The 115,343-nt window shown below is 63.8% G+C and carries 99 protein-coding genes and 1 tRNA gene (2 of these 100 running past the window's edge); 59 read left to right on the top strand and 41 right to left on the bottom strand.

The window, feature by feature from the left end:
• Positions 1–427 carry the 3' portion of an alpha-ribazole phosphatase family protein gene (gene cobC, locus PAQ31011_RS20200; RefSeq protein WP_150577494.1) on the top strand. It extends 185 nt beyond the left edge of the window, so the window shows 427 of its 612 coding nt (coding positions 186–612); its start codon lies beyond the left edge, outside the window; it ends in the stop codon at positions 425–427.
• A 77-nt stretch (positions 428–504) separates the two neighbouring features.
• On the opposite strand, the gene PAQ31011_RS20195 is transcribed toward cobC, so the two are convergent.
• On the bottom strand, positions 505–1,440 hold the full coding sequence (locus tag PAQ31011_RS20195; RefSeq protein WP_150577527.1) for a cobalamin-binding protein: 936 nt from the start codon (positions 1,438–1,440) through the stop codon (positions 505–507).
• Positions 1,441–1,713: 273 nt separating this feature from the next.
• Here PAQ31011_RS20195 and PAQ31011_RS26490 point away from each other — a divergent pair, with 273 nt between their 5' ends.
• On the top strand, positions 1,714–1,881 hold the full coding sequence (locus PAQ31011_RS26490; protein ID WP_174990211.1) for a hypothetical protein: 168 nt from the start codon (positions 1,714–1,716) through the stop codon (positions 1,879–1,881).
• Positions 1,882–2,095: 214 nt separating this feature from the next.
• Here the strand turns inward: PAQ31011_RS26490 and PAQ31011_RS20190 are convergent, their stop codons facing one another.
• The 4 genes from PAQ31011_RS20190 to cobU all read right to left on the bottom strand — a co-directional run bounded on the left by PAQ31011_RS20190 (position 2,096) and on the right by cobU (position 5,229).
• Positions 2,096–2,302, bottom strand: coding sequence for a hypothetical protein (locus PAQ31011_RS20190; protein WP_150577493.1), 207 nt, complete (start codon positions 2,300–2,302; stop codon positions 2,096–2,098).
• A gap of 239 nt (positions 2,303–2,541) precedes the next feature.
• Complete coding sequence (cobD, locus tag PAQ31011_RS20185; protein WP_150577526.1) at positions 2,542–3,597, bottom strand: threonine-phosphate decarboxylase CobD; 1,056 nt, start codon at positions 3,595–3,597, stop codon at positions 2,542–2,544.
• 62 nt (positions 3,598–3,659) lie between these two features.
• On the bottom strand, positions 3,660–4,640 hold the full coding sequence (cbiB, locus tag PAQ31011_RS20180) for an adenosylcobinamide-phosphate synthase CbiB (protein ID WP_150577492.1): 981 nt from the start codon (positions 4,638–4,640) through the stop codon (positions 3,660–3,662).
• Between the two features lie 22 nt (positions 4,641–4,662).
• Entirely contained in the window at positions 4,663–5,229 is a 567-nt protein-coding gene (cobU, locus tag PAQ31011_RS20175; RefSeq protein WP_150577491.1) for a bifunctional adenosylcobinamide kinase/adenosylcobinamide-phosphate guanylyltransferase, read from the bottom strand.
• A gap of 40 nt (positions 5,230–5,269) precedes the next feature.
• Here cobU and PAQ31011_RS20170 point away from each other — a divergent pair, with 40 nt between their 5' ends.
• Positions 5,270–6,790 (top strand): cobyric acid synthase, encoded by a 1,521-nt coding sequence (locus PAQ31011_RS20170; RefSeq protein WP_150577490.1) that lies wholly within the window; start codon positions 5,270–5,272, stop codon positions 6,788–6,790.
• A 142-nt stretch (positions 6,791–6,932) separates the two neighbouring features.
• Complete coding sequence (locus tag PAQ31011_RS20165; RefSeq protein WP_150577489.1) at positions 6,933–7,556, top strand: ParA family protein; 624 nt, start codon at positions 6,933–6,935, stop codon at positions 7,554–7,556.
• An 85-nt stretch (positions 7,557–7,641) separates the two neighbouring features.
• Here the strand turns inward: PAQ31011_RS20165 and panD are convergent, their stop codons facing one another.
• The 4 genes from panD to PAQ31011_RS20145 all read right to left on the bottom strand — a co-directional run bounded on the left by panD (position 7,642) and on the right by PAQ31011_RS20145 (position 10,413).
• A complete protein-coding gene (panD, locus tag PAQ31011_RS20160; RefSeq protein WP_047907323.1) occupies positions 7,642–8,064 on the bottom strand; it encodes an aspartate 1-decarboxylase in 423 nt (140 codons plus the stop codon).
• Between the two features lie 161 nt (positions 8,065–8,225).
• On the bottom strand, positions 8,226–9,062 hold the full coding sequence (gene panC / locus PAQ31011_RS20155) for a pantoate--beta-alanine ligase (RefSeq protein ID WP_150577488.1): 837 nt from the start codon (positions 9,060–9,062) through the stop codon (positions 8,226–8,228).
• 7 nt (positions 9,063–9,069) lie between these two features.
• Positions 9,070–9,954, bottom strand: coding sequence for a segregation and condensation protein A (locus tag PAQ31011_RS20150; protein WP_150577525.1), 885 nt, complete (start codon positions 9,952–9,954; stop codon positions 9,070–9,072).
• A gap of 276 nt (positions 9,955–10,230) precedes the next feature.
• On the bottom strand, positions 10,231–10,413 hold the full coding sequence (locus PAQ31011_RS20145; protein WP_150577487.1) for a DUF3460 family protein: 183 nt from the start codon (positions 10,411–10,413) through the stop codon (positions 10,231–10,233).
• 399 nt (positions 10,414–10,812) lie between these two features.
• Between PAQ31011_RS20145 and PAQ31011_RS20140 the strand changes: the two genes are divergently transcribed.
• The 3 genes from PAQ31011_RS20140 to bamE all read left to right on the top strand — a co-directional run bounded on the left by PAQ31011_RS20140 (position 10,813) and on the right by bamE (position 17,485).
• A complete protein-coding gene (locus PAQ31011_RS20140) occupies positions 10,813–12,537 on the top strand; it encodes an autotransporter assembly complex protein TamA (protein ID WP_246179683.1) in 1,725 nt (574 codons plus the stop codon).
• A 116-nt stretch (positions 12,538–12,653) separates the two neighbouring features.
• Positions 12,654–16,799 (top strand): translocation/assembly module TamB domain-containing protein, encoded by a 4,146-nt coding sequence (locus PAQ31011_RS20135; RefSeq protein WP_174990209.1) that lies wholly within the window; start codon positions 12,654–12,656, stop codon positions 16,797–16,799.
• A 149-nt stretch (positions 16,800–16,948) separates the two neighbouring features.
• Positions 16,949–17,485: an outer membrane protein assembly factor BamE domain-containing protein gene (gene bamE / locus PAQ31011_RS20130; protein ID WP_150577485.1), complete on the top strand. Its 537-nt coding sequence runs from the start codon at positions 16,949–16,951 to the stop codon at positions 17,483–17,485.
• Between the two features lie 10 nt (positions 17,486–17,495).
• On the opposite strand, the gene PAQ31011_RS20125 is transcribed toward bamE, so the two are convergent.
• Positions 17,496–17,738, bottom strand: a complete 243-nt coding sequence (locus PAQ31011_RS20125; protein ID WP_150577484.1) for a DUF6356 family protein — start codon at positions 17,736–17,738, stop codon at positions 17,496–17,498.
• 116 nt (positions 17,739–17,854) lie between these two features.
• On the opposite strand from PAQ31011_RS20125, the gene PAQ31011_RS20120 reads away from it, so the two are divergent.
• Positions 17,855–18,316 (top strand): Lrp/AsnC family transcriptional regulator, encoded by a 462-nt coding sequence (locus PAQ31011_RS20120; RefSeq protein ID WP_039403921.1) that lies wholly within the window; start codon positions 17,855–17,857, stop codon positions 18,314–18,316.
• 93 nt (positions 18,317–18,409) lie between these two features.
• On the opposite strand, the gene metG is transcribed toward PAQ31011_RS20120, so the two are convergent.
• Both metG and PAQ31011_RS20110 read right to left on the bottom strand, forming a co-directional pair.
• A complete protein-coding gene (gene metG / locus PAQ31011_RS20115; RefSeq protein ID WP_150577483.1) occupies positions 18,410–20,524 on the bottom strand; it encodes a methionine--tRNA ligase in 2,115 nt (704 codons plus the stop codon).
• Positions 20,525–20,899: 375 nt separating this feature from the next.
• Positions 20,900–21,562 carry a YiaD family glycine zipper/OmpA-like lipoprotein gene (locus PAQ31011_RS20110; protein WP_150577482.1) on the bottom strand — a complete coding sequence of 221 codons (663 nt, stop codon included), beginning with the start codon at positions 21,560–21,562 and terminating at the stop codon, positions 20,900–20,902.
• A 274-nt stretch (positions 21,563–21,836) separates the two neighbouring features.
• On the opposite strand from PAQ31011_RS20110, the gene apbC reads away from it, so the two are divergent.
• The 3 genes from apbC (at position 21,837) to PAQ31011_RS20095 (ending at position 26,036) form a co-directional block, all read left to right on the top strand.
• A complete protein-coding gene (gene apbC, locus PAQ31011_RS20105) occupies positions 21,837–22,919 on the top strand; it encodes an iron-sulfur cluster carrier protein ApbC (protein ID WP_150577481.1) in 1,083 nt (360 codons plus the stop codon).
• A gap of 155 nt (positions 22,920–23,074) precedes the next feature.
• Positions 23,075–23,644: a dCTP deaminase gene (dcd, locus tag PAQ31011_RS20100; protein WP_039373928.1), complete on the top strand. Its 570-nt coding sequence runs from the start codon at positions 23,075–23,077 to the stop codon at positions 23,642–23,644.
• 106 nt (positions 23,645–23,750) lie between these two features.
• Entirely contained in the window at positions 23,751–26,036 is a 2,286-nt protein-coding gene (locus PAQ31011_RS20095) for an arginine/lysine/ornithine decarboxylase (RefSeq protein ID WP_150577480.1), read from the top strand.
• A gap of 84 nt (positions 26,037–26,120) precedes the next feature.
• On the opposite strand, the gene PAQ31011_RS20090 is transcribed toward PAQ31011_RS20095, so the two are convergent.
• Entirely contained in the window at positions 26,121–26,405 is a 285-nt protein-coding gene (locus PAQ31011_RS20090; RefSeq protein WP_150577479.1) for a hypothetical protein, read from the bottom strand.
• A 37-nt stretch (positions 26,406–26,442) separates the two neighbouring features.
• Here PAQ31011_RS20090 and gltS point away from each other — a divergent pair, with 37 nt between their 5' ends.
• A complete protein-coding gene (gene gltS, locus PAQ31011_RS20085) occupies positions 26,443–27,663 on the top strand; it encodes a sodium/glutamate symporter (RefSeq protein WP_150577478.1) in 1,221 nt (406 codons plus the stop codon).
• A gap of 89 nt (positions 27,664–27,752) precedes the next feature.
• Here the strand turns inward: gltS and argH are convergent, their stop codons facing one another.
• From argH to ppc, 3 genes are all read right to left on the bottom strand, one after another.
• A complete protein-coding gene (argH, locus tag PAQ31011_RS20080; RefSeq protein WP_150577477.1) occupies positions 27,753–29,150 on the bottom strand; it encodes an argininosuccinate lyase in 1,398 nt (465 codons plus the stop codon).
• 120 nt (positions 29,151–29,270) lie between these two features.
• Positions 29,271–30,098, bottom strand: a complete 828-nt coding sequence (gene aroQ / locus PAQ31011_RS20075) for a gamma subclass chorismate mutase AroQ (protein ID WP_150577476.1) — start codon at positions 30,096–30,098, stop codon at positions 29,271–29,273.
• A gap of 172 nt (positions 30,099–30,270) precedes the next feature.
• Positions 30,271–33,270: a phosphoenolpyruvate carboxylase gene (gene ppc / locus PAQ31011_RS20070; protein WP_150577475.1), complete on the bottom strand. Its 3,000-nt coding sequence runs from the start codon at positions 33,268–33,270 to the stop codon at positions 30,271–30,273.
• Between the two features lie 79 nt (positions 33,271–33,349).
• Here ppc and hemC point away from each other — a divergent pair, with 79 nt between their 5' ends.
• The 4 genes from hemC to PAQ31011_RS20050 are packed head-to-tail and all read left to right on the top strand — an operon-like array spanning position 33,350 to position 37,643.
• Complete coding sequence (hemC, locus tag PAQ31011_RS20065; RefSeq protein ID WP_150577474.1) at positions 33,350–34,318, top strand: hydroxymethylbilane synthase; 969 nt, start codon at positions 33,350–33,352, stop codon at positions 34,316–34,318.
• Positions 34,315–35,322 carry a uroporphyrinogen-III synthase gene (locus PAQ31011_RS20060; RefSeq protein WP_150577473.1) on the top strand — a complete coding sequence of 336 codons (1,008 nt, stop codon included), beginning with the start codon at positions 34,315–34,317 and terminating at the stop codon, positions 35,320–35,322. Before hemC ends, PAQ31011_RS20060 begins: the two co-directional genes overlap by 4 nt.
• Positions 35,309–36,460 (top strand): uroporphyrinogen-III C-methyltransferase, encoded by a 1,152-nt coding sequence (locus PAQ31011_RS20055; RefSeq protein WP_174990208.1) that lies wholly within the window; start codon positions 35,309–35,311, stop codon positions 36,458–36,460. Before PAQ31011_RS20060 ends, PAQ31011_RS20055 begins: the two co-directional genes overlap by 14 nt.
• A gap of 10 nt (positions 36,461–36,470) precedes the next feature.
• The gene (locus PAQ31011_RS20050; protein WP_150577471.1) at positions 36,471–37,643 is read left to right on the top strand and encodes a heme biosynthesis HemY N-terminal domain-containing protein; all 1,173 of its coding nucleotides are present in this window, start codon (positions 36,471–36,473) and stop codon (positions 37,641–37,643) included.
• 85 nt (positions 37,644–37,728) lie between these two features.
• Here the strand turns inward: PAQ31011_RS20050 and PAQ31011_RS20045 are convergent, their stop codons facing one another.
• Together PAQ31011_RS20045 and PAQ31011_RS20040 are read right to left on the bottom strand one after the other, a co-directional pair.
• Positions 37,729–38,970 carry a hypothetical protein gene (locus tag PAQ31011_RS20045; protein WP_150577470.1) on the bottom strand — a complete coding sequence of 414 codons (1,242 nt, stop codon included), beginning with the start codon at positions 38,968–38,970 and terminating at the stop codon, positions 37,729–37,731.
• A 130-nt stretch (positions 38,971–39,100) separates the two neighbouring features.
• Positions 39,101–40,186: a hypothetical protein gene (locus PAQ31011_RS20040; RefSeq protein WP_150577469.1), complete on the bottom strand. Its 1,086-nt coding sequence runs from the start codon at positions 40,184–40,186 to the stop codon at positions 39,101–39,103.
• Between PAQ31011_RS20040 and PAQ31011_RS20035 the strand changes: the two genes are divergently transcribed.
• On the top strand, positions 40,179–40,532 hold the full coding sequence (locus PAQ31011_RS20035; RefSeq protein WP_150577468.1) for a hypothetical protein: 354 nt from the start codon (positions 40,179–40,181) through the stop codon (positions 40,530–40,532). The genes PAQ31011_RS20040 and PAQ31011_RS20035 overlap by 8 nt on opposite strands.
• A 91-nt stretch (positions 40,533–40,623) precedes the next feature.
• On the opposite strand, the gene PAQ31011_RS20030 is transcribed toward PAQ31011_RS20035, so the two are convergent.
• The 5 genes from PAQ31011_RS20030 to PAQ31011_RS20010 form a co-directional block, all read right to left on the bottom strand.
• Positions 40,624–41,568, bottom strand: a complete 945-nt coding sequence (locus PAQ31011_RS20030; protein ID WP_150577467.1) for a hypothetical protein — start codon at positions 41,566–41,568, stop codon at positions 40,624–40,626.
• A gap of 426 nt (positions 41,569–41,994) precedes the next feature.
• Positions 41,995–43,506 carry an MDR family MFS transporter gene (locus tag PAQ31011_RS20025; protein ID WP_150577466.1) on the bottom strand — a complete coding sequence of 504 codons (1,512 nt, stop codon included), beginning with the start codon at positions 43,504–43,506 and terminating at the stop codon, positions 41,995–41,997.
• A 238-nt stretch (positions 43,507–43,744) separates the two neighbouring features.
• Positions 43,745–45,061, bottom strand: a complete 1,317-nt coding sequence (locus tag PAQ31011_RS20020; RefSeq protein WP_233328374.1) for an MFS transporter — start codon at positions 45,059–45,061, stop codon at positions 43,745–43,747.
• A gap of 111 nt (positions 45,062–45,172) precedes the next feature.
• Entirely contained in the window at positions 45,173–45,931 is a 759-nt protein-coding gene (locus PAQ31011_RS20015; protein WP_150577465.1) for an SDR family oxidoreductase, read from the bottom strand.
• A gap of 51 nt (positions 45,932–45,982) precedes the next feature.
• Entirely contained in the window at positions 45,983–47,476 is a 1,494-nt protein-coding gene (locus tag PAQ31011_RS20010) for an aldehyde dehydrogenase family protein (protein ID WP_425495122.1), read from the bottom strand.
• Between the two features lie 271 nt (positions 47,477–47,747).
• On the opposite strand from PAQ31011_RS20010, the gene PAQ31011_RS20005 reads away from it, so the two are divergent.
• From PAQ31011_RS20005 to PAQ31011_RS19985, 5 genes are all read left to right on the top strand, one after another.
• Positions 47,748–49,196, top strand: a complete 1,449-nt coding sequence (locus PAQ31011_RS20005) for an FAD-binding oxidoreductase (RefSeq protein WP_150577464.1) — start codon at positions 47,748–47,750, stop codon at positions 49,194–49,196.
• 224 nt (positions 49,197–49,420) lie between these two features.
• Positions 49,421–50,464, top strand: a complete 1,044-nt coding sequence (locus PAQ31011_RS20000; RefSeq protein WP_174990213.1) for an ABC transporter substrate-binding protein — start codon at positions 49,421–49,423, stop codon at positions 50,462–50,464.
• Positions 50,465–50,509: 45 nt separating this feature from the next.
• Positions 50,510–51,622, top strand: a complete 1,113-nt coding sequence (locus PAQ31011_RS19995) for an ABC transporter ATP-binding protein (protein WP_150577463.1) — start codon at positions 50,510–50,512, stop codon at positions 51,620–51,622.
• A 106-nt stretch (positions 51,623–51,728) separates the two neighbouring features.
• A complete protein-coding gene (locus PAQ31011_RS19990) occupies positions 51,729–53,453 on the top strand; it encodes an ABC transporter permease subunit (RefSeq protein ID WP_150577520.1) in 1,725 nt (574 codons plus the stop codon).
• Between the two features lie 54 nt (positions 53,454–53,507).
• On the top strand, positions 53,508–54,419 hold the full coding sequence (locus PAQ31011_RS19985; RefSeq protein WP_150577462.1) for a dihydrodipicolinate synthase family protein: 912 nt from the start codon (positions 53,508–53,510) through the stop codon (positions 54,417–54,419).
• A gap of 66 nt (positions 54,420–54,485) precedes the next feature.
• Here the strand turns inward: PAQ31011_RS19985 and PAQ31011_RS19980 are convergent, their stop codons facing one another.
• Positions 54,486–55,346: an IclR family transcriptional regulator gene (locus tag PAQ31011_RS19980; RefSeq protein WP_150577461.1), complete on the bottom strand. Its 861-nt coding sequence runs from the start codon at positions 55,344–55,346 to the stop codon at positions 54,486–54,488.
• A 139-nt stretch (positions 55,347–55,485) separates the two neighbouring features.
• On the opposite strand from PAQ31011_RS19980, the gene PAQ31011_RS19975 reads away from it, so the two are divergent.
• The 5 genes from PAQ31011_RS19975 to PAQ31011_RS19955 all read left to right on the top strand — a co-directional run bounded on the left by PAQ31011_RS19975 (position 55,486) and on the right by PAQ31011_RS19955 (position 61,426).
• On the top strand, positions 55,486–56,715 hold the full coding sequence (locus tag PAQ31011_RS19975) for an alpha-hydroxy acid oxidase (protein ID WP_150577460.1): 1,230 nt from the start codon (positions 55,486–55,488) through the stop codon (positions 56,713–56,715).
• A 103-nt stretch (positions 56,716–56,818) separates the two neighbouring features.
• Positions 56,819–57,346, top strand: coding sequence for an inorganic diphosphatase (gene ppa, locus PAQ31011_RS19970; RefSeq protein ID WP_039399943.1), 528 nt, complete (start codon positions 56,819–56,821; stop codon positions 57,344–57,346).
• Positions 57,347–57,545: 199 nt separating this feature from the next.
• A complete protein-coding gene (locus PAQ31011_RS19965; RefSeq protein WP_150577459.1) occupies positions 57,546–58,682 on the top strand; it encodes a GNAT family N-acetyltransferase in 1,137 nt (378 codons plus the stop codon).
• Positions 58,683–58,861: 179 nt separating this feature from the next.
• Entirely contained in the window at positions 58,862–60,976 is a 2,115-nt protein-coding gene (locus tag PAQ31011_RS19960; RefSeq protein WP_150577458.1) for an NAD(+) synthase, read from the top strand.
• 111 nt (positions 60,977–61,087) lie between these two features.
• Positions 61,088–61,426, top strand: a complete 339-nt coding sequence (locus tag PAQ31011_RS19955) for a P-II family nitrogen regulator (protein WP_010805431.1) — start codon at positions 61,088–61,090, stop codon at positions 61,424–61,426.
• Positions 61,427–61,541: 115 nt separating this feature from the next.
• On the opposite strand, the gene PAQ31011_RS19950 is transcribed toward PAQ31011_RS19955, so the two are convergent.
• The 3 genes from PAQ31011_RS19950 to trxB form a co-directional block, all read right to left on the bottom strand.
• Positions 61,542–62,162, bottom strand: a complete 621-nt coding sequence (locus tag PAQ31011_RS19950; RefSeq protein ID WP_039403915.1) for a trimeric intracellular cation channel family protein — start codon at positions 62,160–62,162, stop codon at positions 61,542–61,544.
• A 136-nt stretch (positions 62,163–62,298) separates the two neighbouring features.
• On the bottom strand, positions 62,299–62,982 hold the full coding sequence (locus PAQ31011_RS19945; protein ID WP_150577457.1) for a Smr/MutS family protein: 684 nt from the start codon (positions 62,980–62,982) through the stop codon (positions 62,299–62,301).
• A gap of 213 nt (positions 62,983–63,195) precedes the next feature.
• Positions 63,196–64,152, bottom strand: coding sequence for a thioredoxin-disulfide reductase (gene trxB / locus PAQ31011_RS19940; RefSeq protein ID WP_069342590.1), 957 nt, complete (start codon positions 64,150–64,152; stop codon positions 63,196–63,198).
• A 459-nt stretch (positions 64,153–64,611) separates the two neighbouring features.
• On the opposite strand from trxB, the gene PAQ31011_RS19935 reads away from it, so the two are divergent.
• From PAQ31011_RS19935 to PAQ31011_RS19895, 9 genes are all read left to right on the top strand, one after another.
• Complete coding sequence (locus PAQ31011_RS19935) at positions 64,612–66,942, top strand: DNA translocase FtsK (protein ID WP_150577456.1); 2,331 nt, start codon at positions 64,612–64,614, stop codon at positions 66,940–66,942.
• A gap of 5 nt (positions 66,943–66,947) precedes the next feature.
• Entirely contained in the window at positions 66,948–67,598 is a 651-nt protein-coding gene (lolA, locus tag PAQ31011_RS19930) for an outer membrane lipoprotein chaperone LolA (RefSeq protein ID WP_150577455.1), read from the top strand.
• 164 nt (positions 67,599–67,762) lie between these two features.
• The gene (locus PAQ31011_RS19925; RefSeq protein WP_150577454.1) at positions 67,763–69,202 is read left to right on the top strand and encodes a replication-associated recombination protein A; all 1,440 of its coding nucleotides are present in this window, start codon (positions 67,763–67,765) and stop codon (positions 69,200–69,202) included.
• 225 nt (positions 69,203–69,427) lie between these two features.
• A complete protein-coding gene (gene serS / locus PAQ31011_RS19920) occupies positions 69,428–70,732 on the top strand; it encodes a serine--tRNA ligase (RefSeq protein WP_150577453.1) in 1,305 nt (434 codons plus the stop codon).
• A gap of 103 nt (positions 70,733–70,835) precedes the next feature.
• A tRNA-Ser gene (locus tag PAQ31011_RS19915) sits at positions 70,836–70,926 on the top strand.
• A gap of 611 nt (positions 70,927–71,537) precedes the next feature.
• Positions 71,538–73,163 (top strand): flavin monoamine oxidase family protein, encoded by a 1,626-nt coding sequence (locus tag PAQ31011_RS19910; RefSeq protein WP_246179681.1) that lies wholly within the window; start codon positions 71,538–71,540, stop codon positions 73,161–73,163.
• A gap of 62 nt (positions 73,164–73,225) precedes the next feature.
• Positions 73,226–73,612, top strand: a complete 387-nt coding sequence (locus PAQ31011_RS19905) for a c-type cytochrome (protein WP_150577452.1) — start codon at positions 73,226–73,228, stop codon at positions 73,610–73,612.
• A 149-nt stretch (positions 73,613–73,761) separates the two neighbouring features.
• A complete protein-coding gene (locus PAQ31011_RS19900; RefSeq protein ID WP_174990207.1) occupies positions 73,762–74,256 on the top strand; it encodes a RidA family protein in 495 nt (164 codons plus the stop codon).
• 451 nt (positions 74,257–74,707) lie between these two features.
• Positions 74,708–75,778 (top strand): porin, encoded by a 1,071-nt coding sequence (locus tag PAQ31011_RS19895; protein ID WP_150577451.1) that lies wholly within the window; start codon positions 74,708–74,710, stop codon positions 75,776–75,778.
• A 171-nt stretch (positions 75,779–75,949) separates the two neighbouring features.
• Here the strand turns inward: PAQ31011_RS19895 and PAQ31011_RS19890 are convergent, their stop codons facing one another.
• Positions 75,950–77,359 (bottom strand): MFS transporter, encoded by a 1,410-nt coding sequence (locus PAQ31011_RS19890; RefSeq protein ID WP_150577450.1) that lies wholly within the window; start codon positions 77,357–77,359, stop codon positions 75,950–75,952.
• 228 nt (positions 77,360–77,587) lie between these two features.
• Between PAQ31011_RS19890 and PAQ31011_RS19885 the strand changes: the two genes are divergently transcribed.
• The 4 genes from PAQ31011_RS19885 (at position 77,588) to PAQ31011_RS19870 (ending at position 80,823) form a co-directional block, all read left to right on the top strand.
• Positions 77,588–78,613, top strand: coding sequence for a DODA-type extradiol aromatic ring-opening family dioxygenase (locus PAQ31011_RS19885; RefSeq protein WP_174990206.1), 1,026 nt, complete (start codon positions 77,588–77,590; stop codon positions 78,611–78,613).
• A 58-nt stretch (positions 78,614–78,671) separates the two neighbouring features.
• A complete protein-coding gene (locus PAQ31011_RS19880; protein ID WP_150577448.1) occupies positions 78,672–79,352 on the top strand; it encodes an RraA family protein in 681 nt (226 codons plus the stop codon).
• Between the two features lie 98 nt (positions 79,353–79,450).
• Entirely contained in the window at positions 79,451–80,110 is a 660-nt protein-coding gene (locus PAQ31011_RS19875; protein ID WP_150577447.1) for an RraA family protein, read from the top strand.
• An 11-nt stretch (positions 80,111–80,121) separates the two neighbouring features.
• Entirely contained in the window at positions 80,122–80,823 is a 702-nt protein-coding gene (locus PAQ31011_RS19870) for a 4-carboxy-4-hydroxy-2-oxoadipate aldolase/oxaloacetate decarboxylase (RefSeq protein ID WP_150577446.1), read from the top strand.
• 163 nt (positions 80,824–80,986) lie between these two features.
• On the opposite strand, the gene PAQ31011_RS19865 is transcribed toward PAQ31011_RS19870, so the two are convergent.
• Positions 80,987–81,736, bottom strand: a complete 750-nt coding sequence (locus tag PAQ31011_RS19865) for a FadR/GntR family transcriptional regulator (RefSeq protein WP_150577445.1) — start codon at positions 81,734–81,736, stop codon at positions 80,987–80,989.
• 49 nt (positions 81,737–81,785) lie between these two features.
• Positions 81,786–82,910, bottom strand: a complete 1,125-nt coding sequence (locus PAQ31011_RS19860; RefSeq protein WP_174990205.1) for a CobW family GTP-binding protein — start codon at positions 82,908–82,910, stop codon at positions 81,786–81,788.
• A 369-nt stretch (positions 82,911–83,279) separates the two neighbouring features.
• On the opposite strand from PAQ31011_RS19860, the gene PAQ31011_RS19855 reads away from it, so the two are divergent.
• The 10 genes from PAQ31011_RS19855 to PAQ31011_RS19810 all read left to right on the top strand — a co-directional run bounded on the left by PAQ31011_RS19855 (position 83,280) and on the right by PAQ31011_RS19810 (position 94,398).
• Entirely contained in the window at positions 83,280–84,590 is a 1,311-nt protein-coding gene (locus tag PAQ31011_RS19855; protein WP_150577443.1) for an aromatic ring-hydroxylating oxygenase subunit alpha, read from the top strand.
• Complete coding sequence (locus PAQ31011_RS19850; RefSeq protein ID WP_174990204.1) at positions 84,583–85,605, top strand: DODA-type extradiol aromatic ring-opening family dioxygenase; 1,023 nt, start codon at positions 84,583–84,585, stop codon at positions 85,603–85,605. Before PAQ31011_RS19855 ends, PAQ31011_RS19850 begins: the two co-directional genes overlap by 8 nt.
• Positions 85,606–85,668: 63 nt before the next feature.
• Complete coding sequence (locus tag PAQ31011_RS19845) at positions 85,669–86,946, top strand: Rieske 2Fe-2S domain-containing protein (RefSeq protein WP_150577441.1); 1,278 nt, start codon at positions 85,669–85,671, stop codon at positions 86,944–86,946.
• Between the two features lie 72 nt (positions 86,947–87,018).
• Complete coding sequence (locus PAQ31011_RS19840; RefSeq protein WP_150577440.1) at positions 87,019–88,035, top strand: amidohydrolase family protein; 1,017 nt, start codon at positions 87,019–87,021, stop codon at positions 88,033–88,035.
• Positions 88,036–88,080: 45 nt separating this feature from the next.
• Entirely contained in the window at positions 88,081–89,058 is a 978-nt protein-coding gene (locus tag PAQ31011_RS19835; RefSeq protein ID WP_150577439.1) for a PDR/VanB family oxidoreductase, read from the top strand.
• Positions 89,059–89,128: 70 nt separating this feature from the next.
• Positions 89,129–90,580, top strand: coding sequence for an aldehyde dehydrogenase family protein (locus PAQ31011_RS19830; RefSeq protein WP_150577438.1), 1,452 nt, complete (start codon positions 89,129–89,131; stop codon positions 90,578–90,580).
• A 68-nt stretch (positions 90,581–90,648) separates the two neighbouring features.
• Entirely contained in the window at positions 90,649–91,437 is a 789-nt protein-coding gene (locus tag PAQ31011_RS19825; RefSeq protein WP_217424878.1) for an HD domain-containing protein, read from the top strand.
• A gap of 204 nt (positions 91,438–91,641) precedes the next feature.
• A complete protein-coding gene (locus PAQ31011_RS19820; RefSeq protein WP_246179677.1) occupies positions 91,642–92,616 on the top strand; it encodes an ABC transporter substrate-binding protein in 975 nt (324 codons plus the stop codon).
• A gap of 1 nt (position 92,617) precedes the next feature.
• Complete coding sequence (locus tag PAQ31011_RS19815) at positions 92,618–93,487, top strand: ABC transporter ATP-binding protein (protein WP_150577436.1); 870 nt, start codon at positions 92,618–92,620, stop codon at positions 93,485–93,487.
• Positions 93,484–94,398, top strand: a complete 915-nt coding sequence (locus PAQ31011_RS19810) for an ABC transporter permease (RefSeq protein WP_150577435.1) — start codon at positions 93,484–93,486, stop codon at positions 94,396–94,398. The genes PAQ31011_RS19815 and PAQ31011_RS19810 overlap by 4 nt, the downstream gene beginning before the upstream one ends.
• Positions 94,399–94,572: 174 nt before the next feature.
• Here PAQ31011_RS19810 and PAQ31011_RS26775 read toward each other — a convergent pair whose 3' ends face one another.
• The gene (locus tag PAQ31011_RS26775; protein ID WP_246179676.1) at positions 94,573–94,740 is read right to left on the bottom strand and encodes a DUF4865 family protein; all 168 of its coding nucleotides are present in this window, start codon (positions 94,738–94,740) and stop codon (positions 94,573–94,575) included.
• 108 nt (positions 94,741–94,848) lie between these two features.
• Here PAQ31011_RS26775 and PAQ31011_RS19800 point away from each other — a divergent pair, with 108 nt between their 5' ends.
• From PAQ31011_RS19800 to PAQ31011_RS19780, 5 genes are all read left to right on the top strand, one after another.
• Complete coding sequence (locus tag PAQ31011_RS19800; RefSeq protein WP_150577516.1) at positions 94,849–95,703, top strand: LysR family transcriptional regulator; 855 nt, start codon at positions 94,849–94,851, stop codon at positions 95,701–95,703.
• Between the two features lie 148 nt (positions 95,704–95,851).
• On the top strand, positions 95,852–96,889 hold the full coding sequence (gene tauA / locus PAQ31011_RS19795; RefSeq protein WP_150577434.1) for a taurine ABC transporter substrate-binding protein: 1,038 nt from the start codon (positions 95,852–95,854) through the stop codon (positions 96,887–96,889).
• 36 nt (positions 96,890–96,925) lie between these two features.
• A complete protein-coding gene (locus tag PAQ31011_RS19790; protein WP_150577433.1) occupies positions 96,926–97,723 on the top strand; it encodes a taurine ABC transporter ATP-binding protein in 798 nt (265 codons plus the stop codon).
• Between the two features lie 5 nt (positions 97,724–97,728).
• Complete coding sequence (locus PAQ31011_RS19785) at positions 97,729–98,598, top strand: ABC transporter permease subunit (protein WP_150577432.1); 870 nt, start codon at positions 97,729–97,731, stop codon at positions 98,596–98,598.
• A 125-nt stretch (positions 98,599–98,723) separates the two neighbouring features.
• Positions 98,724–99,515 carry an HAD-IIB family hydrolase gene (locus PAQ31011_RS19780; protein WP_150577431.1) on the top strand — a complete coding sequence of 264 codons (792 nt, stop codon included), beginning with the start codon at positions 98,724–98,726 and terminating at the stop codon, positions 99,513–99,515.
• Positions 99,516–99,525: 10 nt separating this feature from the next.
• On the opposite strand, the gene PAQ31011_RS19775 is transcribed toward PAQ31011_RS19780, so the two are convergent.
• Positions 99,526–100,191 carry a helix-turn-helix domain-containing protein gene (locus PAQ31011_RS19775; RefSeq protein ID WP_150577430.1) on the bottom strand — a complete coding sequence of 222 codons (666 nt, stop codon included), beginning with the start codon at positions 100,189–100,191 and terminating at the stop codon, positions 99,526–99,528.
• Between the two features lie 188 nt (positions 100,192–100,379).
• Between PAQ31011_RS19775 and PAQ31011_RS19770 the strand changes: the two genes are divergently transcribed.
• Both PAQ31011_RS19770 and PAQ31011_RS19765 read left to right on the top strand, forming a co-directional pair.
• Entirely contained in the window at positions 100,380–100,733 is a 354-nt protein-coding gene (locus PAQ31011_RS19770) for a RidA family protein (protein WP_150577429.1), read from the top strand.
• Complete coding sequence (locus PAQ31011_RS19765; RefSeq protein WP_150577428.1) at positions 100,730–101,962, top strand: NAD(P)/FAD-dependent oxidoreductase; 1,233 nt, start codon at positions 100,730–100,732, stop codon at positions 101,960–101,962. Before PAQ31011_RS19770 ends, PAQ31011_RS19765 begins: the two co-directional genes overlap by 4 nt.
• A gap of 133 nt (positions 101,963–102,095) precedes the next feature.
• Here PAQ31011_RS19765 and PAQ31011_RS19760 read toward each other — a convergent pair whose 3' ends face one another.
• Positions 102,096–103,553 (bottom strand): M81 family metallopeptidase, encoded by a 1,458-nt coding sequence (locus PAQ31011_RS19760; protein ID WP_150577427.1) that lies wholly within the window; start codon positions 103,551–103,553, stop codon positions 102,096–102,098.
• 128 nt (positions 103,554–103,681) lie between these two features.
• The gene (locus PAQ31011_RS19755; protein ID WP_150577426.1) at positions 103,682–104,713 is read right to left on the bottom strand and encodes an ATP-binding protein; all 1,032 of its coding nucleotides are present in this window, start codon (positions 104,711–104,713) and stop codon (positions 103,682–103,684) included.
• A 288-nt stretch (positions 104,714–105,001) separates the two neighbouring features.
• On the opposite strand from PAQ31011_RS19755, the gene PAQ31011_RS19750 reads away from it, so the two are divergent.
• Both PAQ31011_RS19750 and PAQ31011_RS19745 read left to right on the top strand, forming a co-directional pair.
• Positions 105,002–107,371 (top strand): TonB-dependent receptor, encoded by a 2,370-nt coding sequence (locus tag PAQ31011_RS19750; protein WP_246179674.1) that lies wholly within the window; start codon positions 105,002–105,004, stop codon positions 107,369–107,371.
• A 17-nt stretch (positions 107,372–107,388) separates the two neighbouring features.
• Positions 107,389–109,023, top strand: a complete 1,635-nt coding sequence (locus tag PAQ31011_RS19745; protein WP_150577425.1) for a serine hydrolase domain-containing protein — start codon at positions 107,389–107,391, stop codon at positions 109,021–109,023.
• Between the two features lie 63 nt (positions 109,024–109,086).
• Here PAQ31011_RS19745 and PAQ31011_RS19740 read toward each other — a convergent pair whose 3' ends face one another.
• The 7 genes from PAQ31011_RS19740 to PAQ31011_RS19710 all read right to left on the bottom strand — a co-directional run.
• Positions 109,087–110,754 carry a serine hydrolase domain-containing protein gene (locus PAQ31011_RS19740; protein ID WP_174990203.1) on the bottom strand — a complete coding sequence of 556 codons (1,668 nt, stop codon included), beginning with the start codon at positions 110,752–110,754 and terminating at the stop codon, positions 109,087–109,089.
• A gap of 15 nt (positions 110,755–110,769) precedes the next feature.
• A complete protein-coding gene (locus PAQ31011_RS19735; protein WP_150577423.1) occupies positions 110,770–111,786 on the bottom strand; it encodes a dipeptide epimerase in 1,017 nt (338 codons plus the stop codon).
• Between the two features lie 6 nt (positions 111,787–111,792).
• The gene (locus PAQ31011_RS19730) at positions 111,793–113,172 is read right to left on the bottom strand and encodes an MFS transporter (protein WP_150577422.1); all 1,380 of its coding nucleotides are present in this window, start codon (positions 113,170–113,172) and stop codon (positions 111,793–111,795) included.
• Between the two features lie 76 nt (positions 113,173–113,248).
• Entirely contained in the window at positions 113,249–113,677 is a 429-nt protein-coding gene (locus tag PAQ31011_RS19725; RefSeq protein ID WP_150577421.1) for an ExbD/TolR family protein, read from the bottom strand.
• 31 nt (positions 113,678–113,708) lie between these two features.
• Positions 113,709–114,143: an ExbD/TolR family protein gene (locus PAQ31011_RS19720; protein ID WP_150577420.1), complete on the bottom strand. Its 435-nt coding sequence runs from the start codon at positions 114,141–114,143 to the stop codon at positions 113,709–113,711.
• A gap of 4 nt (positions 114,144–114,147) precedes the next feature.
• Complete coding sequence (locus tag PAQ31011_RS19715) at positions 114,148–114,915, bottom strand: MotA/TolQ/ExbB proton channel family protein (RefSeq protein ID WP_246179694.1); 768 nt, start codon at positions 114,913–114,915, stop codon at positions 114,148–114,150.
• Between the two features lie 106 nt (positions 114,916–115,021).
• Positions 115,022–115,343, bottom strand: partial view of an energy transducer TonB gene (locus PAQ31011_RS19710; RefSeq protein ID WP_150577418.1) — the 3' portion only. It continues 314 nt past the right edge of the window; only the last 322 of its 636 coding nucleotides appear in the window; its start codon lies beyond the right edge, outside the window; it ends in the stop codon at positions 115,022–115,024.

Raw genomic sequence — 115,343 nt, 5'->3', positions numbered from 1 at the left:
ACGCCGTGCGGCGGATGTCCTGGCCGCGTCGCTCGAGCTGCCGGTGACACAGGATGCGCGTCTGGCCGAGATGGATTTCGGGGCGTGGGAGATGCAGTCGTGGGACGCCATCGATCGTCACGATCTGGATGCGTGGGCTAAAGACGTCTCAGGCTTTTCGCCCCCCGGTGGCGAGTCGGCGCGAGACCTCGCCGTGCGTGTTGACGCATGGGCGAGGGGACTGCTAGGTGATGGGGTTGACGAACAGGCTGCGAGGGATGCGGTGTATGTCGCTGTCGCGCACGCGGGCCCCATCCGTCTGCATACGGCGACTGCGCTGCGCCTGCCCACGACCGCGTGCCTGTCGTGGGCGCTCGACTTCGGGGGCATCTGCCATCTGCGCATTGCCGACGACGGTCAGGCGCGACTGATGCGCTGGAACGGCTAGGCGGTCGTCGCTTTACCGTTGTCGATGCGCGTCGAAGCCAGGCGTCATCGCGGGCAGTGTCGTCATTTGCGACGACATTACTTCGCGGCGACAGCGCGACGCGAACGCGCGATATCGAGGTCTTCGCACATCGTGCGTGCGCCGTCGAGAATGCGCGGGCTGGGACGGTTGATGAGGTCGCCGTCGATGCCGAACAGATTGTTGTGCGCGACGGCCGGGAGTTGCGGCCACTTGCGCCAGTTATCGAGCGTGGCCAGCGGCTTGTCGGACTTCGTGGCCCCGGGCGTCGCGGTGAACATCGCTTCCGGCGCTTTGGCCAGCACTGCTTCGATGGACACGCGCGGCACAAGCGCCGGTTCGTTCGCGAAGACATTCACACCGCCGCACAGGCGGATCACGTCGCTCACCATATGCGTGCCGTTCAGCGTCATGAGCGGCTGCGTCCAAACCTGATAGAACACCGGCACTGGCGCGCGCGATGCGTATTGCTTGCGCAACGCTTCATAGCGCGCGCGGAAAGCCTCGGCGGATTCCTTTGCTTTGGCAGGCGTGCCCATCAGCGTGCCGAGCGTCTCGATGGCCGCCGGCAGATCCGTCAGATGCTTCGGCTCCGAATAGAACACGGGCAACTTCAACTGACGTAATGCCTCGACCTGACGCTGCGAGTTGCCGTGCATCCATACGACGAGCAGATCGGGCTTGAGCGCGAGAATGCGTTCGAGATCGAGCGCGCTGTTGTCGCCCACATGCGGCAGGCGCTGTGCCGCCTCCGGATAGTCGGAGTACTTCACCACGCCCACGACCTTGTCGCCCGCACCGGCGGCGAACAGCAACTCGGTGGCATGTGGGGACAGACTGACCACGCGTTGTGCCGGGGCGGGTAGGGTGACGGTCGCGCCGGAGTCGTCCTTGACGGAGACGGCGGCGTGCGCGCCGGACACGCCGGACAAGGGCGCACCTGCGAGGCAAGCGAAGGCAAGGGCAAGCGTCTGAACGCGAAGGCGGGTGAGCATGGCCGGGCGGGGTAGCGAAGTCAGCGACATGGGGGCGAGGCGTGTGTAAGGGCTGGCGGGCGCACGACGCGTCAACAAAGGAAACGTCGAAAAATGAGATCATTCCCGCCACGGACTCGCCATTTTCTGCGGGTTGGGGCGCGGCGACAAGCGTTTGAAAGGCTGTCCAGCGAACCGATGTCACGTAATGGCTGTCGAATGATGCGTGGCATCCGGCGGTATGCATTGGGTGACATGCCGGCCGTGCTGGACAGAACTGAAGGAGTCGAAGTCGTGAAACGAAATATCGGAGTGGTGGGCGCTGCGGCGCTGGTGATGGTTTCGATGCTCGCAGGGTGCGCTGCGCCGGGCGGCGGATCTGGCTCGGGCACCAATGCAACGAGCACTAGCAAGGTGCAAGCCTATGGGGTGCTCGACGCCGGTGTGGCTGTAGCGCGCTAACGCGGTAACGCGCTACCGCGCCAACGTACTCAAAACGACTGCGCCCCCTGACGCCGAAGCGTTCAGGGGGCGCAATGTCTAACGCGGTGCCGGAGGTGACGGGAACGTTACTGGAGCACAACTGAAACGTTACTGAAACGTGGCGGCAACCGGTAATTCGGCGCATTGCACGATGGTCCGGAGTCCACGGCAACGGCCGAGCTACTGTACGGCGTTAGTTCGATGCCGGAGCGGGGGCCGTGGCGCCTGCGTCCGATGCCGGGGCGCTCATTGCGCCGCCGCCTGCATCGCTGGCCGCAGCCGGTGCCGGCGCGGTCGTGTCGGCTGCCGGAGCGGCCGGTTGATCTTCCTTCTTGGAGCAACCCACCGTCACAACAGTGGCGGTCAGAAGCGTGGCGAGCAACAGCGGCAGTTTTTTCATTTGGTCGTCCTTTTAATTGGGAAAGCCCTTGCGAAAGAACCTTCAGTCTAGCGGCGCCTTTCGGCGATGACTGTGTGCATTTGTTGCAGAAATGCTTCAATTTGTAACGAAAACGGCAGGAATACCCGTCATTTAATACCGCGTAAGCAGTCCCTCAGGTATCCCCGGGCAACGTACACCCGTTCGGAAGCATAACGGGAAAATTGGATGAGTCCGGTCTGCGGCAGTTCCCGAAAACGTCATTTAAGACGGAATCCGGGACTCACGGGCACGCATTTGGCAAGTGTGGTGAGTGCCGCCGCCAGTCGCTGCCAGTCGTTTTCGGTCGCCGGCAGGCCCAGACGCAGACTAGGCAGCGTTTGGATGCCATCCACCGATGCAATCGGACGCGCATCGAACAACCGCGTCCATACCCCCTGTTCAGCCAACTGCGCGTGCCATTGCGGCGCGAGCGCATGCGGCGTCCAGGCAAACAGCGGTGTGCCAACTGTGGGCCAGTACCGGTCGCGCAACAGCGACAACAGACGTTCACCGTCCTGCAACAAACGTTTCCGTGTCGCACGTTGCCACGCTGTGTCGTTCAGGGCCGTTCGTACTGCGAACCTTGCCGGACCGCTAACCGTCCATGCACCGAGTCGTTCGGCGAGACGTCTGCCAAGCCCTTCCGGGCACAACGCGAAACCCGCGCGGATGCCTGCCAATCCGAAGAACTTTCCTACCGAGCGCAGGATGACGAGGCCGTCTTCGCCGGCGTGAGGTGTCATCGACGTGTCGGGGGAAACATCAGCAAACGCTTCGTCGACGATCAACGTGCCGCCGCGCGCGGCCAACTGTGCTTGCCATTGGGCGAGCGTCTCGCGAGAGACGGATCGCGTGGTGGGATTGTCGGGGTTGACCCAGACGAGGTGGTCGACATCCGGTAAGCCGGCTTCCGGTCCGAGCCACGGCACGAGCGTGTGTCCGGCCTGCACGAACGCCGGTGCGTACTCGCTGTAGGTGAGCGATGCGACAGCGACGCGTCCCGGTCGAAGCAGCGCGGGGAGCGCGCGGATGACCGCCTGCGAACCGGCGCAGGGGACGACGGTTTCGACCGGCACGCCGTAGTAGCGGGCAGCCACGTCGCGCAGGTCGTCGAAGGCGTCGGGGAGATCGCGCCAGGCATGCGGCGGTGGCATCGGCACCGGATACCCCACGGGATTGATGCCCGTCGACAGATCCAACCAGGCTTTGCGCGGACGCCCAAACCGGCGGATGGCTTCGCCGAGATTGCCGCCGTGGCGCGGGGCATCGGAGATGGGCACCGAGGATGATGGTGCAGGTGCAGCGGATGACGCAGACATGACGATCAGAAAGCGAGTTACAGCAGTGTTGTGGGCATGGCATCGGCCTGCGACGCGGCGAACAGCGCCAGTGCGCCGGTGACGATCAGCCACATCCACATGGAACGGGAGATCAGCCGCCACGCGGCCTTGATGTGTTGTGCGGAGGGTTCCATGCCGCAGCCCAGCGGCGGACGTGCTTCCCACTCGCCGTGATACCGCGCCGGCCCCCCCAGCTGAACGCCGAGGCTACCGGCACCGGCAGCCATCACGGGGCCCGCGTTGGGGCTCGACCACGCGCTCGCCTGCGTGCGCCAGCAATCGATGGCACGCGCCACATCGCCGAAGATCGCGTAGCTCGCGGCGGTCAATCGCGCGGGAATCCAGTTGAGGATGTCGTCGATGCGCGCCGCCGGTCGGCCGAAGTAGAGAAACTTGTCGGTGCGATAGCCCCACATCGCGTCGAGCGTATTGGCCAGACGGAACAGCACGACGCCGGGCGCACCGGCAATCGCAAACCAGAAGAGCGCGCCGAAGATCGCGTCGTTGCCGTTTTCCAATGTGGATTCGACGGCGGCACGCGCGAGATCGGAGGCGTTAGCGTCGTCCGTGTCGCGCGAAACGATGCGCGCGGTGAGGGCGCGGGCCTGTGTCAGATCGCCGTCGCGCAGGGCGTGCGCAATGGGCATCACATGTTCGCGCAGACTGCGGGCACCGAGCGCCGCGTACAACGCCAGTGCTTGCCAGACGATGCCGCCCCAGCCGGGCAGGAACGTCAGCGCCCAGGCGATCAGCACGGGAATCACGAGCATGATGCACCACGCCCACGTGCCACGCGTCATGGCGCTGAACGGCTTGTCGCGGACGTCGGGATCGTTGAGCCATGCGTCGACGCCGTTGGCGATATAGCCGAAGCCGACCAGCGGGTGCCAGCGTCGCGGCTCGCCGAGCCAGGCGTCGAGCAACACGCCGATCAAAGCGGCGAGCCAGAGCGATTCGGGCGCGAGTCCTGTGAGCATCGGCGAGTGACTCCTTTTTCTCTTATCCCTTGAGGGCCATGGGCAGCCCGGCGACGACGAAACGCACGTGCGGCGCGAGCGCGGCGACACGCTGGTTGAGACGTCCCAGTTCATCGACATAACGCCGCGTGACCGAGCCCATCGGAATCACACCCAGACCGATTTCATTACTGACGACGACGATCTTGCCGGGCAGCGACAGCAGCGTTTGCGCGAGTGTGTCGACCACGCGCTGCCATTGCGCGTCCGTCGCCGGTCCCTCGGGATGATCGTCCGGCGGACACAGCCAGCCCGCCAGCCACAGCGGCAGACAGTCGACGAGCACGCAATGGCCGTCGCGCGCGACTTCCCGCAGTGTGCGCGCCAGCTCGCGTCCGGCTTCCACCGTTTCCCAATGCGCCGGACGGCTTGCCCGGTGATGCGCAATGCGCGCCTGCATCTCGGGCTCGCCGGTTACGGCAGCCGTCGCGACATAGGTCACGGACAGGCCGCTCTGCGTGGCGAGGTGTTCGGCAAACGCACTCTTGCCGGAGCGTGCGCCGCCGAGCACGAAGGTGAGATCGGGGGAGTTTGGAGCGAGGTCGGTCATGGCAGATATTGTACGAGCGCCCGATGCGATAATCCGCGTCATGAGTGAAATCCCTGTCAAATTCGAAGCCCCCGCCGGCCCGCGTCGCGGCACCCTGATGGTTCAGGGGACGTCGTCGGACGCAGGCAAGAGCACGGTCGTCGCCGGTCTTTGTCGTCTTCTGTATCGCGAGGGCGTGCGCGTCGCCCCCTTCAAGCCACAGAACATGGCGCTCAACAGTGCCGTGACGGCCGACGGCGGCGAGATCGGACGCGCACAAGCGTTGCAGGCCCAAGCGGCGGGCGTTGCACCGCATACCGACTTCAATCCCGTGCTGCTCAAGCCGAGCAGCGACCGGGGCGCACAGGTCATCATCGGCGGCAAGGTCGTGGCCGATCTCGATGCGCGTGCGTATCACGAGTACAAGCCTCGCGCGATGGCGGCGGTGCTGGCCGCGTACGAGCGTCTGCGTGCTGGGTACGACGCGGTGCTGGTCGAGGGCGCGGGCAGTCCGGCCGAGGTGAATCTGCGCGCACGCGATATCGCGAACATGGGCTTCGCAGAAGCGGTCGACGCCCCGGTGATACTCGTCGCCGACATCGACCGGGGTGGCGTCTTTGCGCAATTGATCGGCACGCTCGCGTGTCTGTCGGACAGCGAACGGGCGCGTATCAAGGGCTTCGTCATCAATCGCTTTCGCGGCGATCCGTCGCTGCTCACGAGCGGGCTGGAGTGGCTGGAGACGAAGACGGGCATCCCGGTGCTGGGCGTGCTGCCTTACCTGCATGGGCTGCATCTCGACGGGGAAGACATGCTGCCCGGCGAGCGTCACAAGGCCGCGAGCGGCGAGACGCGTCTGCGTGTGGCCGTGCCCGCCTTGCCGCGCATCAGTAATCACACCGACTTCGACGCTCTGCGTGCGCATCCGCAAGTCGATTTCCGTTATGTCGGCGCGGGCGAGGCGTGGCCCGCCAGCGATCTCGTGATCCTGCCTGGCAGCAAGCATGTGCGTGCCGATCTCGCGTGGTTGCGCGCACAAGGCTGGGAGACGGCGATCGCGCGGCATCTGCGCTATGGCGGCAAAGTGCTGGGGATCTGCGGCGGCTTGCAGATGCTCGGTGCGGCGATTCACGATCCGCTCGGGCTCGAAGGCGACGCGGGCACGACCTCGGGCCTCGGCTGGCTGGAGATCGAGACCACCATGGAGCCGCAGAAGCAACTGCGCGTGGTGGCCGGACGTCTCACCGCCGGCGACGCGCCGGTGAATGGCTACGAGATTCACATGGGCGTGACGCGCGGGGCGGCGCTCGCACGTCCTGCGGTCTGGCTGGACGGTGGCGCACAAGATGCGCAAGGCCCGGTCGCCGACGGTGCCCGCTCGGCCGACGATCAGGTCATGGGGACGTATCTGCACGGCCTGTTCGACACCCCCGAGGCACTGCAAGCGCTGCTCGCGTGGGCGGGCGCACGCGATCTGGCGGTGCAGGACTACAACGCGCTGCGCGAGGCGTCGCTCGACCGGCTGGCCGACGCGTTTGCCGAGCATCTGGACCTGCCGCGCGTTTGGGCTTGTCTGCGCTAGCGGGGCGGCTGATTGACGTATCGTTGGTATTCGTCCTTATGCCCGGCTGAGGCCCTTCGGGGATCAGGCGAGGAAAGGGCGGAAGCGGCACCGTCATCGACCCGTTGTAATATTGGCGAAAATCGACCTCGGGGAGTCTGCAATGCCGGTGATTGTGGTGGCGAATCCAAAGGGTGGCGTGGGTAAGAGCACGCTGGCGACGAATCTGGCGGGCTATCTCGCCGCGCAGGGTCATGCCGTCATGCTGGGCGACACGGATCGTCAGCAGTCCTCGCGCGCCTGGCTGGGGCTGCGTCCACCGGCGCTGCGTCCGATCGCTACCTGGGAGGTTGACCACAACGAGGTGGCCCGCCCGCCCAAGGGCACCACGCATGCGGTGCTCGACACGCCCGCTGGCCTGCATGGCAAGCGTCTTGACTCGATCCTCAAGCTCGCGGACCACATTCTGGTGCCGTTGCAGCCGTCGATCTTCGATATCCTCGCCACGCGCGATTTCCTCCAGAAGCTGGGCGAAGAGAAGGCGGTGCGTCAGGGCGACGTACGCATCGGTGTGGTCGGGATGCGCGTGGACGCACGCACGCGGGCGGCCGATCAGCTCTCGCGCTACTGTGAGGAAGCGGGCCTGCCGGTGCTCGGCATGCTGCGCAACACGCAGAACTATGTGCAACTCGCCGCGCATGGGCTGACGTTGTGGGATGTAGCACCGGGGCGCGTCGAGCGCGATCTGCCGCAGTGGGACGGCATCACCGAGTTCGTGGCGAAGTGACGAACGTCGGGTGAGCGCTCAGGCATAAAAAAGGGACCCGAAGGTCCCTTTTTCTTTGAGCCGCGTCGGTGTCCGACGCGTCGCCTTACTTCGCTGCCTGAGCGGCTTCGAAGGCGCGGGTTTCTTCCCACGCTTGCAGCGGCACGTGATCGCGTTCGCCCTTCTGCACGTTCTTCTCGTCGACGAACACCAGCTTGGGCTTGAAGCCGGCCAGCACTTCCTTTTCCTCGACTTGTGCGTACGACACGATGATCACGATGTCGCCGAGCTGCGCGCGACGTGCGGCCGCGCCGTTGAGCGAGATCATGCCGCTGCCGCGCTCGCCGCGAATAGCGTAGGTCGTGAAACGTTCGCCGTTGTTGACGTTGAAGATGTCGATTTGCTCATTTTCGACAAGGCCCGAGGCTTCGAGCAGGTTTTCGTCGATCGCGCACGAGCCTTCGTAATGCAATTCGCAGTGCGTTACGGTGGCGCGATGGATCTTCGACTTGAGCATGGTGCGGTACATGGCGTGCCTCTTGTGTTGCGATGTGTTTCGATGCCGCGCACGCTGCGCGACGAAGAATGTGCGCGCGGAATCGGCGAAGTGCCGACACGCGCACGGCTTGCGCCTGGAGCCCTTCGCGCTGGTCGTGCGGGTCGCTCGACCGTGCGCGGCGGGCCCGGCGCTCAAATTTCGAGGTTGTCGATCAGACGCGTCGCGCCCAGCTTGGCGGCGGCGAGCACCACCAGGCTTTCTGCCGGTGCCGCGCCGGGGGCGGGCACGCGCAGATTGGCGCGCTGGCGAATCGATACGTAGTCCGGTTTCCATCCGCGCTCGGTCAGTGTCTTCATGGCCGACGCTTCGAGCGCTGTGTAGTCGCTGCTGCCACCGTTCACGGTGTCGCGGATTTCGTTCAGCAAGCGATACAGTTGCGGTGCCTCAGTGCGCTCGGCGTCCGACAGATAGCGGTTGCGCGAGGACAGGGCGAGACCGTCGTCGGCACGCACCGTCTCGGCGGCAATGATCTCGATGGGCAGCGCGAACTGACGGCACATGCTGCGCACGATCATCAATTGCTGGTAGTCCTTCTTGCCGAACACGGCCACGCGCGGCTGCACGCACGAGAACAGCTTGGTCACCACCGTGCACACGCCCTTGAAGAAGCCGGGGCGGAACTCGCCTTCGAGAATGTCGCCCAGATCGTGCGGCGGCTCGACGCGGTATTCCTGCGGCTCCGGATACATCTCCTTCTCGTCCGGCGCAAACAGCACGTAGACGTTCTCGCGCGTGAGCTTCTCGATGTCGTCCATCATCGTGCGCGGGTACTTGTCGAAGTCCTCGTTCGGCCCGAATTGCAGACGGTTCACGAAGATGCTGGCGACCACCGGATCGCCGTGCTGGCGTGCGAGTCGCATGAGCGAGAGGTGGCCTTCGTGCAGATTGCCCATCGTGGGCACGAAGGCAACGCGATTCTGTCCGCGCAGTTGGTCGCGCAGTTCGTGAATCGAGGGGATGACTTTCATGGGGCGCTCAGTTTGGGGTGTAAGTCAGGCGGACGTAGATCGGCGCAAACGGCTCGGCCTGCGTGATCTCCAGCAGCGACTCGCGCGTGAGTTCGAGCATGGCGATGAAGTTGACCACCACGACCGGCACGCCGCGCGTGACGTCGAAGAGGTCGGTGAACTCCATGAAACGCGCGCCTTGCAGGCGTCGCAGAATCTGGCTCATGTGCTCGCGCACCGACAGTTCTTCGCGGGAAATTTTGTGATGCTGAACGAGCTTGGCGCGACGCAGCACCTCGGCCCACGCAGCGCGCAGGTCTTCGGCATCCACATCGGGAAAGCGCGGCTGAAGGCTTTGTTCGATGTAGACCTGCGAGCGCAGGAAGTCGCGGCCGAGCACCGGCAGCGTATCGAGCTTCTGCGCAGCGAGCTTCATCTGCTCGTACTCCAGCAGACGACGGACCAATTCTGCACGCGGATCTTCCGCTTCCTCGCCGGTGTCGGCCTTCTTCACCGGCAGCAGCATGCGCGACTTAATCTCGATGAGCATCGCCGCCATCAGCAGGTACTCGGACGCCAGTTCCAGATTGGTTCGGCGGATCTGTTCCACATAGAGCAGGTACTGCTTCGTGACCTGCGCCATCGGAATGTCGAGCACGTTGAAGTTCTGCTTGCGGATCAGATACAGCAACAAGTCGAGCGGGCCTTCGAAGGCTTCGAGGAAGATCTCGAGGGCGTCCGGCGGGATGTAGAGATCGTTCGGCAGCGCGAACAGCGGCTCGCCGTACAGACGGGCGCGCGCCACACCGTCGACCGTATCGGGCGTGGAGTCCTGCCCGTCGTGCGGGGCGGGTAGCTCGGTGGTCGAACCACCGGTACCACTCGCGCCACTCCCACCACTCGCGCGCGACATTGCGGCAGGCGCCGCTTCGCTGGTCGCGCCTTCGGGGGCGTCGGCGTCTGCCGTGTCCCCCGCGACAGGGCCGCCGGGCTCGACAGATCCGCTTTGGGCCGGAATTTCCTCCGAGCCGTCGTTTCGGCCATCGTCCGGCGCAGGGTCGGCAGCACCGCTCGCCACGGGATCGACGTGCTCAGGCACCGGCGCGATCTCGGGGATCGGGTCGGGCGTGAACGACGGATCGTCGGGCGTACTCGAATTCAATGCGGAACTCGGCCGGAGAGCGGCGTTTTACTCGCTTTGGTAGACGTACGGCTGCTGGGCCACACGCGATTGCTGGGCGCGGCTGCGCTCTTCCATATCAATCGGTTGCTTGTCCCACAGCAGGGAGCGGCCCTTACGTTGCTCCGCTTCCAGCGTCGGCTTCTCGGTCTTGAGTTGCTTGATGAATTGGGTGATGTCGGACTCGTACATGGTCGATTGCTTGAAAAATAGGCAAAAGCGGCACCGTCAGGACGGTGCCAATCGACGCAGATTCTACCGCAAACCCGTCGCGGTTCGGTGTTTTGGCGTTTTGGGCGATTTCCCCGAATTTCGGCTGCACGGGTGAACCGCACTCCGGGATATGTTCAAATACGACTCACATACGCAATGCGCGGTGTCTCGTTGTGCCATGCTGGCGGGCATCGTGCGTTTGAGCACTCTTCACGGCACGCCGGACCACCGGCGGCGATATTTCCAAGGAAGGTTTTGACCGTCTCGCAGATCAAATCCGGACACGACGCTGGCCGTCGCTTTGGCGTGCGCATTTCAGTACGCCCATTAGTTCGCTCATTAGTACGTCCATTCCCGCATCTTCTGCCCGCCCGACTGGTGAGCCTGGCGGCGCTGGCTTGCGGCCTGTGCGCGCCCGGTCTGGCCCAAGCCGACTATCGGGTGCGTGTCGACGCGCCCAAAGACATCGCCAAGCTCCTGAAGGACAACCTCGACGTCGTGCGCTTCGCCCCGCGTGACGACATCGGCGATGCCCAGTTCGAGCACATCGTGGCCACCATCGGCGAGCAAGTGCAGGAACTGACGTCGACGGAAGGCTATTTCTCACCCGTCACCCATGTGGATGTCGCGACCATCAACGGCAAGCGCGATGTCGACATCAAGGTCGACGCTGGCCCCCGGACGCATATCAAGGACGTCGACCTCAAATTCACCGGCCCGGTCGCCGAGCAGGATCCGCAGCGCGTCGAGCAGTTGCGCAACGCCTGGGAGCTGCCCGTCGACGCCCCGTTTCGCCAGTCCGACTGGGACAAGGCGAAGAACGACACTCTGTTTCAGTTAGGACAAAAGCGCTACCACGCCGCCAAGATGACGTTCTCGCGCGCCGTGGTCGACGCCGACAACGACGCCGCCTCGCTCGCCGCGACCTACGAGAGCGGCCCGCCGTTCACGCTCGGGCCGCTGGTGATCACCGGCACGCGCCGCTATCCCGCGCAGATCATCCGCAACGTCAATCCGCTGTCCGAGGGCGAGGCGTTCGACGCCGACCGCTTGCAGGAACTGCAACGCCAGATTCAGGCCACGCCGTACTTTTCCAACGTGATCATTTCGGTGACGGAAGACCCGTCGAAGGCCGAACTCGCGCCGGTGGAAGTGAAAGTGCGCGAATTCCCCACGCATCGCGTGCAAAGCGGGGTCGGCTACACGACGGATACGGGCGCGAGCGTCAACGGGCGCTACTCGTACTACAACCTGTTCGGCAAGGCGTGGACGTTCGACTCACAAGCGCGTCTCGAACAGTACCGGCAAGGCGGTTATGCCGAAATCGGCATGCCGCCCGACGAGAGCGCGTACACCAACAGCCTGCGCGGGGCGTTCGACCGAACGTATCTGAACGGTCTCGACCAGCGCTCGACGCAGGTCGGCATCAAGCGTGCGCGCTCGCGCGAACGTTACGACTGGGCTTACACGCTGGACTTCTATCGGACGGACGAGCGTCCGGACGGTGGCGAGCGTTTCCTCAACAAGGCACTCGTGCCCGCGTTCTCGTGGAACCGTCGCGACGTGGACGACCTGATCTTTCCACGCAAGGGCAACATCATCAACACGCAGCTCGGCTTCGCCGCAAAGCCGCTGCTGACCGATCAGAGTTTCGCGCGACTCTACGGCCGTATTCGTCAGTACTTCCCGGTCGGACAACGCGATCTCGTGCTGGCGAGACTGGAACTGGGCGCGGTGCTGACGAACGGCAACAGCAACCGGATTCCGTCCTCGCTGCTGTTTTTCGCGGGCGGCACCTCGTCGATTCGCGGCTATACATATCAGAGCATCGGTCGTCAGCAGAACGGCACGACCTTCCCGACGAAGTACCTTGCGACGGCGAGTCTCGAATATCAGCGCTGGGTTACGCGCGATTGGGGCGGCGCGGTGTTCTGGGACGTGGGGACGGCAACCGACGACTACCGACATCCCACACCGCTCTATCACGGTGTGGGTTTCGGGGTGCGCTGGCGTAGCCCAGTCGGCCCGGTGAACCTCGATCTCGGATATGGCGTGCATGACCGCCGCTTCCGTCCGTCGATCTCGTTGGGGGTGGCCTTCTGATGATGAAGATGCTGCTCAATACTTTGATGCCGACGACCGCCATGACCGATGTTCGCCAAGGCGATCAGGGGGCACAGGGCGCACGGGACGCCGGACGAGGACCCACGGAGCCCACATTGACGCGCCCCGGCGCGCGAGGCCCGGACGGTGGCGGTAACGTGCCGCCGGATAACGCTGCCGCACCACCGCCCCCACCACGTCGCCGACGCTGGGGGCGCACGCTCGCGGGCATCGTCCTCGCGATACTGCTGATCGTCGTGCTCGCCATCGGCGCGTTGGTGTGGGCGATGTCGAGCGAGCGCGGCAGTCGCTGGCTATGGCAGACGGCCGTCTCGACGCTCGGCGGCAAGCTCGCAGGCGAATGGCGCAGCGGCAGCGTGCTGCACGGCTTCACGCTGAACGACATGCGCTACGTGGATGGCGCGACCCGCATCACCGTCAGCCGGCTCGAAAGTCGTTGGGATCTCGGCTTGCGTCCGCTGCATTTCACCGTCGACAAGCTGCATGCGGGCGACGTGGAGCTGGCTTTCGCGCCGTCCCCGCCGTCGAACACACCGACGACGATGCCGACAAGCCTGCGTCTGCCGCTGGGGCTGACGCTGAACGACGTGCGCGTGGCGAAGCTCACGCTGCACTCGCCTGCGCTTGTGCTGGAAGACATCCGCGTGGCGGGTCGAAGCGACGGCACGCAGCACACGGTACAGATCGAGCATCTCGGCACGCCGTATGGTGAAGCGCAGGCCAGTTTGCAATTGAATGGGCAGCGTCCGTTTGCGCTAAGCGGCAACGTCGGGTTGCAGGCGAAGGCGGGCGATATTCCCGTCGCGCTCAAGGCCGATTTGTCTGGTTCCCTCGACGCCCTCGTCGTCGACCTGACGGCCAGCGGCGAGAAGCTGAACGGGACGGCGCACATTGCGGCGTCGCCGTTCGGTGCGGTGCCGCTCTCCCGCGCGCAGATTGCGCTCGATCACCTTAACCCGCGCGATTTCGCGCCGAGTGCGCCGCAGGCGGACCTCGCGGTGCAGGCCGACTTGCGGCCGCAACCGGGCGCAAAGGAGTTCCGCGTGCTGGGGCCGGTGTCGGTCACCAACGCGAAGCCCGGCGCGATCGACGCGGGCTGGCTGCCGGTGGAAAGTCTGCGCACGCAAGTGTTGCTCGATGCAACGCGTCAGGCGTTGACCGGTATCGAGTTGAAACTCGCAGGCCGCGCTGTGTTGACTGGTAGCGGTGAGTTGCGACGGGAGAAGGTGGCGACGGCAAGCACGCCTGCGCCTGCTGTCCCGGCGACGCCTTCCGCAAGCGTAGCCAGCACCGCGAGCGCTGCCACTGCCACTAACGAAGCAACGACCGATGCCGAAGCGACCGTCGGCGGTTTCGCCTTCACGATGCGCGACCTCGACCTGCGAGCGTTGTACGGCAAGCTGCCCGCGACGAAGCTCGGCGGCCCGCTCGACATCAAGCTCGACGCGAACGGTCAGCGCATCGCGCTCGACTGGCGCGACGCGGCCCGTCGAGTGCTTGCCGACGTTGGACTCGACGCGAAGGGCACGACGATTCACGCACTGTCGCTCGACGCCGGAAACGGCAAGGTCGCGGCGACCGGCGTGCTGGAGAACGGCGACACTGGCGCTTACAAGGCGCAGATCAAGCTGACGCGTTTCGATCCTGCCGCGTGGTACGACCTTTATGGTCCGCAAAAAGCTGGTGCAAAAACACCGGTCGCCAGCGTCACCGGTCAGTTCGATGCACAGGGCGCGCTGCGTCCCGCGTTCGGGCTGGCGCTGAAGTTCGCGTTACAGGACAGTGTCTACGCGGACCTGCCGATGAGCGGTGCGGGTACGGTGAGGCTGGCCGGCACGCGAATGTTGCCGAGCGATGCGAACCTGCTCGTCGCGGGGAACAAGGTCGTGCTGCGCGGCAGCTTCGGTGCACCGGGCGACAAGATGGCAGTGAACGTCGATGCCCCGTCGCTCGATAAGCTGGGCTTCGGCCTGGCAGGCCGTCTGCAACTGGACGGTCAGGTCTCGGGCACGATGGAGCGTCCGGCGGTTGCCGCAACACTGGTCGCCGACAAACTCGTGTTCGGCGCGCAAAAGCTGGAGCATCTGGCCGGCAAGGTGGATGTCAGCGGCGGCTTCCCCGGCGCTGCAGGCGATCGTCTGAACGTCACGCTCGACGGTCAAGGTTTCGCCAGCAGCGTCGCACGACTCGACAAACTGTCGCTGGCGTTGGCGGGCACGCGCGGTGCGCACACCCTGCATCTGAAGGCTGCGGGCAAGTTGCGCGAAGCGCCGCTCGACATGAATCTCGACGCCTCGGGTGCTGTGACCAACGCAGGCGGCAAGCCGGGTTGGAAGGGCACGATCCAGACGCTCGAAAATCGGGGTGTGCCGAAGCTGAATCTCGCGTCGCCCTGGCAGATCGAAGCGAGCGAGCAACGTGTGCATCTCGGTGCGGCGAAGCTCGTGACGGGGGCCGGCGCGCTCTCGCTCGCGAACTTCGATTACGGTGGCGGCCAACTTAAGACGGCGGGCACGATCGATACGCTCGACATCGCGCAGGTGCTGCGTGTCGTGCAGTCGTTCACCGGCGAGACGCCACCGATTGCCAGCGACATGGTGCTCGACGGCAAGTGGAACGTGAGCGCGGGTCAGCGCGCAGACGGCTTCGTGGAAATCGTGCGTCGCAGTGGCGATGTCACGCTGCGTCGCGGCGGCGCGAACGATCACGTCAATGTGACGGTCACGGGCATTCCCGGCCTGAGCGCCGAGAAGGGCGGCGTGGGCGCACGCGTGCCGCTCGGCATCTCGGAGTTGCGCACCCGCATCGATCTGTCGGGTCAGCAGGCGCGCACGACGCTCAAGGCCGTGTCCTCGCTGGTCGGGACCGTCGACGCGGATGTGCAAACCGGGCTGCGTGTGCAGGGCGGCATCCCGGACGTCCCCGACGATGCGCCGCTCACCGGTCGTATCGCTGTCGCGATTCCGAACCTCTCGAAGTTCGAAGACCTCGCCGGTGCGCAGTTCGCCTTCAAGGGCCGCGCCAACTTGCAGGTGGCGCTGGCGGGCACGGTGGCGAAGCCGCGTCCGACCGGCGAACTGACGGCCGACGATCTTTCGGTGCAGATGTTCGATACGGGCGTCAGCGTGAAGGACGGCAAGATGCGCATTGCGCTCACGCCGACCGAGATCGTGCTGCGCGACGTGGTCGTGACCGGTGGCGGTGGCGGCACGGCGCGCGCGACGGGCAATATCCGTCTCGACACCCCGGAGCCGACACTCGCCATCACGCTCGCCGCAGACAAGTTGCAGCTGTTCGCCGCGCCCGACCGTCAGTTGTCGCTCACGGGCGAGGCCAAGGCGACGGGCAGCGGCGAGTCGATGGCCGTGAACGGAAGCTTCACCGTGGATCGCGCGCGTTTCGCGTTGCCGCCCACGACCGCGCCGAAGCTGGGCGACGACGTCGTGGTCGTGCGCGGCGGCGCTCAGGCACGGACCAAGCCGCTCGATCCGAAGGAAGAAGCCGCGCGCATCAGCGAGAAGCCCGCCAGTCGGTTCTCGCCGCACATCAATGTCGAAGTGAATCTGGGCCGCGACTTCCGCTTCATCGGGGCAGGGGCCGATCTGTTGCTGCGCGGCAGTATGCGTGTGCAAAGCGATCCGCTCACACCGATGCGCGGGACCGGCACGATCACGGTGGCGGAGGGTACGTACGAAGCGTTTGACCGCAAGCTCGCCATCGAGCGCGGGGAGATCAACTTCGTCGGGCCGCTGGGCAACCCGAACATCTACATTCAGGCCATGCGTCGCAATCAGGAAGTGGCCGCCGGGGTGCTGGTGACGGGAACGGTGCGTCAGCCGCGTGTGACGCTCGTCTCCGAGCCGAACGTCTCCGACGAAGAGAAGCTCTCATGGTTGATGTTCGGCCACGGTCCCGATGGTGCGGGTCTCGGACAGCGTCAGGCGATGGCAGGTGCTGCTACGGCGCTGCTCGGTGCCTCTGGCGGCAAGCGCATCATCAAGGATCTGGGGATCGACGAATTCAGTATCGGCACCAGCGATTCCGGACTGGCCGATGACGAGCAGGTGGTCAAGCTCGGCAAGGCGATCTCGGACAACTTCTCGTTGGGATACGAACAAAGTCTGACGAGTGCGGCGAGTATCGTGAAGATCACGTGGCAGATTTCGCGTCGCTGGCAACTGGCGCTGCGCACCGGTTCGCTGTCCGGCTTCGATGTGCTGTTCAACCGGCGCTTCGACTGATGCACTGATGACGCTGCGTCGCTGATGCGGGAGCGCGGCCGATCACAGGGACAACAGGGAAAGGGAGGGTAATGATGAAAACCTCGTTCGATTTCGATCATGGCGCGCGCGACGTCGGTGCGCGCCGAGGCCTTCGTTGGGGAGTCGCTATGGGATTGCTTGCGAGTCTGTTGGGACTGTTCGGCTGCGATCAGCAGCAGATCGACAAGGTGCGCGAAAAGGCGCGAGACACGTTCAACGCCGTCAAGCCGGACGATCTGATGCTGCGCGACCTCAAACCGGGTGTCACGACCGAGGCGCAGGTGCGCGATCAGATGGGCAAGCCCGAGATCGTGTGGGAGAACGACGACGGTTCGCGTCGTCTCGAATATCCGCGCTCACCGGGCGGATTGCGAACCTATATGGTGGACATCGGTGCCGACGGCAAGCTGCGCAGTGTGACGCAGGCGCTCTCGGCGGAGAACTTCCAGCAGGTGCAGCCGGGCATGTCGCAGGACGACGTGCGGCGTCTGCTCGGCAAGCCGACGACGGTCGCGGAGTATCGTCTGAAGAAGGAGACGGTGTGGAGCTGGCGCTGGCTTGAGGACGGCGTGAACACGCCGGGCATGTTCAACGCGCATTTCGGCCCGGACGGCCGCGTCACGGTGACGTCGCGCTCGCCGGATCCGGCGTCGGAGCGGCCGTGACGGTTCGGCGTTACTGCATTGTCTGCGGCGCTTGCGTCTGATGCCCTGCGCGACGGTCGCGATGCGTCACCATCCGATCGTGCAGACGTGTGATGATCCGGCTGCCCGTCTTCTCGAACATGAACGGCAGCACCGCGTGGACGAGACACGCAAGGCACGCGCCGAGCAGGGGCAGAGCGAATGACAGCGACGTCCCCATATGCTGGAGATAGTTTTCGCCGACAGAAGCAGGATGTTGAGTGAAGATTTTCATGGCGAGCGTTGTTATCGGAATGTTTCTGAAGTCTACTTGCCGTCGCCGAGTAAAGGCTTCCAAATCTTCCCTCGAATGGGGTAGGATTTGGAAAAATTTTCCTCCCAGGGGCCATCGTGGACAAAACCGATCTCGCAATTCTCGAAAATCTGCAATCCGATGCCTCGCGCTCACTCGGTGAGTTGGCCGAAGCGGTACATCTGTCGCCCACGCCTTGCTGGCGGCGCGTGCAGCGTTTGCGCGAAAGCGGTGTGATCACCGGGCAGGTGACGCTGTGCGATCCGCAGCAACTCGACCTGCGCGTGACAGCCTTCGTCTTCATCAAGGCGGCAACGCACAGTGAGGACTGGATGGTCCGTTTCGTCGCGGGGGCGCGGGAACTGCCCGAAATTGTCGAAATCCATCGCATGGCGGGCGAGATCGACTATCTGCTCAAGGTCTATCTGCCGGACATCGCGGCCTACGACCGTTTCTACAAAAAGCTCATCCGCGTGGCCGATCTTCAGGACATCAGCGCCAGTTTTTCGATGGAGACGGTGAAGTTCACCACCGCATTGCCGGTGGACCACTTGCGCTAAGCGAGATAGGCAAGCCCACCGACGCCCCAAAGCAAAACACCCCGAGGCCGGATCGCCGGCGCTCGGGGTGTTTCGCTTTCTGGACTGCGTGTTTTACTTCACGCGCATGCCGGGCTTCGCGCCGTTGTGCGGCTCAAGAATGTAGATGCCCGGTTCTGCCTTCTCGTCGGCGGCCGACGCGGCGAGCACCATACCTTCCGACAGGCCGAACTTCATCTTGCGCGGGGCGAGGTTGGCGACCATCACCGTCAGCTTGCCCACGAGCACTTCAGGCTGCGGATACGCCGACTTGATGCCGGAGAAGACGTTGCGCGTTTGCGCTTCGCCCACGTCGAGCGTGAGTTGCAGCAGCTTGTCCGACCCTTCGACGGCCTTGCAATCGACGATGCGCGCAATGCGCAAATCGATCTTGGCGAAGTCGTCGATGGTGATGATGCCGTCGTCTGCCTTCTCTGCCGCTTTCTCCCCCTTCTCAGCCTTCTCGGACTTTGCCGCCTTGTCCTTGCCCTTCGCTGCGGCGGCATCGGCCACCGGGGCCGTCGCTTGCAGCGAGTCGCGGTTGGCCGCGAGCAGCGCTTCGACCTGCTTGCCTTCGACGCGCGTCATCAGATGCTTGTACGCGCTGATGGCGGCATCGGCGGTGAGCGGACGGTTCACGTCCTGCCACGTCTGCGGGGCGATGTTCAGGAACTGCTCCACTGCTTGCGACGTCGTCGGCAGTACCGGCTTGAGGTACAGCGTCAGCAAGCGGAACGCTTCCAGACACACCGAGCAAGCCTCGTGCAGCGCCGCGGCTTGCGCCGGATCCTTCGCCAGGTCCCACGGCTTGACCGTATCGACGTAACCGTTGATCGCGTCGGCCTGTTCCATCACCAGACGCAGCGCCTTGCCGAACTCGCGACCTTCGTAATACGCCGCGATCTGCGGGGCGGCGGCGCGCACCTGTGCGAGCAACGGCGCGTTCATGGCGTCTGCCGAAACACGGCCGTCGAAACGCTTGATCAGGAAGCCGGCGGCGCGGCTGGCGATGTTCACGTACTTGCCGACCAGATCGCTGTTCACCCGCGCGATGAAGTCATCGAGGTTCAGGTCGAGGTCTTCCATCGTGTTGCCGAGCTTGGCGCCGATGTAATAGCGCAGCCATTCCGGATTCAGACCCGTATCGATGAAGCTCTGGGCCGTGATGAACGTGCCGCGCGACTTCGACATCTTCTGGCCGTCCACGGTCAGGAAACCGTGGGCGTACACGTTGGTCGGCGTGCGATGGCCCGAGAATTCGAGCATCGCCGGCCAGAACAGCGTGTGGAAGTACATGATGTCCTTGCCGATGAAGTGGTACTGCTCGGTCGTGGAACCGGGCTTGACCCATTCGTCGAAGTTCAGACCGCGCTTGGCGCACAGGTTCTTGAAGCTGGCGTAATAGCCGACCGGTGCGTCGAGCCACACGTAGAAGTACTTGCCCGGCGCGCCAGGAATCTCGAAGCCGAAGTAGGGCGCATCGCGCGAGATGTCCCAGTCGGCGAGCGTCGATTCGCCATCTTCACCGAGCCATTCCTTCATCTTGTTCGCGGCTTCGGGCTGGGCGAGGCCCGACACCCACTTGCGCAGGAACTGCTCGCAGCGCTTGTCCGAGAGCTTGAAGAAGTAGTGCGTCGACGTCTTGCGAATCGGCGTGGCACCGGAGACGACCGAGAACGGATTGATCAGGTCGGTCGGCGCATAGGTCGAGCCGCAGACTTCGCACGAATCGCCGTACTGATCCTTCGCGCCGCATTTCGGGCATTCACCCTTGATGAAGCGGTCCGGCAGGAACATCTCCTTGACCGGGTCGTACGCCTGTTCGATCTCGCGCGCCTCGATCAGGCCCTGTTCCTTCAGCGCGAGATAGACGTTCTCGGACAATTCGCGGTTCTCTTCAGAATCCGTCGAATAGTAGTTGTCGAACGAGATATTGAAACTGTCGAAGTCACGCTTGTGCTCCGTCCACACGCGATCGATCAGTTGCTTGGGCGTGAGGCCTTCCTTTTCGGCGCGCAGCATGACCGGCGTGCCGTGCGTATCGTCCGCGCCAACGTAGTAGACCTCATGGCCCTGCATTCGCATGAACCGTACCCAGATGTCGGTCTGGATGTATTCCACCAGGTGACCGATGTGAATCTGGCCATTGGCGTACGGCAGTGCGGATGTGACAAGAATGCGGCGGGACATGTGGTTTGACTATGTGGGTTGAGGGTTGCGGGAAAGGACGATTCTAGCAGGCGGGCGGCGCCCGCGCCCAAACGGACGTCCGGGCAGTGCTGTGTCGTGGAAAAGCGAGCGGCCAAAAAAAAGCCGGAACCAGGTTCCGGCATAACTAGGCACACGTAACGTCAATAACAAAGAGGAGATGAAAGCGCCCACGGTAGGCACTTCCGAAGGGTCTGAGCGATGGGGCAAGGGATTAGTTCAACCGATGTGCCGACTTTCGATGCTGCGTTGCAACATGCAATGCGGCCGGGGTCCGGAAACGCGCATGCCCGGCGGACCGGGCATGCGTTTGATTGAGCTGATCTGACGTCAGTCCGGTGCGGCTTCTCGCAGCGCTTAGCGCGGCGGTTGCGTTTGCTGTTGCGGTGCTTGCAGCAGGATTTCCACGCGACGGTTCTGGGCGCGGCCTTCCGCCGTGGCGTCCGAGGCGACCGGCTGGCTGGAGGCGACGCCCACACCTTGCAGACGGCGAGCATCGACGCCGCGCGAGGTCAGATACTGGATGACCGCATTGGCACGATTTTGCGAGAGCGGGATGTTGATGCGATCGCCACCGGTGCTGTCGGTGTGGCCGATCACACGGGCCGTGATGCCCGGATTCTGGTTAAGCGAGTTCGCCAGATCGGTGAGCACGGCGGCAAAGTTCGGCTTGATGGCGTACTGATTCGTGTCGAACGTCACGTCGCTCGGCACGTTGACCTGGAGCTGACCGTCCGGGCGCTCTGAGATCTGGGTGCCGGTGCCGGCCGTGTGACCGCCCAGCGTGTTCTTGATGGACTGCCAGTTGTAGCCCGTGGCACCGCCTGCGGCTGCGCCGACCGCCGCGCCGATCAGGGTGCCGGTGGTATTGCCTCCGATGAGGTTGCCCAGCCCCGCCCCGACCGCTGCGCCGACACCGGTGCCCACAGCAGTATTGGTGCCCTGCTGCGTCTGGCATCCGGCCAGCATGGCGGCCGAGACCAGTACGAGCGCGGAAGCGCGCAGAGTGTTCTTGTTCATTTGAGGCTCCTTATCGATTAGCTAGCTGTGATGAAACACGCGTAAGCACTTCGTTGAAGCACGCGCGCGCCGCAGGGGTTTTGAGCCTGACGGCGCGACGTCTTTTACAATAGCGCTGAGCTTCAACCGCAGGCAAGGACATCTTGCCGCGACGGCTGGTTCCCCATAACACGCGCGCCTCGAATGCTAGTCGAGAGCGTGCGCCACGGTTGTTACAAGTTGTTAGCGCTAATCCGGGCTATCCCGGTGCGCCCCGACAGAGCGAGAGACCCACATGGAAGTCGCCCAAATCAATGAAGTGCTGCGTGGCATCGTCGACCCGGATACGGGCCTGGACCTGATCGCCGGTAAGTATGTGAAGCAGGTCGCGGCCGAGCACGGCCACGTCGGGATTCAGATCGAGTTCGGTTATCCCGCCAAAAGCCAGTTCGAAGCGATGCGCACGCGTATCACCGAGGCCGTCGGCAAGCTGCCCGGAGTCGAGCGCGTGGCCGTCGAAATCGGCCAAAAGATCGTAGCGCACACCGTACAACGCGGGGTGAAGCTCCTTCCCAATGTCAAAAACATCGTGGCTGTGGCCTCGGGCAAGGGCGGCGTGGGCAAGAGCACCACGGCCGTGAATCTGGCGCTCGCGCTGGCCGCCGAAGGCGCCAATGTCGGCATTCTCGATGCAGACATCTACGGCCCGTCGCTGCCGACGCTGCTGGGCATTCACGGCAAGCCGGAATCGAAGGACGGCAAAACCCTCGAACCGATGAGCGGTCACGGCTTGCAAGCCAGCTCCATCGGCTTCCTGATCGAGCCGGACAATCCCATGGTCTGGCGCGGCCCGATGGTCACGCAGGCGCTCGAACAACTGCTCAACCAGACGAACTGGCACGACCTCGACTATCTGATCGTCGACATGCCGCCGGGCACGGGCGACATCCAGCTCACGCTCGCGCAGAAGGTGCCGGTCACGGGCGCGGTCATCGTGACCACGCCGCAGGATCTGGCGCTGCTCGACGCACGCAAGGGCCTTAAGATGTTCGAGAAGGTCGGCGTGCCGATTCTTGGGCTGATCGAGAACATGAGCCTGCATATCTGCTCGAACTGCGGCCACGAGGAACCGATCTTCGGCGTGGGCGGCGGCGAGCGCATGAGCCACGATTTCGACGTCGATCTGCTGGGCAAGCTGCCGCTGGAGATGAGCATTCGCGTGCATGCAGACGCGGGTATGCCGAGCGTGGTGGGCGACCCGGACGGCCGCGTGGCCGAGCTGTACAAGGCCATCGCCCGCAAGGTCGCGGTGAAGATTGCGGCGCGCCAGAAGGACATGACGAGCAAATTCCCGTCGATCGTCGTGCAGAACACGTAAGGACGGCATGAAGGGCGGGGTAGGCACGTCACAAAGCCCGTCGGGCCGGGCCGGGAGGCCCGGCGCGGGGCGCTGCGAGTGAAAACATCACCGCACCGCAACATTCGCGTAAAATATGCCCACTTTTTACGTACTACCCCAATTCAGGCCCACACATGAGCATCAAGTCCGACAAATGGATCCGTCGTATGGCCGAGGAGCACGGCATGATCGAGCCCTTCGAGCCGTCGCAGATCCGGTATTCCCAGGACGGGCAAAAGATCGTCAGCTACGGCACGTCGAGCTACGGCTACGACATTCGCTGTGCGCCTGAATTCAAGGTCTTCACGAACATCAACTCGACGATCGTCGATCCGAAGAACTTCGACGAGAAGTCCTTCGTCGACGTCGAGAGCGATGTCTGCATCATTCCGCCGAACTCGTTCGCGCTTGCGCGCACCGTCGAGTACTTCCGCATTCCGCGCAGCGTACTGACCGTGTGCCTGGGCAAGTCGACGTATGCCCGTTGCGGCATCATCGTGAACGTAACGCCGTTCGAACCCGAATGGGAGGGCTACGTGACCCTGGAATTCTCGAACACGACGCCGCTGCCGGCGAAGATCTACGCCAACGAAGGCGTGGCTCAGGTGCTGTTCTTCGAATCCGACGAAGTCTGCGAGACCTCGTACAAGGATCGTGGCGGCAAGTATCAGGGACAGCGTGGTGTCACGCTGCCGAAAACCTAGCCTGCTAGGCTCGTTACTCGCCGCCGGTGAGCACCCCACACATCGCAATGCCCCAGAGCCACGGCCATGTCGGACCGTGGCTCGTTCTTTTGTCGAAGGAACGCCAATGAAATTCCGTTTTCCGATCGTCATCATCGACGAGGACTTCCGCTCCGAAAACATCTCCGGGTCCGGGATTCGCTCTTTGGCGGAGGCTATCGAAGCCGAGGGCATGGAGGTCAACGGCCTCACCAGCTACGGCGACCTGACCTCGTTTGCGCAGCAGGCGAGCCGCGCGTCGAGCTTCATCCTGTCCATCGACGACGACGAGTTCGGCACGTTCTCGAGCGAAGCGGGCGGTGAAGGCGAGGGCGAACTCGCACTGGCCATCATCAACCTGCGTGCCTTCGTGCAGGAAGTGCGCCGTCGCAATCCGGACATTCCGATTTTCCTGTACGGCGAGACGCGTACGTCGCGCCACATTCCGAACGACATCCTGCGCGAGCTGCACGGCTTCATTCACATGTTCGAAGACACGCCGGAGTTCGTGGCGCGTCACATCATCCGTGAAGCGAAGTCGTACCTCGACTCGCTGCCGCCGCCGTTCTTCCGCTCGCTCACGCATTACGCGGCAGACGGTTCGTACTCGTGGCACTGCCCGGGGCACTCGGGCGGCGTGGCGTTCCTGAAGAGCCCGGTCGGTCAGATGTTCCACCAGTTCTTCGGCGAGAACATGCTGCGCGCCGACGTTTGCAACGCCGTGGAAGAACTCGGCCAGTTGCTCGACCACAACGGTCCGGTGGGCGCATCCGAGCGCAACGCTGCGCGCATCTTCAACGCCGATCACCTCTTCTTCGTGACGAACGGTACGTCGACGTCGAACAAGATCGTCTGGCACGCGACCGTCGCGCCGGGCGATATCGTCGTGGTCGACCGTAACTGCCACAAGTCGATCCTGCACGCGATCACGATGACGGGCGCAGTGCCGGTGTTCCTCACGCCGACGCGTAACCACCTCGGCATCATCGGTCCGATCCCGAAGTCGGAATTCGAGCCGGACGTTATTCGCGCCAAGATCGAAGCGAACCCGTTCGCCCGCGAAGTGCTGGAGCGCGACCCGAACGCCAAGCCGCGCATTCTGACGATCACGCAAAGCACGTATGACGGCGTGATCTACAACGTCGAAATGATCAAGGACGTGCTGGGCAACAACATCGACACGCTGCACTTCGACGAAGCCTGGCTGCCGCACGCGGCGTTCCACGAGTTTTACCGCGACATGCACGCCATCGGCGAAGGCCGTCCGCGCTCGTCGGAAGCGACCATCTACGCCACGCACTCCACGCACAAGCTGCTCGCGGGGATTTCGCAGGCGTCGCAGATCGTGGTGCAGGAATCCGAAGCGCACACGTTCGATACCTATCGTTTCAACGAAGCGTATCTGATGCACACGTCGACCTCGCCGCAGTACGCGATCATCGCGTCGTGCGACGTGGCCGCTGCCATGATGGAGCCGCCGGGCGGCACGGCGCTGGTCGAAGAGTCGATTGTCGAAGCGCTCGATTTCCGCCGTGCCATGCGCAAGGTGGACCTGGAGTACGGCGATTCGTGGTGGTTCTCGGTCTGGGGCCCGGAGAATCTGGGCGACGAAGGCCCGATCCAGCGCGAGGACTGGGTGCTGCGGGCGAACGACCGCTGGCACGGCTTCGGCGATCTGGCCGACGGTTTCAACATGCTCGACCCGATCAAGGCGACGATCATCACGCCAGGGCTGGACGTGGGCGGGGAGTTCGGCGAAAGCGGCATTCCGGCGGCTATCGTGACGAAGTACCTCGCCGAGCACGGCATCATCGTGGAGAAGACCGGCCTGTACTCGTTCTTCATCATGTTCACCATCGGCATTACCAAGGGCCGTTGGAACTCGATGCTGACCGAGTTGCAGCAGTTCAAGGACGACTACGATCACAACCGTCCGCTGTGGCGTGTGCTGCCGGAGTTCGTGGCGCAGTTCCCGCGCTACGAGCGCATCGGTCTGCGCGATCTGTGCGATCAGATCCACAGCGTGTACAAGGCGAACGACGTGGCGCGCGTGACGACCGAGATGTACCTCTCGGACATGCAGCCGGCGATGAAGCCGACGGACGCCTTCTCGAAGCTGGCGCACCGCCAGATCGACCGGGTGCCGATCGACGAACTCGAAGGCCGCGTCACGAGCGTGCTGCTCACGCCGTACCCGCCGGGCATTCCGCTGTTGATCCCGGGCGAGCGCTTCAACGCCGCGATCATCGAATACCTGCGTTTCGCACGCGACTTCAACGAGCGCTTCCCCGGCTTCCACACCGATATTCACGGTCTGGTGGTCGAGGAAGTCGATGGCCGTCCCGAGTACTTCGTGGACTGCGTGCGACAGTAAGCGCATTCGGCATTCGGTAGTCTGCAATACGTCGGACCGCTGCGAGGCGAGTCCGGCGCGGCCTGCACCTTCGGTCGACGAGCGTCAGAAAAGTGCGGCCCCATGTGAAAGCATGGGGCCGTTTTTTTTGGGCCGGGCGAGCGTGGTTGTGGCGTCGCTGCTCATACGCCTATTGCTGATGTGCAACTCGCGTAATTCGCCCATGGGCGATGCGATTGCAACGTCAATCGCAAGAAATTTCCATAAACATCTATGAATTGCCGCGAAAATCTCGCAAACATCCGTGGCATCGCCTAAAACGGCAAATTGGTGGCAAAACTCGAACACGTCACTTTTGGGATTTCTCCCATCATTTTCTTGGGATGGCATTGCTACACTCGTCGCATTTTTCGAGCGGGGAAAGGTCATGGACGTCACGAGGGAACTGGTGTTCAGCACCTACGGCACACTCGTCTGTGCCACGTTGGTGTTGCTGCTGGGGCGCAAGCTCGTCGAATGGATCGCGCCGCTGCGCACGTACAGCATCCCCGAGCCGGTAGCGGCGGGCCTGCTGGTGGCGCTCGGTACGCTGGCGCTGCGTCAGTTCGGTCACTTCGAACTGCGATTCGACACCTCGCTGCAAGGCCCGCTGATGCTGGCGTTCTTCGCGACCATCGGCCTCTCGGCGAATCTCGCGAGCCTGCGCGCGGGCGGCAAGCAACTGGTGCTTTTCGTCGGTGTCGTGGCCGGCATGCTGATCATGCAGAACGCCATCGGTGTCGGCCTGGCGGTCTCGATGGGGCTGGCACCGGGCATCGGCTTGCTGGGCGGCTCCATCACGCTCGCCGGCGGGCATGGCACGGGTGCCGCGTGGGGCGAGACGCTCACCACGCGCTATGGTGTGCAGTCTGCACTCGAAATTGCGATGGCGTGCGCCACGTTCGGGCTGGTGATGGGCGGCTTGCTCGGCGGGCCGGTCGCGCGTTATCTCGTCGGACGCCGTCTCGGCGGCAAGGTCCCCGGCCTTGAAGCGACGAAGGGGGCTGCACCGGAAGGTTTCGAGCAACCGCATACGGTGCGTCTGATCACGGCGCAGGCATTGATCGAGACGGTGGCGATGATCGCCATCTGTCTGCTCGGCGGCGAGTTGATCGCGGCAGGGCTGTCGGATACGCCGTTCGAATTGCCGACGTTCGTCTGCGTGCTCTTTACGGGCGTGCTTGTGCGCAACCTGCTGTCGCTCGTGCGTTATGAGGTCTTCGACCGTTCGCTGTCCGTGCTGGGGAACGTGAGTCTGTCATTGTTTCTTGCCATGGCGCTCATGGCACTGCGACTGTGGGACCTCTCGACGCTGGCCGTGCCGATGATCGTCATTCTCGTGACGCAGGCGGTGGCGATGGCGGCGTACGCGATCTTCGTCACGTTCCGGGTGATGGGCAGTAACTACGACGCGGCCGTGCTCGCCGCGGGGCATTGCGGCTTCGGGCTGGGCGCGACGCCGACGGCGATTGCCAACATGCAGGCGGTGACGGAGCGCTTCGGCCCGTCGCACCTCGCGTTCCTGATCGTGCCGATGGTGGGGGCGTTCTTCATCGACATCCTGAACGCGCTCGTCATCAAGGGCTTCCTGTCGTTGCCGTTGTTCTGACGACGCCAATCGTCCGCGCCATAAAAAATGCCACCCGAGGGTGGCATTTTTCATTTCTCGCTACTGAGCGCCAAAAGACGCCGAGGCACTTACTTCGCGAGCTTCGCGCGTGCTGCTGCAATCGCGCGCCGCACCTGCGCCGGCGCGGTGCCGCCGATGTGGTTGCGGCTGGCGACGGAGCCTTCGAGCGTGAGGTATTCGAAGACGTCTTCGCCGACGAGCGGCGAGAACTTCTGCAATTCGGCCAGCGAGAGATCGGCCAGATCGATGTCGCGATCCGAGCAGATCTTCACGGCGTGGGCGACGATCTCGTGCGCGTCGCGGAACGGCAGACCCTTCTTCACGAGGTAGTCGGCCAGATCGGTGGCCGTCGAGAAGCCTTGCAGCGCTGCGTTACGCATATTGGCTTCGCGCACCTTGATGCCCGGCACCATGTCCGCAAAGATGCGCAGCGTGTCGATCACGGTGTCGACCGTATCGAACAGCGGCTCCTTGTCTTCCTGATTGTCCTTGTTGTACGCGAGCGGCTGGCCCTTCATCAGCGTGAGCAGGGCGATCAGATGGCCATTCACGCGGCCGGTCTTGCCACGCGCCAGTTCCGGCACGTCCGGGTTCTTCTTCTGCGGCATGATCGAGCTGCCCGTGCAGAAACGGTCGGCCAGATCGATGAAGCCCACGCGCGGGCTCATCCACAGCACCAGTTCCTCCGAGAAACGCGAGACGTGCGTCATCACGAGCGCGGCGGCGGCGGTGAATTCGATGGCGAAATCGCGATCCGACACGGCGTCGAGCGAGTTCGTGCAGACTTCTTCGAAGCCCAGCGTTGCGGCCACGCGCTCACGATCGATCGGGTAGCTCGTGCCGGCGAGGGCGGCTGCGCCCAGCGGCAGACGGTTCACGCGGCGACGCACGTCGAGCATGCGCTCGGCATCGCGGCTGAACATCTCGAAGTAAGCCATCAGGTGATGACCGAACGTCACCGGCTGGGCGACTTGCAGGTGAGTGAAGCCCGGCAGGATCGTGGCGCTGTGCTGTTCGGCCAGATCCAGCAGCGCGCGGCGCAGGTCGCCGAGGTGCGTGCCGATGTTGTCGATCTCGCTGCGCAGCCACAGGCGGATGTCGGTCGCGACCTGATCGTTACGCGAGCGGCCCGTGTGCAGGCGCTTGCCGGCGTCGCCGATCAGGGCGGTCAGGCGGGCTTCGATATTCAGGTGGACGTCTTCGAGATCCAGTTGCCACTCGAACTGACCGCCTTCGATTTCACCGCGAATCTGCGTCATGCCGCGCTGAATGTCGGCCAGATCCTGTGCGCTGATGATGCCTTGCGCCGCCAGCATGTCGGCGTGAGCGAGCGAGCCTTCGATGTCGAACAGCGCGAGGCGCTTGTCGAAGAACACCGACGCGGTGTAGCGCTTGACGAGATCGGAAACGGGTTCGGAAAAGCGTGCCGACCAGGCTTCGCCTTTCTTGTGGAGTTGGGAGGTCATTGTCGTAGCGTGGCCAAACGTGGAACGTAGCGGAACCGTGGCAAAGCACGGCAAACCGCGATTATACAGCCGCCGCGCCCGGGCCACGACTGCCGGACGCGACGATCCTGTCCGTGCGGGTTAGCGGGACGTTGCCGCCATGGAGAGCGTCCAGATGCGCGGCGGGGCCGACAGGCACAGGCCGGACGTCGCTTCGTCGAACGCCGCACGTTGCAGCGCTTCGAGCTTCGCCGCGCGGGCAATGCGCTCGCGGGCCTGATGGATGCGTGCCAGACGCGTCGGGTCGTCGGGCAGGGCGCACAGACGGCCGAGGTCGTGCAGCAGCGACGTGCCGAGCTTGTCGAGCGCCGGACGCAGGCGCGTGCCGAGGTCTACCGGCTCGCCCGGCGCATGGCCGTCGCGTGTCCAGCGGGCCAGCAACGCCGTCTGCACGAGCTTGCCCGCGTCGATCTGAAGACGGAAGAAGGTGCGGGCCTGCGCGGGCGTGAGGCCATACTGCGGGGCCTGCTCGCCCATGCTGTCGAGCAACGCCTGTTCGCGCGCGGTGTCCTGCACGGCTTTGCCCGAGCCGTACTTGTTACGGGCGACGGCTTCGCTGATGGCCAGCCGCTTGAGAATGCCGTTCATCAGCGGATCGAGTACCGGGTCGACGACAGGGCGCGGCTTTGCCTCGCGTGACGGATGGGCGGGCGCGGCCGCCATGGCCTGCGACACCAGACGCACCGCGAAGCCGCGTACGCCATGCGGCGCTGCCGCCAGCGTGTGTGATGGCAGCGGGCGGGTGGTCGACTCGGCCAACGATGGCTCGGAGGTTTCGGTGGCTACGGCGGGGTTGGCGTACGCCACATGCGTAGCCGCACCCAGTCCCAGCAGGGTCGAAGTGACGAACAACGTTGCCCGTCGTGTGAAGGTTGCGCGCTTGGATCGCCCGATGGAATCGGTATGCATGATGGTTGCCCCCCGGCAATCTGGTCGAATGGGTCGAAATATAACGTCCTATCGGACGACTGTCGTTGGGGAGATTCCCAAGGGGAGGCACGCCGACCGGCCGTACGCCCTCATGCAAGCTGCCTGCACCGGCCGCGCAGACGAGGCCGGTGCAGGGGATCGCGACGTTGGGTCAGCCCGTATTGCGAAGGCCGGCCGCGATGCCGTTGATCGACAGATGAATGCCGCGACGCGCCCGCTCGTCCGATTCCCCGGCGCGGTGACGCCGCAGCAGCTCGACCTGCAAGTGATTGAGCGGGTCGAGGTACGGGAAGCGGTTCTTGATCGAGCGCGCGAGCATTGGGTTATCCGCCAGACGCTCTTCGTGCCCGGTGATCAGCGCCAGCGCCTGCGACGTGCTCTGCCACTCGCCGACGATCCGGTTGAACACACGCTTGCGCAGCTTCTCGTCGGCCACCAGCTCGGCGTAACGCGACGCCACGGCCAGATCCGTCTTGGCGAGCACCATGTCCATGTTCGAGAGCAGGTTCGCGAAGAACGGCCAGCGCTTGACCATCTGACGCAGGGTGTCGAGACGTTTATCGCGACCCGCTGCGTCCGCCTTGCTGCCATCGCCATCCAGATACGCGCTCACGGCGCTGCCGAATCCGTACCAGCCCGTGAGCAGCAAGCGGCACTGCCCCCACGAGAAGCCCCATGGAATGGCGCGCAGGTCTTCGATGCGTCGGTTCTTCGGATCGGAGAATTTGCGCGACGCCGGGCGCGAGCCGATATTCAGCTCGGCGATTTCGGCAATCGGCGTGGCCGAGAAGAAGTAGTCGGTGAAGCCCGGCGTTTCGTAGACCAGATCGCGATACGCGCTGAACGCGGTGTCGGAGAGCACCTGCATGACCTGTTCGTACGCGGCAAGACGCGGCGGCTGATTCAGACTCGGCAGTAGCGTGGCTTCGAGCGTGGCGGCGACGATGGTCTCCAGATTGCGGCGTCCGATCTCCGGGTTCGCGAACTTGCTGGCGATGATCTCGCCTTGCTCCGTCAGACGGATCTGCCCGTTCACGGTACCCGGCGGCTGCGACAGAATGGCCTGATAAGTCGGGCCACCGCCACGTCCGACGGTGCCGCCACGGCCGTGGAACAGGCGCAGACGAATGCCCTTTTCCTCGAACAAGTGCACCAGCGCCAGTTCGGCCTTGTACAGCTCCCAGTTGGATGTGAGGAAGCCGCCGTCCTTGTTGCTGTCCGAGTAGCCGAGCATCACTTCCTGCTCGCCGCCTTGCTGCGTCACGACGTTCGACATGCCGGGGATGTCGAAGAACGCCCGCATGATGACCGGCGCGTTGCGCAAGTCGGCAATCGTCTCGAACAGCGGGATGACCATCGGGCCGACCTTCGACGCGCTGGCTTTCACGCTATCGCCGCCATCGCTGTCGAGCGCGCCCTGGAAAAGCCCCGTCTCCTTTTGCAGCAGCATCACTTCGACCAGATCGCTCACGGTTTCCGTGTGCGAAATGATGTAGTTGCGCACTGCGCGCGTGCCGAAGCGGGCGCGGATGTCGCGCGCCGCCGAGAAGACGGCGAGTTCGTCGCGCGTGCGCTGCGAGTAGTCGAGGTACGGCGAGACGAGCGGACGCGCCTCGCGCAGTTCACGCAGCAGCAGCGCGAGCTTTTCGTTTTCGTCGAGCTTGGCGTAATTCGCCTCGACGCCGGCGTTCGCGAACAACTCGGCAATCACCGCTTCGTGAATGTCGGAGCTTTGACGCAGGTCGATGCTCGCGAGATGGAAGCCGAACACTTCGGCGGCGCGCACGAGCGGCCCGAGGCGCTGAGAGACCAGCGCGCTGCCGTGGTGCGCCATGAGCGAGGCGACGACCGTATTCAGGTCGGAGATGAACTCGCTGGCGTCGTGATACGGGCTGGCATTGCCGACGGCACCGCGATGCGGCACGTGGCCGACCCACTCGCGGGCGGTCGCGGCCAGTCGCGCGTACACGCCGATGAGGGCGCGTCGATAGGGTTCGTCGGTGCGGTGCGGCGAGTCGTCCGGTGAGCGGCGGGCCAACGTGAGCAAGGCGTCGCTGGCACCGGCGAGCAGTTGCGAGACGGACAGCTCCGCCCCCAGCAAGTGCACCTCTTCGAGGTAATGCGCGAAGATTTCCGTCGCCTGGCGCGTCATCGCCAGTTGCAGCGTCTGCGCCGTCACGTTCGGATTGCCGTCGCGGTCGCCGCCGATCCAACTGCCCATTTGCAGGAAGCGCCCCAGTCCCTCGGAGCGCACGCTCGGCACGGCGTCGTGCAGCTCGGCGGCAACGTCGTCGTACAGCGCGGGGATTTCAGACAGGAACGTGCTGCGGTAATACGACAGCGCGTTCTCGATTTCGTCGGCCACCGTCAGACGGGAGCTACGCAGCATGCGGGTCTGCCACAGCGTTGTGACGTACGCGCGCATCGAGTCGGTGTTGCGCGACGACTCACGCTCCGTGAGGGCGTCGTCGCGATGTTCCAGCAGACGGGCGATCTCGCGCTCGGCGTCGAGAATGCTCTTGCGCTGAACTTCGGTCGGGTGCGCGGTCAGCACCGGCACGATGAGGGCGCTGGCGAAGAAGGCTTGCAGCGTGGCGGGGTCGTCCCGCCCGGCGTCTTTCAGGCTTTGCAGCGCGGCGCTCAGGCTGCCTCGCTGGGCGCGGCTGCCGGCGAGCGCGTGCACGCGACGACGGCGGTTGTGGTGGCGGTCTTCGGCGATGTTCGCCAGATGCGAGAAGTAGCTGAAGGCGCGCACGACCTGAATGGCCTGCTCGTTGGTCAGCCCGTTGAGCAGCGTGTCGAGCGCCTTGGCGGCGCTGCGGTCGCCTTCGCGGTGAAAGCGCACAGCGTTCTGGCGGATGGTTTCGACCAGATCGAAGGCGTCGCTGCCTTGTTGCTCGCGCAGCACGTCGCCCAGCAGGCGGCCGAGGAAGCGGATGTCCTCACGCAGCGGCGCGTCCTTGTCCTCACGCGAGCGGCGCGTTTTTGGCGCGGCGGCGATGGAAGTGGACTTCTCCTGCCCGCTGGCTTTCCGGGCCGGGCGCTTGGATGGGGGGGATGAAACCGCGGCTGCTGCCTTCGCGGGGGACGTCTTGCCGACCGACTTGGCCAGGCCCTCTTTCGGGGCTTTTGCCTTTGCGCTGCTCTTCATGTCGCTCCTCTCGAGACCAGCCGTTCGGGCCGGTCAAGCGTGTTACCATTTTTTCTTTTGGTCTTCACGCGGTTGCTGAATGAACTTCGCTTCTCCTGAAACCCTGGTGATCGCATCGCGCGAGAGCCGTCTTGCCATGTGGCAAGCCGAACACGTGCGTGACGCGCTGCACAAATTATATCCGCAGTGTCACGTGAGTATTCTCGGAATGACCACTCGCGGTGACCAAATTCTCGATCGCTCGCTTGCGAAGGTCGGCGGCAAGGGCCTGTTCGTCAAGGAACTCGAACTGGCGCTGGCCGACGGCCGTGCCGATCTCGCCGTCCACTCCCTCAAAGACGTGCCGATGCAACTGCCGGATGGCTTCACGCTGGCCGCCGTGCTTGAGCGCGAAGACCCGTGCGACGCCTTTGTCAGCAACGATTACGACAGTCTCGACGCATTGCCCGCCGGGGCGGTGGTCGGCACGTCGAGCCTGCGCCGCGAGGTGAGCCTGCGCGCGCGCTATCCGCATCTCCAGGTCGCGCCGTTGCGTGGCAATCTGGACACCCGTCTGGGCAAGCTGGACCGGGGCGACTTCGCGGCGATCATCCTCGCTGCGGCAGGCCTGAAGCGCCTTGGGCTGGGCCACCGCATCCGCGCCATCATCCCGACCGAAGCGAGCCTGCCGGCCGCGGGTCAGGGGGCGTTGGGCATCGAGGTGCGCGCCGGACGTCCCGAAATCTTGCGATGGCTCGCACCGTTGCACGATGCCAACACTACGCTGGCCGTCAGCGCCGAGCGCGCCGTCTCGCGAGCGCTCGGCGGCTCGTGTCAGGTGCCGTTGGGCGCGTATGCCGAGTTCTCCGCGCAGGGCGAGCTGGCGCTGCGTGCTTTCATTGCGTCGACGGACGGGGCGACCGTGCTTCGTGCGCAAGGGGCTGGGCGCATTGCGCAAGGTGACGTCGCCGGTGCCGAGGCGCTGGGGCAGCGCGTGGCGCAGGAACTGATCGACGCGGGCGGTCTGGCGCTGGTGCCGCCGTCCGAGCCGAAGGACGCGGCCGTTTGACGTCGCGCGCGCCGCGTGCGCCGGCTCCGTCCTCTGCCGTCAATTCGTCGGCCGGCGCTGCGGGCACCGACCTGCGGGCCGTCGCATCGCCGGTCGCGCCGTGCGCGATCCTGACGCGCCCGGACGGACAGGCGCAGTCGCTCGCCGCGCGGCTGCACGCCGAAGGCATCGATACGCTCGAATTTCCGCTGTTGCACATTGCGGCGCAGGCCGATCCGGCCGCGCTCTCGGCGCTGGACGACGCGCTGCGTTCGCTGACGTCGTACGCGCTGACCGTCTTCGTCTCACCTAACGCGGTTGTCCACGCGCTGTCGCGGCTGGTGCATCTACAATCGGTCAGCGGTGCGACAGATGACGGCAAGACGACCGTGCGCTGGCCTGAGACGCTGCCGGTGGCCGTCGTCGGCCCGGGCAGTGCACAGGCGCTGGCCGAGGCTGGCATTGCGGCCCCGACGCATCGCGTGATCGTCCCGCCGGGCGGTCCTGAGGCGCGCTTCGATTCGGAAGCGTTGCTCGAACAACTGGACCTGCCGGCCCTGGCCGGTCGCCGTGTGCTGTTGGTGCGTGGGGACGGCGGGCGCGAACTGCTGGCCGACACGCTGCGCGCCAACGGCACGCAGGTCGATATCGTGAGCGCGTACACGCGCCGCGCCCCCGAGCCGGACGCCGCCGCATGGGCCGCACTCGAAGCCCGGCTGGCTTCACCGCTCGTCTCTGCGCAGCGGTGCGCGTGGGTGCTGACCAGCTCCGAAGCGGTGCGGCATCTGGCCACACTGTTGGCTGCACGCTACGGCACCCGAGACGGCGTGCATACGCCGGGCACCCCGCAGGTGCTCGCGCAGATCCTCAGTGCACCGTGCTTTACATCGCATACCCGCATCGCGGATGCCGCGCGTTCCGCGGGGTTTGATAGGATTACGCAGTGCGCGCCCGGCGACGACAACTTGCTGGCCGCACTCAAAACATGGGCGGATCCCATTCAAGTCAAGCATGACGACAGATAATCGCGTTCCAGAGTCTTCCCAGAACCCGTCGGCGTCGACCGGCCCGACGGCACATTCCACAGCGACTGGCGGTGCGACATACAGCACGGCCGGCAGCCCGCCTGCGTGGCAGCCGCCCGAGCCGCCGCAGAAGCGTCGCGGCTCCGGGGCGGCGCTGCCCTGGCTGCTCTTCGTGCTCGTCGCGGCGGGTGCCGGTATCGGCGGCTGGTCACTGAACCAGAAGCTCGACCGCGTGCAGCAGGAGATGGCGCGCCGTCAGCAAACGGGCGACGCACAGGTCCTGCAGGCGCAGGTACGCACCGCACAGGCGCTCGACAATCAGCGCGATCTTCAGAACCGGCTCACTTCGCTGGAAGGGCGTGTGTCCGACGCACGGGGCCAGCAGGCCGCGCTCGAACAGCTCTATCAGGAACTCGCGCATAACCGCGACGAATGGGTGCTGGCCGAGACCGAGCAGATCGTCACGAGTGCGAACCAACAGCTTCAACTGACGGGCAACGTGCGCGGCGCGCTGATCGCGCTCGAAGGGGCGGACGCGCGTCTGGCCCGCACGGGCGCACCGCAACTCGCAGGTGTGCGCGATGCGCTCAAGAAGGACATCGACCGTCTGAAGGCCGTACCGGCTGCCGATCTGCCGCAACTCACGGGCAAGCTCGATCAGGCGATTGCCATGATCGACACGCTGCCGTTGCAGGCCGAAGAGCAACGCGCCGCACCGAAGGCGGACGGCACGGGCCCCAGCGGCGCAGGCGAGACCGGCTGGACGGCGACGTGGCACCGCCTGAGCGGTGAAATGCTCGGCAGCCTGAAACAACTGGTGCAGGTGCGTCGTCTGGACGATCCGGACGTGATGCTCGTGGCCCCGGAGCAGGGCGCATTCCTGCGCGCGAACCTGAAGCTGCGTCTGCTCAACGCACGTCTGGCGCTGCTCGCACGCAACGCGTCGGCCGTGCATAGCGACGTGCAGGTGGCGGAGGCTGCGCTCGACAAGTATTTCGATGCCAAGTCGCGCCGCATCGCCGCCGTGAAAACGCTGCTCGATCAGGTCGATTCGGGCTCGCGCACCATCGAACTGCCGACCCTTGACGCCAGCCTGACCGCCATCGGTCAGGTCAAGGACGTCAAGGAAAAGCCGTAAGGAGCCGGGCATGCGAGGACTGATCTGGTTGACGCTCCTGTTCGCGGTAGCGGCTGGCTTCGCGGTGCTGGCCACGTTCAATCACGGACAGGTGGTCATGCTGGTGCCGCCGTACCGTATCGACGTGTCGCTGAACCTGTTTGTGCTGGCGTTGCTGGCGCTGTTCGTTGCGCTGTACGTGATCATTCGCGTGCTGCGCAACATCTACAAGATGCCGGAACGTGTGGCCGCCTATCGCAATCGCCAACGCAGCCGTCGCGCGAACATCGCGCTGCGCGATGCCGTGGCGAATCTCTTTGCGGGACGTTACACACGCGCAGAGAAGGCGGCGCGCGAAGCGGCCGAGCAGGACGACAATCGTGGCGTGGCCGCGATCATCGGTGCGCGTGCAGCGCATCGTATGCGAGAGTTTGCCCGACGCGATGCGTGGCTGACCGAAGCGCAAGGGGCGAATCTCGAAGAAGCGCGCTTGTTGCAGACCGCTGAGTTGCGTGTCGACACGCGCGATGCCGAAGGCGCGCTCGAAGCGCTGACGGAAATGCGTGCGCAGGGGGCACGTCGCATGCAGGCGCAGCTCGTCGCGTTGCGTGCGCATCAGCATCTCAAGCACTGGCCCGAGGTGCTGAATCTGCTCAAGGTGCTGGAAAAACGTGAAGCGCTGCATCCGGCACTGGCTGCGAAGCTCAAGCAGACGGCCAGCGAGGGCATTCTGCGCGACCATCGTCACGATGCAGATGCGTTGCTCAAGTGCTGGCAGGAATTGCCTGCCGACGCCCGTACGTCGTCGCGGACTGCGGACGTTGCCGCCGAACTGCTGATTGCGCTGGACCGTCCGCGTGAGGCGCGTGACATCGTCGAAGCTGCGCTGGCCGAGCATTGGGATGCACGTCTGCTGCGTCGCTATGCCGAGTGCGCCGGTGCCGATGCTTTGCCGCTCATCCAGAAGGCGGAAGCGTGGCAGCAACGTCATCCGAACGATCCGGATCTGCTCTACGCGCTGGGCAAGCTGTGCCAGCATCAGCGTCTGTGGGGCAAGGCGCAGACGTTCCTCGAAGGGGCGTTGCGTCACACGGACGATCGGCATCTGCAGCAGCGTCTGCATCTGGCGCTCGCGCAGCTCTTCGAAGGGCTGGGGCAGATGGATCAGGCGAATCGCCACTACCGGGCGTGCGCCACGGCGTGAATGTTGCCGGGCCGACATTTGCCTGGCCTAAACAGAAGTTCCTCAGCGCCCGCGTACAGCGGGCGCTGTCGTTTGTGCTTGCCGCCTACGCGCCGGCAAGCGTCTTCAAGGTGTCTCGGATTTTTGCCTTGTTCTCAGCACTAAAGAGTTCTGAGACGTTATTCGTCACGGTGAGGATCGCGGTTTTCCAGCGCGTTCCCGAGAGCGTTGTCGGATCCAGGTGCGATGCCAATAATTCGGTGACGAACACACGCGTGTCTTCCGACTCGACGCCCTTCAGAAATCCTTCAAGTGCGCTTCTCCGAATCTGATCATTTTCGAGCGAGAACGCGGTAGGGTAGTCGTAAAGGATCTTGGCGATGTCTGCATGAGCGCTAGCAATATCCCCCGACTGATCGGGAGGGTTCGACGAGAGCGCGTTGACAAACCTCGACATGTAGATAGGGGAAAAGAATGCATTGCTTTGCCCCACCTTGTCGAGCGCGTGCTTCCACACCTTGTAGCGATCGGTTGGCGGTGTCAGCGAAAGCTCGAATGCCACGATCCGGGCGGCGAAATCAGGGGCGAATTCCGATTCGACGGCATTGTACTTTCCCCATAGTCCCGAGATGAGCGCAACGCTGGTTTTCGGTCGATCTTCGATTTTGTTTGAGGCGAAACTGAGGATGTAATTCGCCGTTTCTAAATTGATGGCCTTGTCGTGGATGTTCCTAAAGAAATCTCTGACTCTGCTTTCTGTCGTGCCTTCATCGATCGGATCACCCTTGGGGGACACAAGCTCGGTCAAAACCTTCTCGGTCGCGATCATCGATGACTTTGCGTCCTTTTCCTGCTTGTTGCGTGGGAAATCCTTGATGAAATCAAAGAAAACACCCAGCGTTTTCGGGTGGAGCGGGGACGAGGCGTTGTGTGTTGTGAGAAAGAGCTGAGTCCATTCTTTCGAGAGGCGATCCGGCATTTGCCTTTTTATCGCCTCCAGCGTATTGCGAAGCCGGGTCAGCTCAGTGTTCGTTGGCTGGCCTGCGGCGGCCGTGCCGGGCAACGTCTCCGATGCCTGGCCTTCGCCCGACGTCATGCGCAGACGGTATGCGTCGCTATCTCCGCTCACACCTATGACACTCAATGAGACGGGGGCATCGGTGCTGCTCGCCGCGCGAGTGCCATTTCCCCCCGTTTCGATACTGTCGCCGGTCTGGGATACCCGATTCAACGAGGCGGAGATATCAGCCTCAATCGGGTCTCGCGGCGTGGTCGGGGGGGCGTTCGTTTCTTCAATCTCCGGAGCGAGGGTGTTCGGCGTGGGGAAGGCCTGGGGAATTTCCATCATGAACTCCTTGAGTTCGTTGGGAGGGATTTCATCGTGCGCCCCCCGTTGAGGAACACCTTTGCTTTTCGAACGCGATCCTGACCAGTTTTCGACGCCGTGAGCGAATCCTGAAAAGCCGCGCGGCGGGCGGTCAATCCATCATCGTGCCCTTGTATTCGTCCATCACTTCCGCGAGCGTTTCCGCCATCGTTGCGGCCAGATCGTCGAAGCCGCAGCGACGGCATGTCGAGCGCAGATCGTCGAGTAGCTGAGCGGATTCGTCGGGGGAGAACGTGAGATAAGCGAAGTCTCCGCGCGCCATGACGATCTCGATCAGGTATTCGAGCAGCGCTCGCGCTTCGCACTGGGGCATGCCGTCGATACGGTCGGAAATCGCATCGATGGCGTCGTACATGTCGGCGCTGTGCAGCCGTTGATCGGGGTGCACGATGGCCCGCGCGACCGTGGCCATCTCGCTACCTGGAACGGATTTGAGCAAGGTATCCGTGAGGTCGCGCCAGCCGCCGTTAATGACGAAATTGCGGGAGGCGCTAACGACTGCCAACGCAGCGAGTCGCTGTTCAGTCTGCGTTAGCAAACCGATGAACCGGGCCATCGGCACGAGACGCTGGGCTCGCGGACAGGCCTTCGAGCGTTCCACGGCCATGAGCAATTCGCCCCACGCAGCGGCGCGCTTGTCGGGGGCCATATCGGCAATCGCATGCAGCCGATGCGCGATCAGATGCTCGATGCTGGCAGACGTCGACGTTTGCGCGAGCGCCTGAGCACCGTCGCCGGATAACTTGTCGAACGTCAGGAGCATCGCGCGCGCCGCAATCGCTGTCCGGTCTTCGAAACGATAGGTCAGGGCGACGACGCGCTCGAACGCCGTCGTCCAGTGTTCGTGCTTCTGCTCGGCTTCCAGGCGTCGCAACAGGCCTTCCATCAGTTGATGCGCGTCGGCATAGGGACTTTTGTCGAGCACCGCTTCGATGGCGCGCGATTCCAGCGTCGCAAACCAGTCCGACGCCTGAGCCGCCGGATCACCCAGAATCAGCAGGGCTTTGCGCAACACGTGGTCAGGAACCGGCGGGCTGGCGCGATACGAGACGCCGGACGTCGACGGTTTGGGTTCGAGTGCTGGAATTTCGTGCAGGGCGGCAAGACGCTTCGAGCGCGAAAGATGAGGGGACTCGTCACAGCGGCCGAACGCCGTGGAAAAGTCCCGCTTGACCATGGGCAGTCCGGCGGTTGTCGTGTCGGTCTCCGAGGGGAGAACGTCTAACACGCTGGAAAGATCGCCGCGCCATTCGGCTCGCGTGACGGCGGACGATGGCACCGAAGGTGGTGCTGTCTGTGAGCGCTGCGCGTCAGATACCGGTATCGACGGCCGCATGAGCCATGGCGGGCTAAGCGGTCGTTGTAACGTCTGCCAGAAATCGCGCACAAAGGTTTGGGTGGGTGTACCGGGCAGCGACGCGCTGGAAGACGAGGCTGTGATGGTCGTTGCAGATGCCGTCGTTGCCGTCGTTGACGTATCGCCGTTGACCGAGACGTGGCCGGTCGGCGCGGTGGGGGTGTGACGCGATGTAGGGAACAAACGCGGGCTCCTGATCGTAGGAAAGGGAGCCCGCACTGTGCCGTGTTACCCGACGCAACACTTTGTCGCTTCGCTCAGAACCTTGCGGAATTGACCGCCTCGGCGAGTTGCGAGAGGCGTTCACGGATGACAAAGCCGGTTGCGGGCCCGAACAGGTCGAGGCGTTCAAGGAGTGCGCTGTGCAGTGCTGGCTGGAACGCCATACTGGTTTCGTCCGCAGTGTCCATAAGTGCGGCGGCGAGGTCCGCGCGAATGGATACGTCCTTCAGTGCTAGCAAGCTGTCGCGCGTCAATTGGAACGCGGCGGATATTTCGCGCAGTTTTGCCGCGTTCAGGAGGTACGCGGCAAGTCGATTCACCGCATCCTGACGTTGTGTCTGCGCCGCCGCGGGAATCTCGGTGATGGCATTGCCGAACATTGCAATATCGGAAGCAGCCGGCCACGTCAGAGCTTCAAGTTTTGGCATCGTGCTCGTCCATAGGTCGAACCGATCCTGAGGGCGGTGGTAAGCGATTGCCCAGGTCAATACGCGACGTTCGATGCTGGCGATGATCTCCTTTGAGAAATGACCAATGTGTTCCGTTACCCCCCATGTGACGAGATGCTGCTTGCCAGGAAAGTGGCTGTCCGCGTGATTGAGAAGCGCCTCCACAAAGATGATGGCGCTCGTTGAGTTTGTCATGCCGTTGAATACCGCGCCGATCTGGTTCGACAATTGTCCGGGAGCACCACTCGTCGCATAGAAGTCGTTCACGAAGTGGAGCAGGAACTGCGCGGCGGGCACCTGCTCCGACTCGGGCAGGTGAATCAGGGCGTCGGCGTACTGAGCCAGTCGCGCGGATCGAATGCCGCTGCCCGCCGTCGAGGCGTCGACTCTCCTGAAAATCAGTGCCAGCCACGCGTTGTAGCGCTTCTCCGCAGGCAGCCAACCGAGGCGATCTGTGTCGACGGGCGTGGAGGCGACAGACGGTGAGTCTTTAGCGCCGCGTCCGGGGGCGGGTTGACCGAAGTCCTTCAAAGCCGCTGCCCCCAACGAAAGCGCGACTTGAATATCGCTTCGCGATGAGTTTGGTGTGCACGGCGCGAGCGGTGCGGATATCCCGCCCCAAACGCGGTGCGCTAACCGGGTTGCGAAATTGCTTCCTGACGAGTGGCTTGCCGGAACATGCTGCACGTGGGAGAGTTCATTGGGCAGGCTGTGTGAGCTGCCTGACATTGATTGTGGCGACGCCGATTGTCCTGATTCGAACGTCTGATACGGCTGTTGGTTTGACGGTAACGCCCCTGACAGTGGCCCGGTTGGCATGACTAACTCCTTTTCTCAACAAGGTAGTCGTCACAATGCGCCCACTATCGGCGGTGCACGTTGGGAATCGTCGACAAAATGCGGGGAATGTCACGGGGATGAGCGATAGCTGCAAATCCCCGTGACCATGTAAGCGATCTACTCGATGGCAGTCGCTTCGTTGCCCGAGCTTTGGCGAAGCGGCAATTCCGGCAGTCGCGCGAGGGCGACGATGGCCAGTGCTGCGATCAGCGCACTGCCGCCGAAGAACGCGCCGAACGCCAGCCGCAGATGGTCCTCCATGCCGGCGGGTGCGCCGCCCGGGCGCAGGAAGTCAGTGAGTTCGCGCGGTGCGCTGCCGTTATCGCCCGCTACCAGCAGGCCGACAATCAGCGCCCCGAACATCGCCACACCGATCATCCCGCCCAAGGCGCGGAAGAACGCATGCGCAGCGGTTGCGATCCCGATGTCGCGTGGTGCGACGGCGTTTTGCGTCGCCACGGTCATGACCGGCATGGCCGAGCCGAAGCCGATGCCGACAAGGCCGAGGCAAATACCGATCACCGTGAGCGGCAGCGACTGCACGCCGAGCGCGATGATCGCCAGCCCGGCGAATGCCACCGGCAAACCGATCTGCGGCGGACGCTTGTAATGCCCCGTCTGACGCATGTAGTGCCCCGAACTCAGCGCACCGACCACGATGCCCAGCAACGGCAGGATCAGCATCAGCCCCGAGCTACTGGCCGACTCGCCGCGTTGCAATTGCAGATACAGCGGCACGTAAATGCCGATGCTGATGTTGACCATCATCACCAGCACGGCCATCGTCGACGTCATGCGAAACACCGGGTTGGCGAGCAGTGCGACGGGCAGCAACGGCTCGCGCACCGTGCGTTGATGGCGCAGGAACACCGCCCCGACGATCACCGTCGCGGCAACCAGACCACCAATTTCCGCCGACAGCCAGGCGTAGCGGTGTCCGCCCCACGTGAGTGCGAGCAGCAGGCAGACCGTCGACACGATCAGCAGCAGCGAGCCGAGATAGTCGATGCTCGGTTTGCCTTCGCGTCGCGGCAGGCGTCGCAGCGCGCGGTCGCTCAGATAGATCGCGAGCAGGCCGAGCGGAATGTTGATCCAGAAGATGAGCGTCCAGTTGAGGTACTGGGCGAACACACCGCCGGTGACCGGCCCGGCCACGCCGGAGACCGCGAACATCCCCGAGATATAGCCCTGATAGCGACCGCGCTCGCGCGGCGAGACGATATCGGCGATCACCGTGTTCGACAGCGCGATCAATCCGCCGCCCCCCAGCCCCTGCACGCCGCGCGCCAAAATCAGCGCGAGCATCGAGGGAGCGAGGGCGCACAACACCGAACCGACCAGAAAGACGGTCACGCTCGCGGCGATGACGACACGGCGTCCGAACAGATCGGAGAGCTTGCCGACGATGGGCGTGATCGCGGTCGACGAGAGCAGGTAGGCGGTGACGACCCAGGAGACGGCATCGAAGCTACCGAGGTCTCGCGCAATGGTCGGGAGTGCGGGTGCGACGATGGTCTGGTCGAGCGAGCCCAGAAACATGATGAGCAGCAGGCCGGTGAGGATCGATTTGACCTCTGCTGGCGTGAGCGAGACGCCGGCCGGCGTCGTCTGTGAGTCGTTGGCGGGCATGCGAGCGGATGAAGACGAATGCTTGGGGGAGCAAAAAACAAGCCGCCCCGGCAGGGACGGCTTGATTCACGCGAAACGTGCCAAACATGTTACTCCCGCAAACGCCACGCGGCCAGTCGCCCCGCAGCGCCTCGGTCTCGACGGTTGAGACGGCGTTTTGTCAGGTGATCTGTCTCGTTGGTCGCTGTCTCTCTGTCATCTCGCCGCCACCTTGTCGCCATCTTGTCGACTTTGTCCGCTACTTGTTCACCAGCCGTGCGGGCACCGCCAGCGTCAGCAATCCGCCCAGAATCATGAAGACGGTGAGCAGAAACATGCCGCTGTTGGTGCTTTGCGTAGCGTCCTTGAGAAAGCCGATCAGATACGGGCCGACGAAGCCCGCCAGATTGCCCAACGAGTTGATCATCGCAATCCCGGCGGCCGCGGCCGTGCCACCGAGGAATGCCGTCGGCAGACTCCAGAACAGCGGCAGCACGATCATGATCCCCATCGTGGCGAGCGTGAGCGCGACCATGGCGAGTTGCGTGTTGTGGCTCCACACCGTCGACAGGAACAGGCCGATCGCGCCGAGGAACGCCGGAATCGCGATGTGCCAGCGACGCTCGCCCTTCAGGTCCGAGCGACGGCCCACCACGACCATGGCGATGACCGCGAAGAAGTACGGGATCGCGGTGAGCAAACCGATCTGCAACGGATCGGTCACGCCGGTGCTTTTGATGATCGTGGGCAGCCAGAAGCCCACACCGTAAAGACCGATCACGAACGAGAAGTAGATCAGGCTCATCATCCACACGCGCGGGCTCGAGAACACCTGACGCAGCGGCAGGTCTTCCTTGGTGAGCACGTCGCTCGCGATGTTGCGCTCGAGCATCGACTTCTCGGCGTCGTTCAGCCACTTGGCGTCGCGAATCCGGTCGTCGAGCACGAACAGCACCGCAATGCCGATGATCACCGAGGGAATCGCTTCGATCAGGAACATCCACTGCCAGCCGGCGAGGCCGTTCACGCCGCTCATGTCCTTCAGAATCCAGCCCGAGAGCGGACCGCCGATAAGACCCGAGAGCGCCACGGCCGTCATGAACCATGCCGTCATGCGTCCGCGCCGCGAAGCCGGGTACCAGTAGGTGATGTAGAGAATGATGCCGGGGAAGAAGCCCGCCTCGGCCACGCCGAGCAGGAAGCGCATGACGTAGAACATCGACGGCGTGGTCACGAACATTGTCGCGCCGGAAATGATGCCCCACGAGATCATGATGCGCGCGATCCACACGCGCGCGCCCACGCGATGCAGGATCACGTTGCTCGGCACTTCGAAGATGAAGTAACCGATGAAGAAGATGCCCGCGCCGAGACCGAACACCGTCTCGGAGAATTGCAGGTCGCCCACCATCTGCAACTTGGCGAAGCCCACGTTCACGCGATCGAGATAAGCGACGACATAGCAGAGCAGCAGAAACGGAATCAGCCGCCAGCCGACCTTGCGGTAGGTGGCCGCTTCAAAGTCCGCCGAGGCCGTGTCGGCCATGGGCGAGGGGGGCGTCGGAACGCTGTTCATACGGATCTCCTCCGGTTTGACGTTGTGTTGTCTATCGTTATGTTGTGGTGCGACAACTACGGGTACTACGGACTGCTGGAAACGGTATGCGCGCAGATGGATGCGACGGGGCTAGATGCAGCGGCCGCCGTCGACTTCGAGACACACGCCGGTGATGAAGGCGGCGTCGTCGCTGGCGAGATAGAGACACGCGTTGGCGATGTCCTGCGGCGTGGAGAAGCGGCCGAGCGGAATGCCTGCGAGGAATTTGGCGCGATTCTCGGGCGTATTGGGCACGCCCATGAATTCGGCGGTCAGGCCCGTGTCGCCGATGACCGGATTGACGCAATTAACGCGAATGTTCTGCGGGCCGAACTCGGCGGCCATCGCCTTGCTCGCGGTGATCACAGCGCCCTTGCTGCCGTTGTACCAGACGAGGCCCGGGCGCGGACGCACACCCGCCGTCGACGCAATGTTGATCATCACGCCGCCGCCGTGTTGCTGGAAGTAGGGGATGACGGCGCGCGCGCTCCAGAAGATGCTCTTGACGTTGACCGCATAGACACGATCGAACTCGGCTTCGGTGACTTCGAGCAGTGGCTTGTTGCGGTGCGTGGTACCCGCGTTGTTCACGACGACATCCAGTTTGCCGAAGCGTGAGACGGCCTCGGTGAGCAGCGTGACGTGATCTTCTTCGCGGGAGACATCGCCGTAGACGAACGCCGCGCGTCCGCCCGCCTCAACGATCTCCCTGGTCACACGCTCGCCCGCTTCACGATTCAGATCGTTGACGACGACCGCCGCGCCCTCGCGTGCAAACGTCTTCGCAATGCCTTCGCCGAATCCCGATCCGGCGCCCGTCACGATAGCCACTTTCTGTTGCAAACGCATGCCTTGTCTCCGAAGTACGAAGGAAGCAAAAAGGAAGCAAAAAGAAGCGAATCACCCGTGCCGGATGGCGACGGTCTTGAGCGTGGTGAATCCGTAAAGGGCTTCGAACCCCTTTTCGCGGCCGTGACCGGAGTGCTTCATGCCGCCGAAGGGCAGTTCCACACCGCCGCCCGCGCCGTAGTTGTTGATGAAGACCTGACCGGCGCGAATGTCGCGAGCCAGACGCATCTGACGGGCGCCGTCGCGCGTCCATACCCCTGCGGCGAGGCCGTAAAGCGTGCCGTTGGCGAGTCGCACGGCGTCGGCTTCATCGGTAAACGGCATGGCCGCGAGTACGGGGCCGAAGACTTCTTCACGAGCAAGACGATGCGTGTCGGGGACGTCGCGCAGCAGCGTCGGGGCCTGATAGAAGCCCGCCTCCGGCGCACTGCCGACGACTTCGCCCTGCGACATCACGGCAATCCCGTCGTGCTGCGCTTCGGAGAGGAAGTCCCACACGCGTTGCTGCTGCTTCGCGTTGATAAGCGGGCCGAGGTCGAGATCGTCATGCGACGGGCCCACGCGCAGATGGGCGAACGCTTCGGCCAGTCGGGCGAGCACGTGCTCATACGCGTCGCGCTCCACCAGCAGGCGGCTGCCCGCCGAACAGGTCTGCCCGGCGTTCTGCACGATGGCGTTCACGACGACCGGCATCACGGCGTCCAGATCGGCGTCGGCGAAGATGATCTGCGGCGACTTGCCGCCGAGTTCGAGCGTCACCGGGGTGTGATTCTCGGCGGCCATCTGCGAGATCAGCGTGCCGGTGGCGGGCGAGCCGGTAAACGAGATGTGATCGATGCCCGGATGCTTTGCAAGCGCAGCACCGGCTTCGGCCCCGTAGCCCGTCACGATATTGAGCGCCCCCGGCGGCAGCCCGGCTTCGAGTGACAGCTCCGCCACGCGCAGCAGCGAGAGACACGCGTCTTCCGCCGGTTTGACGACGCAGGCATTGCCCGTCGCGAGCGCGGCGGCCACGCTGCGTCCGAAGATCTGTAACGGGTAATTCCACGGGATGATGTGTCCGGTCACGCCGTGCGGCTCGCGCACGGTGAACACGGTGAACCCTTGCTGATAGGGAATCGTCTCGCCATGCAGCTTGTCGGCGGCCCCGGCGTAGAACTCGAAGTACCGCACGATGGCGGCGGCGTCGGCACGGGCCTGTTTGAGCGGCTTGCCGGTGTCGCGGGCTTCAAGTTGCGCGAGTTCTTCCTGATGTTTGGCGAGAAGGCTGGCGAATGCGTAAAGCGTGCGTCCGCGCTCGGCGGCGGCGGTACGACCCCAGTCGCCGTTGAAGGCGGCGCGCGCCGCACTCACGGCGCGGTCGATGTCTTCGGCGTCGCCGCGGGCGATTTCGGTGAACGGCTGGCCGTCGGAGGGATCGATGACGGCAATGACGGTGTTGGCCGTATTGGCCGACAGTGGCGATAGCGGAGACATCGCGGAAACACCGCCGCGCTTGGCGGGGGCGACCCAGCGATTGCCGATGAAGTGTGTAGCTTCGGGCATGTCGACTGCACCTCGTGTGAAGGGTGGGGCCATTATCACTTAACTCACGAGAGCGTTGACCGTCGTATCGGTCACATCCGCATAAACACCTAAAGTGAGCGCATTGCAATTAAAGATATTTTATTGCAATTTTTTCTCGCCTATCCTTGATCACATCGAATCGCCAGACGGGCGTCTGGCATGGCACTTCAAGTCGCTACGAACCGTCGGGGGCAACGACGGACGATTGCGGCGAGGCAGTCGAACCGAAGCATTCAGGAGCAGGCAGGCGATGAACGACGCTGTGACCCAAGAGACGCTGTTGACCCCGCTGTTGACCCGGTTACAGGAAGCACTCGGCGCGGACGCCGTGCTCACGGGTGAGTCGGACACCGCCGGCTATACCGAAGACTGGCGCGGCCGTTATCGGGGCGAGGCGCTGTGTGTCGTGCTGCCGTCGTCCACCGAACAGGTGAGCGACATTGTGAAGCTGTGTGCAGCGGCCGGTGTATCGATCCTCCCGCAGGGCGGGAATACCAGCCTGTGCGGTGGCGCAGTGCCGCCGACCCACGGTCCGGCGCCGGTCATTCTGAATCTGGCGCGCATGCGTCATATCCGCCAGGTCGACGCCGCCAACGGCTCGATGGTTGTCGAAGCTGGGTGCATTCTGAACACCGTGCAAGATGCGGCGGCCGACGTCGGGCGTCTGTATCCGGTGAGTCTCGGGGCCGAAGGCTCGTGCCAGATCGGCGGCACGCTCTCGACGAATGCGGGCGGCACGAGCGTGCTGCGTTACGGCAATACGCGCGAGAACGTGCTGGGTCTCGAAGTCGTGCTGGCCGACGGCACGATCTGGGACGGTCTGCGTGCGCTGCGCAAGGACAACACCGGCATCGATCTCAAGCATCTGTTCATCGGCGCGGAAGGCACGCTCGGTATCGTCACGGCGGCCGCGCTCAAGTTGCATCCATTGCCCACCCATCACTCGCTCGCGTGGTTCGCGCCGCGCGACCCGGCTGCGGCGCAGCAAATTCTCGGCATGTTCCAGAACGCCTGCGGCTCGCGTCTGTCCGCGTTCGAAATCATGAATCGTCACCAGCTCGATCTGGTGCTGGCGAACGTGCCGAACCGTCGTAACCCGCTCACCGATGCCCATGCCTGGCACGTGCTTGTCGAACTGGGCGACACGCGCGATGCCGAGGGGCTGGAAGCGGTGCTCACCGAAACGCTGGGCGCAGCCATCGAGCAGGGGCTCGTGGAAGACGCCGTCATCGCCGCAAACGAAACGCAGCGCGCCGATCTCTGGGAAGTGCGCCATAGCGTGAGCGAAGCGAACAAGAAGGCCGCCATCGGCCTGACCACCGACTGCGCAGTGCCGGTGTCGAGCGTGCCCGAATTCATCGACGCGTCGACGCGCGCCGTGCACGCCATCGTGCCGGGGCTCGACATCGCCATCGTCGGTCACATGGGCGACGGTAACGTCCACTTCATTCCGATGTTTTCGTTCGACGCATGGGCGGCGCTGGCCGACAGCGCGGCCATGGGCGACGCGATGCGTGCTGCGGTCAACGACGTTGCCGCGCGTTTGTCGGGCACCTTCAGCGCCGAGCATGGCGTCGGGCAAACGGGCCTGCCGTTGATGCAGCGCTACAAGGCTCCCGCTGAACTGGCGCTGATGCGCACGGTGAAGGCGGCGCTCGATCCGAACCAGTTGTTCAATCCGGGGCGTCTCGTTCCGTAAGCGTCGCGCACGGATCCACACACACGCTTTTCAAGTTTTTGCTGTTTGTTTTGCCATAACTGCGCGCGCGGCGGCTGTTGAGTCCTTCAGCCCGCTGTCCGTCGCCGCGCCCACCCTCCCAGTCAAGACCGGAGACCATGATGAAACGCAAGACCTCCGCAAGCCCGCTCGATACCGCCAAGAAAAGCGACGCGACGCTCGCACAACCGGGCCGTCGCACGGCCATGAAGTCGGCCATCGTCGGCGCGGCCGCCGTCGCCTTCCCGTTCGTGTGGACGCCCTCGCGCGCCGCCTCCAAGCGCATCGTGGTGCGTGACGACGGCGGTATCTACACGAAGGCGTACGACGCCGTGTACTACAAGCCGTTCGCCAAGGCGACGGGCATCGAGGTCGTCGGCGTGCAGGCCAATGCGGAGCCGACCGCGCAGATCAAGAGCATGGTCGAAGCCGGCAGCTACACGTGGGATATGGCGAAGATCAGCCAGCCTGCGATTTTGCTGCTGACGTCGGGCGGCAAGGAGTATCTGGAGCGTCACGGTCTCGAAGCGGACCCGACCATCGCGAAGATTCCGAAGCAATACATGTCGCCGTTCGGCGTGGGCACGAACGTCTATTCGACGGTGCTGGCGTATCGCACCGATGCGTTCAAGGGCCGCAAAGCCCCGTCGTCGTGGGCCGATCTGTGGAACGTAAAGGATTTCCCGGGCCGTCGCTCGATTCGCAAGTATCCGTTCGACACCATCGAGCAGGCGCTGCTCGCCGATGGCGTGGCACCCGGCTCGGTGTATCCGTGCGACTTCGACCGTGCATTCAAGAGCCTGGACAAGATTGCCAAGCAGGTCGCCGTGTGGTGGACGACGGGCGCGCAGGTCGAGCAGATGCTCGGTTCGGGCGAAGTCGACATGGTCGCCACGTGGGCTTCGCGTGCGCAGTCGGCACAGGCCAACGGCGTGCCGGTCGAGATCGTCTGGAACCAGAACATCTGGGGCGTCGATAACTGGTCGATTCTGAAGGGCACGCCCAACGCTGCCGCTTGCCGCGAGTTCATCAAGTTCGCGAGCGATCCGAAGCGTCAGGCAGAACTGGTCAAGTACTTCCCGGCCGGCATGACGCAGCCGGAAGCCTTCAATTACGTGAAGCCCGAGATCGCCAAGAACTGCCCGACGTTCCCGGACAACATGAAGAGCGGCGTGCACATCAACGCGCAGTTCTGGCAGCAGAACCAGAGCGTGGCGCTCGAACGCTTTAACCGCTGGATCCTGACCTGATCCTCACCTGCTGTTCCGTTTCATGTTTTTTGGGGTGCTGATCTCATGACCGTTGCCAATCTTCAAGTTTCGGGCCTGTCCAAGCGTTACGGCGATTTCGTCGCGCTCGCGCCGACCGACCTCGATGTCGCCCAGGGCGAATTCCTGACCTTGCTCGGCCCCAGCGGCTCGGGCAAGACCACTTTGCTCTCGCTCATCGCCGGTCTGTCGCAGCCCGATGCGGGGGCCATCCGCATCAATGGGACCGATGTCACGTACGGCGCGCCGTATGAGCGCGACATCGGCATGGTGTTCCAGAACTACGCGCTGTTCCCCCACATGACTGTGGCGGAGAACATCGCATTCCCGTTGCAGATGCGTCGCACCGACGCACAGGCCGCTCGCAAGATGGTCATGAACGCGCTGGAGATGGTGCATCTGCCGCATGTGGCAGAGCGCTATCCGCGCGAACTCTCCGGTGGTCAGCAGCAGCGCATCGCACTCGCGCGCTGCATGGTCTACCGGCCGTCGATCATTCTGATGGACGAGCCGCTGGGCGCGCTCGACAAGAAGCTGCGCGATCACATGCAGCTCGAAATCAAGCGCATCCACCGGGAGTTGGGCACCACCATCGTCTACGTCACGCACGATCAGGAAGAAGCGATGACGATGTCCGATCGCATCTGCCTGATGAACGCAGGCGAGATCGCGCAACTGGGCACGCCCGACGATCTGTACTTCCGTCCGAAAAGCGTGTTCGTGGCCGATTTCCTCGGCGAGTCGAACCTGCTCGATGCGACGGTGCTCACGCGCACCGGCGATCAGGTGCGCGTGGCCATGCCGGGCGTGAGCGCTGCGAACGGCGCGGGCGCGATGGTCTACGACCCGCAGGTCGAGCAGGGCCGCACGGTCAAGCTGATGCTGCGTCCGCAGAACCTGCATCTGCATGACTCGGACGCTGCCGGTGACGGCATGGCGACGATCTCGGCGAAGCTGACCGACATCATGGTGACGGGCGGTATGACGAAGCTGTATCTGCAATCGACGGCGGCGGGCGGCGAAGCGAGCAAGTCGCTCGTGGCCGCCTTCCCGACGCGCCGTCAGGGCAACCGCTTCGAAATCGGTCAGACGCTGGGCCTCGCATGGCGTGCCGACGACGCCGTGGCGATCGCCGGTTGAGGGGTAAGCCATGAGTGCATCTGCCGTGGTCCGTCCCTCGTCCTCCCAACCCGCTCAGCCGGCCCCGCGCCGGGCGCGCTGGCGCTCGCGCATGCGCCCGTTGCTGATGGCGGCACCGATCGTCATTCTGCTGGCCGTCATGCTGATCTATCCGGTCGGCCAGTTGCTGCTGCTGAGCATTCGCGGCGAGAGCGGTTTCACGCTCGCCGAATATCAACGGCTGTTCGCCTCGTCGGTGTACGTCGAGGTGTTGCTCATCACGCTCAAGGTCTCGCTCTACACGACCTTCTTCGCGGTCCTCACCGGGTATCCGATCGCCTACCGGCTCTCGACGCTTAGCGGCGCGCGCAAGCAACGCCTGCTGTTCTGGCTGCTGCTCTCGTTCTGGACGAGCTTTCTCGTGCGCACGTTCGCGTGGGTGGTGCTGCTCGGCCGTAACGGTGTCGTGAACCGCACATTGCTCGACCTCGGGCTGATCGATCAGCCGCTGTCGCTGCTCTACAGCTTCCCCGCCGTGGTGTTGGGGATGGTGCACGCCCTCATGCCGCTGGCTGTGCTCACGATGCTCTCCGTCATGGAGAACATCGACCGGCGTCTGCCGAGTGCAGCATCGACGCTGGGCGCACGTCCCGGCACGGTGTTCTGGCGCGTGTACTTCCCGTTGTCGCTGCCGGGCGTGGCCGCCGGCGCGCTGATGGTGTTCGTCACGTCCATCGGCTTCTTCATTACGCCGACGCTGCTCGGCGGGCGTCACGAAACCATGATCACGCAGCTCATCATCGATCAGGTAATGCAGGCGCTGAACTGGGGCTTCGCTGGTGCGATTTCGGTGCTGCTGCTTGCCGTGGTGCTGGTCGTGTTCTTCGTCTACGACCGCATGGTCGGTCTGTCGACGATGGCCGGTGGCGCGGGCGATGTAAAGGCAGGCAAGCGCCGTGGCGGCTGGACACGCACGCTCGGCGAGAAGGTGCTCGCGACGCTCGGCACCGCAACCGATCTGTTGCTGCGCGCGTTTCCGAAAGGCCGAGGTACGCAGGCAGAGCAGGGCGACGGTCTGGTGCTGCGTGTGGTCGTCTTCCTGCTCGTCGTGTTCCTCGCTGCGCCCGCGTTGCTGATGATTCCGATGTCGTTCGATTCGGCCTCGGGTCTCGCATGGCCGCCGAAGGGCTTCTCGTTGCAGTGGTACCAGCAGATCTGGGATTCGCCGTTGTGGATGCAGGCGATCACGCGTTCGATGCTCGTGGGGATCGGTGCAGGCTTGCTGTCGATGCTGATCGGTACCCCGGCGGCGTTCCTGCTGGTGCGCGGCGGCATGCGCGGCAAGTCGGCGATGCTCGCCTTCGTGCTCGCGCCCATTGTGGTGCCGCGCATGATCCTCGCCGTCGGCGTGTTCTATTTCTTCGCGAAGATCGGGCTGGTCGGCTCTAGTGTCGGGCTGACGCTCGCGCACACCGTGGTGGCTGTGCCGTACGTCGTTATCACGATGATGGCGGTGCTGCGCAACTACGACACGCGTCTCGATCTGGCCGCGTACAGCCTGGGCGCACGTCCGTGGGCGACGCTGCGCCGCGTGACGTTCCCGATTCTCGGCGCGGGGTTGCTGTCGTCGTTCCTGTTCGCGTTTGCGACGTCGTTCGACGAACTCACGATTGCGCTGTTCACGTCGGGCGGCCTGTCGACCACCTTGCCCAAGCAGTTCTGGGACGAGATCACGATGCAGATCTCGCCGGTGATCGCCGCTGTCTCCACGTGCCTGTTCCTTTTCATCGCCGCACTGATCTGGGTGGCCGAGCGACTGCGTCATCGTGGCCTCGGCAGCCTCGCGACCTGAAGCCCGGATGCGGTATCCGCCCCAACAAACTCACGATTCACGGACGTTTAACTCATGCTTCGCTCCGCACAACTGAAGGGCATTTTCCCGGCCATCCCCACGCCGGTGCACACCGACGACACGATCCACATCGAAGGCGCACGTGCGCTCATGCGTTACCTGCTGGCGCAGGGCATCGACGGCGTGGTACCGCTGGGCGGCACGGGCGAGTACGGCGCACTCTCGCGCGCCGAGCGCGTGCGTATGGCCGAACTCACGGCGCAGGAAGTGCGCGAGCACGGCCGCGACGTACCGGTGATCGCCGGTGTGCTCGACCCCGGCTATCACGATGCCATCGAAGCCGGACGTGACTTCGCCGCTGCCGGTGCCGACGGTCTGCTGGTGCTCACGCCGTACTACACAAACCCGACGCAAGCCGGTATTCGCGATTACTTCCTGCGTTACGCCGACGAATCGCCGCTGCCGATCCTCATCTACGAAATTCCGTATCGCACGCGCATCGCGATTGCACCGGAAGTGCTGCATGAGCTGTCGCGCCACGAGAACATCATCGGCATGAAGGCGTGCAACACCGACATGTGGCATTTCCTGCGCACCATCGCCGGTGTCGACGAGTCGTTTGCCGTGCTGAGCGGCGAAGACACGCTGTTCCCGCTGCATGTGGCAGCCGGTGCGCGTGGCGGGATCGTGGTGACGGCGTCGCTGCTGCCTACCGCATGGCAACGCATCTTCTCGCTGGCGTCCGAAGGCAAGACGGCCGACGCGCTGGCACTACACCGCTCGCTGATTCCGCTGATGAACCTGGCGTTCGCCGAGACGAACCCCGGTCCGATGAAGTCGGTGATGGATCTGATCGGCGTGGACGCCCCGGCGATGCTCGCACCGCTCGTGCCGCCCGCACCGGCGCTGTCGACCGAGCTGCGCGAAGAACTGGCGCGTCAGCTGGCGATTTTCGAAGGACGTTGACGCGTGAGGGCGGTGACGCGTGTCACCGCCTGCGCTCAGGTGCGCCTAGGTGCGCTCAGGTACGGCTTAACGCCGGAACGTCGACAGTCGCGACTTCGAGATCGAGGTCGCGGCGACCTGAATATGCGGGGCGAGTTCGGCTTCTGCGCGCTCACGCGTCCAGCGCGAGGTTGGCACCGAAATGTTGATCGCTGCGACGGCGTGACCGTCGTGATCGGTGATCGGAGCGGCGACCGAGATATCGCCCATCACGGTTTCGTTTTCGACGATGGCGTAGCCGCGACGCGTGGTCTGCGCGATCCGTTCGAGCAGCTTCTTCTCGTCGATGAGCGTGTACGGCGTCATCGGTTCGAGCGCTGTGCCCGAGAGAATTTCGCGCACACGCGCTTCGGGCAGACGCGACAGGATCGCAATGCCCGATGCCGTGAACATCGCGGGCAGACGCGCGCCGACCACAATATCGATGTTCACCAGATGCTGCCCGGGAAAGCGTGCGACGAACACGATTTCGTGCCCGTCGAGTTCTTGCAGGTTGGTCGTCTCGCCCACACGGCGGCTGATGTCGAGCAGATACGGCGACGCCTTGTCGACCAGCTCGTTGGCGCGAATGTAGTTGTACGAGAACTGCAACACCTTGGTCGTCAGCCCATAGGTTCGCGTCTCCGGCACCCGGAAGAGATAGCCGAGGGCTTCGAGCGTATGCACGAGCCGCTGCGTGGCGCTGCGATCCAGATCCGCCGCTTTGGCGATGTCGCCCAGCGTCATGTACCGCGCGGGACCGTCGAAGGCGTGCAGCACCTGAAACGTCTTCTCGGTCGAGCCGACGAAGAGCGAGGAACGCGGGGCGGCGGTGCTCGAAGAGGTATCGCTGGTGGATTGGGTGGCGTCTGTGGCAGAGCGCGACGACCCGGCGGATGAGCGCGGCATGGGTGTGCGGGTTGTTCGGATTGTAATGATTGTGATTGTAATGCAATTGTTTGTGCCCAAGTAGCGAACTTTGCCCGATTTCGGGGCATGCAGAAAGCGATGCTGTGGGGCACGCCAGAACATCAAGACAGGGGGAGCAATGCAGGCGTTTTCCTGCGTGGAGGATTACCGCCGGGCGGCGAAGCGTCGCCTGACGAAGCTGGCCTTCGATTATCTGGAAGGCGGTGCGGAGGACGGCGAGGCGCTGCGGCGCAATCGGGACGCGTTCGGGCTGTGGGGCTTCGCGCCGCGCGTCATGACGGACATCTCCGCAACGTCTAGCGAGACGACCTTCTGGGGACGGCCGAGCGCCGCGCCGATGGTCGTCGGCCCGACCGGCCTGAACGGCCTGTTCTGGCCGCGCGCGGACGAACTGCTTGCCCGCGCCGCTGCGGATGCAGGGTTGCCGTTCGTGCTGTCGACGGCATCGACCTCGTTGCTCGAAGACGTGCGCGCGGCGGTGCCGGACGGCGAGCTTTGGCTGCAACTCTATGTGCAGCAAGACCGGCGCATTGCAGAGAGCATGATGCGCCGGGCGCGCGAGGCAGGCTTTCGAACCCTGATGCTGACGGTCGATACGCCCGTGCACGGCAAGCGCGATCACGACACGCGCAACGGGTTCAAGCTGCCGTTGCGCTTCACGCCGCGACTGGTGGCGGACTGCATGCGACACCCGCACTGGAGCTGGCAGATGCTCATGGGCGGTGCGCCGCAGCTTCGCAACATTGCGCAAAGCGTGGGCGAGCGGGCGGATCTGGCGCGTCACGCAGCGATGCTGAGCCGTCAGATGGACTTGTCGCTCGGTTGGCACGACCTTGCCTGGGTGCGGCAGCACTGGCCTGGGGAAGTGCTGGTCAAGGGCATTTTGACGGTGGAAGATGCCCGTCAGGCGCAGGCCCACGGTGCGGACGGCATCATCGTGTCCAATCACGGCGGACGCCAGTTGGGCAGCACGCTCGCACCGGTCGAAGCGTTGTCGATGATCGTCGACGCGGTTGGCGCGTCAGGTTCGGGCGGCCCTGCGATGTCCGTGTTCATGGACGGCGGCGTGCGGCGCGGGGCCGACGTGGCCAAGGCCGTAGCGCTGGGCGCGAAGGGCGTGCTGCTGGGACGTGCGCCGTTGTATGGCGTGGCCGCGCGCGGCGGGCAGGGTGTGGATGGGGTGCTGGCGTTGCTGCTGAGCGAATTGCGCACGACGATGCAACTGCTTGGCTGCGCAAACGTGGGCGCGCTGACGGCCGAGCGGCTGGTGAAGCTGGCGGAGCTGACGTCGCTGCATGGGAACGGTTCCGGCGGCGCGGGCAGGGCTAAGCGGGCAAACCCGCTATAATGTTTCGCGCCCGATTGCCGTCGGGCGGCGTGGCATCCGGCCGGTCGGCAGGGCATGCGCGTCGCATGGCGGCATGCCAATTTTCATTCACAGGAATGCGATCATGAGCTTCAACCACGTGCCTGCCGGTAAGGACCTCCCCAACGATTTCAACGTCATCATCGAGATCCCGGCGCAAAGCGACCCGGTGAAGTACGAAGCCGACAAGGATCTGGGCCTGCTGGTCGTTGACCGCTTCATCGGCACGGGCATGCGTTACCCGGCCAACTACGGCTTCATTCCGCAAACGCTGGCTGGCGACGGCGACCCCGTCGACGCGCTGGTCGTCACGCCGTTCCCGCTGCTGGCTGGCTCGGTCGTTCGTTGCCGCGCACTGGGCATGCTCAACATGACCGATGAGTCGGGCGTGGACGCCAAGCTGGTGGTCGTGCCGGTCGACAAGATCTGCCCGATGACGGCACACATGAAGTCGATCGACGACGTGCCGGGCTACCTGAAGGACCAGATCAAGCACTTCTTCGAGCAATACAAGGCGCTCGAGAAGGGCAAGTGGGTCAAGGTCGAAGGTTGGGAAGGCATCGAAGCCGCCCACAAGGAAATCACCGAAGGCGTCGCGAACGCGAAGAAGTAACTCCAGTTCGCCAAGCTTGCCGCGTCGTTCGTCGACGCAAAGAAAACCCGGCCATGTGCCGGGTTTTTTGTTGGTCCTGCTTTTCCGTCGGTCGGAGGGGGGCCACACCTTCGTCCTGAAGCCGACGGCAAGTTCGGCGACAATGTCGGCCAGAGGCGGCGCGCCATGCTAAGCCGCTGGTTTGCAAACGAGGTGTGAAGTGAGCAGCGACGTAGTCATCCGTGTAGTGCAATCGATTGAAGACGTGCCGGCAGACGCGTGGAACGCGCTCGCGGGCGACAACCCGTTCGTACAGCACGCGTTCCTCCACGCGATGCACGAGACGGGGTGTGCCGCCAAGCGCACGGGCTGGCAGCCGGCCTATCTGCTCATGCATGCGGACGAAGTGCTCGTCGGCGCGATGCCGCTCTACGTCAAGTCGCATTCCCGGGGCGAGTACGTCTTCGACCACGCGTGGGCCGACGCCTTCGCGCGTCACGGTCTCGAGTACTACCCCAAGCTGTTGTGTGCCGTGCCGTTCTCGCCCGTGACGGGGCCGCGTCTGCTCGCCCGCACGCAGGCGGATCGCGTGGCGCTCGCGCGCGGTGCGATTGCGTTCGCCCGGCAGCTTGAACTGTCGTCCATCCATGTGCTGTTCACGCACGACGACGATCTGGCCGCGCTGACCGAAGCTGGGTACATGCTGCGCGAGGGCGTGCAGTTTCATTGGGAGAACCCCGGCTTTGCCACGTTCGACGACTTCCTCGCGCAGATGAATCAGGAGAAGCGCAAGAAGCTGAAACAGGACCGTCGGCGCGTGCGCGAGGCTGGGGTCACTTACCGCTGGCTGCGCGGTGAGCAGATCGACGACGCCGCGCTCGACTTCTTTTATCAGTGCTACGAAAACACCTACCGAGAGCACTGGAATTCGCCGTATCTGAGTCGCGCGTTCTTCGGGCAGGTGCACGCGACGATGCCCGACGCGCTGCTGCTCGTCATGGCGGAACGTGACGGCGAGCCGCTGGCGTGTGCGCTCAATGTCGTGAGCGGCGACACGATGTACGGCCGCTACTGGGGGACGACGGACTTCGTCTCCGGCATGCATTTCGAGACCTGCTACGCGCAGGGCATCGAGTACTGCATCGCGCATGGGTTGCGCAGCTTCGAAGGCGGTGCGCAAGGCGTGCACAAGATGTCGCGCGGTTTGTTGCCCACGCCGACGTGGTCGGCGCACTGGATTGCCGACGAACGATTCGCGCAGGCCATCGAGGATTTTCTCGACCGGGAGACGTCCGCGATGGACGAGCACATCGGCGAGCTGGAAGCGCATACGCCGTTCAAGCGACCGGCGTCCTGAGCGTTTTCGGGACGTGATCAGGACGTAAGCGGGACGTACAACTGGCGAAGGCAGCCCCCGGCAAGGCGGGGCCTCGCGTAATATACTGACGATTCTTACGCCCGCTTGACTGCCGCCAAACGTCCGCCAGCTATGCTTTTGGTGGCACGGCACAAGGGCGATGCATGGTAGCCGCCGACATGACCAACCGATTTCTCAATCTTTACAATCACGATTTCGCGCGTGTGGCCGTTGGAGTGCCGCAATGCCGCGTCGCCGATCCCGCTTTCAACGCTGCCCAGACCATTGCACTGGCCCGTCAGGCGGATGCCGAGGGCGCGGTGCTCGTCGCCTTCCCCGAACTGGGCATTCCTGCCTACAGCTGCGAAGACCTGTTTCAGCAGCGCGCCTTGCAGGATGCCTGCGACGCCGCGCTGGCCGAGATCGTCACCGCGAGCCGGGAGCTGGGCATTGCGATGATCGTCGGGATGCCGGTGCGTGTGCAGCAGCGCTTGTTCAACTGCGCCGTCGTGGTGGCGCGCGGGCGCATCCATGGCGTTGTGCCCAAGACGTACCTCCCGAATTACAGCGAGTTCTACGAAGCGCGTCAGTTCAACGCAGCGGATGACGCCGGCGTCGATACCGTCGCGCTGCTGGGCAACGACGTGCCGTTCGGTGCGCTCATCTTCGAAGCCGCCGATCAGCCGCTGCTGCGCTTTCACTGCGAGATCTGCGAAGACGTCTGGGTGCCGGTGCCGCCGTCGTCGTTCGCGGCGCTCGCAGGCGCGACGGTGCTCGTCAACCTGTCGGCATCGAACGTGGTCGTGGGCAAGTCGGCCTATCGTCATCAACTGGTCGCCCAGCAGTCGGCGCGTTGCCTGGCCGCCTATCTGTACACCTCGGCCGGGCAGGGCGAATCGACGACCGACCTCGCGTGGGACGGGCAGGCGCTCATCTACGAGAACGGCGACATGCTCGCCGAGTCGGCGCGCTTCGCCAGCGAGTCGCATCTGATCTTCGCCGATGTCGATCTGGAGCGCCTCGCCCGCGAGCGCATGCATCAGACGACGTTCGGTGTGTCGGTGCGCCGTCATGCCGACGAAGTGGCGCGCTTTCGCACGATCAAGGTCGACGTCACCCTGCCGCGCGATGCCGAACTACCGCTCGCGCGTGCGATTGCACGCTTTCCCTACGTGCCGTCCGATGCGGCGCGTCGTGACGAGCGCTGCCACGAGGTCTACAACATTCAGGTGCAGGCGCTGATGCAGCGTCTCGCGTCGTCGAAGATTCAGAAGGTCGTGATCGGTGTGTCCGGCGGACTGGACTCGACGCATGCGTTGCTCGTCTGCGCCAAGGTCATGGACCGGCTCGGCTTGCCGCGCACGAATATTCTGGCGTACACGATGCCGGGCTTCGCGACGAGCGAGCGTACGCTGCGTCAGGCGCGCGAGCTGATGGACGCCGTGGGGTGCACGGCGCGCGAGATCGATATTCGTCCGAGTTGCATGCAGATGTTGAAGGACCTCGATCACCCGTTCGCGAAGGGAGAGGAAGTCTACGACGTCACCTTCGAGAACGTGCAGGCAGGCGAGCGCACCAATCACCTGTTCCGACTGGCGAACCACCTTGGCGCCATCGTGATCGGCACGGGCGACCTGAGCGAGCTGGCGCTGGGCTGGTGCACGTACGGCGTGGGCGATCATATGTCGCACTACAACGTGAACGCCAGTGTGCCCAAGACGCTCATCATGCACCTCGTGCGCTGGGTCGCGGAGACGGGGCAACTGGGTGGTGCGGCGTCGGCCAAAGCGCAGAAGGACGGTAAGGACAGTAAGGGCAGCAAGGACGGACAGCGTCGCAACGTCCTCATCGATATTCTCGAGACGGAAATCAGCCCGGAACTCGTGCCGGGCAAGGCCAACGGCGCGCCCGAGCAGCGCACCGAGCATTTCATTGGCCCGTACGAGTTACAGGACTTCAACCTCTACTACACGCTGCGCTTCGGCTATGCGCCGCGCAAGGTGACGTTCCTGTCGTGGAGCGCGTGGCACGATGCGTCGCAGGGCCGCTGGCCGGATGAGGGGCACGCGTCGCGCAACGCCTACGATCTGGTCGCGATCAAGCGCAACCTGCGCATCTTCCTGGACCGGTTCTTCCGCACGAGCCAGTTCAAGCGTTCGTGCATTCCGAACGCGCCGAAGGTCGGCACGGGCGGATCGCTCTCGCCGCGCGGCGACTGGCGTGCGCCGAGCGATTCGGAGTCGGTGGTGTGGCTGGCGGATCTGGACACGGTGCCGGACGATCCGCACGCGTAAGTCGGCAGGGAGGATGGGGGGCGGGCGCGCTGTCATCGGCGTGCCGTTCCCGGCCCGGTACAATAGCCGGGCGAAATTGCAGAACATTCCAATCAAGATATCGAGGCGACAATGAAACGCGTAACTGCCATCATCAAACCCTTCAAGCTCGACGAAGTCCGTGAAGCGCTGGCCGAAGTCGGCGTGACCGGTCTGACCGTCACGGAAGTGAAGGGCTTCGGCCGTCAGAAGGGCCACACCGAGCTGTATCGCGGTGCGGAATACGTCGTCGACTTCCTGCCGAAGATCAAGATCGAAGTCGTGGTGAGCGCAGCGCAGGCCGAGCAGGTCATCGACGCCGTGCTGGGCGCGGCCCGCACCGGCAAGATCGGCGACGGCAAGATCTTCGTGACCGACGTCGAGCGCGTGATCCGCATTCGCACGGGCGAAGAGGGCGAACAGGCGGTCTGATGGCGGGGTGATCGCCGCAGCGATGCTGTGGCGAGCGCGTCGGAAAAGCGAAGGGCGACGGCTGCGTGAGCGGCGTCGCCCTTTGGCGTTTGGGAGGCGCGCAAGCCTAATTGCTTCAGGATTTGAGGCGGACGTCGAATGCGACGGTGATCAGCCGCACGAAGATCACGGAAAACGCGCTGATCGACAGCGTGTAGACGGGATCGAGGTCGGCATAAGTCAGCGCAATGTAGATCCATCCGCCAATGAACGCACATACGGCGTACGGTCGCGTGTCGCGCAACACCAGTGGCACCTCGTTACAGAGGATGTCGCGGATCACACCGCCGCCCACGCCGGTAATCACGCCCATCATCACCGACATGAACGCCGACATATCGGTCTGTAGCGCGAGCGATGTACCGGACGCGCTGAAGAACCCGAGACCGATGGCGTCTGTAATGAGCAGCACGCGCTCCGTCGCCACGCGCGAGACGAGCTTCAGCACGACGCCGGTGGACAACGACAGCACGAGGATGATGACCGAGTACCACTGATGCTGGACCCAGTAGAAGGGACGGTGGTCGAGCAGCACGTCGCGCAATGTGCCGCCGCCGAAGGCGGTCGCGAAGGCCAGCACGAACGCGCCGACCGGATCGAGATGCTGCTTGCGGGCTTCCGCGAAGCCGGAGATGGCGCACGACAATACGGCGATGGCCTCCATGACGGCCAGGATCGTATGCAGTTGAGCGCTCATCTCGTGAATCATCGGCGAATCCTGTTGGGGACGGTGGACAGTCCCTCGTCAATACGTCGTGATCGGCGGCGAAATCTTCGGTGCCAGCGGTGGCTGACGGAGATCGGTCTCTGGCACAGGTGCGCCAGTGCGCGCGTTAGTCTCCCGCGCGCGTCCCCCGGCCCTGCGAAGCCTGGAGCAATACTACCAGCGCACCGCCCCCGCCGTCGCGTCCTTGCGCTTGTGCCCACGCCAGCACTTCGTTCTTCTGGGCGAGCCAGCCGCGCACCTTGTCCTTGAGGACCGGTTCACGGTTCACCGAGCCGAGGCCCTTGCCGTGAATCACGCGAATGCAGCGCAGACCGCGCTTGACGGCGTCATGCAGGAAGGCGGAGAGCGCTTCGCGCGCTTCGTCGCGACGCATGCCGTGCAGGTCGATCTGCGCCTGCACCACCCAGTCGCCGCGTTGCAGCTTCAGCACGGCATCGTGGCTGATGCCGGGACGGCGGTACGACAGGCGGTCGTCCGTATCGAGCAACGCTTCGGGGTCGAATTCGTCGGACAGGGATTCGTGAAGGACTGCGGCTTCGTCTTCCTCGGTCTGACGCGCCACCGGCTCGGGCGGAAAGCGCGGGTGCTCGACGCGATTGGTCGAGCCCTTGCTGGCGAGCGGGGCGATGTCGCCGATGCTGTCGCGGAACACATTCGCGTCGCGTTTGGCCTGCGCGGCACGCTTTGCGGCGGCAATGCGCTCGGCTTCGCGCGCGGCGCTCTCGGTCGCGAGTGCGTCACGGAAGTTGGAGAGGTCGCTGAGGCTGAGTTTCGGTGGTTTCTTGCTCATGATCGTGCGAACAAGGACGTTCAAAGGGAGGGCAAACGGTGCATGGCGTCTACGCGGTTGCGAAGGCGCGTGTCCGAATCATAACGGTTCGTGACGGTTCATGACGATACAGAGCGACCGCACAAGCGAAGACGGCGCCCCGGCTGCATGAAACATCACGCAACCGGGGCGCCGCCGTCCGGCGTTAGAACGCGTAAAAACGCGCGAAAGCGATTACTGGTCGAGGTTTTCGAGGTAACGCTGGGCGTCGAGCGCGGCCATGCAACCCGTGCCGGCGCTGGTGATGGCCTGACGGTAGATATGGTCCTGCACGTCGCCGGCGGCAAACACGCCCGGCACGCTGGTGGCCGTGGCGTTGCCGTTCAGGCCGCTGTGCGTGACGATGTAGCCGTTCTTCATTTCGAGCTGGCCGTCGAAGATATCCGTGTTCGGCTTGTGGCCGATGGCGATGAACACGCCGTGCAGCGAGATGTCTTCGTGCGCGCCCGTCTTGGTGTTCTTGATACGAACGCCGGTCACGCCGCTGTCGTCGCCCGTCACTTCGTCGAGCACGCTGTCGTACTTCAGTTCGACCACGCCTTGCTTGGCCTTTTCCAGCAGACGGTCGATCAGGATCGGCTCGGCGCGGAATTTGTCGCGGCGGTGGATCACGGTGACCTTGCTGGCGATGTTCGAGAGGTACAGCGCTTCTTCGACAGCCGTGTTGCCGCCGCCGACCACGCAGACTTCCTTGCCGCGATAGAAGAAGCCGTCGCACGTGGCGCAGGCCGAAACGCCGCGGCCCGAGAAGGCTTCTTCGGACGGCAGGCCGAGGTACTGTGCCGAGGCACCGGTGGCGATGATCAGGGCGTCGGCCGTGTATTCACCGGAGTCGCCGATCAGACGCAGCGGGCGCTCGTTCAGATGCACCGTATGAATGTGATCGAAAATCATCTCGGTGTTGAAGTGCTCGGCGTGCGCCTGCATGCGAGCCATCAGTTCCGGGCCTTGCACGCCGGTCGGGTCGCCGGGCCAGTTCTCGACGTCCGTGGTGGTCATCAACTGACCGCCCTGGGCGATGCCGGTGATCAGCACCGGGTTGAGGTTGGCGCGCGCGGCGTACACGGCGGCGCTATAGCCGGCGGGGCCGGAACCGAGAATCAGGACTTTGGCGTGCTTGGCAGCAGACATGGAACTCACCGGAAAGGGGTTGGGTGCTGGCGTCGGACTCCTGAGCGCGCACCGCCTGGCGCGCGACCGGGGGTCCGGCGCAAACCGACATTATAAAGGGCCGACGATGTTTCGTTGATGGAGCCTCACAATCGAGGCGATAGCCTCCGGTCGGTCTTTGGGGGCCGGGCGACGGTGCCGGGTGTCGTCCGACGGCATCGCCCCGGGACGTCTCTCAAATTTGGGGGCAGATACCTCGGATGCAAGTGTGCCGGGCGTGGGCGAGGGGGCGGTGGCTTGTTCGCTGGCTTCGCTTTGCCACCGGGCGTCCCGGCATCTGGCAAATCCCTCGGGAGTGGCGCGGTTACGGCTTGTCACGCTTTCCTGATGGGCTCATGCGTTAATCGATGTAATAGTTGTTTACAATGGAGCATTGCTGCGCGGCAGGCCGCCCGTCTGCCCGCCCAACCGCATGGCTTGATGACGACGAAATCTTCCTACTCTGCTGGTGCCGGATCGTCGTTGCCCAATCGGGTGACGCACCTCTTCCATGAAATCCGCTGGATGGCGCAGGTCGCGCTGATGGTGTTCCTGTTGATGGCGTTGTTCTCCTACAGCCGTCTGGACCCCAGCTGGACGCATGCGGCGCATGTGGAGCGTATCGCCAACTGGGCGGGACGCGTCGGCGCGTGGGTCGCCGACATGCTGCTGCTCATGCTCGGTCTGTCCGCCTACTGGCTGGTGGTGTTCATCGCCCGCCGCGTGATCTCCGGCTATCGCCGGATCTCCGCCAAACGCGAAGCGCCCCCGCTGCGCGAACGCCTCGCGAGTGGCGGCTGGGTCGAGATCGTTTCCTCCCTGATGGTGCTGCTTTCCAGCGCCGGTATCGAATCCCTGCGTCTGTACCGTCTCAAGGCTCAGTTGCCGCGCGCATCGGGCGGCGTCATCGGCGAGACCGTCGGCGGCTTTTTCCAGCACGCGCTAGGCTTCACCGGCGGCACGCTGGCCTTGCTGCTGATCTTCGCGTTCGGCCTGTCGCTGCTATTCCATTTCTCCTGGTTGTCCGCCGCCGAAAAGGTCGGTGCGCTGATTCTCGATACCGGTACGGTGATTCGCCGTCGCCGCGAGGCGCGTCAGGACCGTCGTCTGGGCGAGGAAGCGGCGATCGCGCGTGAAGGCGCAGTGGTCCAGAATCGCGTGCGGGCGGAAGTCCACGAGCCGGTGCAGATCGTGCCGCCGGTCAAGGTCGTGCCCAAGAGCGAGCGGGTCGAGAAGGAAAAGCAGGCGCCGTTGTTCGCCGACCTGCCGGATTCGATCCTGCCGCCGCTGGCGCTGCTTGATCCGGCCCCGGTCGCACAGGAAACCGTGTCGGGCGAGACGCTGGAATTCACGTCGCGTCTGATTGAGAAGAAGCTCAAGGATTTCGGCGTGGAAGTGAGCGTCGTGGCCGCTTATCCCGGCCCCGTCATCACGCGTTACGAAATCGAGCCGGCCACGGGCGTGAAGGGCAGCCAGATCGTGAATCTGGCGAAGGATCTGGCGCGTTCGCTCTCGCTGGTGTCGATCCGTGTGGTCGAAACGATCCCGGGTAAGAATTTCATGGGGCTGGAGTTGCCGAATCCGCGTCGTCAGACGGTGCGGATGACGGAGATTCTCGGCTCGGAGGTCTACAACAGTTCGTCGTCACTGCTGACGCTTGCACTTGGCAAGGACATCGGTGGCAAGCCGGTCGTGGCCGATCTGGCGAAGATGCCTCACTTGCTGGTGGCCGGTACGACCGGTTCGGGCAAGTCGGTGGGGATCAACGCGATGATTCTGTCGCTGCTGTACAAGGCGACGGCCGAGCAGGTCCGACTCATCCTGATCGATCCGAAGATGCTCGAAATGAGCATGTACGAGGGCATCCAGCATCTGCTGTGCCCGGTGGTGACGGACATGCGTCAGGCCGGCCATGCGCTGAACTGGGTGGTCGCCGAGATGGAGCGCCGCTACAAGCTGATGAGCAAGCTGGGCGTTCGCAATCTCGCGGGCTACAACAACAAGATCGACGACGCTGCCAAGCGTGAGGAACACATTCCGAATCCGTTCTCGCTGACGCCGGAAGAACCCGAGCCGTTGCAGCGTTTGCCGTACATCGTGGTCGTGATCGACGAGCTGGCGGACCTGATGATGGTCGTCGGCAAGAAGGTCGAAGAGTTGATCGCGCGGATTGCGCAGAAGGCGCGCGCGGCGGGCATTCACCTGATTCTGGCAACGCAGCGTCCGTCGGTCGACGTCATTACTGGCCTGATCAAGGCCAACGTGCCGACGCGGGTGGCGTTCCAGGTGTCGTCGAAGATCGATTCGCGCACGATTCTGGACCAACAGGGTGCCGAGACGCTGCTGGGCATGGGCGACATGCTGTACATGCCGCCGGGCACCGGATTGCCGTTGCGCGTGCACGGTGCGTTCGTGGCCGATGACGAAGTGCATCGCGTGGTCGAGCGGCTCAAGGAGCAGGGCGAGGCCAACTACGTCGAAGGTCTTCTCGACGGTGCGGTTGAAGGCGAGGAAGGCGGTATCGACGGCGCTGGCGGCGGAGGTGGTGGAACTGGCGAGGGGGGCGGCGAGTCCGATCCTCTTTACGATCAGGCCGTGGCCGTGGTGCTCAAGCAGCGCCGTGCGTCGATCTCGCTGGTGCAGCGTCACTTGCGCATCGGCTACAACCGGGCGGCGCGCCTGCTCGAACAGATGGAACAGTCCGGCGTCGTGTCGGCGATGGCGAGCAACGGCAACCGGGAAATTCTGGTGCCGAATCGCGAGGGAGAATAAAGAATATGCTGGGATTCAAGCGCGGCTTGCCGCTCATGGTGGGTGCCGTCGGTGTGACGCTGGCGGCGCTGGTCGCGCCGGTTTATGCGAGCGGTACGGCACAACTCAAGGCGTTCGCGGCGCAGGTGAAGTCGGCGCGCGGCGATTTCGAGCAGAAGCAGGTCAAGGGGCAGCAGAACGGCGAGATGAAGGTGACGAACAATGCGTCGGGCACGTTCGAGTTCTCGCGTCCCGGTCAGTTCGTCTGGCATTACACCAAGCCTTACGATCAGTTGTTGCAGGCGGACGGCACGACGCTCTACGTCTACGACAAGGATCTGAATCAGGTGACCGAGCGCAAGCTGGGCGACTCCCTGGGCGCAAGTCCGGCCGCGATCCTGTTCGGCAGCAACGACATCGAGAAGAGTTTCACGCTCAAGGATGCCGGTGTGAAGAACGGCATCGACTGGGTCGAACTTAAGCCGAAGGCGCAGGACACGCAGTTTCAGCGCGTGGGCATCGGTTTTCGCGACGGCAACCTCGCCGCGATGGAACTGTATGACGCGTTCGGCAACGTGACCTTGCTCACGTTCAGCAACATGCAGAAGAACCCGCCGCTGCCGGCAGGCAACTTCAAGTTCACGGTGCCCAAAGGGGCGGACGTGATCAAGGGGTGAGCTTGCGCTGACCTTCGTCCCCTTTGCTCCGGATCGTCTGAGAAGCGGTCTGAGAAGCGGCCTGAGAAGCGCTTTGCGGGCGAGTCAGTCATCGGGCTGGCATAATGGGACATCTGATTATCTGACTGCGGCCGGGGACATCCCCGGCCGCGCTGCTTGAGAACATGCCAAACGACGCCCCTTTGTCGGCTTCGGTCCCTTTGGCCGAGCGCCTTCGCCCCCATACCATCGACGATGTGATTGGCCAGCGTCACTTGCTGGGCAAGGGAAAGCCTTTGCGCGTGGCATTCGAAGCGGGCCGTCCCCATTCGATGATTCTCTGGGGGCCGCCAGGTGTCGGCAAGACGACGCTCGCGCGCCTGATGGCCGACGCCTTCAAGGCCTACTTCATTGCGCTGTCGGCCGTGCTCTCCGGTGTGAAGGACATTCGCGATGCTGTCGAGGCCGCGCAGATTCAGCGCGGGCAGGGCAAGCAGACGGTCGTGTTCGTCGATGAGGTGCATCGCTTCAACAAGGCACAGCAGGATGCTTTCCTGCCGCACGTCGAGTCCGGTCTGTTCATCTTTGTCGGTGCGACGACGGAAAACCCGTCGTTCGAAGTCAACGGCGCATTGCTCTCGCGTGCGGCGGTGTACGTGCTCAAGAGCCTGAACGACGAAGAACTCGGCGAGATGGTCACGCGCGCTGCGCATGAGCTGGGCGATATCGGATTCACCGACGAAGCGCGTCAGGGGCTGATCGATTCGGCGGATGGCGACGGCCGCAAGCTGCTGAACAACGTCGAAATCGTGGCGCAGGCCGCGACGTCGCAAGACATGGAGACGATCGACGAGGCGCTGCTGGCCAGTGTGCTCGCCGAGAATCTGCGTCGCTTCGACAAGGGCGGCGACGCGTTCTACGATCAGATCAGCGCGCTGCACAAGTCGGTGCGCGGCAGCTCGCCGGACGGCGCGCTGTACTGGTTCTGCCGCATGCTCGACGGCGGTGCCGATCCGCGTTATCTGGCACGCCGGATCGTGCGCATGGCGTGGGAAGACATCGGGCTGGCCGACCCGCGTGCGGCCCGCATTGCGCTGGATGCGGCGGAGACGTACGAACGTCTCGGCACACCTGAAGGTGAACTGGCGTTGGCGCAGGCGATTCTGTATCTCGCGTCGGCCCCGAAGTCGAATGCGGGCTACAACGCGTATAACCAGGCACGGGCGTTCGTCGGCAAGGACAAGTCGCGCGCGGTGCCCATTCATTTGCGCAACGCACCGACCAAGCTGATGAAGGAACTCGGCTACGGTCACGAGTATCGCTACGCGCACGACGAGCCGGATGCCTATGCCGCCGGTGAGACGTATTTCCCTGACGATCTGCGTGCGCAGAACTGGTACCGTCCGGTGCCGCGCGGTCTGGAAGGCAAGATCGGGGAAAAGCTGAACTGGCTGAAGTCGCTCGATACCGAATGGCGTCGCGCGAATGCCAAAGGACGCAAGGCCGATGCCCCGGCGAAGACGCCGACGGCTGGGAAGCCGTCTTCTTCGTCTTCTTCGTCCGCTTCATCCTCATCTTCCGAGACGTCGCCGCCTGCCGAATCCGGGGACGACGAGTCCGCGTGATTCCGCGTGCTGCCGGGCGGGACGAGCAGCCGTAGCGCGATGCTGTCGTGGGCTGCCATCAGGTTCGGCACCTGCCGACGCGTCAAATCCCGTCACAGTGCTGCGCGTTTGGTAAAATCCCGCCATTAGTGCCGTCGTCGGCGAGAAAGCACTGGCAACGCTGCCCTCGGCCAATACCCAATTCATGGTCCACCCACGTGGGCCGCTCACAATAGATTTCCCACCATGCTCGACATTCAACTTCTTCGCAAGGATCTCGACGGCGTTGCTGCGCGACTCAAGGCGCGCGGCTACACGCTGGACGTGGCGGCATTTGCTGCGCTCGAGGCGGAGCGCAAGCAGATTCAGACGCAAACCGAGGAGCTTCAGGCGCGTCGCAATGCGTTGTCGAAGCAGGTCGGCATGAAGAAGGGCAAGGGCGAGGACGCCTCGGCCGAGATCGCCGAAGTCGGCGGCATCGCGGACACGCTCAAGGCGTCGTCGGTGCGTCTGGAAGAAATTCAGACGCGTCTGTCGGATTTGCTGCTGGGCGTGCCGAACCTGCCGCACGAAAGCGTGCCGGTTGGACACGACGAGACGCAGAACGTGGAAGTGCGTCGCTGGGGCACGCCGCGTGAGTTCGAGTTCACGCCGCGCGATCACGTTGATCTCGGCGCTGCGCTGGGTCTGGATTTCGACGCAGCGGCCAAGCTTGCCGGGGCCCGTTTTTCGGTGATGAAGGGCGGCATTGCGCGTCTGCATCGTGCGCTCGCGCAGTTCATGCTCGACACGCACACGAGCGAGCACGGCTATACGGAAACGTACGTGCCGTACATCGTGAATGCCGCGTCGATGCGTGGCACGGGCCAGTTGCCGAAGTTTGAAGACGACCTGTTCAAGGTGCCGCGCAAGGTCGGTGGTGAAGAGGGCGAGCGCATCGAGAACTTCTATCTGATTCCGACGGCGGAAGTGTCGCTGACGAATCTGGTGCGTGACGAGCTGCTGCCGAACGACGCGTTGCCGATGCGCATGGTGGCGCATACGCCGTGCTTCCGTTCGGAGGCGGGTAGCTATGGCAAGGACACGCGCGGCATGATTCGTCAGCATCAGTTCGACAAGGTCGAGTTGGTGCATGTGGTGCGTCCGGAAGAGTCGTACGACGCACTCGAGACGCTGGTGGGTCATGCGGAAACGATTCTGCAAAAGCTTGGCCTGCCGTACCGCACGCTGGTGCTGTGCACGGGCGACATGGGTTTTGGCAGCGCGAAGACGTACGACATGGAAGTGTGGATTCCGGCGCAGAACACGTATCGTGAAATTTCGTCGTGCTCGAACATGGAGAGCTTCCAGGCACGCCGGATGCAGGCACGTTTCCGAAATGCGCAGAACAAGCCGGAGCTGGTACACACGCTGAACGGTTCGGGTCTTGCCGTGGGCCGCGCGCTGGTGGCGGTGCTCGAGAACTATCAGAACGCCGATGGTTCGGTGACGGTGCCCGACGTGCTGCGTCCGTACATGGGCGGCATTGAGCGCCTTGAGCCCGCAGCATAAAAAACTTCGAAAAAAGGGGTTGCCGGAAAAATAAATTCGGCTATAATCTCTTTCTCGCTGCTTGAGGCCACTCAGGCAGCGAACCAAAGCAGAAAGAACGCTTGGAGAGGTGGCAGAGTGGTCGAATGCGCCGGACTCGAAATCCGGTGTACGGTTATACCGTACCGTGGGTTCGAATCCCACCCTCTCCGCCAAGCATCTTGCTTTGAACGAATCAGCCCGCTAACTAGCGGGCTTTTTTGTTTTGTGCGTCAGCGACCATGCTGAAAAGCGCCGCGCATGTCGCGGTGCTCCCACCTGCGTGTACCTCTCGCCGCTCCGAAACGTCGTCGCATACGCACGCTAAGTAGTAACGCTAATATTCGAAGCCATAACACGCATATAGTATGGTCGTTATGGTGGCGGGCAAACCTATCAGTACAGGCGAGCAAGCATACCCGATTCCCCTGAGCAGGATTTGGCTCCGCAGTGCAGTACCGGCGCGCGACGCATACGACCGGACGCACATCCCCCCGGAGCACGTTGTCGGTCCGCTCGGAGGGTGACGTTTCACGAGAAGACAAGAACCCGGCATCACGACGGCGCAAGACTGTCGCATTGCCCCGGAATTCGCGCTTAAGGAGACATCATGCGGTCCTCTGGCCACTCGCCCTGAGCCTTCTCACATTCCCCCGTATTCGTTCGCTGAAGCGCTACATGCGCTCAAGGGTTGCGCTCGTCCGCAAGGTCGGGTCACACCTTTGCACATTGCGCGCACGGCGTTGGCATTCGCGACACGTTTCATCATTCAAGAGTGAGGAGAGTCATGTCAGACGTGCAACACACCACGGGCAAGTCATTGGGTTCTTTGGGTTCTGCGGGCGTCGGGAGCGGGCTGCGCCGCCGCGACTTCCTGATGCGTACGCTCGCGATCGGCGGTAGCGGCCTCATGCTGGCGACGATGAAGGCCTGGGGCGTGGATCTCGCCTCGGTGCGTACTTCGCCGCCGCGCCTGTCGGGCAGCGGCCGCGGCAAGCGTGTGGTCATTCTCGGCGCGGGGCTGGCCGGTATGACGGCAGCTTACGAGCTGTCGAAATTCGGATACGCGTGCGAAATCATCGAGGCACGCGGTTTCGCGGGCGGCCGTTGCCAGACTGCGCGTCGCGGTTTCGAGCTGACGGAGCTGGGTGGCGAGCGTCAGGTCTGCAACTTCGACGAAGGCCAGTACATCAACCACGGCCCCTGGCGCATTCCGTTCTGCCAGCAGTCCACGCTGCATTACACGCGCGAATTCGGCGTGCCGCTCGAACTCTTCAACAACGATAACGATGCGGCCTACGTCTACAAGGAAAACATCGACGGTCCGCTCGCCGGCAAGCGCCTGCGTCAGTTCGAGATCAAGGCCGACATGCGCGGCTACACCGACGAACTGTTCGCCAAGACGCTGCGCGCGGGCAAGCTCAACGACCAACTGAGCGAAGGCGACAGAGCACTGTTGCTCGACTACCTCGTGCATGAGGGCTACCTGAACAAAAAAGACCTCGACTACAAGGGCACGACGGCGCGCGGCTACAAGACCTATCCCGGCGTGCAGTCGGGCGTGCAGACCGACCCGCTGCAATTCGGCGATCTGCTCAAGTCGAAGCTCGGCAACATCTATCGCTCGACGAACGACATCGAACAGCAGAAGACGATGTTGCAAGCCGTGGGCGGCATGGATCACGTGGCGAAGGCCTTCGAGCGTCGCACCAAGAAGATGATCCGCTACAACACCGAAGTCGTGAGCCTGCGTAACACCGACAGTGGTGTAGTGCTGCAATGCAAGGACACGCGCACCGGCGCCGGGCGCACGGTCAAGGGTGACTTCTGCCTGTGCACGATCCCGCTGTCGGTGCTCAAGCAGATCGACACCGACTTTTCCGACGATTTCAAGGATGCGATGCAGGTCGCCTACGAGCCGGTCGGCAAGCTCGGTGTGCAGATGAAGCGCCGCTTCTGGGAAGAGGATCACTTCATCTATGGCGGTCACATTCAGACCGACATCAAAGGTGCCACGCTGATCTCGCTGCCGTCGACCAACTGGCAAGGGCAGAAGGGCACGCTGCTGTCCTATTACAACTTCGGCGCGATGGCCGCACAGGTGAGCGCGATGTCGCTCAAGGAACGCACCGACTTTGGCCTCGCTGCCGGCGAGAAGGTGTTCCCGGGGCAGTATCGCGATTCGGCCGAGTCGTCGTTCTCGGTGGCGTGGCACCGCGTGAAGTACAACCTCGGCGGTTGGGCCGACTGGAGCGAAGCGGGCCGCCGAACGGCGTATCCGCGTCTGCTCAAGGGCGAGGGCCGCACGTTGCTCGCCGGTGAGCACATGAGCCATCTCAACGGCTGGCAGGCCGGGGCGATCGAATCGGCCTGGCATCAGATCGAACAGCTCCATGCGCGCCTGAGCGCGTGAGCTTCAAGAACTTCAGCATCATCGTCAGTGGCAAGTCAGTAGAACGGTAGAGGAGTGAAGCAATGAAAAAGTTGTGGTCGATCGCGTTGCTCGGTCTCGCGGCCGGTGTCTCGCACGCGCAGACGCCTTCGGGCAAAACCATCTTTGGCAATAACTGCGCAGCGTGTCACCAGGCAGGTGGGCAGGGCATTCCCGGCGCATTTCCCGCGCTCAAGGGCGACAAGTTCGTGCTGGGGGACGCCACCAAGGTCGTTGAAACGGTGATCGGCGGGCGGGGCGGCATGCCGACGTTCAATTCGTCGCTCAACGACAAGCAGATCGCGGATGTCGTGACCTTCATTCGTGCTGAATGGGGTAACAACGCCGCGCCGGTGACGACCGAGCAGGTCGCGTCGATTCGCAAGACGATCGCGGCGAAGGAAAACGAGGGCGGCACCAAGGGCAACTGAGCGCGACGGGCGCGTCGCTGCGGATCGATGCCGCGCGTCGCGTCCGGTCAGGGTGGCCTGTGCAGGCAGGAACGACAGTCACGCGTCGGCAAGACCGGCGCGCGTGGACACGCGCGCGCCTCGAATTCAACAACCTTCAGGAAAACGAGATGACGAAGTCAACGAAAGGATGGTGGAAACTCGCGGCCCTCGGGGCGGCCATGTGCCTCGCGCATGCTGCCGGGGCGCAGGAAGTGGTGCGCCATCTGCCGAAGCAACCGGGCCCGCTCGCCCTTGCCGTCGAAGTGCCGGCCAGTGCCACGACCGTCTATCTGAGCGGGCAGGTGCCGGAGAAACTCGAAGGCGGGGGTTACGGCAATACCGAGCAGCAGACGGTGAGCGTACTTAAGCGCATTCAGGCACTGCTCGCTACGATGAATCTCACCATGAAGGACGTGGTGAAGATGCAGGTGTTTCTCGTGGGCGATCCCGCGAAGAACAACGTGATGGACTTCGGTGGCTTCATGAATGGCTATTACCAGTTCTTCGACAAGAACGGTCCGAACCTGCCCGCACGCTCGGTGCTGCAGGCGGCGCGTCTGGTCGACCCGGGCTGGATGGTGGAAATCGAAGTGATTGCCGTCAAACCGGCGGGCGCCAAGTAAGCATCCGCGTCTATCAGGCAGGAAAGGTGAGAGAGGGTGCGTATTGCACTTCTCACTTCGCGAGAGTTCGGGAAAATGCGGCGCTCCGTCCAGGGAGCGCCGCGCCTCCGGACAACTTCAACGGCGTGCGAGACGCTTTGCCATTCGGGAGGGGACTACGACGAAAATCATACATCAAAATAATTAGGTATACAAATTTATAGTCGCGACACGGGAGACCGTCGGTGCGCTGTCGCACCGCGTGGTTTGGAGAGCGTCATCGTCCGTCAGTGACTTCGCCAATGCTTGGAGGCAGGGCGAGGAAGAGGTGTGTCCGCAAATGCACGTAAATTTATTAGGTGTACGAAATATACAATCGATATTTGCGGAATGATCGGAGATGACGTGCGTCGCGGCGGTGCTATCATGGCCGGCCGCTGCAGGGCGGTTGGCGCATTGGGGAAGGCATTAAATGAAGACATGGGCATTTCCTCTGGCCGCCGGGGCGCTGATCGCCTCGCCGGCGTTCGCGCAATCGAGCGTGACGATGTTTGGCGTGGCGGATGCGAGCCTTCGCTATCTGTCCGGCGCCACCAGTGACAACAAGAGTTCCTTCGCGCTCACCGACGGTGCCATTTCGCAAAGCCGTTGGGGCATCTACGGCAAGGAAGATCTGGGGCAGGGCATGAAGGCCGTCTTCATGCTCGAAGGTGGCTATCACCTGAACAACGGCACGTCTCAACGTAGCGGCAAGATCTTCAATCGCAAGGCCTACGTCGGTCTCGACGGCGATTACGGCAAGCTCACCATCGGCACGCAGGACAACCCCACGTGGGAGCTGCTGATCGAAGGCTGGGATCCGCTCACCGTCGGTAACTACGACCAGAACGAGTGGATGCCGGTCGTGTTCGGCACCAACGGCCCGAACGGTGCCAATAACGCCGTGAAGTACATGAAGCGGTATCAGGACATTCAGGTCGGCCTCGAGTACATCGTTGGCGGCGTGGCAGGCAGCACGGCGCGCAACTCGGGGTATGTGCTGTCGGTGGCCTACGTGGGCAAGCCGTTCGGTGTGATGGCCAACGTGCTGCAGAACCGCGACATCAACGCCAATACCCAGATGATCTACAACCTGGGCGTCAAATACGAGTGGGGCCCGGTGACGGCAACGCTCGGCTACTACAACAGCAACGACAAGACCGGTTTCGTCGACGGCTTCCTCTCGGGACGCGGTGTGACGGGCGGCGCGAATCCGCGTAAGGACAATGCGTTCTACGGCGGTGTCGCGTACCAGGTGTCGAAACCGCTGACGCTTACCGCTGCCGTGTACTACGACCGTGCGAGCAATGTGAACGGCGTGTCGGGCGATGCCGGCGATGGATCGCGCGAGACGTATGTGTTGCTCGCTGAGTACGGCTTCTCGCGCCGCACCACGCTTTACGGCACGGTCGACTACAGCGTCGGTCATGGCGCGCAACGCGCCGAGTTTCCGAACGGCCGCGATCAGACCGGCGTCGGTATCGGTCTGCGCCACCGGTTCTGACACTCTCCCCTGAAGGCTTCATGCGTCGTACTTTGACCACCGCGAACGTTGCGGTGGTTTTTTTATGAGCGCTTGGCAGACACTCAGCAGACACCTGCGCAAAAACAAACGCGCCGCGAGCCCGAAGGCCGACGGCGCGTGACGAAGCGCGTGATGAATTGGGTGAGACGCCTACTCGAAGTTGCGGCGTCGCACCTGGGCGGCGACTAGCCCGTACATGACCGCAGCAATGGCAGTGCAGACACAGAACGTCGTCACGATGGCGTATCCCATCGCCATCGGGCCGCTATAGAACACATGGGCGATCGTGGCCGCTACCGTCGGCCCAAGCGCCAGACCGAGCAGGTTTTGTACGAGGAAGAACAGAGACGAAAGCTTGCCCATCATGCGCCCCGGCGTGATCTGCGCCATCGTTGCGCCGGCGGACGACGGAATCGGACTCGCGAAAAACGTGTGGCAGACATACAGCACGATGGCCAGCGCGTGATTGTCCGTGAACGCGAGCAATAGCGTCGCCAGACAGGACACGAAGGTCGACACCATTGCCACTTCCAGCGGAGCCGCACGGCGTCCGCGACGCGAGAGCCGGTCCATGACCGCACCGAGAATCACAAGACCGGCGGGCACCGACGCCATCATCAATGGCCCGAGCATGCGGCCGATGCTCGGCAACGGCAGATCCCAGGCGCGTGAGATGACGGTCGGCAGCCACGCGTTGAAGCCGGAGATCGCCATCGCGTAGAGGGTCGCAGCAATCCACAGCGGCACGTAGAGCCTCCATTCGCTGCGGATGAAGCGCAGTGCGTCGCGATAGCCGGGCGCGTCGGCACTCACTTGTTTGGCCGCACGCTTCGGTTCACGCAGCGTCAGCATCAGCAAGGCGAGCGGAATGCCGACGAGCCCCGGCACCACGATCACGAACTGCCAGGGCTTGAGCGCGCCGAGAATCGGCCAGTGCGCCACGTCGCCGCTCTGCGACAGACTGAGCAATGTGCCCCCGACGAACAGCGAGAAACCCACGCCGAGCATGGGGCCCATGTGATAGATGCCGAACGCGCGTCCGCGCCGGTCGGGGGGGAAGGTATCGCGAATCATCGAGTACGCGGCCGGTTGCAGCGCACCTTCGCCGATCCCGATGCCGGTTCGTCCGAGAAACAGCTGGATGTAGTTGGTGGCGAAGCCGCAGAGCACCGTCATCGACGACCAGACGAACACGGCCCAGCCGATGATGCCGCGTCGGCTGAAGCGGTCGGCCAGGTAGCCCGCCGGAATGCTGAAGGTGCTGTAGAGCACCACGAACGAGAGACCGAGCAGCAGGCTCATCTGGAAGTCGCTGACGCCCAACTCCTTCTTGAGCGGTACGACCACGAGCGAGAGCGACGAGCGGTCGATGAACGACAGCACGAAGATCGCTGTGAGCACGATCAACATGTACCAGTCGCGAATGCCGACGCGGCGCGTCTCGTTGGCGGCTGCGGGGGTGCCCGAGGCGGAAGTCTCCGGCGAAGCGGTCGGGCTGTCCGATGCGGGGTCGTGAGGGGGCGCGTTCGCCGGTCGGGCGTCCATCGCGTGTTGGGTCATGCCTGCCTCCAGTATCGTTATCGTAAGAGTGTTACGCGCGACATGCGGCTCGTGAATGGGTGCCTGCCCGCAGAACAGCGCGACATAACACGCATACTATATGTCCGTTATGATGAGTGTCAAACACGACGAAAAAAATGCGGCGAGTCGTTGACAACCGAAATGCATCGCGCCTATTCTTCGTCAAAACACGCATACAGTAATACTGAATATTTGGAGGAGACACTGATGGCGCGAATTGTTTTCGCGATGGGTTGTTCGCACGGGCCGATGCTCGCGACGCCGCCCCAGATGTGGCATTTGCGCGCAGGCGCAGATCGCAAGAATCCGCAGCATTGGTTCCGTGGCGAGACCATGGCTTTCGACGCGTTGCTGGCGGCACGTGCCGACGAGTTGCCGCGTTTCGCCGAGGCCATTGCGCCCGAGGCCATGCAGCAACGCTTCGATGCTTGCCAGCGTGCGCTCGACACGTTGGCCGAGCGCTTCAACGCGGCGCGCGCCGATGTGGTGATCCTGCTCGGCAACGATCAGCGCGAAGTCTTCAAGGAAGATCTCACGCCGTCGATCACCGTCTATGCGGGAGAGCGTATCGAGAACATTCCGCTCACCGAAGCACAGGTCGCACGTCTTCCGCCCGGCGTCGCCATCGCGGAGGAAGGGCATTGCCCGCCCGACGGTGCGACGTATCCCGGCGCGCCCGACGTGGCCGACGCGCTCGTCAGGTCTCTGTGCGATCGGCATTTCGATGTGGCGAGATCGGTCCGTCTGCCCGGTGGCGAAGACCGTCAGCACGGCATTCCGCACGCGTTCGGCTTTCTGTACCGCCGGATCATGCGCGACGTGCCGCCGCCGAGCGTTCCCATCTTCCTCAACGTCGGCGTGGCACCCAACCAGCCGCGCGCGGCGAGATGCCTGGCGTTCGGGCATGCCTTGCGCGCGGCGATCGAGCAGCTGCCGGGCGACTTGCGCGTGGCAGTGCTGGCCTCTGGCGGCATGACGCATTTCGTCATCGACGAGGCACTCGACCGACGTGTGCTGAATGCCTTCACTGAGCACGACGAGGCGGTACTGGCCGACATTCCGGAGCCGTATTTCAACGGGAACACCGCGGAGATCAAGAGTTGGTATCCGCTCGCTGCCGCGATGCACGACATCGACTGGCGCATGACGCTCGTGGACTACGTGCCGTGCTATCGCACCGAAGCGGGCACGGGCAACGCCATGGCATTCGCCTACTGGGCACCCGCCGAATAGCGCTTACTCGGTGCCTCGCGCATTGCCGCATCACACATCACTCTGCAAGGGACTTGCCATGAACGCTTCTGCCGACGCCGTCTCCCGACTGCGAAAACTCGATGCCTGCGCCGTATCGGATGCCCTCGACAAACTCGGTCTGCCCAGTACGGTCTGCCATCTGCCGCAACGCTCGGGCACACGCCGCATTGCCGGGCGTGCGGTGACGGTGAAGCTGGTGGCGGCTGCCGATGCGCCGCCGACGACCGGCGCACCGCGTCACTTGGGCACGACGGCAGTCATGCACGCGGGCACGGACGACATCATCGTCGTGGAGCAACGCACCGGACTCGACGCGGGGAGTTGGGGCGGCATTCTCTCGCTGGCAGCCGTGCAGCGCGGCGTGGCCGGTGTGGTCGCCGACGGTCCGGTGCGTGACATCGACGAGGCGCGCGACTACGACCTGCCGGTGTTCTGTCGGGAATTGACGGCACGCACGGCGCGCGCTCGCGTGGCCGAGGCGGGGACCAACGTGCCAATTTGCGTGGATGGCGTGGATGTCCGTCCGGGCGACTACGTGATCGCCGACAACAGCGCGGTGGTCTTCGTGACGGCGAGCGAGATCGAGCGCGTGCTGGCAGCCGCCGAGCAGATCGCCGCACGCGAGGCCGCGATGGCGAAGGCGCTTCTCGCCGGGCAGCCCGTGACCGACGTCATGGGGGCGAACTACGAGCACATGCTGCGCGACGGCGCGGCATAACGGGCATAAGGGACATAAGCCACACAGGTGGTACTGGCGGTGATGAGCGATGCCTCGCAGCGTCGCCGCCCAACGAACCATTCATCAGGAGACACGTCATGACGCAACAGGATAAGAACGTCGAACGCGCGGCCGCGCTCGACACCGCCACACTCAGCGATGCCCTCGATCGTCTCGGCATTGCCGGGCAATGCCATCTCGTCAAGCCGCGCGACAGCGCATACCGTATGGCCGGACGCGCCTACACCCTGCAGTACGGGCCGGCAAGTACGCCACCGGGCACGGTCGGCGACTACATCGACGATATTCCGCCGGGCACGGTGCTCGTACTCGATAACGGCGGCCGCGAAGACTGCACGGTGTGGGGCGACATCCTCACGGAAATCGCCCATCGCCGAGGCATCGCGGGCACGGTGATCGATGGCATCTGCCGCGACGTTTCGCTGGCCCTCGAACTGGGTTATCCGCTCTTCAGCCGGGGCAACTGGATGCGCACCGGCAAGGATCGGGTGCAGGTCGAGTCGGTGGGCGTGCCGGTGAACATCGGCAATGCGCGCGTGAATCCCGGCGACATTCTGCGCGGCGATGCCGATGGCGTGATCGTGATTCCCGCAGAACACGAAGCAGCCGTGCTCGATGCGGCCGAAGCGATCGACGCCGCCGAGCGCCACATCCGCGAGGCCGTGCGCGGTGGCAAACGCCTCGACGACGCACGCAAGGATCTGGGCTATCACCAGTTGCAGACGCGTCAGCGATAAGGAGCCGGGTCATGGACGCTACTTCCCGCAACGCCTCACTAGCTGTGCAGTTTCCATTCGCCGGTCTGCCGACGGTCGACGTCGACTTCGCGCGGCCGGACCCGGCGCTCATCGCGCGTGTGGCCGAACTGCCCGTGGCCACGCTGCACGAGGCGGCCGGCAAGATCGGCGCGCTGCCGGCGGCGATCAAGCCGATGGCGCCGTCTTTCCGTATCTGCGGGCCGGCGCTGACGGTCGACGCGCCCCCGGCCGATAACCTCTGGCTGCATCGGGCACTGGCACTCGCGCGTCCGGGGGACGTGCTGGTGGTGCGCGTCGCCGAGCACTACGACGCCGGTTACTGGGGCGAGGTGATGTCGACCATGGGCCGCGCTCGCCAACTGGGTGGTCTGGTGATTGATGGCTGCGTGCGTGACGGCGCGATTCTGGAGCGCTTCGGCTTCCCGGTATTCGCGCGAGGGCTATGCATTCGCGGCACCGGCAAAGACTTCGCGGCGCGCGGATGGATCGGTTATCCGGTGCGCATCGAAGACATCGTCATTCAGCCGGGCGACGTGATCGTCGGCGATGCCGATGGTGTCGTGGCCTTGCCGCAGGCGTCGCTCGACGCCGTCGTGGGTGCCGCCCATGAGCGCGAAGCCAAGGAGGCGGACATTATCCGTCGGCTGGAGGCGGGGGAGGCCTCGCTGGACATTTACGGCTGGAATCGCTGAAGGGTTGTGCGCGTCGTCAGGTTGGACGACGCGCTATCGAATCAGGTGCGCCGCCACCGCGCCTGATGTGAGGCAGTGCCGGTCCGCTTGGGGGTGGGCCGGCTTTTGCGAACCGCGTCGGGGGACGCGGTTCTTTTTTTGCACCGGGTTGTGACGGTGGGGCTTAGCGCTTGGTGGCGGCCTTGGCGGCGGCGTCGCGTGCGGCGAGGTACTTCTCGCGCAGCACGTTGAGGTTTTGCGACACGACCTGGCGTGCGGCGTCGTCGTTGCGCGCGCGAATGGCGTTGAGCAGTTCGCGGTGACGCTTGATCACGCCCTTGGCGACGGTCTCCGTCGTGTACGGTGTGAGCGAGCGATACAACACGTGCACGATCGCCTGCATCATCGCTTCGAGGAAATGGTTGTGCGACGCGTGCGCCACCGCATTGCGGAACGCCATCGACGCCTGCGTGAATTCATGCTGCGTGCCGACCAGCGCCTGCGCGTTCTCGAGCGCGACTTCGAGCGCTTCGATGTCCTCGGCGGTCGCGGCTTGCGCGGCCAGTCCTGCGACGGCGACTTCTATCGTGTACTGCGCGTCGAAGATCTCTTCGGCGGACATCCCCACCAGCTTGAGCTGAATGGCGAGCGCTTCCGAGAAGAGCGCGGGATTGCCTTGCGCGATGCGTGCGCCGCCACCGGCGCCCGTGCGAATGTCGACGACACCCAGTGCCTGCAGACGCCCCAACGCTTCGCGAATCGGCAGACGGCTCACGCCGAACTGCGTGGCGAGGTCGTTCTCCGAGCCAAGGAAATCACCCGGGGCGAAGTGCCCGTCGAGCAATGCCTCCTTGATCTGACGTTCGACGCGCATGGCGGTCGATTCGGCGCGGCCGAGTTTCCAGACGGGTGTTTCTGCTTTTTCGCGTGACATGGGAATCCTGGTCGTTTTATCGGCAACAAGATACTACATTGCGCATAGCCTATGTGGGTACGCGCTGCGCTTCGTGCAGGTGTGCGAGCAAGACGTCGCGTTGCACGTTGCGCATGATGAAGACGAAGCGTGAGCATCGTTCGGAATGGGCGTCGGCCGCAAGCGCCGGCCATGACGAAAGTGTTTCGGGCGGGTGCAGCCGATGCTGCACGCCGTGTATGACCACCGGGCCGGATTCCCCTGCAACGTTCACCAGCGCTTTCAGGCGCAGCAGATCGTCGCCGTGATGGAACGTCACCGCGCCGAGCCAACTGCTCAGGACATCCCATTCGAGCGGTTGTTCTAAAGTGATGCAATGCGCGGCGACATCGTTGCGGTGGGCGGTTTCATGGCCGGGCAGTAACGTGAGTGGTTCGCAGTCGGCGCAACCTTGCGCCCCGTGCGTAGTGCAGATCGGTCGGTATATGCGCGGTGTTCGCGTTGGGTGCTGCTCATCGGCGTCGTGCCAGCGCAGCGTCACATCCGCTACGTTCCGCGCCGCGTGCATGCCGAGCCCAAACACTTCTTCAGGCGAGATGCGACCGTGATCGCACGTGTGCTGTGTCGCCGCCGGGTTACGGGTGGCGAGCGCCGTGCGCAAGTCGTCGAGGACGGCTTGGTCCACAAGGTCCGCCTTGGTGATCAACATTCGATCCGCCAGCATCACCTGACGCTGCGCCTCGGGCTGCTGTGCGAGCTGCAACGGCGCATGGGCGGCATCGACCGTTACGATGACGGCGTCCAAAGTGAATCGCGCCGAGAGCGCCGGGTCGCGCAGCAACGTTGCGACAACCGCACTCGGATCGGCGAGGCCACTGGTCTCGATCACCACGCGCGAGAACGGCGCGATCGTCCCCGCAGAAAGCTGTGCGTGCAACGACAGCAGGGTCTCGCTCAATTCGTCGCGCACCGCGCAACACACGCAGCCGCTTTCCAGCAGCACGGTGTGCGCATCGAGAGTCTGCACCAACAGATGGTCTAGACCGACTTCTCCGAACTCATTGACGATCACTGCCGTATCGCTCATGCCCGGATGCGCGAGCAGCGCGCGCAATAGCGTGGTCTTGCCGCTTCCGAGAAATCCCGTGAGAAGCGTAATCGGTAGACGAAGGGGCAGGCGAGGCGGCGCTGTCATGGCGGGCTGGGCGGATTCGGTACGCGAAGTGTCAGGAAGAAAGTCGGACGTTCGGAACATGGTCGTCGCAGCGTAGGGCACGCGCTGTCGGCTGACCTTGACGCTGGTCAAGCGACGCACGCATCGTAGTAGAATGCGCATACAGTATGTTTGTAAGCGTGTCTCGTCAATAGGCGAAACTGCTTAAATCTCCGCAATTCCCTTGGTGGGTGGGGCTTTGGCGGTGATTTCCGAATACCTGGGGTTGGATGAAGACTCCGTCAATTGCCCGATAAAGGGCGTTGACACGCAAAATAAACACGCATACAGTATGCGCAAATGCACTGTTAAAAGCGGTGCGCATCCCACAAGAAACGGACGGAGACATCCATGCTCAGCGAGGCAAAGAACCAGTTGTTGACGCAGGTCGGACCAGGCACGCCGATGGGGGAATTGCTGCGGCGCTACTGGCATCCGATCGGTGCCGAGAGCGAGTTCGACGAGATCTCGGTGCGACCTGCGCGCCTGTTCGGCGAAGACCTGGTGCTCTACAAGGATCTGTCCGGCAACTACGGGTTGGTGGATCGTCAATGTCCGCACCGCCGTGCCGATCTCGCCTATGGCTTCGTGGAGAAGTGCGGACTGCGCTGCAACTATCACGGCTGGCTTTACGACGAGAAGGGGCAGTGCACCGAGCAGCCGTATGAGGACGTCGCGAACCCGCAGGTGCGCCTGAAGGACCGGATCAAGATCAAGTCGTATCCGGTGCAGGTCAAGGCCGGCATGATCTGGGCCTACATGGGACCGTTGCCCGCGCCGCTCGTGCCGACATGGGAGCCGTTCACTTGGGCGAACGGTTTCCGTCAGGTCGTCATCTCGGAGGTGCCGTGCAACTGGTTCCAGTGTCAGGAGAACTCCATCGATCCGGTGCACTTCGAGTGGATGCACTCGAACTGGAGCGTGCGCTTGCGCGGCGACACCGGCCCCTACGCGCCCACGCATACGAAGCTCGGTTTCGAGGAATTCGAGTACGGACTGATCTATAAGCGCGTGCGTGAAGACACCGACGAGAAGCATCCGCTGTGGGCCGTGGGCCGTCTCGCGCTGTGGCCGAACGTGTTCTGTCTCGGCGATCACTTCGAATGGCGTGTGCCTATCGACGACGAAAACACGCTCTCGATCACGTGGGCATTCAACCGTGTACCGCGCGAGCGCGAGCCCTACGTACAGGAGACGATTCCTGCCTGGTATGGCCCGGTCAAGGACGAGGCGACGGGGCAATGGATTTCCAGCCACGTGATGAATCAGGACTTCGTCGCGTGGGTCGGCCAGGGCCGCATTGCCGATCGCACGCAGGAGAATCTGGGGGCGAGCGATCGCGGCATTGCCATGCTGCGTCGTCACTTCTTCGACGAGCTCGAAGCCGTCGCACAAGGCCGCGATCCGAAGGGGATTGTGCGAGACGAGGCCACGAATGAATGCATCGATTTGCCTGTCGCCGCCCGGCGTCTCTTTGTCGACGGACTGACGCGCGAGGAACTCAAGGCGCATCCGATCATCGGGAAGCATCTCAAGGAATACGCGTTCCAGTTCGGGCAACCTGAGGCGGTGAAGCGCGCGTTCCACGATGCGATGGGCGTGCAGATCGACGAGCACGGCAACGTGGTGGATGCGCCGCTCGGGAGCGCACAACATGGCTGAGATCGTGCTGTGCATGGGGACCTCGCACGGGCCGATGCTCTCGACGCCCCCCGCCGACTGGGATCTGCGCGTGCGTGCCGACCGTGCCGAACCGGCGCATCCGTATCGCGGCGCGACTTACAGTTTCGACGAACTGATGGCATTGCGCGCCGCCGAAGACATCGAGGCGAAGGTGACGTTGCCGGCGCGTGAGGCGCACGCCGCGCGCTGCACGGCGGCGCTCGGCGTGATGTCGAAAGCGCTCGCCGACGCAGCACCGGACGTCGTCGTGATCGTCGGCAACGACCAGCGTGAAGTGTTCGGCCCTGCGATCACACCGGCCCTGTGGCTGTTCGGCGGCGAGACGGTGTTCGACGAACCGGTGAGCGCTGCGCGACTCGCGAAGATGCCGCCGGGCATCTCGATCTCGTCGGCCGCGATCAAGCCGGGCGCGCGCACGGAGTACCCGGCGCACGCGCCGCTCGCCCGCCATCTGGCGAGCGCGTTCACCGGTAGCGGGCACGACATCACGATCTCGACGGAAGTCCCGCAGCGCGGCAACGACGGTCCGACCGGCATGCCGCATGCGTTCGGCTTCGTTTATCAGCGGCTCATGCACGGCAATGTGCCGCCGCATGTGCCGATCATGCTCAACACGTTTTATCCGCCCAACCAGCCGCGCGCGACGCGTTGTGTCGATCTCGGGCTGGCGCTGCGCGAAGCGCTCGTAGCCTGGCCTGACGATGCGCGCGTCGCGGTGATCGCCTCGGGCGGATTGAGTCACTTCGTCATCGACGAGGCGTTCGACCACGCGCTGCTTGACGCCATGATGCGTCGCGACACGGCATACCTGCGCGAGATCGACGAAGCGCTGCTGCAATCGGGCACCTCGGAAGTGAAGAACTGGCTGCCGGTCATTGCGGCGGCCAATGTCGGGCAGATGACTATGCAACTGGTCGACTACGTGCCGTGCTACCGCTCGGCGGCCGGCACGGGCAACGCCATGGGCTTCGTGCTCTGGCATCCGGCGAACTAAGGCCACCGGCCGCGCACGTCCCGCAGAGGACGACGCGCCGGCCCCACCTGCAAGGAGGCAGGCATGCTTTCCAGGCAAGACAACGAAACACTCACGCGCGTTGGACCGGGCACGCCCATGGGCGACCTGTTCCGCCGCTTCTGGTTGCCCGCGCTGCTCTCGGAGGAGATTGCCGAGTGTGACGGTGCCCCGGTCAGGCTGCGCCTGCTGTGCGAAGACCTCGTCGCGTTTCGCGACACGCAAGGACGCGTCGGCATCGTGGACGCCTACTGCGCGCACCGTCGTGCCGGACTCTTCTTCGGACGCAATGAGGAATGCGGTTTGCGCTGCGTCTATCACGGCTGGAAGTTCGACGTGAACGGCCAGTGCGTGGAAATGCCGTCCGAGCCGCACGAGAATCCGCAGACGCATAACGTGCGCATCAAGGCTTATCTCACTGCCGAGCGCAACGGCGTCGTGTGGGTCTACATGGGGCCGCGCGAATCGGTGCCCGCGTTGCCCGACTTCGAATGGTCGCGGCTGCCCGAGCGTCAGCACACGGCGACCAAGCGCCTGCAATCCTGCAACTGGGCGCAGGCGGTCGAGGGCGGCATCGATTCGAGCCACATCTCGTTCCTGCACAGCCGCACGGAGCCGGTCGCCGGTGCGCCGAGCAATCCGTATCACGCATCGGATCGTCATCCCGTGTTCGAGGTGAGCGATGCGGATTACGGGCTGGTGATCGCCGCGCGACGTCATGCCAGACCGGGCACGTATTACTGGCGTGTCACGCAATTCCTGCTGCCCTGCTACACGATGATTCCGCCGGTTGGAAATTTCGACGAATCGAGTCAGGAGCCCTACGACGGCCACGCGTGGGTGCCCATCGACGACGAAACCACGTGGACATGGTCGTTCAGCGCGAGTCCCGCGCGCACGTATCGCGACGAAGAGATCGCGTTCCGTGGCGGACGCAAGGGCTTCTGGGGGCCGGTGGACGAGGGCTATCAGCCGCTGCTGCATCGTGGCAACGACTACGGCATCGACCGCGCACGTCAGCGCACCTCCAACTTCACCGGCATCGAGGGCATTCCGAATCAGGACGCCGCTGTGCAGGAAAGCATGGGACCGCTCGTCGACCGCTCGCAGGAGCGCCTGGGCGCGTCGGATCGCGGCATCGTGCGCTTTCGTCGGCTGATGCTCAAGCTCGCTCGCGATCTGGCGCAGGGGCAGGTGCCCGCCTGCGCGAACGACGCGTCGCTCTACAACGTGCGTCCCGTCTCGATGCTGCTGCCGCAAGACACGCCGGTGCTCGACGGCGCGGCGGCGCTGCTACGCGGCGCATCTGCACCCAGGCACTGATACCGCAGCAAAGCCACGCACGTCCTCATCTCATTTCATCGAACCCGAATCAACCTGAAACCGGAGTCCAGCATGATCATCGATTGCCATGCCCACGTGAGCGCACCGACCGAACTGTGGGCCTACAAAGCCAGCCTGCTCGCCAGCCGCGGCTCGCACGGGCGCGGACGCATCAATGTGTCCGATGACGAAATCCGCGCCGCTGCCAACCGCGCCGAAACGTGGCCCAAAGGGCACCTCGACTACATTCGCGAACACGGCACCGACCTGCAACTGGTCTCGCCGCGTCCGTTCCAGTTGATGCAGTCGGAAAAGCCCTCGAAGCTGGTGCATTGGTTCACGCAGGAGTGCAACAACATCATCTATCGCCAGACGCAGCTGTTCCCCGAGACGTTCGCGGGCGTTGCCGGTCTGCCGCAAACCGCTGGCGACCCGATCGAGCAAGCGCTGCCGGAACTCGAGCGCTGCATTAACGAACTGGGCTTCTCGGGCTGTCTGCTCAACCCGGACCCGTTTGAGAACGGTGTGGCCGAGGCACCGCCGCTGGGCGATCGTTACTGGTATCCGCTCTACGAAAAGCTGTGCGAGCTCGACGTGCCCGCGCACATCCACGGCACCGGTTCGCGCTCGGAGCGCGTGCCGTACTCGCTGCACTTCATCAACGAGGAAACCATCGCCGTGTTCGGTCTCGTGAACTCGGACGTCTTCAAGGACTTCCCGGACCTGAAGATCGTGGTGAGCCACGGCGGTGGGGCGATTCCGTATCAGATCGGCCGCTTCGATGCCCCGTCGCTGCGCCGCCCGAACGGCCAGCGCTTCTCCGATCGTCTGCGCAATCTGTATTTCGATACGGTGCTCTACACCGAGGAGGCGCTGTCGCTGCTCATCAAGACGGTCGGCGTGGATCGCTGCCTGTTCGGCACCGAGTGCCCCGGCGTGGGTTCGGCAGTGAATCCGAAGACGGGCCGCTCGATGGACGATGTGCGCTCGCTCATCGACAACCTCGACTGGCTGAGCGCGCAGGACCGCCAGAAGATCTTCGAAGACAACGCGCGTCATGTCTTCCGTCTGCCCGCCAAGGCGGCATAAGTGACGGCCCGGCCGGTCCATCTGACTGTGTGACGACTCATGAACATGTCCGATTTCACCGATACGCTGCTCGTCAACGTTGCGCGGCGTGAGCGGCAGACGGAGACGATTGCCGTCTTCGAGCTGCGCGCGCCCGACGACAGCCCTCTGCCGCCGTTTACTGCGGGCGCCCACGTCGAGCTGCATCTGCGCGACGGCCTGTCACGCTGCTATTCGTTGCTCAACGATCCTGCCGAGCGGCATCGCTATGTCATCGGTGTGCATCGCGACGCGGCGAGCCGGGGCGGATCGGCTTACGTTCACGAGCATCTCGTGGCGGGCGCAGCGCTCAAGATCAGCACGCCGCGCAATCACTTCGTGCTCGACGAGGGCGCGGCGTGCACCGGACACACGGTGCTCGTCGCGGGCGGCATCGGCATCACGCCGTTGTTGTCGATGGCGGCGCGCCTCGAGACGCTGGGCTGCCCGTGGACGCTGCACTACTGCGCACGCAGCGCCCAGACGGCGGCGTTCGCCGATCGCCTCGATGCGGCGTCCTTTAGGTACGGCCGCGTGCAGTGGCATTTCGACAGCGCACCGGGGCGTGGTTCGCTCGACCTCGTGCGCCTCGTCGATGACGCCGTGCCCGGCACGCACCTCTACTGCTGCGGACCGGCGCCGATGTTGCAAGCGTTCGAAGCGGCGGTGGCGCGCCGCGCCGATTGTCACGGGCATGTGGAGTATTTCGCCGGGGTGGGCAAGCCTCAGGGTTCCACGGGGCAATACGACGTGGTCCTCGCGCGCAGTGGCAAGACGGTCCATGTGGCGGCGGGGCAGACGATGCTCGACGCACTGCTCGACGCTGGCGTGGACGCCCCGTATTCTTGTCGCGAAGGCGTGTGCGGCACGTGCGAAGTCGCGGTGCTCGACGGCACACCGGAGCATCGCGACCTCGTGTTGAGTCAGGACGAGCGGGCCAGCGGCCGCACCGTCATGATCTGCTGCTCCGGCTGTCGCGGCGACCGGATCGTGCTCGACCTCTAGGCACTTGCGTCACTTGCACCACGCCCAAACACTATCAATGCGCTCGGCACAGAGCGCTGGAGGAGACGACATGCAACAAAGCGGTTTCACCCACACCATCGACGGTCGCGGCGAGTCCAGCGAGGCCTCGTTCGACGTCATCAATCCGGGCACAGGCGCACCGTTCGCCGTCTGCCCGGATGCCACGCAGGATCAGCTCGATCGTGCCGTGGCGGCCGCCCGGCGCGCCTTCACGACCTGGCGCGAGACAACCCCGGCGCACCGCCGCGAGCGGCTGCGCAGCTTTGCCGAGGCGCTGAAGGCGCGCAGCAAGGAAATCACCACGCTGCTCACGCGCGAGCAGGGCAAGCCGTTTGCCCGCGCGCAGGACGAACTCAACCGGGCGTTCGCCAACCTCGAAGGTCTGCTGGCCATCGAGCTAAAGCCCGAACTCCTGCGCGATAACGAGCGCGGGCATGTCGAGCTGCAATACCACCCGCTGGGCGTTGTGGGCGCGATTACGCCCTGGAACGTGCCGGTCCTGCTCGCGCTGCCGAAGATCACGCAGTCGCTGTACACGGGCAACACCATCGTGCTCAAGCCGTCGCCTTATACGCCGCTGACGACGCTGCTCATCGGCGAAATCGCGCGCGAGCACTTCCCGCCGGGCGTGGTGAACGTCGTCGCAGGCGGCAACGATCTCGGCGCATGGATGACCCATCATCCCGGCATCGACAAGATCTCGTTTACCGGTTCGGTCGCCACTGGCAAGCGGGTGATGGCCAGTGCGGCCAGCACGCTCAAGCGTGTGACGCTCGAACTCGGCGGTAACGATGCGGCCATCGTACTCGACGACATCGACGTGAAGGCGCTCGCGCCGCGTCTGTTCTGGGCGTGCTTCGGCAACAGCGGTCAGATCTGCATGGCGATCAAGCGCCTGTATGTGCACGAGAAGGTCTACGACGCGCTGTGCGATGCGCTCGTCGAGATCGCGAACAAGGTCAAGGTCGGCGAGGGCTTCGAGGAGGGCGTGCTGATGGGGCCGGTGCAGAACCGTATGCAATACGAGCGGGTGCTGGAACTCATCGACGATACGCGTCGCCAGAACGCGCGCATTCTGTGTGGCGGCGAAGCGCTTGCGCGTCCGGGCTATTTCATCGCGCCGACCATCGTGGCCGATATCGCGGAAGGAACGCGTCTCGTCGACGAAGAGCCGTTCGGGCCGGTGCTGCCGGTGATTCGCTTTAGCGATGTGGATGATGCGGTGCGTCGCGCCAACGACAGCCGCTTCGGGCTGTCGGGATCGGTGTGGAGCGCCGACTCTGTGCGAGCCCGCGAGATCGCACAGCGGCTCGAAGTCGGCACCGCCTGGATCAATCATCACGTGGGTGTGGAGTACGACGTGCCGTTCGGTGGCACGAAGGAATCCGGCATCGGACGCGAGTATGGCGCGCAGGGGCTGAAGCACTACACGGAGATTCGCGCCGTGAGCGTGCCGGTACTGCCGCCGATGGCGCCGCCGGGCGGTGCGGCGAAGCGCTGAGTCGCACATCGCTTCCGTCCTGCATCGATTTCGCATCCATCCCCTACGAACCGTTTCGGAGAGACCGAATGTCCACCACGAAAACACAGGAAATGCCGGGGCACGCCGGCATCAGCCTGTCGGCGCGCGCCGACGCGCTCGAACATCAGATGATCGAGGAGCTCGACCGCAAGATCGTGCGCTCGGTGCTGTTCACGTCCGGCGATCGCGACCCGACGGCACCGATCATGCCGCCGCCGGGCGGCAAGCCCGATCCTCGTCACTTCCTCATGGGCGACGATCCGCGTCTGCAGAAGATGCCGGAGCGCCCGACGCTGCTCGACTTCTTCAAGCACCGGTTCGCGCCCGCGAACCATTTGCTGCAAAGCGCCACGCATGCGCTCAACGCGGGCCACGACGAGAAGACGATTCTTGCCTGCCTGTTGCACGACATCAGCGTGTCGGGCTTCATTCGCGCCGATCACGGCTACTGGGGCGCGCAGCTGCTCGCACCGTATGTCGACGAAGAGGTGAGCTGGGCCATTCGCTACCACCAGGCGCTGCGCTTCTTCCCGGATGCCTCCGTCGGCTACGACTATCCGGAGGCGTACATCCGCTACTTCGGTGGGGATTACGAGCCCGAACCCTACGTCAAGGCCGACTGGGAGTACGCCCGCAATCACAAGTGGTACATGACGAGCCGTCTCATCACGCTCAACGACATCTACTCGTTCGATCCGAACGCGAAGGTGAGCTGGGATCCGTTCATCGACATCATCGGACGCCATTTCAAGCAACCGAAGGAAGGACTCGGTTTCGACGGTTCAGCCTCGGCGCATATGTGGCGCACCATCATCTGGCCGACGAAGTTCCTGTGAGACGTTGCTCTGAACGAATAAGCCCGCGAGTTAGCGGGCTTATGCCGCAACGCTATAACCTTGTGTGATTCGCTTCGTTGACCTCCGGAGGGAGCCGCCGCTATTTTCGGGGTTTCTCCGGCTCCTCTCAGGTCGACGTCGCTTATGCGCTTTGCTCTGCCTTCATTACTTCGCCGCTCCACGCGTCTGACACGTGCTCTATTGATGGGTCTGTCCTGCATATTGGCTGCACCTGCCGCGCATGCCGAGGGGCGCATCCGGATCGCCGAACAGTTCGGCATTGTGTATCTGCTGCTCAATGTCGTACGTGATCAGCAACTCATCGAACAGGAAGGCCGCAAGCTGGGCGTCGACGTCAAGGTCGACTGGGCGAGGTTGTCCGGCGGCGCGGCCATCAACGACGCCTTGCTCTCCGGGGCCATCGACGTTGCTGGCGCTGGCGTGGGACCGCTGATTACCGTGTGGGATCGGACCTATGGACGTCAGAACGTGCGGGGTGTGGCGTCGCTGGGCAGCTTGCCGTATTACCTGGTGAGCAACGATCCGAAGATCCGGACCATCGCCGACTTTACGGAGAAGGATCGCATCGCGCTACCGGCCGTGGGGGTGTCCGTGCAATCGCGGGTGCTTCAGTACGCGTCCGCCAGACTGTGGGGCGATAGCGCCTTCGACCGACTGGACAAATGGACGCAGACGATGTCGCACCCCGATGCTGCGGCGGCGATCATTGCCGGTGGCACGGAGATTACGGGGCACTTCGGCACGCCACCGTTCCAGGAACAGGAACTGGCGGCCAATCCGCGCGCGCACATCGTGCTCGATTCCTATGAAGTCCTCGGCGGCCCGAGTTCAGCCACCGTGCTCTACGCCACGGAAAAGTATCGCAACGATAATCCGAAGACGTATCGGGCTTTCGTTCTCGCCCTTGCCCGTGCGGCGGACTTCGTCAAGCGACAGCCGGAAGCCGCAGCCGATACCTATCTGCGCGTGAATCAGTCGAAAACCGACAAGAAACTGTTGGTGAGCATCATCACCGATCCCAAGGTCAATTTCTCGATTACGCCCCAGAACACGCTCGGACTCGCGCAGTTCATGCAGCGCGTGGGGGCAGTGCGGCACAAGCCCACGTCCTGGAAAGACTACTTCTTCGACGAACCCGCGCTGGGGCAGGGCAGTTGAGATGGGGGCGACAAGCGCTCTGCAACCCCTGCGGCCAACGGATGGCGACGCCGACGTCACGCCGATTCCCGGAGACATCCTCGGCGAGCGTGTTCTCGAGGTGCGCGAGCTCGATATCGAGTTTCGTACGCGGGGCCACCATGTCGCGGGTGTGAGCGACATATCGTTCGACGTCTATGACGCCGACCGTCTCGTGCTTCTCGGGCCGTCGGGCTGCGGCAAATCGACGTTGCTCAAAGCCATCGGCGGTTTCGTCAAACCGACGCGAGGGGAGATCGTGCTCGACGGGCGATCCGTGGTCAAGCCGGGCATCGATCGGATGGTGGTTTTTCAGGAGTTCGACCAACTCGCGCCGTGGAAAACGGTAGCGCAGAACGTGATGTTTCCGCTGCGTGTCGGCAAAGGGCTTTCGCGTCGCGAAGCACGCGAGCTTGCCCTCGATACGCTGGAAAAAGTCGGACTCTCTCGATTTGCCGACGCATTCCCGCACACGCTCTCGGGCGGTATGAAGCAGCGCGCCGCCATTGCCCGCGCACTGGCGGTGCGACCGCGCGTGTTGCTCATGGACGAACCTTTCGCCGCCCTCGACGCGCTAACCCGCACACGCATGCAGGAAGAACTGCTGCGTTTGTGGGAAGACACGCGTGTCACGCTCCTGTTCGTGACGCATTCGATAGAGGAAGCGCTTGTCGTCGGCACCCGGATCGTGCTGCTCGACGGTCAGCCGGGACGTCTGCGCGCCGAACTCGACGCTGGAACGTTCGGACTCGACGAGGTGGCATCTCCTGACTTCCGGCGCGCGAGCGCACGTATTCACAATCTGCTCTTCGGCGAACAACTGCCGTCACGAAGCACAGGAGAGGCGGCATGAGCTCGCTTTCGACCAAGACAGTTCGAATTCGCGCGCCGCGCCGCGCCGAACGAATTTTTCCGAGGACGCCACGCGTGGCCGAACTGCCGATTGACGGAAAAGACAACGAAGCGGCGAGCAGGCGGGTTCGTTGGCGGGCGGTGAATCCGAGTGTCTGGCGAAAGCTGATCATCGCTATCGTGCTGCTCGTGTTGTGGGAAATCGCGGCCCGATGGGTCGACAACGATCTGCTGCTTCCGGGTGCGAGTGCCACCGCGCGTGCCTGGTGGGAGAGTGCGGCAAGCGGGGAGCTGTTCGCGCGCACAGGCACATCGCTATGGATGCTGCTGCGCGGTTACGGCCTCGGTGTGTTGTGCGCATTCGCGCTGACGTCGCTGGCCATGTCGAGCGCCGTCGGGCGGGATTTGCTCTCGTTGCTAACCGGAATGTTCAACCCACTCCCTTCGATTGCACTGCTGCCGCTGGCGCTGCTTTGGTTCGGGCTTGGTACGGGGAGCCTGCTGTTCGTGCTGGTGCATGCCGTGCTGTGGCCCTTGTCGTTGAGCATTTACACGGGGTTCGAATCGGTTTCGCCGACACTGCGCATGATCGGACGCAACTACGGCCTGTCGGGCTTGCGGCAAGTCGCCTGGATCTTGACCCCCGCTGCATTGCCGTCTGTGCTTTCCGGGCTGCGGGTGGGCTGGGCCTTTGCGTGGCGCACGCTGATCGCCGCCGAACTCGTTTTCGGGGCGAACACAGGCGCAGGCGGACTGGGCTGGTACATCTATCAGAACCGCAACGAGCTGTACACCGACCGCGTATTCGCCGGTCTACTGACGGTCATCCTGATCGGCCTGCTCGTGGAGCATCTCGTCTTCGATACGCTCGCCCGGTGGACGGTGCGGCGCTGGGGGATGCAAAACGCATGAGGGTGTGGCACACGATCTTCGTCTAAGGGACCGGCTCATCTTGGCTATCTCGGGGTCGTCATCCAAACAGATGCCAATGGCGAACGAGCACCGCCAGACCCAGCGCCAACGCGGAAACGATTGCGCAGACGAGCGTCAACCCCAGCGCATGCGCCATCGCATATCGAAGCCGGTTCATGACGACCGCCCCTCCGAAAGGGTGTGTAGCAACGGACTGGACAAGTGCACCACTTCGTACGCAATCGCAGCATCCCACAAGGCACCGCGCGTCTTGCCGCGCGCGCGGATGGCGTTCAGGTCATAGTCGGCGGGCAGGCGGTGCAGATAGTGAGCGGTCAGCATGGAGGCATTAGAAAAGAGAAGGTCGAGTCCTCACCATAGCGAAAAGCGATTCATTGAAAAATAGAATGATTTATATTTCAGTGATCGCGTTTTGAAATGACTGATCTGATGAAATCCCTCGACATCGAAGCGGTGCAAGCCTTCGTCCTGACAGCGGATTTGCAGAGCTTCACTCGTGCAGCCGAAGTGCTCGATACGACCCAATCGGCCGTCAGTGTGAAGATCAAGCGTCTGGAAGAGGCGCTGGGACGCAAGTTGCTGGAGCGCACGCCAAGACGTGTCCGACTGTCTTCGGACGGCAGTACGTTCCTTGACGGCGCGCGGATGCTGGTCGCCGCGCACCAGGGGGCGATGGAGGTATTCGCGCCCAAACAGCGACGAATGTTGTTGGGCATTAGCCACCACATCGTGGGCGCCGAGCTGCCACAACTATTGAGGCACGTTGGCCGGGCCGACCCGGGCCTGACGCTCGACATCCGTGTCGCGGCATCGCGCGAATTGCTGGCGGCGTTCGACGATGGCGATATTGATGTCGCGATTGTCTTGCGCCACGACAGCCGACGTCAGGACGGCAAAGTGATCTTGCAGGAGCGTTTCGGCTGGTTCGGTGCACCGGATTTCGAGCACCGGGCGGGTGAGCCGGTTCGTATCGCGACGCAGCCGCAGCCGTGCAGCGTTCGCGCGATGGCGCTCAGATCGCTCGATGCGTCAGGCGTTGCGTGGACGGAGGCATTCGTCGGCGGTGGCGTGAACACTATCGGCGCGGCGGTTTCGGCCGGTCTGGGCGTCGCGGCGCTAGGGCGTCGGGTGGCACCGCGCGGCACGGTGGACATGGCGGCGCGTCTGGGATTGCCTGCGTTGCCCGCGCGGGACGTTGTGCTGTACACCCATCTGAGAGACGCACAATCCAAAGCCGCCCTTCAATCGCTGACGGCGGCGCTGAGATCCACCGTCGGTCGTTAGACACCGTCGCATCGGCCGCAACCGGTAAAGTGCATTTCGATATCTCCATCGCTGCGATGGGCATATCAGGATTGGTTGGTTGGGATTCCCTGCGCGATGCACTAACGTCATCGCACGCTGTATTTTCAGCAACACGGGGAATCCTGATATGAACACGAGCACATTGAAGCGGGGGCTGATCGTCCTGAGTGCATTCAGCGCATTGGCATTTTCAACGGCGTACGCACCGTCCGCGCAAGCACAGGCGAAGGAAGTCGTCATCGCGTATCAGGACATGGTCGTGCCGTGGCGCTACGCACAGGCCACGGGCGAGGTGGAACGCGCCACCGGATACAAGGTGACCTATCGCAAGCTCGGGAGCGGTGCCGATGTGATTCGCGCGCTGGCTTCTGGTTCGGTACAGCTCGGAGAGGCAGGATCGAGTCCCATCGCCGCAGGACTGTCGCAGGGTGTGGATCTGTCGCTGTTCTGGATTCTGGACAATATCAACGACGCCGAAGCGCTGGTCGCCCGGGACGGTTCCGGTGTGACGTCCGTCAAACAACTGACCGGCAAGAAGGTTGGCGTCACCTTCGTCTCGACTTCGCACTTTCACACGCTCGTGGCGTTGCAGTCTGCGGGCGTCAACCCGTCCGACGTCAAGATTGTCAATCTGAGACCGCCTGAAATCGCGGCTGCATGGGAGCGCGGCGACATCGACGCCACCTACGTGTGGGACCCGGTGCTGGCCAAAGCCAAAAAGAACGGCAAGGTATTGATCACGTCCGGGGAAGTGGCGAAGGCGACCGGCAAAGCCACGTTTGACGGATTCGTGGCGGACCGAAAATTTGCTACCGCGAACAAGGAATTCCTTGATCGTTTCGTGAAGGTACTGGCGGCAACCGATGCGAGCTATCGCGACCATCCGCAGACCTGGGCCGTCGGTTCGCCACAAGTCGCAGCGGTGGCCAAGGAGTCCGGCGCGAACGCAGCGGATGTCCCGGCAAGCCTGGCGCTTTACGCATTCCCCACTGCCGCTCAGCAGGCCTCCAACGTGTGGCTCGGGGGCGGCAAGCAGTCGGGTGCTGCCAAGTCCCTTGCGGCGACGGCGGCATTTCTGAAAGAGCAGGGCACGATTCAGGCCGTGCTGCCGGACTACTCCGTGGGTGTGGATCCTCAGTTCGCCCAGCGCGCCGCAGCGCGTTGAGTGGGCGCAATGTGGGCGTAATGTGAGCGCAATCCAATGAGTGGACTGGACATTCGGCGGCTGCATGTCGCGTATGAGGGCGCGCGCGGTACTGCACCCAACATCGCGCTAGAGAACGTGAACCTGCATATCGACACAGGGGAGTTTGTCGTTGCTCTTGGCGCGTCGGGGTGCGGGAAGACGACGTTGCTCAACTGCATCGCCGGCTTCCTGTCGGCGACCGGGGGAGACGTGAGCCTCGACGGGGTACCGGTGACGGGCCCCGGCGCCGAGCGTGGCGTGGTATTCCAGCGATACGCGTTGTTGCCGTGGCTGAACGTGCTCGACAACGTCGCACTCGGACTGCGATTCCAGGGCATGGCGAAGGCGCAACGGCTGGCGGCCGCGCGTCGCACGTTGGCATGGGTCGGCCTCGAACGTTTTGCGCAGTCGCGGGTGTACTCGTTATCCGGTGGCATGCAGCAGCGCGTCGGTATTGCGCGAGCACTGGCCAACGATCCTCGCGTGCTCCTGATGGATGAGCCGATGGGGGCGCTGGACGCAATGACACGAGAGTCGATGCAGGAACTCGTTCTGGACATCTGGGCGCGCACCCACAAGACGATTTTCTTCATCACGCACAGCGTGGAGGAGGCGCTTTTCCTCGGGACGCGCGTCGTTGTCATGACGCCCAGCCCGGGACGTATCGCCGAGAGTCACGAACTGCCGTTTTCGCGACAGTTTCTCGCGTCCCGCGACGCCCGCGCCGTCAAGTCGTCGGCCGACTTTATCGCGTGGCGCGAGCGGCTCGTTCATCGACTGCGCGAGTCGCCTTCTCATGCATTGACGGTTTGAGTCCCATGTCATCCGAAATTTCTGCGGTCAAGGCCCCACGGGCAGCGTCGGCGTCGCAAGCGCCCCATGTCAGCCAGACGAAACGTACCGTCGCGTGGCGCATGCCGGGAGAGGGGCCAACTGCGCGGCTCAGTTTCCTCGCGGTGCTGGCGATTGCGGCGCTATGGTGGATATCGACCCATTTGCGGTGGCTGCCGCCCTTGTTTTTGCCCACGCCGGAAGCCGTATGGAGCGCTTTTCTCGATGCGCTCCACGGTCGCATTCAAGGCGGCCGACCGTTGTCGGAGCATCTCGCGTGGAGCGCATTGAGGGTCTTTGGCGCCTTTGCGCTCGCCGCAGTGACGGCTGTACCGGTGGGGATTCTGATGGGCGTCAGCCGCGTCGCACGAGGGATACTCGATCCGGTACTTGAGTTCTATCGGCCGCTCCCGCCGCTGGCCTATCTCCCGCTAGTCGTCATCTGGTTCGGCATCGACGAGACAGCGAAGATCGTCGTCATCTACCTTGCCTGCTTTGCGCCGATTGCCATGGCGGCCCGGGCGGGCGCGCGTAGCGCAACCACCGAACAAATCCACGCGGCCTACTCGCTCGGGGGACGTGATCTGCAAGTGGTTCGCCACGTCATCCTGCCGGCGGCGCTGCCCGAGATCCTGACGGGCTTACGCATCGCAGTCGGGTTCGGCTGGACCACGCTGGTCGCCGCCGAAATGGTAGCGGCCACCGCAGGCCTCGGGCAGATGGTGCTCAACGGGTCGAGCTTTCTGCGCACGGACGTAGTTGTCATGGGCATCGTGCTTATCGGCGTTATCGCATGGTGCTTCGACCTGGGCATGCGAGCGCTGGAAAAACGCCTCGTCCCCTGGCGTGGCCGCTGATGACCTGAAGTGCGCAACCGATTGGCTCACTAACCACAAATCGCGATAAGCATTTTCATAATTCAACGAAGCGGTTGTCGGCGTGCCCCGCATAATTTGCTTCCGTCCATTGCTAACCGCTCACCATGCAACCCCTTTCCCAGGCAACAGCAGATCAATTTTCGACCGTCAGATTCGTGCTTACGGACATGGATGAGACGTTGACCTATCAGGGCCGCCTGCCCGCCGAAACGTACACCGCGTTGGCGCGACTGGAAGTGGCGGGCATTCGCGTGGTGCCCGTCACTGCGGCCCCGGCCGGATGGTGCGACCAGATGGCGCGCATGTGGCCTGTCGACGGTGTCATTGCCGAAAACGGTGGCTTGTTCTTACGACGAAGTTCGGATGGGCACCAGGTCGATCGGCATTTCTGGCATTCGCCCGATAACGTCGAACAGGTGCACGAACAACTGAAGTCCATTGCACAGGCCGTCGAAGCCGCAGTGCCGCAGGCACGACAGGCTGACGATCAGGTGTTTCGACTGACCAGTCTTGCCTATCGTCGTACAGGGACGCAGACCGATGCCCGTATCGTCGAGGCGTTGAGGCAGGCAGGCGCGGATGCGACCATCAACAATCTGTGGGTGCTCGGCTGGGTCGGCGGCTACGACAAGTTGACGATGTCATTGCGCGTTCTGGCCGACACCTATGGCATTGACGCCGAATCCGCCTACGAGGTGGTCGCCTATTCCGGCGACTCCACCAACGACGCGCCGATGTTCGAGTTCTTCAAACACACGGCGGGCGTGAGCACGGTGACGGATTACCTGCCGCAATTGCCGGTGCCCCCGCGATGGATCACGCGTGGCCCAGGGGGGGCCGGTTTTGTGGAGTTCGCCAACGCCATTCTGCAGTCGCGGTCCGCGCTACGTGGATAGTGGCTCGCACTCACAACACTGGATGCGGCACATTCAGGTCCACACAGCAGACGACAGCGTCGACGCCGTCTTCGTGCTCACTTAGATACACGTGCCCCACGCCGCTGTCGAAGTAGAGGCTGTCGCCCGGCGCTAGCCGAAACGCCGTACCGTTCTCAAACTGCAACATCAAGTTGCCCGATAAGACGAAGACGAATTCCTCACCGGCGTGACGAATGTAGTCGGGAAAATCTTCCAGCTTTCGCGCGCGGATGTGCGCGCGCATCGGCACCATGCGCTTTTCGTGCAGATCGGAGGCGATCATGCCGTAGCGATAGTTCGGCGTCTCGTAGATCGCCTGCTTTCCCGCTGGAGTGAACGACGGGCTCATCGCACCGCTGGGTGCCGTGTCTTCATCACCGAAGATCGCCGAATAGTCCAGATTCAGCGCACGCGCCAGCGCACCGAACTTGTCGTACGTCAGCGCGATGTCGCCGCGCTCTGCCTTTGAGATGGTGGAGACCGCCACGCCTGAGCGCTCGCTCAGCGCTTTGAGCGTCAGTCCAAGGGCGCTGCGCGCATTGCGCAGGCGAGCGCCTACCGTCTGGTGGCTGATCTGGCTGACTTGTCCGCCCTCGCTCCGTGCCCGATCCCGCTTGGTCGGCGCTGGCGTCTTCTTTCGTGTAGGTGGCGTCATAGCACTTCACTGAACGTGTCCCGTTCATATCCTCCGAACAAAACACGGCGTCGTTGATCTCGTTACGGTGTCAGTGTTTTCTCGTATACGAGAAACGAAATTCTCATATATGATAATTCAAGCAGCCGCGAATCCGTCGAGTCTACGTTAGCGGTCGTCCATTCACTTTTCTTTTTTGAGTTCGAACCATGAAGAAAGACATCACGCGCTTGCAAACCAACACCCGCATGAGTCAGGTAGTCGTGGCTAACGGGGTGGTCCATCTGGCCGGTCAGGTGCCGGATACGGCGGGCGCGACGATCACCGATCAGACCATCGAAGTGCTTAAGCACATCGACGCGCTGCTGGCGGAGGCGGGGCTCGAGAAGACGCGTCTTCTCACGGCGAACATCTGGCTGTCGGATGCGCGTCATTTCGACGAATTCAACCGTGTCTGGGATGTGTGGGTGCCGGAAGGCCATGCGCCCACGCGTGCGTGCGTTCAGTCGCTGCTGATGCGCGCCGGGTTCGACGTGGAAATTGCCGTGACGGCGCTGGCATGACAGCCGACGTGCTTGTGCTCGGTGCCGGCATTGTCGGCACCTCCATCGCGATCCACCTTCAGCGCCGGGGGCTGAACACGGTTCTGGTCGACCGCGCCGCGCCGGGGCGAGAGACGTCCTACGGCAACGCCGGGCTGATACAGCGCGAAGGTGTGTATCCGTACGCGTTCCCCCGAGACGTCGGCACGCTGCTTCACTACGCGCGCAATCGATCCACGGACGTGCGCTATCACCCGGCGGCACTGCCGAGCATCGCGCCGTTTCTCGCACGCTACTGGCACCACTCCGCACCGCACCGTCATGTGCAGATCGCCCGCCACTACAGCACCCTCATCGAGCATTGTCTGACGGAGCACAATGCGCTGATCGAACGTGCGGGCGCGCAGGATCTGCTACGCGCGGGCGGCTGGTTGAAGGTCTTCCATACCGCAGGCGCGTTCGACAGCGCGTACCGCGAAGCCGAGCGCTGGCGAAGCGAGTACGACGTGCCGTTCGAGCCGCTCGACGCCGCACAGCTTCAACGCGACGAGCCGTCGCTCGCGGCAACGCTGGCCGGGGCGATTCGCTACACGGCGTCCGGTTCGATACGCGATCCCGGCGAACTGGTGAGCCGCTACGCGCAGCACTTCACGTCGCTCGGCGGACGCATCGTCCGGGGAGATGCCACCACACTGAAGCCCCAATGGCGCGTGCAGACGGAAGCGGGTGAGATCGAAGGCCGGCACGCCGTCGTCGCGATGGGGCCGTGGTCCGATACCGTGACGAACGCGCTGGGCTACCGGCTGCCGTTGGTGTCCAAACGCGGCTATCACCGGCATTTCCGCCCGGCGAACGGTGCAACGTTGAACCAAACGGTATTGGATGCCGAGCGCGGCTTTGTGATGGCGCCGATGAATCAGGGTATTCGTCTGACGACGGGCGTCGAACTTGCATTGCGCGACGCGCCTCGCACGCCGGTTCAACTGGCGGCGGTGGAACCGTTGGCCCGAAGCCTGTTCCCGCTGGGCGAGGCGGTCGAAGCCGAGCCGTGGATGGGCAGCCGACCTTGCACGCCCGACATGCTGCCGATCATCGGTCCGGCGCCACGCCATCGCGACCTTTGGTTCGCGTTCGGTCATGCGCATCACGGTCTGACGCTCGGGCCGGTGACGGGACGTCTGATCGCCGAGATGATCTCGGGTGAGCAGACGCTGGTCGACCCGACGCCGTTTCGCGCGGACCGGTTCTGACAAAAAAATGCCCTTCGCGAGGAAGGGCAAAAATTTGCCGGAGTTTTGGCGAAGCCCGGCAAATCGTCAGACCGGCCCGCGTATGGCGGGCATAAATTCAGTGGCGTTTCCTTAGCGTGCGAAATGTCGAGAATCAAACAAACGGATTCTCGACGCGAGGCCAGTACTTGAGGCTGCGGTGTCGATAGGGAAGCGCAGCGAAGTCAGGCGTCAGTGCCCCGGGGGCTGCGAGATGAACGACGGCCTTCGCACGCGGCGCAAATTCCGCCTGAAAGTGCTGCGTCGATTTCACGATGACGAGACGCTTGGCGTCCATCGCAATACCGAGGCCAGTGAACGCGTCGACGCCAATCACTTGCGTTCGCACGGAGACGAGCACGATGTCCAGTCCGTTCGGACCTTCCACCCAGACTGAGCGTCCCAACGGAATCGACATGCCGCGAATGCTCTGCGAGTGCGTATCGTGCACTGCCCGCACCGTCACGCGCAGATCGATGGGATCGCCCGAGGCGGTGCCGCACTTTCCGCCGATCCGAAGGTCCAGCGTGGCCCCGACGCCCGCGTCTGCACAAATCTGAATGGCGCCGAGATCCCAGAAGCAACCCAGTGCGACGTTGGAGATGTCTCGTTCGACAACCCGTCGAAGGATGAACGTGCTGTCGCCTGGTGCACCGCCGCCCGGGTTGTCCGCCACATCAGCGACGACCACCGGGCCCGTGCCGACGGCGAGCGCCACGTCGAGTCCGTGATCGAGGTCGAGCCACTGGGGCTGGACTTCGTGACGCAACGCCCAGAACTCGTTGCCCAGTTGATGTGCCAGTGCCGCCGCACGCTGTGGGTCGCCGTCCGCAACGACCCAGAGCTTTGCCCCGGCCTCGGGCACATCGCCCCACGGAAAGCCGTGACCCAGCGAGACGGACAGAATGCCGTCGTGGCCCTCGAACGACTTCATCCGGCGAACGAAGCCCGCCATCGGTTCCGTCGTGGTGTGCCACGCACCGACCATCCGGCAATCGTGCACGGCAGTGACCGGCGAGACTTTGCGCTCGGCCGCTTGCGTCACGAGTCGATAGAGTTCATGCAACCGATCGATGCCGTCGGTATGCGGATACTCTTTGTAGGCGATGAGAATATTGGCCGCGTACTGCATCAGCTCGGTGAAGTGGCAGTGCGGGTCGAGCGTCGCGGCAATGGGGACATCCGGGCCGACCACTTCGCGAACGCATGCGAGCAGATCGCCTTCGCAGTCGTCGTGGTTCTGCGCCACCATCGCGCCGTGCAGCAGGAGGACGACGGCGTCGAGCGGCAAGGCGGCCCGCACACCGGCGACGATTTCGTCGCGCAAGGTTTCGTAGACTTCCCGAATTACCGGGCCAGACGGTTGCGCCTCGGCACTCAGTCCTTCGACCAGTTCGTGACTGTCCGCTTCTGCGAGACGACGAAGTTCGGCCAACATATACCCCACGCCGTCGGACGCACGGAGGCTTGCGTCGCCCCGGTAGATCCCGTTCTCCTGAAAACCGCCCCATCCGGTGGGGCACGGCGCGAATGTGTTTGTTTCGGTAGAAAGGTTTGCGGCGAAGATCTTCATTGCGAGTCCAGAGGTGTGAAGAAAGCCATTGAAGCCATTTCACACACTCTATGAGGACCGCATTGCCTGATTGTGAGCAGTGTGTATCGACATTGACACACACGACGGCCCACACGTCTGTATGACGGTTACCGCCTCGGTAGCACCACGCGGGCGATCAGCCCGCCGTCTCGCGCGTTGAGCAGCGTCAGCGAGCCCGCGTGACGCTTCACGACATCGTTAGCAATGGCCAGCCCGAGTCCGGTGCCGCCCGTGTCGCGGCTGCGAGAACCCTCAAGCCGGAAGAACGGCTCCAGGACCCGCTCGAGATCGCGCTCCGGTATGCCGGGGCCACGATCCACGATATCGATCTGCACTTCTTTCTCGCCGTCGATCAGTTCGATGCGTGCCTCGCCGCCGTAGCGGATGGCGTTCGCGACCAGATTGGTCAGGCAGCGTTTCAACGCGAGCGGCTGTGCGGACAGCGGAGCAATGGCACCGTGCACCGAGACATTCTGACCGCGTTCCAGTGCATCTTCTGCGATGGCGTCCATCAGCGCATCGATATCGATGGGGCTCAATTCTTCGGTAACCGCTTCGTTACGAAGAAACGAGAGTGTTGCGTCGAGTAACTGCGTCATCTCGTCGATGTCGGCAATCATCCGGTCGTTGAACTCTGAGCCTTCGAGCGTACGCACCCGCAGGCGCATGCGGGTGAGCGGCGTGCGCAGGTCATGCGACACCGCAGCCAGAAAGCGATTGCGGTCGTTGACCTGACGTCGGATCGCCGCTTGCATCGAGTTGAAAACGCGCGCCGCCTGACGCGCTTCGATCGGACCGGCTTCGGGAATCGGCGGTGCGTCGATATTGCGCGACAACGCCGCTGCGCCAGCTGCGAGTGACCGGAACGGCCCCGACAGCATGCGCGCGCCGACCCACGACGAGACGAGCAACGGCACGATCTGCACGGCGGCAGCCAGTCCCCATTGCAATCCGGTCGACATACCGGGCGGTGGCTTGAACGCGGCTTCGGAGTAGAGCGTGTACACCAGCAAGCCGGTGCCGACCTGTGTCATCGCCACCATGACAAGCATGACGAACAGCAGCCGATAGAACGCGGAATCGAACGATGGCTTTTGCATGGGGATGGCGGCCGGCGCAGTAGAAGTGATCTCGAACATGCGGGCCATTATCCCGCGCGCATGTAGCGGCTTCGTCAACAGATTGTTTCAGGACGGAAACATCCGGGAGCACGCACCGTCCGCTTGAACCCAGGAAGGGCGAGAGGCTGTGCTCAGGGGATCTATGTTTCACGCGCGATACAAAGTCCACATGAACCAGAAATATCGCACAAATAACGTGCATGCCAGAGCTAAGACTCTGATGAGCGTGGACGCACCGCGCAAACGATCCATACCGCGAAGGCATCGGCGATGACCGAAGCGCGGAAACCCCCGGAGGAGACGACAGTGGCAATCAGACAGCATCGCAGGCAGACCGCAGGCACTTTGCACCGTTTCAGACTTCGACCCAACGGCGGCACCTGGCTGGTCGGTTCACTGCTGGGGCTGGCATCGGCCTATGGTCATGCGCAGACCGTGACGCCGCCCGGTGCCGCGTCTGCGGTCAGTGCTGAAGCCGAGAGCGCCACCGTGACGGCCAACCCTTCGGCCGACGCGAATGCAGTCGTCCCCGGCGCGGCACCCACCGTGACCCCGGCCACGGCAAAGGACGGCGCAACGCTCAACACCGTCGTGGTGACGGCAACACGTCGTCGCGAACCGGCACGCGAAGTGCCGATGCAGATCAACGTCATCTCGGCGGAAGAGTTGCAGAAGAGCGGTGCCAAGACGATGTCGGATTTCCTTTCGTCGGAGCCCGGCGTCGACCTCAACACGCAGGGCGGCAGCGGTGCGGGACAGATCAGTATGCGCGGTGTGACGACCGGCGAGCAAACGGGACCGACCGTGGGCGTCTATGTCGATGACGTCGCCTTTGGCGGGAGCACGCTGTTCTCGCAAGGCGCGACGTTCGCGCTGGACATGAGCCTGCTGGACCTGAATCACATCGAAGTGCTGCGCGGGCCGCAGGGCACGCTCTACGGTGCAGGTGCGATGGGCGGGTTGTTGAAGTACGTCACCAACGAGCCGGATACCAACACGTTCTCCGGTCAGGCGAGTGCAGGTTTGTCGACGACCAAGCACGGCGGCATCGGCAACACGGCCAGCGCAGTCCTCAACATCCCCATCAAGAACGATGTGGCGGCCGTGCGCGTGTCGGCGTTCAGTCAACACGATGCCGGTTATATCGACGCCGTCGGGCCGCAGGCAGGCACGCGCGTCGACCGGGGCGACACGTACGGTGCACGCGCCTCGCTGCTGCTCACGCCCACGAGCCAGTTCACCGTGCGTCTGAGCGCGATCACACAGAACATCAACCGTAATGCCCCGAACTATGTGGCCTACGACAACACGGGCAAACCCGTCGACGGCGATCTGACCACGCGCATCTATGCGCCCGAGCCGTTCCATCAGAACGTGCAGCTTTACTCGCTCGGGCTGGAGTATGACTTCGGATGGTCGCGCTTTAACTCGATCACGTCGTACCAGTCTGTGAAGACGAATGCGCCGCAGGATCTGTCTGTGGTGTACGTGCCAGCGTTGGCCGCGCAGGGGCTGAATCTGAACTCGGTCGTGGCGGCGAACATCGCCTCGACGAACAAGGTGACGCAAGAGTTTCGTCTGACGTCGCCTGGAAACCGTCAGCTTGAATGGATCGCGGGACTCTTCTTCACGCGTGAGCGCAGCGAGTCTGACCAGGGCATTGTCGCGGGGTTTGCCGACGGATCTTCAGGGTACCTCTCGTCGCTCACGGCACCGAGCACCTACACAGAATACGCCGCGTACGGCGACCTCACGTACCACGTGACGCCGCGACTGGCACTGACCGGCGGCATGCGGATTGCCCACAACAACCAGAACTTCGACCAGACCACCGGCGGGTTGCTGGGCGGACCGATGCAAACGATTTCGGCACCCTCGTCCGACACCAGCAAGACTTACATGCTGACGGCGAGCTACGGCCTGACCGAGAACAGCAACGTCTACGTCCGTGCGGCCAGCGGTTATCGCCCGGGCGGACCGAATGCGCAGCTCGTCAGCCCGATCACGGGGTTGCCAGGCAACGGTAACGCCACGTTCCAGCCGGACACGCTCTGGACGTATGAAGCGGGCTACAAGGCAGACCTGTTCGATAAGCGTCTGTCGTTGTCGGCCACCGTCTACGACATCGAGTGGAAGAACATCCAGCAGCTCGGCGCAATCGAAGGTGTCAATCAGGTGCTCAATGCAGGAAATGCGCGCATCAAGGGTTTCGAGCTGGCGAGCAGCTTCCGCCCTGATCGGCACTGGAACTTCGGCGTCGGCTTCTCGTACATCGATGCCAAGCTGACGCAGGGCAACGCGTCGACCGGCACGCAGTCGGGCGACCCGCTGCCGAACTCGGCGAAGTTCTCGGCCACGCTGACGGGGACGTATCACTTCTCGCTCGGCTCGTATGCCTCGTACGTCGGTATTGCGGAGCGCATTGTCGGTCGTCGTCACTCGGGCTTCAGCAACAGCACCGGCCGCCCCGATTACCAGCTCCCGGGCTACGCCGTCACTGACCTGCTGGCGGGGATCGACTTCGGCCGCGCGAGCCTGAACTTCTATTTGCGCAACCTGTTCGACCGTCGCGCGCTGCTGGCCGCTGGCACCGCACTGATGCCGATGGGTGGCCCGGCGCTGGTCAGCGTGGAGCGTCCGCGCACGTTTGGTGCCGTGCTGACGGTGCCGTTCTAATCCTCGGAGAGTTTCCAATGACTTTGCAACAACAAGACCTGCACGCTCGCCTCGACGCGCATCTCGCGCGATTCAACCGAAGCGATGCGCCGGGGCTCGTGGTCGGCGTCGCCCGTGACGGGCGCGCGCTGTACCGCAAGGGGTTCGGCATGACGAGCCTCGAACATGCGGTGGCCAACACGCCGGCCACCCGCATGCGCATCGGCTCGACCAGCAAGCACTTCACCTGCCTCGCCGCGCTGCTGCTCGCGCAGGACGGCAAGCTGGATATCGATGCAAGTGTTCGCACCTATATGCCGGAACTCCCGGTGTTGGCGGGGGAGCCGACGCTGCGTCAGTTGATGACGCACACCAGCGGCTATCGTTGCTATCTGGACCTATCGGTTATCACGCAGGGCATCAATGCGATTGGACCCGGCGTGCCACTGGCCATCGAGTTGCGTCAGCAGGACGTCAACTTCGCCCCGGGCGAGCGCATGCTCTACTGTAATGGCGGATATCACCTGCTGTCGCTCATCATTGCGCGCGTCAGTGAAATGTCGTTCGAAAAGTTTCTCGACGAGCGGATTTTCCGCGTGATGGGCATGAGCGACACCGAGTCCGTCGGCGACGATCTGCGCATCCGGCCGCGCATGGCAACGCAGCATGTGCCTGACGGCGAGGGTGGCTATCTGCGCGGGCTGTTCCCGAGTCATGAGGTGTTGGGTGAAGGCGGTATCGTTTCCACGATCGACGACATGCTGAAGTGGGCTGCGCATCTGCGTCGGCCCGGCAGGCTGGGAAGTCCCGACACGTGGCGTGAAATGCTGGAAATGCCGACGTATTCGAGTGGGGAGGTCGGCGTTTACGCATCGGGTCTGATGCGTACTCAGTATCGCAACGTCGAGACCATTCATCATGCGGGCGGTGTCTTCGGCGGTACTTGCCAAATGCTGACGGTACCGTCGCACGCGCTCGATATCGTCCTGATGAGCAACGGCGCGCCAGTCGATCCCGTCGCGCTGGCGACTGAGTTTGTCGATATCGTTCTTGGCGACGAAGTGCTCGGCCCCCCTCGTCAGACGGCAGAGCCGACGTCGGCAAATCCCGGTCTGCTTGGGAAGTACTTGTGCGCCGCACCGCTTCAGTTGGTGGAGATCGTGGAGCGGGAGGGGGGCCTTCATGCGTCGCCGCAGAATCAACCCTACCCGCCGCAGCCGCTGATTGCCGACGAGCGGGGATATCGCATCGAGGATGGCGCCGGCGCGCGGATGCGTGTCATACCGCACGAGCGTGTGGCGTCCGGCAGTGTGCCCGCCATCGATTTCATCGACTGCGGACACGTCGTGACGCTGACGCGCTATGAAGGTGTGCCGCCGGCAGAGGCGTTGGGCGCGGAAGGACTTTGTGGCGAGTACTTCAGTCACGACGCTGACGCGCACGCCGTCATTTCGATGATCGATGGCGAACTGACGTTGTCCATTCGCGGTGCGACGGGAAGTGTGCGTTATCACCTCAATGCACTCACCCGTGAAGTCTGGACGTTCGAACCGGCCGATGCGTCTGCGCTTAGCGCTGGCACAGCACGGGTCGAGCGTAGCGAAGACAAGGCCACGCGGTTTTCGCTGAACACCTCCCGTACGCGGGGGCTGACGTTCTCTCGTATTGGGTAACGACGAAGCGGGGAGGGGCCTTTCGGGCACCCTCCCTGTTTGACGTTAGCGCTCAGGACTCGCTCAGGACTTTCCGAATCGAAGGTTTCGCGTTCGGAGGGTGCTGACAGAGATCCCCGCCACAAGCCCGGTGTCCGGGTGCCTGACGATCGCAATCGTTCCCGTTAGCATGGCATTCGGCTCACTCGGAGAGAAGCGGAGGAGGTCGATGTCGACGGGGAAGACGTCATAGGCGCATTCTCCTGCCTTTCCCGCGATCACCAGCGACATGACGACGTCGATGTCTGTGTCCGTCCGATGATCCAGCGTCGAAGGGCGCAACGTCGCGCAAGCGTCTGCTTCTTCACTGAGATAAGCGCCGCACAAGGCCTCGATATCTTCTGCGCTGATCCTCGCTGGCGTTTCGATGCGGCGATAGATTGCCGTGTGGCCGCAATGCGTGATGTGCAGGTGCGAGGGATCGGTGCCCCACCGCAACCGGAATGTCCCGTCGCCGCTCGACTCCAGCGCGAATTCGCGAGGGCCGTCATCTCGCGCGTCAAGCTCGTACAGCGACGAGATGCTCGGTTCGAGCGGACCGCCGAGCGTCATCGCGCCGTTACGTTCGACGATGTCGTACACGACGTCTCCATTCACTTCGCGATAGGTGCCCGCTAGCGCGGAAGACGAGAGTATTTGCGCGGGCGTTGGCACCGGATACGCCTGCATCCGGTCGGCCAGCAGGATGTCGAGCATGCGCAGCGAAAACGCGACGGGTGCCGGGATGGCACCGTTACTCAACAACACGATGTCGACGCCGTACTCAGGCACGCACAACATCTGGCACGTTCCCCCAACGACACCGCCCGCATGGTGGATCAGTTCGCACCCGCGATACTGCGTGCGCTTCAGCCCCATCATGTAATCGCTGCGCAGTCCGCTGGAGAACATGGGCGACGAGAACATCGCTTCCCAGGTGGTGCGATTGCCGACTGACTTTTCGCCGCGCAGGTGGGCGCACCATCGCAGCATGTCGTCCACGCTGGAGACGACGCAGCCTTCGCCGAGTATTTCGCGCGAAGGGAACAGACCCCGTTCATATATCCCGTCGCTGCGCTTCACATGGCATGCGGCCATGCGGTTTCGAATCCGGAAATCGTCGGGCAGGCAGAACGTATCGCTCATGCCCAGCGGTTCGAAGATTTCGGACGTAAGGAACGACGCGAACGATTGTCCGCTGACACGTTCGATGGCCAGCGACATCAGGTGGTAGCCGCCGTTGCAGTACATCATCCGCGCCCCTGCGGGGAAGTTGACGTGGGTCTGTCGGTGCTGAATATCGAGCAGATAGCCTGCCTGCGGCACTGCCAATCCGTTGGTGAGCAGCGAGATGTCGAGCGCGCAGCGCTGGCCGCTGGTGTGGTGCATGAACGAGCGCAGCGTCGGCTCACCGGCGATGCCCGTCAGTTCCGGCAAGTATCGGCGGATGGGCGCATCGATATCGAGCGCTCCAGCCTCCTGAAGCAACAGGGCGGCAAGGCAAGCCATGTGCTTCGTCGTCGACCCGATACGCAGTCGAGTCCGCGCATCGAGGGCCATGCCGAGTCCAACGTTCGCCATCCCGAAGGCGCGGCGTAACACAATCTTTCCATCGATGGCCGCGCCGACGACGACACCGGGTGCGTCGCTTCGGTTGAACGGTTCGAATAGCGCGATGAGGGCCTCGTCGTCAAAGGGCACGCGTGCTGACACGGCAATCCTCCTGAATCACGTTGCGATCCGTTCGGCATCGTCGATGCCCCACAAGCTGTCAGGCCCGAGTACGTACCCGTTCCGGTACTGGAACGCAGGCGAGCGGTCCTCGGCCAGAAAGCAGGGACCGTCGAGATCGACGCGGTCGCAGACCTGCCCGAGGAGGTAGGCCGGTGCCAGACCGAGCGAGGTGCAGGGCATGCATCCGACCATGACCGACAGACCGAGATCGCGAATCGGCGCGACGAGCGACAGCGCACGAGTGAGGCCACCGCACTTGTCGAGCTTGATGTTGACGACGTCATACCGGCGCGCGACGGCGGCGAGATCGCTCAGATCCTGAAACGATTCGTCGGCCGCGAGACGAATCGGGTACGACATCGATTCGAGGCATTCGTCCTTGCCCACGGGCAACGGCTGTTCGAGCAGGTCGACGCCGACTTGCTGCAAGACCGGCAGCATCCGGTGCATGTGGTCTGGCGTCCAGCCCTGATTGGCGTCCACGGCCAGTGCGACTTCGGGGCAAGCCTTGCGAATCGCGACGAGGCGCTCAGCGTCGAGCGCGTTACCGTCCAGCTTGATCTTCAACGTCGTCGCGCCCGTATAGCGACGAGCCGCATCCGCCATCGCCTCCGCCGAATCGACCCCGACCGTGAGCGACGTGCGCAGCGGGCGCAGGCGTGCACGTCCGGACAGCCGTGCCACCGTCATGCCGCACCGCTGGGCGGCCAGCGACCATAGCGCGGCATCGACGGCATTTCTCGCGCCACCGGCAGGTAACAGCGAGATGAGGTCTTCACGGGAGATGCCGCGCTCGATGTCGGCACGGACGGCGGCAATCTGTTCGGCCATGCTTTCCGGCGTTTCGTGCCGGTAGTAGACGCCGGCGGCTTCTCCCCGGCCTCGGCACTGTGCCGACCTGAGTGAGACGACCAGGACTTCGGCCGCATCGACCGTATGACCCGAGATGTGGAAGGGCGTGGCCAGCGGCCACCGTTCGATGCGAACGGAAAGGGTGCAGGGAATCGTCATGGGCGCTTATGCGTAACGTTCGATGGCGAGGCGCACGGCGTTGGCGGCGCTGCGCATCAGGAGGCAGGCGACGATGAAGCCGGACAACGCGACGGCCACGATGGCCCAGATCAGGCCAGAGGCGGTGCCGTGCAGGTGATCCGACATCAGTCCGATAGCGACGGGGCTGCCGGACTGCATCAGCACCGTCGTCAGCACGCCGATGGCCGCTACGCGTGAGCGCAGATACGGCGGACAGATGCTCTGCATCAGGCCCGGGAACATGATCATCCCGGCGACGACACACATGAACTGCGCGCCGAAGAGAAGGTAGACGTACGACACGGACGGCGCGATCAGATAGCCGAAGCTGACGACGCAGGCCCCCAGCGCGCCCCACTCGCAGACACGCAGCGGCGCGAGCACGCCGAGTCGGGCGGTGAGGCGACGTGCAACGAGCCAGCCGAGTACGCACCCGATCACGCTGCCCACCATGGCGGCGCTGCCGAGTCCGGCACCGGCGGTCGCGGGCGTTGCGCCGAAGAAGCGCACGGCGACGACCGGCATCCAGCTCGTGATCCCGGCGAACGCCATATTGATCAGTGCGATAGCCCCGAAGAAGCGAAGCATCATCGGCATCTCGCGACGGAAGTACTCACCGGCCGCCAGCCCTGGTGCCACCGTCTCACCGGTCGGGGAGGGGACGTCCGAATGCGCCGAATGTGCGTAATGCGGACGAATCATCGCAACGATCAGCACCAGCAACGGCGCAGGCACGGCCACGGCGAAGAACGCAATCCGCCACGCAGACGTGCTGGCCAGCCCGAAGGGCAGCGTGGCGTGCAGCGTATCGATCCCTTGAATCAGGAGCCCGCCGAGCGCCATGCCTGCGCCTGCGCTCAACAGATTCACCATGGCGAAGACGGAGTTGGCGAGGATGCGCTGTCGTGCCGGAAAGAGGTCGGGCAGCAAGCCGTAGATGATCGGCATGAGTCCCGCTTCGCCGAGGCCCAGACCGATGGAGGCGATGAAGAGCGTCCAGAAGCCGGTCGCCAGTCCGCACGCGGCTGTCGCCGCACTCCAGAGCAGGATGCAAAGCGCCAGCACGGCACGCCGGTCCATCCGGTCCGCCAGCCACCCGATGGGGATCGCGGCCGCGCCGGCGAAGAGCGCGATACCGGCGCCCTGCAACAGCCCGACCTGAATGTCGGCAAGGCCGAATTCGGCGCGGATGAGTTCGGCCAGAAGCACCAGCATCTGGCGGTCCACGTTGGCAAAGAAGGTCACGACGACGAGGGCAAAAAGCCCGAGCCACGCGCCGACCCCCGCATACCGCGCGCGGCGCGCCGTGGTGGCGTACCCCGCCTGCCCCGGCTTCCCCGGTGTATCGGTGTTCGTTTCCAGCATGTGTAGTCCCAGTATTAGGGCGAGTGGGGCGGCTAACGCGTCAGCGCGTGAGGCAACTGACGGCCAGCCGGGGCGCTCATTGCGCGAATCGCTCGTTGCCGACGAGGCCGATGCGGGTCACGCCCAGCTTTTGCGCGGACGCCATGACCATCGCGACCGCCCGGTAGGGCGCTTGTGCGTCGGCCCGCAGGTGCAGCTCGGTGGGCGGCGTGGACGTCGCGGCTTCGGTGAGCCGGGTTTCCAGTTGCGCGCGGTCGGCAAGCGGCGAGCCGTCCCACGCCACGACACCGCTGGCGTCGACGTCGACCTGTACGACGAGTGGCGGCGCGGGTGGCGCGGCATTGGAAGGCGTGGGCATGTCGAGTTTGACGGCATGCGTCTGGATCGGGATGGTGAGGATCAGCATGATCAGCAGCACCAACATGACGTCGATGAGCGGCGTCGTATTGATCTCCACCATGATGTCGCTGTTCTCGCCAGCGCCCGATGGCATGGTCATGGCCATGGCAGTCTCCTGGGGTGGTGCGCGTCTCGCGCTATTGACGCGGCGGCGCTTCGGTAATGAAGTCGACCTTGGCGATGCCGGCTCGCTGGCACATGAGGACAACGCGTCCAATGGCCGCATAACGCGCATCGAGGTCGCCGCGAATATGGACTTCGGGCTGCGGGGTCAGCACGGCGACCGCCTTGAGCTTCTCCAGCAGCGTCGCGGCGTCGGGCATGCGTCGCTCGTCCCAATACACCTCGCCATCGTGGGTGACGGCGAGGACAACGTTCTGGGGCGTGGTTTGCAGCGGTTGCACCGCTTCCTTGGGCAGCGTGACCGGCACGGTGTGCGAGACCACGGGAATGGTGATCAGGAAGATGATCAGCAACACCAGCATCACGTCGACGAGCGGCGTCGTGTTGATCGTCGCCATGACCTCGTCGTGTTCTGCGCCACCATCCCCACTGGGTAGGGTCATCGCCATGGCATCACCCCACGCGAGCGACTTGCGAGGTGCGTGTCGCTACGATGGCCGACGCGGTCGTCTTGCCCGTGAGCAGCACGTTGTGCAGTTCGCTGCCGAACTCGCGCACGCGCTCCATCACGGCCTTGTTGCGACGCACGAGCCAGTTGTAGCCCAGCACCGCAGGCACGGCCACGGCCAGACCGATCGCCGTCATGATCAGCGCTTCGCCGACCGGCCCCGCCACCTTGTCGATGGACGCCTGACCGGCAATGCCGATGGCGGTGAGCGCGTGATAGATACCCCACACCGTGCCGAAGAGGCCAACGAACGGTGCCGTCGAGCCGACCGTGCCCAGGAACGACAGCCCGTCCTGGAGGCGATTCGACACGCCTGTCATGGAGCGTTCGATGGCGGTGGCCACCCAGGTATTCAGATCGACCTGTTCGAGCAGCGCGCCGTGATGGTGATCGCGCGCCGACAAGCCGGTTTCGGCGATGAAGCGAAACGGGCTGCCCTCATCAAGCGAGCGCACGCCTTCGGAGAGCGACGACGCACCCCAGAACTTCTGCTCCGCCGCACGCGCCCGGCGCAGCACCTTGGCCTGTTCGAGCAGCTTGGCGACGATGATGTACCAGCTCCCCATCGACATGATCACGAGGATAAGCAAGGTCCCGCGAGCGATCATGTCGCCGCCTTCCCAGAGGGCTTCGAGACCGTAGGGGTTCGTCACCGTGGTGGCGGCATGCGCGCTGAGCGACGCAAATGCCGTCATCATCGATACCACGGCCATCGGGACCGCGAGACCGCGTGCACGTGATGTGACGCGAGATTGGAACTGAAACATGGTTGTCTCCTTGACGTAAATCAGGGTGGAAGTTGGGCTGTTGAGGACAGCCTCAATTGAGTTGGAAATCGAACGGGACTTGCACACGGACCTCCTGTCCTTGTGCAACGCACTGGAACTGGCGTACGGCGTTCTCGGCGGCACGATCGAGCACCGGTGCGGCCGAACGGACGACGCGAAGCTGTTTGATCTGTCCGTCAGTGCCGACCACGAACTCGACGAGCACGCTGCCCGTGATGTTGTCGCGCTGGGCTTCACGCGGATACCGGATGGCGGCGCGCACTTGGGCAGAGTTCGGGCAGACGACGCCGACGTTGGCGGGCACGGGCTTGCTCGGCGGTGCGGGCGGCGCGACCGGAGCGGTCTCGACGGGT

Origin of the sequence: Pandoraea aquatica (genome assembly GCF_902459565.1) — a bacterium.
Taxonomy (GTDB): domain Bacteria; phylum Pseudomonadota; class Gammaproteobacteria; order Burkholderiales; family Burkholderiaceae; genus Pandoraea; species Pandoraea aquatica.
This window is presented reverse-complemented; position numbering and strand designations above follow the sequence as displayed.

Excerpts from the sequence above, each read along its gene's own strand:
- PAQ31011_RS20150 (WP_150577525.1), bottom strand. The coding sequence starts at position 9,954 with ATGTCGCGCGCGAGTGGTGGGAGTGGCGCGAGTGGTACCGGTGGTTCG.
- PAQ31011_RS19945 (WP_150577457.1), bottom strand. The coding sequence starts at position 62,982 with ATGAGCAAGAAACCACCGAAACTCAGCCTCAGCGACCTCTCCAACTTC.
- PAQ31011_RS19990 (WP_150577520.1), top strand. The coding sequence starts at position 51,729 with ATGGCGGCACCGATCGTCATTCTGCTGGCCGTCATGCTGATCTATCCG.
- PAQ31011_RS19855 (WP_150577443.1), top strand. The coding sequence starts at position 83,280 with ATGCTCAGCGAGGCAAAGAACCAGTTGTTGACGCAGGTCGGACCAGGC.
- PAQ31011_RS19980 (WP_150577461.1), bottom strand. The coding sequence starts at position 55,346 with ATGCCGCGCTCATCCGCCGGGTCGTCGCGCTCTGCCACAGACGCCACC.
- trxB (WP_069342590.1), bottom strand. The coding sequence starts at position 64,152 with ATGTCTGCTGCCAAGCACGCCAAAGTCCTGATTCTCGGTTCCGGCCCC.
- PAQ31011_RS19955 (WP_010805431.1), top strand. The coding sequence starts at position 61,088 with ATGAAACGCGTAACTGCCATCATCAAACCCTTCAAGCTCGACGAAGTC.
- PAQ31011_RS20025 (WP_150577466.1), bottom strand. The coding sequence starts at position 43,506 with ATGCCCGCCAACGACTCACAGACGACGCCGGCCGGCGTCTCGCTCACG.
- PAQ31011_RS19730 (WP_150577422.1), bottom strand. The coding sequence starts at position 113,172 with ATGCTGGAAACGAACACCGATACACCGGGGAAGCCGGGGCAGGCGGGG.
- PAQ31011_RS19845 (WP_150577441.1), top strand. The coding sequence starts at position 85,669 with ATGCTTTCCAGGCAAGACAACGAAACACTCACGCGCGTTGGACCGGGC.
- panC (WP_150577488.1), bottom strand. The coding sequence starts at position 9,062 with ATGAAAGTCATCCCCTCGATTCACGAACTGCGCGACCAACTGCGCGGA.
- PAQ31011_RS19985 (WP_150577462.1), top strand. The coding sequence starts at position 53,508 with ATGCTTCGCTCCGCACAACTGAAGGGCATTTTCCCGGCCATCCCCACG.
- PAQ31011_RS19785 (WP_150577432.1), top strand. The coding sequence starts at position 97,729 with ATGTCATCCGAAATTTCTGCGGTCAAGGCCCCACGGGCAGCGTCGGCG.
- PAQ31011_RS20145 (WP_150577487.1), bottom strand. The coding sequence starts at position 10,413 with ATGTACGAGTCCGACATCACCCAATTCATCAAGCAACTCAAGACCGAG.
- PAQ31011_RS26775 (WP_246179676.1), bottom strand. The coding sequence starts at position 94,740 with ATGCTGACCGCTCACTATCTGCACCGCCTGCCCGCCGACTATGACCTG.
- PAQ31011_RS19885 (WP_174990206.1), top strand. The coding sequence starts at position 77,588 with ATGGCGCGAATTGTTTTCGCGATGGGTTGTTCGCACGGGCCGATGCTC.
- PAQ31011_RS19960 (WP_150577458.1), top strand. The coding sequence starts at position 58,862 with ATGACCAACCGATTTCTCAATCTTTACAATCACGATTTCGCGCGTGTG.
- PAQ31011_RS20015 (WP_150577465.1), bottom strand. The coding sequence starts at position 45,931 with ATGCGTTTGCAACAGAAAGTGGCTATCGTGACGGGCGCCGGATCGGGA.
- PAQ31011_RS19790 (WP_150577433.1), top strand. The coding sequence starts at position 96,926 with ATGAGTGGACTGGACATTCGGCGGCTGCATGTCGCGTATGAGGGCGCG.
- PAQ31011_RS20040 (WP_150577469.1), bottom strand. The coding sequence starts at position 40,186 with ATGGTCAAGCGGGACTTTTCCACGGCGTTCGGCCGCTGTGACGAGTCC.
- PAQ31011_RS20090 (WP_150577479.1), bottom strand. The coding sequence starts at position 26,405 with ATGCCATCCCAAGAAAATGATGGGAGAAATCCCAAAAGTGACGTGTTC.
- PAQ31011_RS20110 (WP_150577482.1), bottom strand. The coding sequence starts at position 21,562 with ATGAACAAGAACACTCTGCGCGCTTCCGCGCTCGTACTGGTCTCGGCC.
- PAQ31011_RS19880 (WP_150577448.1), top strand. The coding sequence starts at position 78,672 with ATGAACGCTTCTGCCGACGCCGTCTCCCGACTGCGAAAACTCGATGCC.
- ppc (WP_150577475.1), bottom strand. The coding sequence starts at position 33,270 with ATGAAGAGCAGCGCAAAGGCAAAAGCCCCGAAAGAGGGCCTGGCCAAG.
- PAQ31011_RS19760 (WP_150577427.1), bottom strand. The coding sequence starts at position 103,553 with ATGAAGATCTTCGCCGCAAACCTTTCTACCGAAACAAACACATTCGCG.
- panD (WP_047907323.1), bottom strand. The coding sequence starts at position 8,064 with ATGTACCGCACCATGCTCAAGTCGAAGATCCATCGCGCCACCGTAACG.
- PAQ31011_RS20055 (WP_174990208.1), top strand. The coding sequence starts at position 35,309 with ATGACGACAGATAATCGCGTTCCAGAGTCTTCCCAGAACCCGTCGGCG.
- PAQ31011_RS19800 (WP_150577516.1), top strand. The coding sequence starts at position 94,849 with ATGAAATCCCTCGACATCGAAGCGGTGCAAGCCTTCGTCCTGACAGCG.
- PAQ31011_RS19745 (WP_150577425.1), top strand. The coding sequence starts at position 107,389 with ATGACTTTGCAACAACAAGACCTGCACGCTCGCCTCGACGCGCATCTC.
- PAQ31011_RS19860 (WP_174990205.1), bottom strand. The coding sequence starts at position 82,910 with ATGACAGCGCCGCCTCGCCTGCCCCTTCGTCTACCGATTACGCTTCTC.
- PAQ31011_RS20020 (WP_233328374.1), bottom strand. The coding sequence starts at position 45,061 with ATGAACAGCGTTCCGACGCCCCCCTCGCCCATGGCCGACACGGCCTCG.
- PAQ31011_RS19810 (WP_150577435.1), top strand. The coding sequence starts at position 93,484 with ATGAGCTCGCTTTCGACCAAGACAGTTCGAATTCGCGCGCCGCGCCGC.
- metG (WP_150577483.1), bottom strand. The coding sequence starts at position 20,524 with ATGTCCCGCCGCATTCTTGTCACATCCGCACTGCCGTACGCCAATGGC.
- PAQ31011_RS19735 (WP_150577423.1), bottom strand. The coding sequence starts at position 111,786 with ATGACGATTCCCTGCACCCTTTCCGTTCGCATCGAACGGTGGCCGCTG.
- PAQ31011_RS19905 (WP_150577452.1), top strand. The coding sequence starts at position 73,226 with ATGAAAAAGTTGTGGTCGATCGCGTTGCTCGGTCTCGCGGCCGGTGTC.
- PAQ31011_RS19820 (WP_246179677.1), top strand. The coding sequence starts at position 91,642 with ATGGGTCTGTCCTGCATATTGGCTGCACCTGCCGCGCATGCCGAGGGG.
- PAQ31011_RS19815 (WP_150577436.1), top strand. The coding sequence starts at position 92,618 with ATGGGGGCGACAAGCGCTCTGCAACCCCTGCGGCCAACGGATGGCGAC.
- PAQ31011_RS19825 (WP_217424878.1), top strand. The coding sequence starts at position 90,649 with ATGTCCACCACGAAAACACAGGAAATGCCGGGGCACGCCGGCATCAGC.
- argH (WP_150577477.1), bottom strand. The coding sequence starts at position 29,150 with ATGACCTCCCAACTCCACAAGAAAGGCGAAGCCTGGTCGGCACGCTTT.
- PAQ31011_RS19715 (WP_246179694.1), bottom strand. The coding sequence starts at position 114,915 with ATGGCCGTGGTATCGATGATGACGGCATTTGCGTCGCTCAGCGCGCAT.
- PAQ31011_RS19765 (WP_150577428.1), top strand. The coding sequence starts at position 100,730 with ATGACAGCCGACGTGCTTGTGCTCGGTGCCGGCATTGTCGGCACCTCC.
- PAQ31011_RS20045 (WP_150577470.1), bottom strand. The coding sequence starts at position 38,970 with ATGATGGAAATTCCCCAGGCCTTCCCCACGCCGAACACCCTCGCTCCG.
- lolA (WP_150577455.1), top strand. The coding sequence starts at position 66,948 with ATGCTGGGATTCAAGCGCGGCTTGCCGCTCATGGTGGGTGCCGTCGGT.
- PAQ31011_RS19780 (WP_150577431.1), top strand. The coding sequence starts at position 98,724 with ATGCAACCCCTTTCCCAGGCAACAGCAGATCAATTTTCGACCGTCAGA.
- PAQ31011_RS19875 (WP_150577447.1), top strand. The coding sequence starts at position 79,451 with ATGACGCAACAGGATAAGAACGTCGAACGCGCGGCCGCGCTCGACACC.
- cobU (WP_150577491.1), bottom strand. The coding sequence starts at position 5,229 with ATGACCGACCTCGCTCCAAACTCCCCCGATCTCACCTTCGTGCTCGGC.
- PAQ31011_RS19770 (WP_150577429.1), top strand. The coding sequence starts at position 100,380 with ATGAAGAAAGACATCACGCGCTTGCAAACCAACACCCGCATGAGTCAG.
- PAQ31011_RS20050 (WP_150577471.1), top strand. The coding sequence starts at position 36,471 with ATGCGAGGACTGATCTGGTTGACGCTCCTGTTCGCGGTAGCGGCTGGC.
- PAQ31011_RS19755 (WP_150577426.1), bottom strand. The coding sequence starts at position 104,713 with ATGTTCGAGATCACTTCTACTGCGCCGGCCGCCATCCCCATGCAAAAG.
- PAQ31011_RS20165 (WP_150577489.1), top strand. The coding sequence starts at position 6,933 with ATGCCGGTGATTGTGGTGGCGAATCCAAAGGGTGGCGTGGGTAAGAGC.
- PAQ31011_RS19830 (WP_150577438.1), top strand. The coding sequence starts at position 89,129 with ATGCAACAAAGCGGTTTCACCCACACCATCGACGGTCGCGGCGAGTCC.
- PAQ31011_RS19895 (WP_150577451.1), top strand. The coding sequence starts at position 74,708 with ATGAAGACATGGGCATTTCCTCTGGCCGCCGGGGCGCTGATCGCCTCG.
- PAQ31011_RS19870 (WP_150577446.1), top strand. The coding sequence starts at position 80,122 with ATGGACGCTACTTCCCGCAACGCCTCACTAGCTGTGCAGTTTCCATTC.
- bamE (WP_150577485.1), top strand. The coding sequence starts at position 16,949 with ATGGGATTGCTTGCGAGTCTGTTGGGACTGTTCGGCTGCGATCAGCAG.
- PAQ31011_RS20010 (WP_425495122.1), bottom strand. The coding sequence starts at position 47,476 with ATGCCCGAAGCTACACACTTCATCGGCAATCGCTGGGTCGCCCCCGCC.
- dcd (WP_039373928.1), top strand. The coding sequence starts at position 23,075 with ATGAGCATCAAGTCCGACAAATGGATCCGTCGTATGGCCGAGGAGCAC.
- PAQ31011_RS19775 (WP_150577430.1), bottom strand. The coding sequence starts at position 100,191 with ATGACGCCACCTACACGAAAGAAGACGCCAGCGCCGACCAAGCGGGAT.
- PAQ31011_RS19835 (WP_150577439.1), top strand. The coding sequence starts at position 88,081 with ATGTCCGATTTCACCGATACGCTGCTCGTCAACGTTGCGCGGCGTGAG.
- hemC (WP_150577474.1), top strand. The coding sequence starts at position 33,350 with ATGAACTTCGCTTCTCCTGAAACCCTGGTGATCGCATCGCGCGAGAGC.
- PAQ31011_RS19925 (WP_150577454.1), top strand. The coding sequence starts at position 67,763 with ATGCCAAACGACGCCCCTTTGTCGGCTTCGGTCCCTTTGGCCGAGCGC.
- PAQ31011_RS19890 (WP_150577450.1), bottom strand. The coding sequence starts at position 77,359 with ATGACCCAACACGCGATGGACGCCCGACCGGCGAACGCGCCCCCTCAC.
- PAQ31011_RS19995 (WP_150577463.1), top strand. The coding sequence starts at position 50,510 with ATGACCGTTGCCAATCTTCAAGTTTCGGGCCTGTCCAAGCGTTACGGC.
- PAQ31011_RS19850 (WP_174990204.1), top strand. The coding sequence starts at position 84,583 with ATGGCTGAGATCGTGCTGTGCATGGGGACCTCGCACGGGCCGATGCTC.
- PAQ31011_RS19840 (WP_150577440.1), top strand. The coding sequence starts at position 87,019 with ATGATCATCGATTGCCATGCCCACGTGAGCGCACCGACCGAACTGTGG.
- gltS (WP_150577478.1), top strand. The coding sequence starts at position 26,443 with ATGGACGTCACGAGGGAACTGGTGTTCAGCACCTACGGCACACTCGTC.
- PAQ31011_RS20095 (WP_150577480.1), top strand. The coding sequence starts at position 23,751 with ATGAAATTCCGTTTTCCGATCGTCATCATCGACGAGGACTTCCGCTCC.
- PAQ31011_RS20195 (WP_150577527.1), bottom strand. The coding sequence starts at position 1,440 with ATGCTCACCCGCCTTCGCGTTCAGACGCTTGCCCTTGCCTTCGCTTGC.
- PAQ31011_RS19725 (WP_150577421.1), bottom strand. The coding sequence starts at position 113,677 with ATGGCCATGACCATGCCATCGGGCGCTGGCGAGAACAGCGACATCATG.
- apbC (WP_150577481.1), top strand. The coding sequence starts at position 21,837 with ATGGAAGTCGCCCAAATCAATGAAGTGCTGCGTGGCATCGTCGACCCG.
- aroQ (WP_150577476.1), bottom strand. The coding sequence starts at position 30,098 with ATGCATACCGATTCCATCGGGCGATCCAAGCGCGCAACCTTCACACGA.
- tauA (WP_150577434.1), top strand. The coding sequence starts at position 95,852 with ATGAACACGAGCACATTGAAGCGGGGGCTGATCGTCCTGAGTGCATTC.
- PAQ31011_RS20000 (WP_174990213.1), top strand. The coding sequence starts at position 49,421 with ATGAAGTCGGCCATCGTCGGCGCGGCCGCCGTCGCCTTCCCGTTCGTG.
- PAQ31011_RS20005 (WP_150577464.1), top strand. The coding sequence starts at position 47,748 with ATGAACGACGCTGTGACCCAAGAGACGCTGTTGACCCCGCTGTTGACC.
- PAQ31011_RS20170 (WP_150577490.1), top strand. The coding sequence starts at position 5,270 with ATGAGTGAAATCCCTGTCAAATTCGAAGCCCCCGCCGGCCCGCGTCGC.
- ppa (WP_039399943.1), top strand. The coding sequence starts at position 56,819 with ATGAGCTTCAACCACGTGCCTGCCGGTAAGGACCTCCCCAACGATTTC.
- PAQ31011_RS19975 (WP_150577460.1), top strand. The coding sequence starts at position 55,486 with ATGCAGGCGTTTTCCTGCGTGGAGGATTACCGCCGGGCGGCGAAGCGT.
- PAQ31011_RS19910 (WP_246179681.1), top strand. The coding sequence starts at position 71,538 with ATGTCAGACGTGCAACACACCACGGGCAAGTCATTGGGTTCTTTGGGT.
- PAQ31011_RS19865 (WP_150577445.1), bottom strand. The coding sequence starts at position 81,736 with ATGTCACGCGAAAAAGCAGAAACACCCGTCTGGAAACTCGGCCGCGCC.
- PAQ31011_RS19950 (WP_039403915.1), bottom strand. The coding sequence starts at position 62,162 with ATGAGCGCTCAACTGCATACGATCCTGGCCGTCATGGAGGCCATCGCC.
- PAQ31011_RS19900 (WP_174990207.1), top strand. The coding sequence starts at position 73,762 with ATGACGAAGTCAACGAAAGGATGGTGGAAACTCGCGGCCCTCGGGGCG.
- PAQ31011_RS19720 (WP_150577420.1), bottom strand. The coding sequence starts at position 114,143 with ATGGCGATGACCCTACCCAGTGGGGATGGTGGCGCAGAACACGACGAG.
- PAQ31011_RS20190 (WP_150577493.1), bottom strand. The coding sequence starts at position 2,302 with ATGAAAAAACTGCCGCTGTTGCTCGCCACGCTTCTGACCGCCACTGTT.
- cbiB (WP_150577492.1), bottom strand. The coding sequence starts at position 4,640 with ATGCTCACAGGACTCGCGCCCGAATCGCTCTGGCTCGCCGCTTTGATC.
- PAQ31011_RS20125 (WP_150577484.1), bottom strand. The coding sequence starts at position 17,738 with ATGAAAATCTTCACTCAACATCCTGCTTCTGTCGGCGAAAACTATCTC.
- PAQ31011_RS19935 (WP_150577456.1), top strand. The coding sequence starts at position 64,612 with ATGACGACGAAATCTTCCTACTCTGCTGGTGCCGGATCGTCGTTGCCC.
- serS (WP_150577453.1), top strand. The coding sequence starts at position 69,428 with ATGCTCGACATTCAACTTCTTCGCAAGGATCTCGACGGCGTTGCTGCG.